A 114196-nucleotide genomic window follows, 5' to 3' on the forward strand; every position below is an offset into this window, starting at 1 on the left:
CCGAGGCGATGAACGCGGTCAAGGGCCAGTTCGCCGACGGCCAGGGCGGCTTCACCCGCAGGGGCGAACCCGACCTGGCACTGGCCAGCCGCCTGATGCACGACCAGGCCTACCACCGGGAGAAGGCCAAGATCATGCATCCGGTCGATGCCTTCTATGCCCTGCTCGACCGCCGCACCGGCGATGCCGTGGCGCACTACACCCAGGTCGGTGAGCGCTACATGCTCGCCGTATCCCTGATGGTCGCGCTGCTGATTCTGGTGTCCGCCGTGGGTATCTTCGCGATTAGGCGCAAGGTCAGCGGCGCCTTGTTGCGCCTGAGCGACGAGGCGCGCAAGGTCGCAGCCGGCGAACTGGGCACCCACCTGGACGGGCAGAGCAGCGGAGAGTTCGGCGTGCTGTCGCACTCCTTCGGACAGATGGTGGGCAAACTGCGGGAGATCGTCAGCAATGTGCTGAGCTCCAGCAGCCAGCTGAGCGTTTCCGCCTCGCAACTGACCAGCACCACCGCATCGACCCAGCACAACCTGCAGCAACAGGAGCTGCACACCACCGAGGTGGCCGCGGCTATGACCGAGATGGCGGCAACGGTGCAGGAAGTCGCCCGCCACTCGACGCAAACGGCCGAGGCGGCGCAGCGCGCCGACCAGGCCGCCAATGCGGGCCAGAGACTGGTTGCGCAGATGGTCGACGCGATCGGCACCCTCTCCCACGACATCGGCGACGCCACTGCCGCCGTCCAGGCCCTGGCGCAAGACACGGCTGACATCGGCGGCATCCTCGATGTGATACGCGGCATCGCCGACCAGACCAATCTGCTGGCCCTCAACGCCGCCATCGAGGCGGCCCGTGCCGGCGAGCAGGGTCGGGGGTTCGCCGTGGTAGCCGATGAGGTGCGCTCATTGGCCAAACGCACCCAGGATTCCACCATGGAAATACGGGAGATGATCGAGCGCCTGCAGAACCGCGCGCAGAAAGCCTCGGACGCCATGGGCCAGAGCCGTACCCAGGCCGAATCCGGGGCCAGTCAGGCGCAGGAGGCCGGCCAGGCCCTGGAAACCATCACCGAGGCCAATCGCGAGATCAGCGAGATGGCCGTGCAGATCGCCAGCGCCGCCGAACAGCAGGCCGCTGTCGCCCAGGACATCAGCCAGCGGATCCAGATGATCCGTGACCTGGCCAGCGGCAATGCCGAAGGCTCCAACGAGGTCACCGAGGCCAGCCACAGCCTGGCGCAACTGGCGGAGCAGCTGAACCTGCAGGTACGCCATTTCAATCTGGGCGAGCGTACCGGCTGAAGACTCGGCCCCGTCATTGCAGCGGTTCAGCGCCGCCGTTCGGCTCGAGTGGGCGACACGCGCACCACTCGAGCCGACGCATTTGAGGCCTCAGGCCGCGACCCGGCGCCCTTCTCCGAGCAGACGGTCGAACACCGCGGCCAGCAACAGCATCGCCAGTACCGGCACCAGCCAGCCGAGGCCGTGCTCGGCCAGCGGCAGCTCGCCGAACAGCCCTGGCACCCACTGTTGGAAGCCGGCCGCGCCGACGCCGTCCACCAGGCCGAAGATCAATGCCACCAACATGACCGGAACGAAGACCCGCCGCGGCGACAGCCACAGGCCATCGAGCAAGCTCAAGGCGACCAGGACGATGGCCAACGGATAGAGGCCGACCAGCACCGGCACCGAGACGCTGATCAGCTGCGTCAGGCCCTGGTTGGCCACCACCAGGCTGAACAGGCCGAACGCCACCACCACCGCACGGTAGGACACCGGCAGCAAGCCGCTGAAGAATTCGCCGCAGGCCGTCAGCAGGCCTACCGCCGTGGTCAGACAGGCCAGGGTGATCACCAGGGCGAGCAACAGGCTGCCGGTCGTACCGAAACTGTGCTGCACGTAGGCCGTGAGTATCTGCACGCCATTCTGCGCATCGCCGGCGATGTCTTGGCTGGTCGCGCCGAGGTAGAACAGCGCCAGATAGACCAGCGACAGGCCCAGGGCGGCGATCAGGCCGGCGATCACCGAGTAGCGGGTGATCAAGCCACGCTCGCTCACGCCCCGGTCGCGGATGGCCGTGGCGATGACGATACCGAACACCAGGGCGCCGAGGGTATCCATGGTCAGGTAGCCCTGCAGGAAGCCCTGGACGAAGGGCGCCGAGCGGTAGGCCTCGGCCGCATCGCCGATCTCGCCGGCCGGCGCGAACAGGGCCGCACCGCCGAGTACGAGCAATCCGGCCAGCAACACCGGGGTGATGAACTTGCCGATGCGGTCCACCAGTCGTCCCGGGTTCAGGGACAGAAACAGCACCGCGGCGAAATAGGCCAGGCTGTAGACCAGCAAGGGCGTGCCGCTGTTGCCGGTGAAAGGCGCCACGCCCATTTCGAAGGACACCACGGCCGTACGCGGGGTGGCGAACAATGGGCCGATGGCCAGGTACACCGCCACCGCGAACAGCACGCCGGCACGCCGGCCCAGCGGCGCGGTCAGGAGCGCCATGCCGCCGCCGACACGGGCCAGGGCCACTATGGTCAGCAACGGCAGGCCGACCCCGGTGAGGAGAAAGCCCAAGGCCGCCGAGCCGAGGTGTTCACCCGCAGCCATGCCGGCGCTGGGTGGGAAGATGATGTTGCCGGCGCCGAGGAACAGCGCGAAGGTCATGAAACCGAGGGCCAGGAGATCCGAGCCTTTCAAACGAGTCATAGAGGGGAACACCACAGGCAGAAAGTATTGAGTTCCGAGGGTTTCCCGAGGGGTCGGGGGAAACGTCGCCCCGCCGCTTAGGCGGAGCCGCTGAGGCACCCTGCACCTCTTGTGGAGGCGCGGCTGCGAATGCGCGCGGCGAGCCTAACGATATCGCCGCGGCAACGGCATAGAGCCCGGTCAGACTGTCGAAACGATGCAACTCGCTGTCGCATGCATGACAGAAACCACCCTGCGCACAAACGCAAGAGGCCGCCCGAAGGCGGCCTCTCGATCAGCCAGGCACGCTTAGGCGTTCTTGACTTCCCAGCCGGTCAGCTCGGCCAGGGCCTTGCCGATGTCGGCCAGGGAACGCACGGTCTTCACACCGGCGTCCTGCAGGGCGGCGAACTTCTCGTCCGCAGTACCCTTGCCGCCGGAGATGATGGCACCGGCATGGCCCATGCGCTTGCCCGGAGGCGCGGTCACACCGGCGATGTAGGAAACCACCGGCTTGGTGACGTTGGCCTTGATGAAGGCCGCTGCTTCTTCTTCGGCCGAGCCGCCGATCTCGCCGATCATGACGATCGCCTCGGTCTTCGGATCTTCCTGGAACAGCTTGAGGATGTCGATGAAGTTCGAGCCCGGGATCGGGTCGCCGCCGATGCCCACGCAGGTGGACTGGCCGAAGCCGGCATCGGTGGTCTGCTTGACGGCTTCATAGGTCAGGGTGCCGGAGCGCGACACGATACCGACCTTGCCCGGCAGGTGGATGTGACCGGGCATGATGCCGATCTTGCACTCGCCGGGAGTGATCACGCCCGGGCAGTTCGGGCCGATCAGGCGTACGCCCAGCTCGTCGCACTTGACCTTGGCTTCCAGCATGTCGATGGTCGGGATGCCTTCGGTGATGCAGACGATCAGCTTGATGCCGCCGTTGGCCGCCTCGAGGATGGAATCCTTGCAGAACGGAGCCGGAACGTAGATCACCGAGGCTTCGGCGCCGGTGGCTTCCACGGCTTCCTTGACGGTGTTGAACACCGGCAGGCCGAGGTGGGTGCTGCCGCCCTTGCCCGGGGTCACGCCGCCGACCATCTTGGTGCCGTAGGCGATGGCCTGTTCGGAGTGGAAGGTGCCCTGCGAGCCGGTGAAGCCCTGGCAGATGACCTTGGTGTCTTTATTGATCAGGATGCTCATTACTTACCCTCCGCGGCCTTGACGACTTGCTGGGCAGCGTCGGTCAGACTGGTTGCTGCAATGATGTTCAGACCGCTTTCGGCCAGGACCTTGGCGCCCAGTTCGGCGTTGTTGCCTTCGAGGCGAACCACGACCGGGATCTTCACGCCGACTTCTTTCACCGCGCCGATGATGCCTTCGGCGATCATGTCGCAGCGCACGATGCCGCCGAAGATATTGACCAGCACGGCTTTGACGTTGTCGTCGGAGAGGATGATCTTGAACGCTTCGGTCACGCGCTCTTTGGTCGCGCCGCCGCCTACGTCGAGGAAGTTGGCCGGCTGACCGCCGTGCAGGTTGACGATGTCCATGGTGCCCATGGCCAGGCCAGCACCGTTGACCATGCAGCCGATGTTGCCTTCCAGCGCGACGTAGTTCAGTTCCCACTTCTGCGCATGGGCCTCGCGCGGATCGTCCTGGGACGGATCGTGCATGGCGCGCAGCTTGGGCTGACGGTACATGGCGTTGGAGTCGATGTTGATCTTGGCGTCCAGGCAGTGCAGGTTGCCGTCGGCCTTGATCACCAGCGGGTTGACTTCCAGCAGGGCCAGGTCGTAGTCCTGGAACAGCTTGGCCAGGCCAACGAAGATATGGGTGAACTGCTTGATCTGATCGCCTTTCAGGCCCAGCTGGAACGCCAGCTCGCGGCCCTGGTACGGCTGCGCGCCGACCAGCGGATCGACGGTGGCCTTGAGGATCTTCTCGGGGGTTTCGTGGGCCACTTTCTCGATGTCCACGCCACCTTCGGTGGACGCCATGAACACGATGCGGCGGCTGGAACGGTCGACGACCGCGCCCAGGTACAGCTCCTTGGCGATGTCGGTGCAGGACTCGACCAGGATCTTGCTGACCGGCTGACCGTTGGCGTCAGTCTGGTAGGTCACCAGGCGCTTGCCCAGCCAGTTGGCGGCGAAGGCCTTGGCGTCTTCTTTGCTCTTGACCAGCTTCACGCCGCCAGCCTTACCGCGGCCACCAGCGTGGACCTGAGCCTTTACGACCCACTCGCTGCCGCCAATCTTCTCGCAGGCTGCTGCCGCTTCTTCCGGGGTGTCTACGGCGAAGCCCTTGGATACGGGCAGGCCGTACTCAGCGAACAGCTGCTTACCCTGATACTCGTGGAGATTCATGCTTGTCTACCGTCTTCGTTTGGGTATTGCGCATCCGGTGCTGCACTTGTGGTGCCGCACCACCTGTGACCGCCTTCGAGGGCAGTCCGACGTACGTTCCGCGCCAGGCCTGGGCCGACGCGGGCAGATCGCCGTGGTTCTTCTTATCCTGCAGTCGCCGGCCTCGACCCACCCTGGGGGCGGTCAGGCCGGCGACGCAACGCCGGTGACTCAGCGCTTCTTGCGGTTGGCGATGTGAATGGCGCCGCCATTGACCGCCAGGGCCGCTTCGTGCAGCGCCTCGGACAGGGTCGGGTGGGAGAACACCATCATCCCCAGGTCCTCGGCGCTGGTGCCGAACTCCATGCCGATCGCGCCCTGCTGGACCAGTTCGGCGGCGCTCGGGCCGATCACGTGAACGCCCAGTACGCGATCGCTCTTGGCGTCGGCGATGACCTTGACCAGACCACCGGTGTCGTTGGCCGCCATGGCCCGGCCGCTGGCCGCGAACGGGAAGGTGCCGACATTGACTTCGACGCCCTCGCCCTTGAGCTGCTGCTCGGTCTTGCCGACCCATGCGATCTCCGGATGGGTGTAGATCACCGACGGGATCAGATCATAGTTCATCTGCGCCTTGTGCCCGGCAATGCGCTCGGCCACCATCACGCCCTCTTCCGAGGCCTTGTGCGCCAGCATCGCGCCGCGCACCACGTCGCCGATGGCGTAGACGCCCGGCACGCTGGTGGCGCACTGGTCGTCGACGTAGATGAAGCCGCGTTCGTCCAGGGTCACACCGCTGTCGGCGGCCAGCAGCTCGGTGGTCACCGGACGACGGCCGACCGCTACGATCAGCTTGTCGAAGGTCATCTGCTGCTCGCCGTCGGCATCGGTGAAGGTCACGGTAACCTGCTTCTTCTTCACCTCGGAGCCGGTCACCCGGGCGCCCAGGCGAATCTTCAGACCCTGCTTGGTCAGGGTCTTCATGGCTTCCTTGGCGATCTGCTCATCGGCGGCCGGGAGGAACTTCTCCAGCGCTTCGATCACGGTGACCTCGGCGCCGAGGCGTGACCATACCGAACCCAGTTCCAGGCCGATCACGCCGGCACCGATCACCCCGAGCTTCTTCGGTACGCTCTGGAATTCCAGGGCGCCGGTGGAGTCGACGATGACGTCCTGATCGACCGGGGCCGGCGGGATGTCCACCGGCTTGGAGCCGGAAGCCAGGATCACGTTCGCGGCCTCGACGATCTGGGTGGTGCCGTCCAGCGCGGTGACTTCCACCTGCTTGCCGGCCAGCAGCTTGCCGTGACCTTCCAGCAGGGTCACGCCATTGGCCTTGAACAGGCCGGCAACGCCGCCGGTGAGGTTCTTGATGATGGTGTTCTTGCGCGCCACCATGGCCGGGACGTCGATGGTCACGCCCTTGGCTTCGATACCGTGGATGGCGAAGCCTTCCTTCGCCTCGTGGTACTTCCAGGAGCTGTCCAGCAGCGCCTTGGAGGGAATGCAACCGACGTTCAGGCAGGTGCCGCCGAGAGCGATCTTGCCCTGGTTATCCTGGTACTTCTCGATGCAGGCGGTCTTCAGACCGAGCTGGGCTGCTTTGATGGCTGCCACATAGCCACCAGGGCCGGCACCGATGACTACCACGTCGAATTTCTGGGTCATAACTCATTCCTTTTCGGATGAAGACGACGGCCCCTTATGGGGGCCGTCGCACTCAGGACAAACGGATTAGATATCCAACAGCAGACGCGCCGGGTCTTCCAGCAGGTCTTTCATGGTAACCAGGAAGGTCACGGCTTCCTTACCATCGATCAGGCGGTGGTCGTAGGACAGTGCCAGGTACATCATGGGCAGGATCACCACCTGACCGTTCACCGCCATGGGCCGCTCCTGGATCTTGTGCATGCCGAGGATCGCGGTCTGTGGCGGGTTGACGATCGGCGTCGACAGCAGCGAACCGAACACCCCACCATTGGAGATGGTGAAGGTGCCGCCGGTCATGTCTTCGATGGTCAGCTTGCCATCTTTGGCCTTCTTGCCGAAGGCGCCGATGGTGCCTTCGATCTCCGCCAGGCTCATGTGCTCGGCGTTACGCAGTACCGGCACCACCAGGCCACGGTCGCTGGACACGGCGACGCCGATGTCCTGGTAACCGTGGTAGACGATGTCGCTGCCGTCGATCGAGGCATTGACGCCCGGCTGGCGCTTCAGCGCTTCGGTGGCGGCCTTGACGAAGAAGGACATGAAGCCCAGGCGCACGCCGTTGTGCTTCTTCTCGAACAGGTCCTTGTACTTGGAGCGCAGCTCCATGATCGGCTTCATGTTGACTTCGTTGAAAGTCGTCAGCATGGCCATGGAGGACTGCGCCTCGACCAGGCGCTCGGCGACCTTGGCCCGCAGGCGGGTCATCGGCACGCGCTTCTCGACGCGATCGCCGGCTTCCAGCTTAGGGGCGGCAGCGGCGGCTGGCTGGGCGGCCGGTGCGGCGGCCGGCGCCTTCTTCTTCGCCTCGACGGCGGCGACCACGTCTTCCTTGGTCACCCGGCCGCCCTTGCCGGTGCCGGCGATGCTGTTCGGGTCGATGCCATTCTCTTCGGCCAGCTTGCGCGCCGCCGGCGAGAGGATCGCGTCGTCGCCCGCGGCGGCCGGAGCGGCTTGCTGGGCAGCGGCGGCCTGCGGGGCAGCGGCGGCAGCGCCGGCGGTCAGCTTGCCGAGCAGTTCGCCGCTGAGCACGGTATCGCCTTCGTTCTTGACGATCTCGGTGAGCACGCCGTCGGCCTCGGCCAGAACTTCCATCACCACCTTGTCGGTTTCGATGTCAACGATCAGCTCATCGCGCTTGACCGCATCCCCCGGCTTCTTGTGCCAGGTTGCAACGGTGCCGTCGGCAACCGACTCCGGAAAGGTAGGCGCTTTGATCTCGATAGCCATTATGTGTGGTTCCTTTAATTCGGTTTCTTCAGCGAGGCGGCCTACGCAGGCCGCCTCTTTTGGGCGAAGGCGTTAAACGGTGAAGGCGTCTTGCAGCAGTTTTTCCTGCTGCTCGGCGTGCATCGAGGCGTAACCGCAAGCCGGCGCAGCGGAGCCTTCGCGACCGGCGTACTCGAGGAACAGCGTCTTCTTGTGCGCGGTGGCGACCCGCCGCATGTGGTGCTGACTGCAGTACCAGGCGCCCTGGTTCATCGGCTCTTCCTGGCACCAGACGATGTGCTTGAGGTTCTTGTACGGCGCCATGACCTCGGCCAGATCGTCTTCCGGGAACGGATAGAGCTGTTCGATGCGCACGATGGCGATGTCCTGGCGCTCCTCGGTCCGGCGCTTCTCCAGCAGGTCGTAGTAGACCTTGCCGCTGCACAGGACCAGGCGCTCGACCTTCTTCGGATCGAGCGTATCGAGCTCCGGGATCACCGTCTGGAACGAGCCCTCGGCCAGGTCCTCCAGGGTCGAGATGGCCAGTTTGTGGCGCAGCAGCGACTTGGGCGACAGCACTACCAGCGGCTTGCGCAGCGGGCGGATCACCTGGCGCCGCAGCAGGTGGTAGATCTGCGCCGGAGTGGTCGGCACGCAGACCTGCATGTTGTGCTCGGCGCACAGCTGCAGGAAGCGCTCGAGGCGTGCCGAGCTGTGCTCGGGCCCCTGCCCTTCATAGCCATGGGGCAGCAGCATGGTCAGGCCGCACAGTCGGCCCCACTTGTGCTCGCCGCTGGAGATGAACTGGTCGAACACCACCTGGGCGCCGTTGGCGAAGTCGCCGAACTGCGCTTCCCAGATCACCAAGGCGTTGGGCTGGGTGGTGGCATAGCCATACTCGAAGGCCAGCACGGCTTCTTCCGAGAGGAAGGAGTCGTACAGGTCGAGCCGCGGCTGGCCGGCGTAGAGGTTCTGTAGCGGCAGGTAAGTGCTGCCATCCTTCTGGTTATGCAGCGCCGCGTGGCGGTGCGAGAAGGTGCCGCGGCCGATGTCCTGGCCGGTCATGCGGATCGGGTGGCCTTCGAACAACAGGGTGGCGTAGGCCATGGTCTCGGCGTAGCCCCAGTTGATCGGCAGCGCACCGGCGCCCATCTTCTGGCGGTCTTCGAGGATCTTCGCGACTTGACGCTGAACCACGAAACCTTCCGGGATCTCCAGCAGCTTGTTGGAGAGGTCCTGCAGGGTCTTCAGATCGAAGCGCGTGTCGTGCCGCGCGGTCCAGGCATGGCCCAGGTACGGGCGCCAGTCGACGAACAGTTCCTTGTTCGGCTCCTTGACCAGGCTCTTGACCACGTGCTGACCGTTGTCCAGCGCGGTGCGGTAGTCGTCGATCTTGGCCTGCACCTCGTCGGCGGAGTGGCTGACCGCAGTGGTCAGCGATTCGGCGTACAGCTCGCGGGTGGTGCGCTGCTTGGCGATCTGCTGGTACATCAGCGGCTGGGTGCCGCTCGGCTCGTCGGCCTCGTTGTGGCCGCGGCGGCGGTAGCAGACCAGGTCGATGACCACGTCGCGCTTGTACTGCATGCGGTAGTCGACGGCCAACTGGGTGACGAACAGCACGGCCTCCGGGTCGTCGCCGTTCACATGGAAGATCGGTGCCTGGATCATCTTCGCCACATCGGTGCAGTACTCGGTGGAGCGCGAGTCTTCCGCACGGCTGGTGGTGAAGCCGACCTGGTTGTTGATCACGATGTGGATGGTGCCGCCCGTCTTGAAGCCGCGGGTCTGCGACATCTGGAAGGTCTCCATGACCACGCCCTGACCGGCGAACGCCGCATCGCCGTGGATGGAGATCGGCAGTACCTTGTCGCCCGCGACGTCACTGCGACGATCCTGGCGGGCACGCACCGAACCCTCGACCACCGGGGAGACGATCTCCAGGTGCGACGGGTTGAACGCCAGCGCCAAGTGCACTTCGCCACCGGCGGTCATGACGTTGGAGGAGAAGCCCTGGTGGTACTTCACGTCACCGGAGCTGAGCCCCTCGACCTTCTTGCCCTCGAACTCGTCGAACAGGTCGCGCGGGTTCTTGCCGAAGGTGTTGACCAGTACGTTCAGGCGGCCGCGGTGGGCCATGCCGATGACGATTTCCTTGGTGCCGTAGGAGCCTGAGCGCTGGATCACCTCGTCCAGCAGCGGGATCAGGCTTTCGCCACCCTCCAGGCCGAAACGCTTGGTGCCCGGGTACTTGGTGCCCAGGTACTTCTCCAGGCCCTCGGCGGCGGTCAGGCGCTCGAGCAGGTGACCCTGCACCTCCGCGGAGAACTGCGGACGGCCGCGCACGCTTTCCAGGCGCTGCTGGAACCAGCTGCGTTGCTCGGAATCGACGATATGGGTGAACTCGGCGCCGATGGTGCGGCAATATGTCTGCTGCAAAGCGTCGCGAATTTCACGCAGAGTAGCCTCTTCCTTGCCGATGAACAGGCCACCGGTACGGAAGGTGGTGTCCAGGTCGGCGTCGGTCAGGCCATAGTGGTTGATCGCCAGGTCGGCCGGCACGGGACGCTGCCAGAGGCCCAGCGGATCTAGCTTGGCGGCCTGATGGCCACGCATGCGATAGGCCTGAATCATCCGCAGCACTTCGACCTGCTTCTTCTCGTGCTCGCTGCTCACGCTGCCGGCGGAAACCGGTTGGGCGCGGCGCTGGTTCTTGGCGAGCAGGACGAAGTGGTCGCGAATCGTCGAGTGCGATACGTCTGTGGCGGCGCTGCCGTCGCTCGGCAACTTCTGGAAGTAGGTGCGCCACTCTTCTGGCACAGCGTTGGGATCGTGCAGGTAGAGCTCATAGAGCTCTTCCACGTAGGCAGCGTTGCCACCAGATAGGTGGGCACTGTCCCACATGCGCTGCATCACGCTTTCTTGCATGCTTGGTCACCCTCAGTAAGGGGACACCATCGGCGTGGAAACCGCATGGCCTTTCGAAGTCCTGAAGCAGCGACTTCGGTAAAGCCACCACGGATCCTGCAGATAGTCCGGGTACCAGCCCGGATGCCCCTGCTGGTCGTCATATTTTTCAAATAAGAACCACGGCTTTGTGGGCTGCGGCTCTGGCTTAGACTGCGGCGCCGGGTCGGGCCGGCGTCGCAGGTGTAACGGGTCTTGCAAACAGCTGAGAATCAGGTACCGCTCTGCAGCAACATGTTGCGTACGTGACCGATCGCCTTGGTCGGGTTCAGACCCTTGGGGCAAACGTTCACGCAGTTCATGATGCCGCGGCAGCGGAACACGCTGAACGGGTCATCCAGTGCGGCCAGACGCTCCTCGGTCTTGGTGTCGCGGCTGTCGGCCAGGAAGCGGTAGGCTTGCAGCAGCGCGGCGGGGCCGAGGAACTTGTCCGGGTTCCACCAGAACGACGGGCAGCTGGTCGAGCAGCAGGCGCACAGGATGCACTCGTACAGGCCGTCCAGCTTCTCGCGGTCCTCGGGCGACTGCAGGCGCTCGATGGCCGGCGCCGGGGTGTCGTTCTGCAGGAACGGCTGCACCTTCTCGTACTGCTTGTAGAAGATGCTCATATCGACGACCAGGTCACGGATCACCGGCAGGCCCGGCAGCGGACGGATCACCAGCTTGCCGCCCTTGAGCCCGGCCGCGGAAATCGGCGTGATGCAGGCCAGGCCGTTCTTGCCGTTGATGTTCATACCGTCGGAGCCGCACACGCCCTCACGGCAGGAGCGGCGATAGGAGAAGCCCTCGTCCTGTTCCTTGATCAGCGCCAGCACGTCGAGGACCATGATGTCCTTGCCGCCGGTGTCGACCTGGAAGTCCTGCATGAACGGCGCAGCGTCCTGCTCCGGGTTGTAGCGATAAACACTGACTTGCAACATAGCGGCCACCCTTAATAAGTCCGAACCTTGGGTTCAAACGCCGGCACTGTCTTCGGCGCGAAGTTGACGGCGCGCTTGCTCACGCGCTTCTCACCCGGGAAATACAGGGAGTGGCACAGCCAGTTCTCGTCATCGCGCTCTTCGAAGTCTTCGCGGGCATGGGCGCCACGGGACTCCTTGCGCACTTCTGCGGCCACCGCGGTCGCCTCGGCCACCTCGAGCAGGTTCTGCAGCTCCAGCGCCTCGATGCGCGCCGTGTTGAACGCCTGGCTCTTGTCGGCGATCTTGACGTTGGCGATGCGCTCGCGCAGGTCGGCCAGCTGGGTGATGCCCTTCTGCATGTACTCGCCGGTGCGGAACACGCCGAAGTAGTTCTGCATGCAGTTCTGCAGTTCCTTGCGCAGCGGTGCCACGTCTTCGCCGGTGCTGCGCTCGTTGACCCCGGCCAGGCGCTTGAGCGACTGCTCGATGTCGGTCTCGGAGGCGCCACGGACCTCGACACCCTCCTTCAGCGCCTTCTCCAGGTGCAGGCCGGCAGCGCGACCGAATACCACCAGGTCGAGCAGCGAGTTGCCGCCCAGGCGGTTGGCACCGTGCACCGACACGCAGGCCACTTCGCCCACGGCGAACAGGCCCTCGATGATCTTGTCGTTACCGTTGGCATCCTGGGTGATGGCCTGGCCATGGATGTTGGTGGCGACGCCGCCCATCATATAGTGGCAGGTCGGGACCACCGGCACCGGCGCGACGACCGGATCGACATGGGCGAAGGTCTTCGACAGTTCGCAGATGCCCGGCAGGCGGCTGTGCAGCACGTCCTCGCCGAGGTGGTCGAGCTTCAGCATCACATGGTCGCCTTCCGGACCACAGCCATTGCCGGCGATGATTTCCTTGACCATGGAACGGGCGACCACGTCGCGGCCGGCCAGGTCCTTGGCGTTCGGCGCATAGCGCTCCATGAAGCGCTCGCCGTGCTTGTTGATCAGGTAGCCGCCTTCGCCACGGCAGCCTTCGGTCACCAGCACGCCGGCACCGGCGATACCGGTCGGGTGGAACTGCCACATCTCGATGTCCTGCACCGGCACGCCGGCCCGCAGGGCCATGCCGACGCCGTCACCGGTGTTGATCAGGGCATTGGTGGTGGACGCATAGATGCGACCGGCACCGCCGGTCGCCAGCACCACGGCCTTGGAGCGGATATAGACGGTTTCGCCGGTTTCCAGGCAGATGGCGATGACACCGACGATAGCGCCGTCCTGGTTCTTCACCAGGTCGACCGCGTACCACTCGTTGAGGAACGAGGTGCCGGCCTTGAGGTTGGCCTGGTACAGGGTGTGCAGCAGGGCGTGACCGGTACGGTCGGCCGCGGCGCAGGTACGGGCAGCCTGGCCGCCCTTGCCGAAGTCCTTGGACTGGCCGCCGAACGGACGCTGATAGATGCGCCCCTGCTCGGTACGGGAGAACGGCAGCCCCATGTGTTCGAGCTCGAACACGGCCTCCGGCCCTACGGAACACATGTACTCGATGGCGTCCTGGTCACCGATGTAGTCGGAGCCCTTGACGGTGTCGTACATGTGCCAGCGCCAATCGTCGTTCGGGTCGGCCGAAGCGATGGCACAGGTGATGCCGCCCTGGGCGGAAACGGTGTGCGAACGGGTCGGGAAGACCTTGGTGACCACCGCGGTCTTGTGGCCGCCCTGGGCCAGCTGCAGCGCTGCGCGCATGCCGGCGCCGCCGCCACCTACGATGATGGCGTCATAAGAAAGAGTACGAATGCTAGTCATGGATCAGATACCCCAAAGAATCTGCACGCCCCAGACGAAAAACGCGAACATGGCAATGCCACACGCGGCCTGGAAGAGAAAACGCACGGCAGTCGCCGACTTGCCCAGCGCCATCGGCGTCAGGTAGTCGGTGGAAATCGTCCACATGCCGACCCAGGCGTGGGCGCTGAGCGCCACCAAGGCCAGCAGACTGAAGATGCGCATCGCAGTAGCGGAGAACAGACCATGCCATTCGGCATAACCCATGCCGGGGTTAACGACTACGAAACCCAGCAGGAACAACACATAAGCCGCGAGAACGACCGCAGAAACCCGCTGAGCCATCCAGTCATAGAGGCCCGAACGCGAGAAGTTCGTGACATTGGTTACCATATCCACACCCCCAGCAGCAGGATCACGACCACCGAAACGGCGATGACGATTTGCGAGCCCAGCTTGCCGCCTTCCAGCGTCTCACCGATGCCCATGTCCATGATCAAGTGGCGCACACCGGCCACCAGGTGGTACAGCAGAGCGGACAGCAGACCCCAGATCACGAACTTGGCCAGCGGACTGGTCAAACATTCCTTCACCTGGGCGAAGCCCTCCTCGGACGCCAGCGACTTGTCGAGGCCGAACAGCAGCACGGCGATACCGACGAAGAGGATGACACCGGAGATACGGTGAAGAATGGACGTGTAAGCGGTGACTGGGAGTTTGATAGTCCTAAGGTCTAGGTTTACAGGTCGTTGGCTATTCACGGCTTTTTTATCACACTGAGAGCCCCTAACTAGCAGGGCAAAGTTGTCGGGAAGTGCACTGGTCAGGTACCCATCACCCAAGGAGTGACGACCGCATCAAATGGGGCTCGAAACCCCCGGCGGTCGGGCGCAGAGTATAGACAGTTAGGTTACTAATGACAACGCAAAGCCCCCCACCAAAATGCGCATTGCACTGCCCAGGCAAAAGGCGTAAATAGCGGCCTTTTTTCGTCAAAAACCGCCCTCAAACCCTTCTACTGCCTGGCTTTTCGCAAATTGACTTTCGGATTTATCTCACTATAGTGGTGCGGGCCCTGCGTGGGGGGCTGACAGATGATTTCAAGCATAACTAGGAGGCCACCCATGGCTGACAAAAAAGCGCAGTTGATCATCGAGGGCGCAGCCCCCGTCGAACTGCCCGTCCTAACCGGCACCGTTGGTCCCGATGTAATCGACGTACGGGGCCTGACCGCCACGGGCCGTTTCACTTTTGATCCTGGCTTTATGTCCACCGCCTCGTGCGAGTCGAAGATCACCTATATCGACGGCGACCAGGGCGTCCTGTTGCACCGCGGCTACCCCATCGAGCAGCTGGCCGAGCATTCCGACTACCTGGAAACCTGCTACCTGCTGCTCAACGGCGAACTGCCGAACGTGGAGCAGAAGGCCGCCTTCGTCAGCTCCATCAAGAACCACACCATGGTTCACGAGCAGCTGAAGACCTTCTTCAACGGCTTCCGCCGCGATGCCCACCCCATGGCCATCATGTGCGGCGTGGTCGGCGCCCTCTCGGCCTTCTACCACGACTCCCTGGACATCAATAATCCGCAGCACCGCGACATCTCCGCGATGCGCCTGATCGCCAAGATGCCGACCCTGGCGGCGATGGTGTACAAGTACTCCATGGGCCAGCCGATGATGTATCCGCGCAACGATCTGAACTACGCGGAAAACTTCCTGCACATGATGTTCAACACCCCGTGCGAGATCAAACCGATCAGCCCGGTGCTGGCCAAGGCGATGGACAAGATCTTCATCCTCCACGCCGATCATGAACAGAACGCCTCGACCTCGACCGTGCGCCTGGCCGGCTCGTCCGGCGCCAACCCCTTCGCCTGCATCGCCGCCGGTATCGCCGCCCTCTGGGGCCCGGCCCACGGCGGCGCCAACGAAGCCGTGCTGAGCATGCTCGACGAGATCGGCGACGTGTCCAACATCGACGCCTTCATCGCCAGGGCCAAGGACAAGAACGACCCGTTCAAGCTGATGGGCTTCGGTCACCGCGTGTACAAGAACCGCGACCCGCGCGCCACCGTGATGAAGCAGACCTGCGACGAAGTGCTGGCCGAGCTCGGCATCACCAACGACCCGCAACTGGCACTGGCCATGCGCCTGGAAGAGATCGCCCTGACCGATCCCTACTTCAAGGAACGCAACCTGTACCCGAACGTCGACTTCTATTCGGGCATCATCCTCAAGGCGATCGGCATTCCGACCAGCATGTTCACCGTGATCTTCGCCCTGGCGCGGACCGTCGGCTGGATTTCGCACTGGAAGGAAATGCTCTCCAGCCCGTACAAGATCGGCCGCCCGCGCCAGCTGTACACCGGCCACCCGCAGCGCGACCTGCCGCGCTAAGCGTCTTCGTCGCACCGCACAAAAAAGGCTGCCTCAGGCAGCCTTTTTTGCATTCTGCGCGCCCTCTTCATCGGGCGGCTGCATCGCCGACGCTCGCTCAACTGGCCCAGGCCGTGCTCTGCTCCAGCCAGCCAAGCAGCCGAATGGCCTCTTCACGACTGGCGCCGCACACCTCGGCATCCGCCTGAAACGCCGCGCATACCGCCGGCCGCTCAGGCTTACCGAACAGGCCGCAAAAGTTGTCTGCCGACAGCTGTATGCAGCGCTCGCCGGCCGCCTTGCCTTGCGGCATGCCGGGAATGGGGGAACTGATCGAAGGGGCGATGCAACAGGCGCCACAGCCGGCACGGCAGTTCATGACGACGAAACCTCGGAATATTCTGGAGATCGGGACGGGTCGGCGATCTTACCCGAGACCCCGGCGGCTTGGCAGCTATCTGGAGGCGCATCCCGAGGGCGCGGGCGACAGTCGGCAGTGACAGGCCGTCGGCCAGGGCCATCGAGCACCTCGGCACAAGCGCCGCAGGCCCCGCCCGCGCTCGCGCTCGCGCTCGCCCATTGCAAGCACGCTCGGGCCAGCCGCCCGCCGGCAACGAGCGGCGCCCCCTCAGGCTCTCTTGGACGCCTGCAGCCGGGCGATCAGGCTGGATGTGTCCCAGCGCCCGCCGCCCATCGCCTGCACATCGGCGTAGAACTGGTCGACCAGCGCGGTGACGGGCAACTGGGCGCCATTGCGGCGCGCCTCCTCGAGCAGGATCGCCAGATCCTTGCGCATCCAGTCGACGGCGAAACCGAAGTCGAACTCCCCGTCCAGCATGGTCTTGTGACGATTCTCCAGCTGCCAGGATTGCGCCGCGCCCTTGCTGATCACCTCCATCGCGCCATGCCCGTCGAGCCCCGCGCACTGAGCGAAGTGCAGGGCCTCGGAGAGCCCCTGGACCAGGCCGCCGATGCAGATCTGGTTGACCATCTTGGTCAGCTGTCCGCTGCCGGCGGCGCCCATCAGCCGCACCATCCGCGCGTAGGCCTGCAGCACCGGCTCGACCTGGGCGTAGGCCTGTGCCTCGCCGCCGACCATTACGGTAAGCACGCCGTTCTGCGCACCGGCCTGGCCACCCGATACCGGCGCATCGAGAAAGCCCAGGTGCAGCTCGGCCGCCCGCTGGGCCAGTTCGCGGGCGACATTCGCCGACGCCGTGGTGTGATCGACCAGCACCGCGCCGGGGGTCATGCCGGCGAAGGCACCGTCGGCACCCAGCACCACGGCGCGCAGGTCATCGTCGTTGCCCACGCACACCATGACGAAATCCGCGCCCTGCGCTGCCTCGCGCGGGGTCGGCGCACTGCTTCCGGCATGCTCCGTCAGCCATTGCGCGGCCTTGGTCGCCGTGCGGTTGTACACACACAGCTGATGCCCGGCGCGCACCAGATGTCCCGCCATGGGATAGCCCATCACGCCCAAACCGATAAAGGCCACCTTCGCCATACACACCTCCGAGAACAAGGCGACCAGCCTAACACGGGGCTTGCCAGGCCCGAAAAGCCTTGCATACTGCCTCTAACGCAAGGGAGGGCCCATGGGACACTGGCTGGTAATCGACCTGGAAGCGACCACCGAGGAAGGTGGCTGGCCGCTCGAGGACATGGAGATCATCGAGATCGGCGCCTCCCTCGTGCGCCCCAACGGCCAGGAAGTGGATCACTTCCAGCGCTATGTGCGACCGCTGCGGCGGCCCCACCTGACCGCCTTCTGCCGCGCCCTGACCCATATCGACCAGGCCAGCATCGACTCCGCCGCACCACTGCCCCTCGTATGGCCGCAGTTCGAGCGCTGGCTGTGCGGCCACCGACCGCGCCTGCTGGGCTGGGCCAGCTGGGGCGAATACGACAGGCGCCAGCTGGAACAGGACTGGCAGCGCCTGCAGCTGCACAGTTGCCTCGCCGAGGTGCCCCACCTCAACCTCAAACGGCGTTTCGCCGAAGCCCGCCAGCTGCCCCGCCCGGTCGGCCTCAACAACGCACTGCAACTGGCCGGCCTGCAATTCGGCGGCCAGCAGCATCGGGCCCTGACCGACGCGCGCAACACCGCGCGCCTGCTACCGCTTGCCCTGCCGCTCTAGCGGCCCGCAAAGCGGATGACGCCTTGCCGAGGCTTGGGCATACTGGCGACCTTTTTCCGCCCCTTCTGCGAGGAGTTCAGATGTTCAAGGTCAACGAATACTTCGACGGCACCGTCAAATCCATCGCCTTCGACATGGCCGCGGGCCCGGCTACCATCGGCGTGATGGCCGCGGGCGAGTACGAGTTCGGCACCAACCAGCTGGAAGTGATGCATGTGGTCGCCGGCGCCCTGACCGTACAACTGCCGGGCAGCGACAGCTGGGAAACCTTCGCCGCCGGCAGCCAGTTCACCGTTCCGGCCAACAGCAAGTTCCAGCTGAAGGTCGCCGTCGACAGCGCCTATCTCTGCGAATACCGCTGAGCGCCCGGGCTGACGAGAACCGGCCCAATGGCCGGTTTTTTTATGTCCAGCGCCCACCTGAGGAGTAGCCCATGCAGGGTCGCGCCGCCCTAGCCCCCATCGCCCTGCTGCTGGTGGCCATGCTCTCGATCCAGGGCGGCGCCTCCCTGGCCAAGAGCCTGTTCCCGCTGGTCGGCGCGGAAGGCACCACCGCCCTGCGCCTGGGTCTCGGCGCGGTGATTCTCGCCCTGATCATGCGCCCCTGGCGCGCGCACCTGAGCCTGGAAGGCGGCCAGGCGCTGCTGGCCTACGGCCTGGCGCTGGGCGGCATGAACCTGCTGTTCTACATGGCGCTGCAGACGGTGCCACTGGGGATCGCCGTGGCCCTGGAATTCACCGGGCCACTGGCCCTGGCCCTGTTTTCCTCGCGCCGCGCCCTGGACTTCGCCTGGGTCGCCCTGGCGATCTTCGGCCTGTGGCTGTTGCTACCCGGCGACGCGACAAACAGCCGGCTCGATCCACTCGGAGCCGCCCTGGCGCTCGGCGCCGGCCTGTGCTGGACCCTGTACATCGTCTTCGGCCAGAAGGCCGGCGCCGCATACGGCCGCCAGACCGTGGCCCTGGGCACCCTGGTCGCCGCCCTGCTGGTGATGCCCATCGGCCTGTGGCAGGCCGGCGCCAGCCTGTTCGCGCTCGATCTGCTGCCCGTCGCCCTGGCGGTCGCGGTGCTCTCCTCGGCCCTGCCCTACAGCCTGGAGATGGTCGCCCTGACGCGCCTGCCGACGCGCACCTTCAGCGTACTGATGAGCATGGAGCCGGCGATCGCGGCGCTGTCCGGCCTGCTGCTGCTCGGCGAGCGCCTGGACTGGAGCCAGTGGCTGGCCATCGGCGCAATCGTCCTCGCCTCGGCCGGCGCCGCCGCCACCATTCGCCCCAAGGGCACGCCGCTCTAGCTAGCCGGCGGCGTCGAACTGCAGCGCCGCCAGCCGGGCGTAGAGCGGGCTGCCGGCCATCAGTTCGGCATGACTGCCGACGGCCACCAGCCGGCCATGCTCGATGACGGCGATACGGTCGGCGCTCTTCACCGTCGCCAGGCGGTGCGCGATCACCAAGGTGGTGCGCCCGGCCATCAACCGCGGCAAGGCCTGCTGGATCAGGTGCTCGCTCTGCGCGTCGAGCGCGCTGGTGGCCTCGTCCAGCAGCAGGATCGGCGCATCCACCAGCAGCGCGCGGGCGATTGCCAGGCGCTGACGCTGCCCGCCGGACAGGCCCAGGCCGGCGTCGCCGAGGTGGGTCTGGTAGCCGTCCGGCAACCTCATGATGAACTCATGGGCGTAGGCCGCCCGCGCCGCAGCCTCGACCTCGGCGTGGCCGGCCTCGGTCCTGCCGTAGCGGATATTGTCCTCGACCGTGCCGAAGAACAGCGCAGGGCTCTGCGCCACCAGGGCGAAGCAGCGCCGCAACTGCGCGGGATCGAGCCGCTCGATGGCCTGGCCGTCGATCAGGATGCGTCCCTGCTGGGGATCGAAGAAGCGCAACAACAGGTCGAACAGGGTCGACTTGCCTGCACCGGACGGACCGACCAGGGCCAGGGTCTCACCGGGCGCGACGCTCAGGTCGATGCCGTCGACCGCATAGTTGCCAGGGCGCGAGGGATAGGCGAAACGCACCCCCTCGAGCTCGATGCGCCCGCGCACCGGCTGCCGCAGCTGCAGCACGGCGTCGCCGGTCGGCGGGATGATTTCGTTGCGCGCCCGCAATAGCTCGGCGATGCGCTCGGCCGCCCCCGCCGCCCGCTGCAGCTCGCCTATCACCTCGCTGAGGGTGCCGAAGGCCGAGCCGACGATCAGGCTGTAGAAGACGAAGGCCGCCAGCTCGCCGCCGGAGATCCGCCCGGCGATCACATCCATGCCGCCGACCCAGAGCATCACCCCCACCGCCCCCAGGACCAGCACTATGACCAGGGTCACCAGCCAGGCGCGCTGCCTGATGCGCCGGCGTGCGGTGTCGAAGGCGGCTTCCGCCGACAGGGCGAAGCGCCGCCGGTCCTCGGCCTGGTGGTTGTAGGCCTGCACCGTCTTGATCTGCCCGAGCACCTCGCCGACGTAGCTGCCGACATCGGCCACCCGGTCCTGACTCAGGCGCGACAGCTGACGCACCCGCCGGCCGAAGATCAGGATCGGTGCCACCACCAGGGGCAAGGCCAGCAGCACGATGCCGCTGAGCTTAGGGTTGGTGACGATCAACAGCACGACGCCGCCGACCAGCATGATCAGGTTGCGCAACGCCATCGACAGCGACGAGCCGATCACCGACTGCAGCAGGGTGGTGTCGGCGGTCAGACGCGACTGGATCTCCGAGCTGCGGTTGCTCTCGTAGAAGCCGGGATGCAGCTCGATCAGGTGGTTGAACACCCGCTTGCGGATATCCGCGACGAAACGCTCGCCGATCCACGACACCAGGTAGAAACGGGTAAAGGTGCCGATGGCCAGGGCCAGCACCAGGACGAAGAACAGGCCGATCGAGTCGCGCAGCGCCTGGGGCGACTGGGTCGCCAGGCCCTGGTCCACCAGCAGCTTGATGCCCTGCCCCATGGACAGGGTGATGGCGGCGGTGAACAGCAGCGCCAACAGGGCACCGAGAACGCGCCCGCGATAGGGTGCGATGAAGCGCCAGGCCATGCCCAGGGCCTCGCGCTGGCGGGAGGAAAGAATCGCGATCATGGCTGCTCGCAGAGGGACATGGGGCCCGGCTCGTCAGGATTCAACGCGCACTCCGGGCGGCGACTCCGCCCACCAGTCCAGCGAACAGAGCACCGGCGATACGCGGCCGGCGGCGCTCAGTCATGCAGGAAGCGTCGGGCATGGTCGGGGTCGGGCAACAGGCAGCTGTCGTAGCGGCCGAACAGCCGATAGCGGTTCAGCGCGATGCGGTCGTAGGCCCAGTCGCGCAGCCACCGGGGGCACAGGCGCAACAGGCCGAGGGCGCGCCAGGGCCAGTCGAGCTGGCCGAGGATGCGCAGCACCGCCGTGGAGCGCACGAACAGTTCGCCAGCCTCCACATAGGCCATGGTGTCGAAGCGCTCCAGCGGCAGGCCGAACCAGGCGAGGATCGCCCGCCCCTCGGGCGACTGCACGGCGGCCAGCCTGAAACGCCGCTGGCGATCGTGGCGGATCAGGAATTTCGCCCAACCGTTGCACAGCCGGCACACGCCATCGAACAGCACCAGTCGCTCGCCCGGCTGGATATGGGGGGGAGACCCGCCTGAACTCATCTACATCCTCCAACCTGTGGTGCATCCGGGCCAGGCCCAGTCCCAGCTTAAACCTCGGCGGCCACGGGATACAGCAACTCTTCCTTGTACCCCGCCCAGACCCGCACCGCATCGGGAAAGGCATCGTCCAGCTGGACGTCGCCGCTGTCGACCAGCAGCGGGCGCCCCTGCAGGGTGGCGAGCTTGCGCTTGGTCGCTACCACCCGCAGATGCTCCAGGCCGATGGCCCGCAGCACCCGCGGGCTGATCTGCTGGTTGCCGCGCCCGAGAATATGGCCCTGGCCGCCGATGGCGGTGACCAGCAGGCGTGCCGGGTGCCCGGCCACCAGCGCGAACAGCTGCGCCTCGGTGACGTCCCGGGCGAGCACCTGGCCGTTCTCGATCACGTCGACGCCCAGCAGCGTGGTCTCCAGGCCCAGGTTCTGCGCCAGGCCGTGCAGGGTCGAGCCCGGACCGAAGACATAGCGCACCCCGTCCTCCCAGCTGTTCTCCAGCCAGTCCGCCAGATCGCTCAGCACCAACTCCTCGGATTCCACCCCGGCCTGCTTGACCTGCTGCACGAAGGCGCCCTCCTCCGGCACGCACAGCTCGCCGTACCAGCGCGCCGCGACCCGCCCCTCGCGCAGCGCCGCCTCGTCGAGGTCACGCACCTCGCCGCTGGCCAGGCGCACCAGGCCGCCCTCGACCAGACGCCGGGTCAGCTCGCCGGCGGCTCGCGGGCTGATCGCGTAGACCCCGGAATGGATCTTCACCCCGGCCGGAATACCCAGCACCGGCTGGCCCTCGCGCACCGCCGCGCAGACATCGCGGGCCGTGCCGTCGCCGCCGGCGAACAGGATCAGGGCGACCCCGGCCTCCTGCAGCGCCATGACGGCCTGACGGGTATCGACGGCACTGGTCGGGGCCGCGGCCAGTTCCCCGGCCAGGCGATAGGCGAAGCCCATCTCGGCCAGCAGGTCCGCGCCCATCGCCCCGGGAAAGGTCAGGAACTCCAGGCGCTCGCGCAGCGGCCGCAAGCACTCCAGGGCGGTACGGGTGCGCTGTGCCGCCTTCGGCGTGCTGCCCAGGGCCAGCGCCTGCTCCGCCACCCCGTCGCTGCCCTTGAGCCCGGCCGGGCCGCCCAGACCGGCCAGTGGATTGATGATCAGTCCCAGGTGAAACGGTTGCATAATGACCTCGTTGGGCCCTCGCCCCTGCGAAGGCGTTGGTAACTGACGTAACGCCGGCGGCGCATCCGTTCGTTGGCCGGCGCGACTGTAACTCGCGACGAAAAACCGTCGTCTCTATTTGTCACCGCGCGTTCATCTGCACCTTCTAGACTGCGCGCACCCACCGATGAGGAGACATCTCATGAACTCGCCCAAGCAGTCCCCCGATCAGCAGGTTGAAACCCCTGAACCGCAACAGCCGGTGGGCGGTTCGATCATCGACGCCGAGGGCCGCGAAGTGCCCATCACCGAGCACATGATCCAGCACGCCTGCGACGAGCTGGACAAGGACTTCGTGATCCCCAAGCCGCACTGATGCCGGCACGCCCCCTCCCGCCCAGTCCGCACCTGAGCGCATTGCCCTAGGACACTAGCCGAGGCTGGCGCCCAGGGCCCTGACCCGTTGCACCAGGCGCGCCGCCTCGCCCCGCACCGCGACCCGCAGGCCGTCGATCTCGCGGCGCACCGGATAGTGCTTGCGCAGCGCGTCGAAGGCCGCACGGCGGCCAGCTGCGTCACCGCTCAGGCTGCGACGGAAATCGGCATCGTCGCGGCGCGGGTCGTACACCGCGCGGCACAGCGTGGCCAGGGCCCAGTCCGGGTCGGCCGCGGCATCCAGCGCCAGCTCGCCGAGCCAGGGCGCCGGCATCAGCTCAGCCAGATCCTGCGTCGCCTCCAGCCCCAGGTGCCGGCAGGCCGCCCGGTAGATCTGCGCCGTCCCGCGCAACTTGCCGTCCAGGCTGTAGCCGGCGATGTGCGGCGTCGCCAGATGGCAGAGCTCGGCCAGCTCGACATCCACCTGCGGCTCCCCCTCCCAGACATCCAGCACCGCCTCCAGGTCGTCACGCCGCCGCAGCGCCTCGCGCAGCGCGGCATTGTCCACCACCGCGCCGCGGCTGGCATTGATCAGCCAGGTGCCGGGCTTCAGCCGGGCCAGGCGGGCGGCGTCGAACAGGTGGTGGGTGCCCGCATCCAGCGGCGTGTGCAGGCTGATCGTGTCGCATTCCTCGAGCAGCTGCTCCAGCTCGACGAAGTCGCCCCCCTCGGCCGCCTGCCGCGGCGGATCGCACACCAGCACCTGCCAGCCCAGGCCGCGCAAGACCTCGACCAGGCGCCCGCCGACCTGGCCGGCACCGACCACGCCGAAGCGCCGCTGCGCCAGGGGCACGCCATAGGTATCGGCCAGGCTGAGCAGACTCCCGAGGACATAGTCGACCACCCCGCGGGCATTGCAGCCGGGTGCGCTGGCCCAGGCGACCCCGGCCTGCTGCAGGTACTCCAGGTCCAGGTGGTCGGTGCCGATGGTGCAGGTGCCGACGAAGCGCAGCGCGCTGCCCTCGACCAGGGCCCGGTCGACCCGGGTCACCGAGCGCACCAGCAGCAGTTCGGCATCGCCCAGCGCCGCGCGGTCGATGGCGCGGCCGGGCAGGCGTCGGATCTCGCCGAAGGGGCCGAAGAACTCGTCGAGCAGGGGAATGTTTTCGTCCGCGACTATTCGCATGGCAGGGCTCCGCAGGTCAGGCGGCCATTCTAAGGCAGCCGGCCGCCAGCGTCGCCCCGCACTGTATCGCCGAAACAACTCGCCACTGCGTTTCCTGACCCATGCGTCAACAGGTAGACTGCGCGGTTTTCCCGGAGCGCCAGTGGATGACCTCTATGCCTGCCGATTCTCGCCTGCGGCGCGTGCGCAACGAACTGCGCAGCCTGCTGGTCCTGGCCACGCCGATCATCATCGCCCAGCTGGCGCATACCGCCATGGGCTTCGTCGACACCGTGATGGCCGGCCGGGTCGGCCCGCGCGACCTGGCGGCGGTGGCCCTGGGCAACTCGATCTGGGTGCCGGTGTTCCTGCTGATGACCGGCATCCTCCTGGCCACCACACCCAAGGTCGCCCAGCGCTTCGGCGCCGGCCAGCAGGCCGCCATCGGCCCGCTGGTGCGCCAGGCGCTGTGGCTGGCCCTGGCGGTCGGCGGCGCGGCGGCCGCGGCCCTGTGGAACGCCGAGATCGTCCTGCGCTGGATGGATGTCGAGCCGGGCCTGATCGAGCCGGCCATGGCCTACCTGCGCGCAGTGGCCTGCGGTTTCCCGGCGGTGGCCCTGTATCACGTGCTGCGCTGCTTCAGCGACGGCCTGGGCCACACCCGGCCGAGCATGGTGCTGGGCATCATCGGCCTGCTGCTGAACATCCCGCTGAACTACATCTTCATCTACGGCAAGCTCGGCCTGCCGGCCATGGGCGGCGTCGGCTGCGGCTGGGCCACCGCCCTGGTGATGGGGTTCATGTTGCTGGGCATGCTCTGGTGGGTGAAGTGGGCGCCCCATTACCGGGCGAGCGAGCTGTTCGGCCGCTTCGAGCGGCCGCAGTGGCCGGTGATCCGCCGCCTACTGTCGATCGGCCTGCCGATCGGCATCGCGGTATTCGCCGAGTCGAGCATCTTCGCGGTGATCGCCCTGCTGATCGGCGGCCTCGGCGCCACCGTGGTGGCCGGCCACCAGATCGCCCTGAACTTCAGCTCGCTGGTGTTCATGATCCCCTACTCCCTGGGCATGGCGGTCACCGTGCGGGTCGGCCAGGCCCTGGGACGGAACGACCCACGCGGGGCCCGCTTCGCCGCCGGTGTCGGCATGGCCAGCGCGCTGGCCTATGCCTGCCTCTCCGCCAGCCTGATCCTGCTGCTGCGCGAACCGATCGTGCGGATCTACAGCCCGGACCCGGCGGTGATCGCTCTGGCCTCCGGGCTGATCGTCTACTCCGCACTGTTCCAGCTCTCGGACGCGGTGCAGGTCACCGCCGCCGGGGCATTGCGCGGCTATCAGGACACCCGGGTGACCATGCTGCTGACCCTGTTCGCCTACTGGGGCATCGGCCTGCCGGTCGGCTACAGCCTGGGCCTGACCCACTGGTTCGGCGAACCCAGCGGCCCGCGCGGGCTCTGGCAGGGCCTGGTGGTCGGCCTGACCTGCGCGGCGATCATGCTGGCGCTGCGCCTGAGCGGCAGCGCACGGCGACGCATTCGGGCGGCTAAGCTGGCGGGATGAAGTGCAGAATTCTCGTCCTGCTGGGCCTGCTCGGACTCGCGGCCTGCGGCCCGGCCGATGACGGCCTGGACCTGCAGGCCGACTACCTGCAGCGCCTGGACAACGCCGTCGAGGGCGACGGCTTCGCGGACTTCGCGCCGGACCAACTGCTGCGCTACCGCATGCCGCCGCGGCGCGAACGGCTGATCGAGATACCCGAAATACGCATCGGCCTGCTCGACCTGCTCATCGACGTGCGTCGCTGCCCGGCCCTGCAGCAACAAATCAGCCTGCGCAACAGCAGCCTGGGCAAGCAGCTGCAGCCGAGCAGCCGCCTGGGCTACGAGGGCGACCTGCTGCGCGCCTTGCACGCCTGCCTCGACAGCCTGGAAACCGGCCGCAACCCGCACCTGCAAGCCACCCTGAGCGCCCTGGCGCAGGAGAAGCGCCGGCAGCTACCGGCGGTGTTCTGGAACGCCGTCAATGGCAGCGCCGAGGTCGAACGCTACCTGCGCTTCGCCGACCGGGCCCTGCCCGTGCAGCCCGCCGAGGACGCTGCGGCGCTCGACGCCCTGGCGCAACTGGCCGCCCTCGGCACGGCCCTGCCGCAGCGCCTGCCGCCCCCGGTGGCGCGACTCGACCCACTGTTCTTCGCCCTGCACGGCAGCGACCAGGGCGGCCAGCTGATCACCAGCCTGGCCAGCCTGCGCCACACCCTGGAGCAGGCCAGCCTGCTCCTGGAGCGTCGCCTGCAGCACAGGCCGCTCTGCCCCCAAGGCAAACCGACCCGCGACGGACGCATCCTGCAGAACATCTTCGTCAAGTTCTACGCCGGCGGCCTGCAGCCCTACCTGGCCATGGTGCACCAGCGCGGCCAACGCTGGAGCGACAGCCTGCGCCGACTCGGCGAGGCGCCGCAGATTCCGCCGGGCACCCGGGACTACCTGCTCGACCTGGCGGGCGAGCGCGACTCCTTATGGCAGGGATTCCAGCGGGCCAACCAGCGCCATGTACGCGCCTGGCAGCAGACCCTGAGGAGCTGCGGCCTGGCGCCGGGTCAGACCGGCTGGGACGGCCAGGCCGCCAGCAGCGACCAGTAGGGCTCCGACAGATACTGGCGCCCCGCCAGCAGGTGCTCCAGATAGTCCCTGGCCGGCAACAAGCCCTCCTCGCGAAACGCCGGGTTGGCGATATACACCCAGGCCGGCTGCACGCCGTGGACGGTGAGGATCGCCAGGCGCTCGCGGCTGTAGTAGATCGGCGTGCCCTCGAAGGGATCGAGCTTGGCGATCTCCCCCAGCTCGGCCAGGCGATAGAGCACGCCCTCCACCACGGCGCCGCGCTGGTGGCGGATGTTGGCATAGGCGCAGCCGGGGCGATCCACCGCGCGCTTGTTGAAGCACAGGGCGAAGCCCGGCAGGCTGCCTGCCATGGCCTCGCGCACGCACAGGCCGCGGGCCTGCATGCGCGCCGGGTTCATGTTCGAGCCGTAGGCGAAGTACCAGCCCATCAGTCGACCTTCTTGCGGATCCAGTACAGGTAGGTGCCGGCCTCTTCGGCCTGCTCCAGCAACTCGTGGCCGAGGAACACGCAGAACTTGGGGATGTCGCGGCGAGTCGAGGGATCGGTGGCGATCACCTTGAGCAGGCCGCCGGCCGGCAGGTCGCGCACCTTGTTGTGCAACATCATCACCGGCTCCGGGCAGTTCAACCCGGTGGCGTCGAGCAGGTCATCGTGAATGGCATCGGTTCGCAGGGACATCGGCTGGCTCCTTGGACAGGCCGCCATTGTCGCGCAAAGCTGACCTCCAGGTCACCTTCGCCGAAGGAGCGCCTGCGACCCGGCGCGCGAGCTAGACTGTAACGCCTGGACAGTCTGCGGGTTCCGACATGTCGACAGCCCCTCGGCCACAGCACTGGTGCCTGATGCGCCTGGACGACAACGGCAACGAGTTCGTCGTGCGCGAAGGCCTCAGCCGGGCCGCCGCCGAGGCCCTGGCCCGCGAGTTCGAGGCCCGCGGCCACAAGCAGAGCTACTGGGCCAGGCCCCAGCCGCCTGCGTCCCGCGACGAACAATGAGACTCAGTCGAACCCGCTACTTGCCCAGGCGGCGCAGGTGGCAGGTGACTTCCTCGCGGTCGTGATAGAGCTGCTTGCAGGCGATCGACACCTTGATCTTGCGCGCGGCGAAGGCGTCCTCGAGACGCTGCAGCAGGCGGCGTACCTCGGCGTAGCGCTGTTTCATCGGCAGCTTGAGGTTGACCACCGCCTCGCGGCACAGGCCCTCGCCGATCCAGGTTTCCAGCAGGGCGGCGCTGCGCGCCGGCTTCTCGACTATGTCGCAGACCATCCAGTCCACCGGCTGCCTGGGCTTCCAGGTGAAGCCGTCGACCATCAGGTGCTGCACCAGGCCGGTGTCCATCAGGCTCTCGGCCATGGGGCCGTTGTCGATGGCGGTGACCAGCATGCCGCGGCGCACCAGCTGGTAGGTCCAGCCGCCGGGGGCGGCGCCGAGGTCGACGCCGGTCATCTCGTCCGACAGGCGCTGCTCCCACTGCTCACGGGGGATGAAGGTGTGCCAGGCCTCCTCCAGCTTGAGGGTCGAACGACTGGGCGCCTCGCGGGGAAACTTCAGGCGCGGAATGCCCATGGGCCACTGCGCCGAGTTGTTGGCCTCGGCGAGGCCGACGAAGGCCTCGCGGCCGCTCCTGAAGGTCAGCAGCAGGCGTGGTTTGTGCGGGTCCTCGACCAGCTTGCCGGCCTTGCTCAGGGCCCGGCGCAGCGGTGCCTCGAACTTCTTGCAGAAGCTCGACAGCTCCTTGCCCTCGTTGCTGTCCAGCACTTCCAGCCACAGGCTGCCGCAGACGGGGTAGTCCGCCAGGTGCGCCAGCAGCACGCTGATGCGATCGCTCTCCGGCAACTCGACGAAACTGCCCCGGGCCCACTGGCGCGGGAAAATCAGCTGATTGAAACGCAGCCCGCGCATCAGGCGCTCGGCGCCCTCGGCTTCGCTGCAGATGAACTCGGCGCAGGCCGTGCCCGGCTTGCCCTTGGCGTAACCGGCTACCCCTAGGCGGGCGGCGTGTTCGGCGATCTCCGCACAGACCTCGCCCTCGAAACCGGGGCGGCAGTGCAGTAACAAAGTAGTCATCGGGGCTCTCCTCAAGGCGCGCATTCTAGCGGAGTCGGCCGCCCCAGGTGGCAACGGCCTGTCCTGTCAGATGGCAAGGCGCGCCAAGCAGGGCTAGTTTGAAGACTCTGCCGAGTTAAATCCGGCTCGCTCGAACGAGCCCCCAGGAGACCCACAATGCCTTCGCTCGATAGCCTGAACAGTCGTCGCAGCCTCGCCGTCGGCGACCAGACCTACCAGTACTTCAGCCTGCCAGAGGCGGCGAAAACCCTCGGCGACATCGCCAGGCTGCCGATGTCGCTGAAAGTGCTGCTGGAGAACCTGTTGCGCTGGGAGGATGGCCAGACCGTCAACGGCGATGACCTGCAGGCCATGGGCGACTGGCTGCAGCATCGCCGCTCGGAGCGCGAGATCCAGTACCGGCCGGCCCGCGTGCTGATGCAGGACTTCACCGGCGTGCCGGCGGTGGTGGATCTGGCCGCCATGCGCGAGGCCATGGCCAAGGCCGGTGGCGACCCGCAGAAGATCAACCCGCTGTCACCGGTCGACCTGGTCATCGACCATTCGGTGATGGTCGACAAGTTCGCCAGCCCCGCCGCCTTCGAGCAGAATGTGGCCATGGAGATGCAGCGCAACGGCGAACGCTACGCCTTCCTGCGCTGGGGCCAGCACACCTTCGCCAACTTCAGCGTGGTGCCGCCGGGCACCGGCATCTGCCACCAGGTCAACCTGGAATACCTCGGTCGCACCGTGTGGACCAGGGAGGAAGACGGCCAGACCTTCGCCTACCCCGACACCCTGGTCGGCACCGACTCGCACACCACCATGATCAACGGCCTCGGCGTGCTCGGCTGGGGCGTCGGCGGCATCGAGGCGGAAGCGGCCATGCTCGGCCAGCCGGTATCGATGCTGATTCCCGAGGTGATCGGCTTCAAGCTCAGCGGCAAACTCAAGGAGGGCATCACCGCCACCGACCTGGTGCTGACCGTCACCCAGATGCTGCGCAGCAAGGGGGTGGTCGGCAAGTTCGTGGAGTTCTATGGCGACGGCCTGGCCGACCTGCCGCTGGCCGACCGCGCGACCATCGCCAACATGGCCCCGGAGTACGGCGCGACCTGCGGATTCTTCCCGGTCGACGACATCACCCTGGGTTATCTGCGCCTGTCCGGCCGTCCGGAGCAGGGCGTCAAGCTGGTCGAGGCCTACTGCAAGGCTCAGGGCCTGTGGCGCGAGCCGGGCGCCGAACCGCTGTTCAGCGACAGCATGGCGCTGGACCTGGGCAGCGTCGAGGCCAGCCTGGCCGGGCCCAAGCGGCCGCAGGACAGGGTCGCGCTGTCCCAGGTCAGCCGGGCCTTCGATGAATTCATGGGCCTGCACGTGCAGCCGGCGCCCAAGGAGGAGAGCCGCCTGCTCGGCGAAGGCGGCGGCGGTGCCGCGGTCGGCGCCGCCTCCCAGGTCAGCGAGGCCGACTTCGAACACGACGGCCAGACCCACAAGCTCAAGGACGGTGCCGTGGTGATCGCCGCGATCACCTCCTGCACCAACACCTCGAACCCCAGCGTGATGCTGGCGGCCGGCCTGCTGGCCAAGAAGGCCGTGGAAAAAGGCCTGAAACGCAAACCCTGGGTCAAGAGTTCGCTGGCCCCCGGCTCCAAGGTGGTGACCGAATACTTCAAGGCCGCCGGCCTGACCCGCTATTTGGACGAGCTGGGCTTCGACCTGGTCGGCTACGGCTGCACCACCTGCATCGGCAACTCCGGCCCGCTGCTCGAGCCCATAGAAAAGGCCATTCAGGAGAACGACCTGACGGTGGCCTCGGTGCTGTCCGGCAACCGCAACTTCGAGGGCCGCGTGCACCCGCTGGTGAAGACCAACTGGCTGGCTTCGCCACCGCTGGTGGTGGCCTACGCCCTCGCCGGCAGCGTACGCATGCACATCGGCGAGGAACCCCTCGGCCATGGCAAGGACGGCAAGCCCGTCTACCTGAAGGACATCTGGCCGAGCCAGCAGGAGATCGCCGAGGCGATCCAGAAGGTCGACACGGCCATGTTCCACAAGGAGTACGCCGAGGTATTCGCCGGCGACGAACAGTGGCAGTCCATCGCGGTGCCGGATGCCGACACCTACGCCTGGCAGGACGACTCCACCTATATTCAGCACCCGCCGTTCTTCGAGAACATCGCCGACGCGCCGCCGCATATCGGCGATATCCATCAGGCGCGGATTCTCGCCCTGCTGGGCGACTCGGTGACCACCGACCACATCTCCCCCGCCGGCAACATCAAGGCCGACAGCCCGGCCGGCCGCTACCTGCGCGAACAAGGGGTCGAACCGAAAGACTTCAACTCCTACGGCTCGCGCCGTGGCAACCACGAGGTGATGATGCGCGGCACCTTCGCCAACATTCGCATCAGGAACGAGATGCTCGATGGCGAGGAAGGCGGCAACACCCTGCATGTGCCCAGCGGCGACAAGCTGTCGATCTACGACGCCGCCATGCGCTACCAGGAGGCCGGCACGCCGCTGCTGGTGATCGCCGGCAAGGAGTACGGCACCGGATCGAGCCGCGACTGGGCGGCCAAGGGCACCAACCTGCTCGGAGTCAAGGCGGTGATCGCCGAAAGCTACGAGCGCATCCACCGCTCCAACCTGGTCGGCATGGGCGTGCTGCCCCTGCAGTTCAAGCCGGGACAGGACCGCAAGACGCTGAAGCTGAGCGGCAAGGAAAGCCTGAGCATCTGCGGCCTGGATGGCGTCGAACTGCACCCGCACATGAACCTGACGGTGGAGGTCAAACGCGAGGACGGTTCCGCCGAGCGCTTCGAGGTGTTGTGCCGTATCGACACGGCCAACGAGGTGGAGTACTTCAAGGCCGGCGGTATCCTGCACTATGTGCTGCGCCAACTGATCGCCGGTAGCTGAGGGCTGGGCTGGCAGGGCACTGCCCTGCCATAGCCCTGGCGTGATAATACTGACGCGGGTCAAGCCAAGTCGCCCCGGGCGCATTATCCTAGCGCTCAACTTCCGGCGGCAATGGCCGACAAGAACAGTATCGCTCCCAGGGACATCTCAGCCATGCGCAACAACCAACCCGTCACCCAGCGTGAACGCAGTTTTCCGGCCCAGCAGCGCCTGATCTCCACCACCGACGCCAAGGGCCAGATCACCTACTGCAACGAAGCCTTCATCGAGATCAGCGGCTTCGGTCGCGATGAGCTGATGGGCGCGCCGCACAACCTGGTGCGCCACCCCGACGTGCCCTCGGCGGTGTTCGAGCACATGTGGCAGACCCTCAAGCAGGGCAAGCCGTGGATGGGCATCGTCAAGAACCGCCGCAAGAACGGCGACCACTACTGGGTCAACGCCTACGTCACGCCGATGCTGGAGAAGGGCCAACTGGTCGGTTACGAGTCGGTGCGGGTCAAGCCCACCGCCGAGCAGGTGCGCCGCGCCGAGGCCCTGTACCAGCGGATCAACGCCGGCAAGTCGGCGATTCCCAGCCGCGACCGCTGGCTGCCGGTACTGCAGAACTGGCTGCCGTTCATCCTGGTCAGCCAGGCCGGCTTCCTGGTCGGCGCCTGGCTCGACTCCAGCTGGGGCTTCCTGCTGGCCGCCCTGCTCTGCGTGCCGCTCGGCCTGGCCGGCGTGAACTGGCAGCAACGGGGAATCAAGCGCCTGCTGCAGCTGGCCGAGCAAACCACCTCCGACCCGCTGATCGCGCAGATGTACAGTGACAGCCGCGGTGCCCAGGGCCGCCTGGAAATGTCCATGCTCAGCCAGGAGGCCCGCCTGAAGACCTGCCTGACCCGCCTGCAGGACAGCGCCGAATACCTGACCCAGCAGGCGCAGCGCGCCGACGCCCTGGCCCAGAACAGCTCGGCCGGCCTCGACCGCCAGCGCCAGGAGACCGAGCAGGTGGCCACCGCGGTCAACGAGATGGCCGCCACCACCCTGGAGGTGGCGAGCAACGTGGCGCGCACCGCCATCGCCACCCAGGAAGCCAATCGCCTGACCAGCCAGGGCCGCAACATCGCCGCGGAAACCCGTGAGGCGATCCAGCGCCTGTCCCTGTCGGTCGGCGAAACCGGCGAGACCGTGACCCGCCTGGCCCAGGACAGCAACGAGATCGGCGGCGTGGTCGACGTGATCAAGGGCATCGCCGACCAGACCAACCTGCTCGCCCTCAACGCCGCCATCGAGGCGGCCCGCGCCGGCGAGATGGGCCGCGGCTTCGCCGTGGTAGCCGACGAGGTGCGCTCGCTGGCCCAGCGCACCGCCGAGTCCACCGAGCAGATCCATCAGCTGATCGCCAAGCTGCAGCGCACCGCCGAGGAAGCGGTGATGACCATGGAGATCGGCCGCAAGCAGGCCGACGACGGCGTCGACAGCGTGCAGAAGGCCGACCAGGCCCTGGCCGGAATCAGCGACGCGGTGGCCAATATCGCCGACATGGCCAACCAGATCGCCGCCGCGGCCGAGGAGCAGAGCGCGGTGGCCGATGAGATCAACCAGAACATCACCAACATCGCCCAGCTGGCCGACCAGACCGCCGGCGAGGCCCAGAGCACGGCCCAGCTCAGCGGCGAGCTGACGGCCACCGCCCGCGGCCAGTACTCCCTGGTGGAGCGCTTCAACCGCTGAGCGTCAGGGGGGTGCTCCGCCCGGCGCCCCCTCGCCTCCTTCCACCAGCACAGGTCGACGCTTCCTCGCCGAAGCGTCGCCGCTCCTCCCGAACAACGGGCGACCCTAGGGCGCGAGGAACGCCAGCACCGCCTGCGCGGCCGCCTGCAGATGCTGCTGGTGGCTGAAACCCGAGCTTTTCAGCGGCTTGAGGTCGTGGTCGGCGGCCGCCAGCCAGTGCACCCGGATCGCCTGTGACAGGGTATAGCCGGCCACCTTCGGGCGGTCGCCCATGGGGTCGCGCTCGCCCTGGACGATCAGGGTCGGCGTGCGCAACTCGGCCAAATGCGCGACCCGCGGCTTGTCGGGCTTGCCGATGGCGTGGAAGGGATAGCCCAGGCACACCAGGGCATCGGCACCCAGCTCATCGGCCAGCAGGCTGGCCATGCGCCCGCCCATGGACTTGCCGCCGATCGCCAGCGGCCCCGCGACCTGTCGCCGCACCAGCTCATGGACTCGGCGCCACTCGTCCAGCAGCCTGGCCTGGGGGCTGGGCGGGCGTTTCTTGCCGTCCAGCCGCCGCGCCGCCATATAGGCGAACTCGAAGCGCACCACCGCCACGCCGCGCTCCGCCAGGCGTTCGGCCATCTGCTGCATGAAGTCGCTGTCCATCGGCGCACCGGCGCCGTGGGCGAGGATCAGCGTCGCCCGACACTCGCCCACGGGCCGATTCCACAACCAGGTCGATGACTCCCCACCCTGGGCGCATTGATCCCCGTCAATACCCATGCCCTGCCCTTTGCTCATGCTTGCCTCGCTTTAAGAATCCGTTGGCGCGCGCCGCCACTGCCGGCGTCCGCGCCAAGCGCTTTCGAACGTTCTGCCATAACCGTGGATGGAAGCCCAGACATGAACACAACAACCAGTGCCGCCTACAACTACAAGGTGGTCCGCCAGTTCGCCATTATGACAGTGGTGTGGGGCCTAGTCGGCATGGGCCTCGGCGTGCTGATCGCCGCTCAGCTGGCCTGGCCCGGCCTCAACTTCGACCTGCCCTGGACCAGCTTCGGCCGCCTGCGGCCACTGCACACCAACGCGGTGATCTTCGCCTTCGGCGGCTGCGCCCTGTTCGCCACCAGCTACTACGCGGTGCAGCGCACCTCCCAGGCCGCGCTGTTCGCCCCCAGGCTGGCCGCCTTCACCTTCTGGGGCTGGCAGCTGGTGATAGTGCTGGCGGCCATCAGCCTGCCGCTGGGCTACACCAGCTCCAAGGAATACGCCGAGCTGGAATGGCCGATCGACATCCTCATCACCCTGGTCTGGGTCAGCTACGCCGTGGTCTTCTTCGGCACGGTGATCAAGCGCAAGGTCAGCCACATCTATGTGGGCAACTGGTTCTTCGGCGGTTTCATCCTCACCGTGGCCCTGCTGCACCTGGTCAACAACCTGGAGGTGCCGGTCAGCCTGACCAAGTCCTATTCGATCTACTCCGGCGCCACCGACGCGATGATCCAGTGGTGGTACGGCCACAACGCCGTGGGTTTCTTCCTCACCGCCGGTTTCCTGGGGATGATGTACTACTTCGTGCCCAAGCAGGCCGAGCGCCCGGTCTACTCCTATCGCCTGTCCATCGTGCACTTCTGGGCGCTGATCACCCTGTATATCTGGGCCGGCCCGCACCACCTGCACTACACCGCCCTGCCGGACTGGGCCCAGTCCCTCGGCATGGTCATGTCGCTGGTGCTGCTGGCGCCGAGCTGGGGCGGCATGATCAACGGCATGATGACCCTCTCCGGCGCCTGGCATAAGTTGCGCACCGACCCCATCCTGCGCTTCCTCGTGGTGTCCCTGGCCTTCTACGGCATGTCCACCTTCGAAGGCCCGATGATGGCGGTCAAGACCGTCAACGCCCTGTCGCACTACACCGACTGGACCATCGGCCACGTGCATGCCGGGGCGCTGGGCTGGGTGGCGATGATCTCCATCGGCTCGCTCTACCACCTGATCCCCAAGGTGTTCGGCCGCGCGCAGATGCACAGCATCGGCCTGATCAACGCGCACTTCTGGCTGGCCACCATCGGCACCGTGCTGTACATCGCCTCGATGTGGGTCAACGGCATTACCCAGGGCCTGATGTGGCGCGCGGTCAACGAAGACGGCACCCTCACCTACTCCTTCGTCGAAGCCCTGGAAGCCAGCCACCCCGGCTTCGTGGTGCGGGTGGTCGGCGGTGCGATCTTCTTCGCCGGCATGCTGCTGATGGCCTGGAACGTCTGGCAGACGGTGCGCGCCAGCAAACCCGCCGAGGTGCAGGCCGCCGCACAGTTTTCGGTCGAAGGAGCCCACTGATGAAACACGAAATCATCGAGAAGAACATCGGCCTGATGGCCCTGCTGATGGTCCTGGCCGTCAGCATCGGCGGCCTGACCCAGATCGTCCCGCTGTTCTTTCAGGACGTCACCAACGAGCCGGTGGCCGGGCTCAAGCCCTACACCGCGCTGCAGCTGGAAGGCCGCGACATCTACATCAAGGAAGGCTGCGTCGGCTGCCACTCGCAGATGATCCGCCCGTTCCGTGCCGAGACCGAGCGCTACGGCCACTACTCGGTGGCCGGCGAGAGCGTCTGGGACCACCCCTTCCTGTGGGGCTCCAAGCGCACCGGTCCGGACCTGGCCCGGGTCGGCGGCCGCTACTCGAACGAGTGGCAGCGCGCCCACCTGTACAACCCGCGCAACCTGGTGCCGGAGTCGAAGATGCCGGCCTACCCCTGGCTGGTGGAGAACCAGCTGGACGGCCAGGACACCGCCAGGAAGATGCAGGTCATGCGCGGCTTCGGCGTGCCCTACAGCGATGCAGACATCGCCGGGGCCAGGGATGCGGTGAAGGGCAAGAGCGAGATGGATGCACTGGTCGCGTACCTGCAGGTGCTCGGCACCGCACTGAAGAACAAGAGGTAGACCCATGACCTTCGACATCATCGACATCGGCACCCTGCGCGGCCTGGGTACCGCAGCGGTGTTCTTCGCCTTCACTGCCGTGCTGCTCTGGGCCTACAGCGGCAAGCGCCAGGCGGCCTTCGCCGAAGCCGCGCGCCTGCCCTTCGCCGACGAACTCACGACTGCCGCATCGAGGAACGACACCCCATGAGCACCTTCTGGAGCTGGTATATCACCCTGCTGACCCTCGGCAGCCTGCTCGCCCTGTTCTGGCTGATCTTCGCCACCCGCAAGGGCGAACGCAAAGGCACCACCGAGCAGACCATGGGCCACTCCTTCGACGGCATCGAGGAATACGACAACCCCTTGCCCAAGTGGTGGTTCATGCTGTTCCTCGCCACCCTGGTCTTCGCCCTCGGCTACCTGGCGCTCTATCCCGGCCTGGGCAACTGGAAGGGCCTGCTGCCCGGCTATCAGGACGGCTGGACCCAGGTCGCCCAATGGCAGCGGGAGGTGGACACGGCCGAGCGGGCCTACGGACCGATCTTCGCCCAATACGCGGCCATGCCCCTGGAAGAGGTGGCCAAAGACCCGCAGGCCCTGAAGATGGGCGGCCGCCTGTTCGCCACCTATTGCTCGATCTGTCATGGCTCGGACGCCAAGGGTGCGGTGGGCTTTCCCGACCTGACCGACCGGCACTGGCGCTGGGGCGGCGACGCCGAAACCATCAAGGCCAGCATCCTCGGCGGTCGCAACGGCATGATGCCGGCCTGGGGCCAGGCGCTCGGCGACGACGGCGTGCGCCAGGTCGCCGCCTACGTGCGCAATCGGCTGGCCGGACTGCCGCTGGCGGAAGGCAGCGCGATCCACCTGGAGAAAGGCGCCGAACTGTTCGCCAGCAACTGTGCAGCCTGCCATGGCGCGGCCGGTACCGGCCTGGCCATGCTCGGTGCCCCGGACCTGACCCAGCCCGCCGGCTGGATCTACGGCGCCAGCCTGGCCCAGCTGCAGCAGACCATCCGCTACGGGCGCAACGGCCAGATGCCGGCCCAGGAGCAGTACCTGGGCAACGACAAGGTGCACCTGCTGGCCGCCTATGTACTGAGCCTGAGCCGCGACGGCGACGCCGCCCCGCGCCTGAGCCAGCACTGACCCGCGCGCCGGCGGCCACCGCGCGCCGCCGGCCCATCTCCCCGCGGACCGGCCCACGCGGCCAATGCGACGCTGTGTCGCACCGCGGCGACGACTGACCGGCCGGCGCCCGCAGCATGGACTAGCCTTGCCGGGGCGCCAGCGGCCAGGCGCCTAAGGCGCCCTCGCTCTCGCGCCGTCGGCGGCCGCCGGCCAAGGGCCCGCAGCGGCGCCGCCGAACCGCCCTAAAAAGCCCGTCAAGCCTGATTTGTAACGGCTCGCGTCGTTGCATTGGCTACCTGCTTTCTCCATACTTGCCGCCGATTTTTGTCCCCTAAAAACTCCATTAACCGTGGAACCCAGCATGAGCACAGCAATCAGTCAGACTGCTTATAACTACAAGGTGGTCCGCCAGTTCGCCGTAATGACGGTGATCTGGGGGGTCATCGGCATGGGTCTAGGCGTGTTCATTGCCGCACAACTCGTGTGGCCGGAACTCAACCTGGGCATGGAATGGACGAGCTTCGGCCGTCTGCGTCCCCTGCACACCAACGCGGTGATCTTCGCCTTCGGCGGTTGCGCCCTGTTCGCCACGTCCTACTACGTGGTCCAGCGCACCAGCCAAGCGCGCCTGATCTCCGACGGTCTGGCCGCCTTCACCTTCTGGGGTTGGCAAGCGGTAATCGTGCTGGCTGTCATCACCCTGCCCATGGGCTACACCAGCTCCAAGGAGTACGCCGAGCTGGAATGGCCGATCGACATCCTCCTGGGCATCGTCTGGATCAGCTACCTGCTGGTGTTCTTCGGCACCATCCTCAAGCGCAAGACCAAGCACATCTACGTGGGCAACTGGTTCTTCGGTGCCTTCATCTTGGTCACCGCCATGCTGCACATCGTCAACAGCATGGAAATGCCGGTCAGCCTGTTCAAGTCCTACTCCATGTACGCGGGTGCGACCGATGCGATGATCCAGTGGTGGTACGGCCACAACGCCGTGGGCTTCTTCCTCACCACCGGCTTCCTGGGGATGATGTACTACTTCGTGCCCAAGCAGGCCGAGCGTCCGATCTACTCCTACCGCCTGTCCATCGTGCACTTCTGGGCGCTGATCACCCTGTATATCTGGGCCGGCCCGCACCACCTGCACTACACCGCCCTGCCGGACTGGGCCCAGTCCCTCGGCATGGCCATGTCGGTGATCCTCCTGGCCCCGAGCTGGGGCGGCATGATCAACGGCATGATGAGCCTGTCCGGCGCCTGGCATAAGCTGCGCACCGACCCGATCCTGCGCTTCCTCGTGGTGTCCCTGGCGTTCTACGGCATGAGCACCTTCGAAGGCCCGATGATGGCGATCAAGACCGTCAACGCCCTGTCGCACTACACCGACTGGACCATCGGCCACGTCCACGCCGGCGCCCTCGGCTGGGTCGCGATGATCTCCATCGGCTCGCTCTACCACCTGATCCCCAAGGTGTTCGGCCGCGAGCAGATGCACAGCATCGCCCTGATCAACGCGCACTTCTGGCTGGCCACCATCGGCACCGTGCTGTACATCGCCTCGATGTGGGTCAACGGCATCACCCAGGGCCTGATGTGGCGCGCGGTCAACGAAGACGGCACCCTCACCTACTCCTTCGTCGAAGCCCTGGAAGCCAGCCACCCCGGCTTCGTGGTGCGCATGATCGGCGGCGCCTTCTTCGTCGCCGGCATGCTGCTGATGGCCTACAACACCTATCGCACCGTGCGTGCCGCCAAGCCGGCTGAATACGAGGCGGCTGCGCAGATTCCCGCCGGAGTAGCTCACTGATGAAACACGAAATCATCGAGAAGAATATCGGCCTGATGGCCCTGCTGATGGTCCTGGCCGTCAGCATCGGCGGCCTGACCCAGATCGTCCCGCTGTTCTTTCAGGACGTCACCAACGAGCCGGTGGAAGGCCTCAAGCCCTACACCGCGCTGCAACTGGAAGGCCGCGACGTCTACATTTCCAACGGCTGCGTCGGCTGCCACTCGCAGATGATCCGTCCGTTCCGCGCCGAGACCGAGCGCTACGGCCACTACTCGGTGGCCGGCGAGAGCGTCTGGGACCACCCCTTCCTGTGGGGCTCCAAGCGTACCGGCCCGGACCTGGCCCGGGTCGGCGGCCGCTACTCGGACGAGTGGCACCGCGCCCACCTGTACAACCCGCGCAACGTGGTGCCGGAGTCGAAGATGCCCTCCTACCCCTGGCTGGTAGAGAACAAGCTCGACGGCAAGCACACCGCCAGGAAGATGGAAGTCATGCGTGACTTCGGCGTGCCCTACAGCGATGCAGACATCGCCGGGGCCAAGGATGCGGTGAAGGGCAAGACCGAGATGGACGCGCTGGTCGCGTACCTGCAGGTCCTCGGCACCGCCATCAAGAACAAGCGGTAATCCACGATGCCTTCTTTTCTCACGGACGTCGGGACTATTCGCGGCATAGGCACGGCGGTGGTGTTCATCGCCTTCATCGCCGTGGTCCTCTGGGCCTACAGCAGCAAACGCAAGTCGAGCTTCGACGAAGCCGCCAACCTGCCCTTTGCCGATGACCCCAAAGCCGACGAGCGTGACGAGCAATCTTCCAGGAGCAATAACCAATGACCACGTTCTGGAGTTGGTACGTAACAGTACTTTCACTGGGCACCATCTTCGCCCTGACCTGGCTGATCTTCGGCACCCGCAAGGGCCAGCGCCAGGAGAGCACCGAGGAAACCGTCGGCCATGTGTTCGACGGCGTCGAGGAGTTCGACAACCCGCTGCCCAAGTGGTGGTTCATGCTGTTCGTCGCCACCATCGTCTTCGCCCTCGGCTACCTGGCCCTCTACCCGGGCCTGGGCAACTGGAAGGGCCTGCTGCCGGGCTACGACTACCTGGATAACGAGGCCAAGACCCCCTTCGCCGCCAACGTGCAGATCGCCGACGGCGAACAGCGCAACGCGGGCTGGACCGGCGTGCACCAGTGGGAGAAGGAAATGGCCAAGGCCGACGCCCAGTACGGGCCGATCTTCGCCAAGTACGCGGCCATGCCGATCGAGCAGGTCGCCCAGGACGAGCAGGCCCTGAAGATGGGCGGTCGCCTGTTCGCCTCGAACTGCTCGGTGTGCCACGGCTCCGACGCCAAGGGCGCCTACGGCTTCCCCAACCTGACCGACGGCGACTGGCTGTACGGCGGCGAGCCGGAAACCATCAAGACCACCATCATGGCCGGTCGTCAGGCGGCCATGCCGGCCTGGAAGGACAGCCTCGGCGAGGAAGGCATCAAGCACGTTACCGCCTACGTGCGCAGCCTGTCCGGCCTGAAGTCCCCCGAGGGCATCGATGCCGACCCGCTCGCCGGCAAGGAAATCTTCGCCAGCAGCTGCGCCGTGTGCCACGGCGCCGAAGGCAAGGGCCAGCACGCCATGGGCGCGCCGAACCTGACCGACAAGACCTGGCTCTACGGCTCCAGCTTTGCCCAGGTGCAGCAGACCCTGCGTTACGGCCGCAACGGCCAGATGCCGGCCCAGGAGGCCTTCCTCGGCAACGACAAGGTGCACCTGCTGGCCGCCTATGTGTACAGCCTGTCGCAGCAAGGCGCAGAGCAGTAAGGCTCGCTCCTGCTGCATCGCGACCCCCGGTCGCACCCAAGTCGGGCGCGGTCGGGGGTACCATAGCGTATTAGTGAAATGCCCTGGGCCGGTGCACGTCGCCCCGGGGCAGCCAGTCAACCGCTGTGGTAGTCCCCGATGAGTTCGCAGATTCCGGTAAAAGACGTCACCCCTGCCCCGTCCAAGGTCGAGTCCGTCGACCTCTACGCCAATCGCGAAAAGATCTACACCCGCGCCTTCACCGGCCTGTTCCGCAACCTGCGCATGCTCGGTGGCGCCCTGCTGTTCATCCTCTATTTCGGCACCGTGTGGCTCAGCTGGGATGGTCGCCAGGCCGTCTGGTGGGACCTGCCGGCGCGCAAGTTCCATATCTTCGGCGCCACCTACTGGCCCCAGGACTTCGTCCTGCTCTCGGCCCTGCTGATCATCGCCGCCTTCGGCCTGTTCTTCATCACCGTGTTCGCCGGCCGCGTCTGGTGCGGCTACACCTGCCCGCAGAGCGTGTTCACCTGGGTGTTCATGTGGGCGGAGAAGGTCACCGAGGGCGACCGCAACCAGCGCATAAAGCTGGACAAGGCGCCGATGACCGGCCGCAAGCTCCTGCGCAAGGCGGCCAAGCACGGCATCTGGGTCGCGGTATCCCTGGCCACGGCGCTGACCTTCGTCGGCTACTTCGCGCCGATCCGCGAGCTGATTCCCGAACTGCTGACCCTTGAGGCCAGCGGCTGGGCGGTGTTCTGGGTCGGCTTCTTCACCCTCGCCACCTACGGCAACGCCGGCTGGTTGCGCGAGCAGGTGTGCATCTACATGTGCCCCTACGCCCGCTTCCAGAGCGTGATGTTCGACCAGGATACCCTGATCGTCTCCTACGACCCGCGCCGCGGCGAGCACCGCGGGCCGCGCAAGAAGGACGCCGACTACAAGGCCGAGGGCCTCGGCGACTGCATCGACTGCAAGATGTGCGTGCAGGTCTGCCCGACCGGCATCGACATCCGCGACGGCCTGCAGATCGAATGCATCGGCTGCGCCGCCTGCATCGACGCCTGCGACAGCATCATGGACAAGATGAACTACCCGAAAGGGCTGATCAGCTACACCACCGAGCACAACCTGTCGGGGCAGCAGACCCACCTGGCCCGGCCGCGTCTGATCGGCTACGCCCTGGCCCTGCTGGCGATGATCGGCCTGTTCGTCTGGGCCATCGCCAACCGCCCCCTGGTGGAACTGGACGTGATCAAGGACCGCGTGCTGTACCGCGAGAACGAGGCCGGCCGTATCGAGAACGTCTACACCCTGAAGATCATGAACAAGTCCCAGCGCGACGTGACCTACCTGATCGAAGCCGACGGTCTCGACGGCCTGGTCTACGAAGGCAAGCGCGAGGTCAAGGCGCTGGCCGGCGAGGTCCTGAGCCTGCCGGTAGAGCTGTCGATCGAGCCCGAGAAGCTGCCGTCCAGCGCCAACGAAATCCGCTTCCGCGTCCAGTCCATCGACGATGCGCGCATCACCAACGACGCCGACAGCCGCTTCATCGGCCCGGCCGTCCGCTGACCCATGAGCCCCAATCCATGAGCGAACAATCCCCGGTCAAACCCTGGTACAAGCAGTTCTGGCCCTGGTTCATCCTCGGCCTGCTGGGTTATTCGGTAGTCCAGGGCGTGACCCTGCTGACCATCGCCAGCAAGAACCCGCCGGGACTGATTTCCGACGACTACTACGACGTCGGCAAGGGCATCAACCAGTCGCTGGAGCGCGAGAAATTCGCCGAGCGCCTGCAGCTGAGCGCCCGCCTCGAGCTGGATGAAGAAACCGGCATCGCCGAGCTGCGCCTGCAGGGGTACAGCGGCCCGGCGCAGCTGGTACTCAACCTGATCTCGCCGACCCAGCCCGAGCGCGACCGGCGCATCATCCTGCAGCCCCAGGGCCAGGGCCTGTACCGCGGCCAGATGCAGGATGCCGTGCAGGGCCGGCGCTTCGTCGAGCTGATCGGCCAGGAAGGTGGCCAAGACTGGCGCCTGTTCGAGGAACGGACCCTGGAACCCGGCAAGGCCGTCCACCTCGGCGCCGCGCGCTAGCGACAGGTCGAAGATCGCCCCCGATGGCTCAACCCCTTCCCTGTTTCCATTGCGGCCTGCCGGTGCCTGCCGGCAGCCGCTTCCAGGCCCTGATTCTCGGCGAGCCGCGCGAGCTGTGCTGCCCCGGCTGCCAGGCCGTGGCCGAGGCCATAGTCGCCGGCGGCCTGGAGCACTACTACAAGCACCGCAGCGACACCGCCGCCAACCCCCAGGCCCTGCCCCAGGTGCTGCCCGACGAACTGGCGCTGTACGATCGCGCCGAAGTGCAGGCGAGCTTCGTCGCCCACCAGGGCGAGCTCAGCGAGACCTGCCTGCTGATCGAGGGCATCAGCTGCGCCGCCTGTGGCTGGCTGATCGAGAAGCACCTGCGCGCCCTGCCCGGTGTCGCCGAGGCCCAGCTCAACCTGTCCAACCAGCGCCTGCAGGTGCGCTGGGCCGACAGTCAGCTGCCGCTCAGCCAACTGCTCGCCGAACTGCGCCGCATCGGCTATGCCGGGCATCCCTGGCAGGCCGACAGCGCCAGCGCCCAGCTGACCCGGGAAAACCGCCGCGCCATGCGCGAGCTGGGGGTCGCCGGCCTGCTGTGGATCCAGGTGATGATGGCGACCATGGCTACCTGGCCGGAATTCAACATCGACCTGTCCGCCGAGCTGGACCAGATCCTGCGCTGGACCAGCCTGTTCCTCACCACGCCCATCGTCTTCTACTGCTGCGGCCAGTTCTTCCGCGGCGCCCTGCGCGACCTGCGCACCCGTCACCTGAGCATGGACGTCTCGGTGTCCCTGGCGATCGGCGGCGCCTATGTCGCCGGCATCTGGTCGACGGTGACCGGCCAGGGCGAGCTGTATTTCGACGCGGTGGGCATGTTCGCCCTGTTCCTCCTGGCCGGCCGCTACCTGGAGCGCCGCGCCCGCGAGCGCACCGCGGCGGCCACCGCGCAGCTGGTCAACCTGCTGCCGGCCTCCTGCCTGCGCCTGGACGACCAGGGCCACGGCCAGCGCATCCTGCTCAGCGAGCTGCGAGTCGGCGAGCGGGTCCTGGTGCCGCCCGGGGCCCAGCTGCCGGCCGACGGGCGCATCCTCAGCGGCCGCTCCAGCGTCGACGAGTCGCTGCTGACCGGCGAGTACCTGCCGCGGCCCCGCGGCGAAGGCGACGAGGTCACCGCCGGCACCCTCAACGTCGAAGGTCCGCTGACAGTGCGGGTCGAGGCCCTCGGCGACGCGACCCGGCTGTCGGCCATCGTCCGCCTGCTGGAACGGGCGCAGAGCGCCAAGCCGCGCCTGGCCGAGGTGGCCGATCGGGTGGCGCAGTGGTTCCTGCTGATCGTTCTGGTCAGCGCCGCCGCGGTCGGCCTGGCCTGGTGGCAGATCGATCCGGCGCGGGCCTTCTGGGTGGTGCTGGCCCTGCTGGTGGCCACCTGCCCCTGCGCCCTGGCCCTGGCCACCCCCACGGCGCTGACCGCCGCCACCGGCAGCCTGCACAAGCTCGGCCTGCTGCTGACCCGCGGCCATGTGCTCGAGGGCTTGCAGCAGATCGACACGGTGATCTTCGACAAGACCGGCACCCTCACCGAGGGCCGCCTGACGCTCGGCGCCATCCACCCCCTCGGCAGCCTGGACGCCGACGCCTGCCTGGCGTTGGCCGCGGCCCTGGAGAACCGCTCCGAGCACCCCATCGCCCGTGCCTTCGGCCGCGCCGCCCAGGCCGCCGAGCACGTCGAGAGCACGCCGGGGCGCGGCCTGCAGGGCCGGGTCGGCGGCCGCCTGCTGCGCATCGGCCAGGCCGCCTTCGTCAGCGAACTGAGCGAGCAGCCGGCGCCCACTATTTCCGGCGAGCAGGGCCAGTGGCTGCTGCTCGGCGACGAGCACGGCCCGCTGGCCTGGTTCGTCCTCAACGACCGCCTGCGCGACGACGCCCCCGCGCTGCTCGCCGCCTGCCGCGCCCAGGGCTGGCAGGTGCTGCTGCTGTCCGGCGACAGCTCGCCGATGGTCGCCGAGGTGGCCCGCCAGCTGGGCATCGAGCAGGCCCGTGGCGGCCTGACGCCGGACGCCAAGCTGGCGGAACTGCAGCGCCTGCACGAGCAGGGCCACCGCGTGCTGATGCTCGGCGACGGGGTCAACGACGTGCCGGTGCTGGCCGCCGCCGACATCAGCGTGGCCATGGGCAGCGCCACCGACCTGGCCAAGACCAGCGCCGATGCGGTGCTGCTGTCCAACCGCCTGTCCAGCCTGGTGCAGGCCTTCGGCCTGGCCCGGCGCACCCGCCGCATCATCGTCGAGAACCTGGCCTGGGCCAGCCTGTACAATGGCCTGGTGTTGCCCTTCGCCGCCCTGGGCTGGATCACCCCGATCTGGGCCGCGCTGGGCATGTCGCTCAGTTCGCTGCTGGTGGTGCTCAACGCGTTGCGCCTGACGCGCAGCCCAGCACCCTAGGCCGGAGACCCGATGTCCGCGCTCTATATCCTGATTCCCGTGGCCCTGATGCTGGTGGCCTTCGCCATCTGGCTGTTCTTCTGGGCGGTCGACAGCGGCCAGTACGACGACCTCGACGGCCCGGCCCACAGCATCCTGTTCGACGACGAGGACCCGCAGCACAAGGCCGCGCTCGACGAAGTGGACAAGCCGAGCGAGCAGGGCCCGAAAGGTGACTGAACTGGCGCCGCAGCTGCTCTCCGCGCTGATCCTCGGCCTGCTCGGCGGCGGCCACTGCCTGGGCATGTGCGGCGGCCTGATGGGCGCCCTGACCCTGGCCATTCCCGCCGAACGCCGGGCCCGGCGCCTGCGCCTGCTGCTCGGCTACAACCTCGGGCGCATCCTCAGCTATGCCACCGCCGGCCTGCTCCTCGGCCTGGCCGGCTGGGCCCTGGCCAGCAGCCCCGCGGCCCTGGCCCTGCGCGTGCTGGCCGCGCTGCTGCTAATCGCCATGGGCCTGTACCTGGCCGGTTGGTGGAGCGGCCTGACCCGCATCGAGGCCCTCGGCGGCGGCCTGTGGCGACGTATCCAGCCGCTGACCCGGCGCTTCATGCCGGTCGACAGCCCGGCCAAGGCCCTGCTGCTCGGCGCGCTCTGGGGCTGGCTGCCCTGCGGCCTGGTCTACAGCACCCTGCTGTGGGCGGCCAGCCAGGGCGACGCCCTGGACAGCGCCGTGCTGATGCTGGGCTTCGGCCTGGGCACCCTGCCGGTACTGCTCGCCACCGGCATGGCCGCAGAACGCCTCACCGCCCTGCTGCGCAGACGGGGGGTGCGCACCGCCGGCGGCCTGCTGGTGATCCTGTTCGGCCTCTGGACCCTGCCCGGCCCGCACCAGCACTGGCTGATGGGCCACTGAGCCGACACCCGGCGCGCTTGATGCAGGTCAAGATGCCCGCCGGCCCGCGCCCCTAGACTCCCGGCATCGCTCGCTATTCCGGGAACCTCGCCCATGCTCGATGCCATCCAGTGGGACGCCGACCTGATCCACCGCTACGACCAGGCCGGCCCGCGCTACACCTCCTACCCCACCGCCGTGCAGTTCCATGGCGACATCGGCCCCTTCGACCTGCTGCACGCCCTGCGCGACAGCCGCAAGGGCCTGCGCCCGCTTTCGCTCTATGTACATGTGCCGTTCTGCGCGCACATCTGCTACTACTGCGCCTGCAACAAGGTGATCACCAAGGATCGCGGCCGCGCCCAGCCCTACCTGCAGGCGCTGGAGCACGAGATAGGCATCATCGGCCGCCACCTGGACCCGCGCCAGCGGGTCGAGCAGCTGCACCTGGGCGGTGGCACCCCGACCTTCCTCAGCCACGACGAACTGCGCCAGCTGATGGCCCGGCTGCGCAGCCACTTCCAGCTGCTGGACGACGACTCCGGTGACTACAGCATCGAAATCGACCCGCGCGAGGCCGACTGGTCGACCATGGGCCTGCTCCGCGAGCTCGGCTTCAACCGCGTCAGCCTCGGCGTACAGGATCTCGACCCGACGGTGCAACGCGCGATCAACCGCCTGCAGAGCCTGGAGGAGACCCGCGCCATAGTCGAAGCCGCCCGCACCCTGCAGTTCCGTTCGCTGAACATCGACCTGATCTACGGCCTGCCGCTGCAGACCCCGGCGCACTTCGCCCAGACCGTCGAGGAAGTGATCGCCCTGCAACCGGACCGCCTGTCGCTGTTCAACTATGCCCACCTGCCCGAGCGCTTCATGCCGCAACGCCGGATCAGCGCCGAGGACCTGCCCTCGCCGACCCACAAGCTGGCCATGCTGCAGGGCAGCATCGAGCAGCTAAGCGCCGCCGGCTACCGCTATATCGGCATGGACCACTTCGCCCTGCCCGACGACGAATTGGCCATGGCTCAGGAGGACGGCAGCCTGCAGCGCAACTTCCAGGGCTACACCACCCACGGCCATTGCGACCTGATCGGCCTGGGCGTCTCGGCCATCAGCCAGATCGGCGATCTCTACTGCCAGAACGGCAGCGACCTGGGCAACTACCAGAGCAGCCTGGCCAGCGGCCAGCTGGCGACCCAGCGCGGCCTGCAGTGCGACGTCGACGACCGCCTGCGCCGCGCGGTGATCCAGCAGCTGATCTGCCACTTCGAACTGGCGTTCGCGCCGATCGAGCGGGCCTTCGCCATCGACTTTCACACCTACTTCGCCGAGGCCTGGACGCAGCTGCAGGGAATGCATCGCGACGGCCTGATCGTCCTGAGCCCCGAGGCGATCCGCGTGCGCCCGGGCGGACGCCTGCTGATCCGCGCGCTGTGCATGCTGTTCGACCGCTACCTGACGCCCCAGCAGCGTCCGCAGCGCTATTCCCGGATCATCTAGGCGGCTTCGCCTGCCACCGGGCAGCATCGGCGCCCATGCGCATTTCGCCGCGCCCTCGGCCTTCCATGCCAGGCGCTCCGCCGGCCACTGGCCGGGATGCACCGCGCCGCAACTTTGCCCGGATTGGCTGGCTGGGCACCTCTGCCTGCTGTAACCTTGCTGCTAGTGTGTGATTAGCCAGGGACAACCCCGATGTCGCAATGCGCCAACCTGCGTGCACCTCATCAAGCCCACTGCAAGGACTGCAGCCTAGCGCCGCTGTGCCTGCCGCTCTCGTTGAATCTCGAGGACATGGACGCCCTCGATGAGATCGTCAAGCGCGGCCGGCCGCTGAAGAAAGGCGAATTCCTGTTCCGCCAGGGCGATGCCTTCGGCTCGGTGTTCGCCGTACGCTCCGGAGCCCTGAAGACCTTCAGCCTGAGCGACGCCGGCGAAGAACAGGTCACGGGGTTCTACCTGCCCAGCGAACTGGTCGGCCTGTCCGGCATGGACACCGAGAGCTATCCGGTCTCGGCCCAGGCCCTGGAAACCACCTCGGTCTGCGAGATTCCCTTCGAGCGTCTCGACGAGCTGTCCGTGCAGCTGCCGCAGCTGCGACGCCAGCTGATGCGCGTGATGAGCCGGGAGATTCGCGAGGACCAGCAGATGCTGCTACTACTGTCGAAGAAAACCGCCGACGAGCGCATCGCCACCTTTCTGGTCAACCTCTCGGCGCGCTTTCGCGCCCGCGGCTTCTCCGCCCAGCAGTTCCGCCTGGCCATGTCGCGCAACGAGATCGGCAACTACCTGGGACTGGCCGTGGAAACCGTGTCGCGGGTATTCACCCGCTTCCAGCACAGCAAGCTGATCGAGGCCGAGGGCAAGGAGGTGCATATTCTCGACCCCATCGAACTCTGCGCCCTGGCCGGCGGCAAGCTCGACGGCTGAGCCCTGTACGGCTGCCTAGCCGGGCCGGCCACTACCCTTCGTAAGCCGTAGGAGTCCCGCGATGATCTTCGACGAGTTCAGCATCAAGACCCTGGTCCGCCCGGTAGCCGACTTCCCCAAGCCCGGGGTGACCTTCCGTGACATCACGCCCCTGTTCCAGTCGCCACGGGCGCTGCGCATGGTCGCCGACAGCTTCATCCAGCGCTATGTCGAGGCCGAATTCAGCCATATCGGCGCCATGGACGCCCGCGGCTTCCTTATCGGCTCGATCATCGCCTACGAGCTGAACAAGCCGCTCATCCTCTTTCGCAAGCAGGGCAAGCTGCCGGCCGAAGTGCTCAGCGAAGCCTACACGACCGAGTACGGCGAGGCCTTCCTCGAGGTGCACGCCGACAGCCTGTGCGACGGCGACAGCATCCTGATCTTCGATGACCTGATCGCCACCGGCGGCACCCTGCTGGCCGCCGCGCAACTGGTGCGGCGCATGGGCGCGCGCATCCACGAGGCCGCGGCGATCATCGACCTGCCGGATCTGGGCGGCTCGCAGAAGCTGCAGGATATCGGCATCCCGACCTTTACCCTGACCGCCTTCGCCCTGAACGAGCGCTGAGGAAGCGGTATCGGCTCGGCCCGCCGGGCGCGCCTGCGCCTATTCGAAATAGGCCTGGAAGAAGCGATCCAGCTCGCCCTCGTACTGCTCCAGGGAATACAGCGTATCGGCCGCCAGCAGGTCGAGCAGGACCATGCCGTTGGGCCCGGAGTCCTCGACGACCGCGGCGCGCAGCCGCCCGCTCATGCCCAGATTGACCTGGCGCAGGTTACGGTAGACCTCGCGCAACCCGCTCATGGACCAGTCCGCCGACAGGCCCCGCTGCTGACGCAGGTACTGGCCCAGCAGGTAGGAGCCGAAGACCCGGAAAAGGGTTTCCTCGGTGCCGCTGAACGGCTGGTGGAACCAGGCCATGGCCTTCAGCATCCGCGTGTGCGGACACCCAGAAGTAGCGCCCAGGGCGCCGAGCAGCGAGCCCAAGGCACGCTGCAAGGTGGTGTGTTGCCGAGTCTCACGCCCGCGCCAGTGCACCTCGACCTCCACCCTTTCGTAGGATGGCGACTGCGCCAGCAGCTCCACCGGCGCCACCAGCGCCTGCGCGAAGGGGCAACGCGGCGACTGCTCCGGCCGCAATGGGCAATGCCGGCACTGATGGAATTCCAGCCGCGTCCAGTCGGGCAGTGCCGTGCCCTGCTCGGTCGTGCCAGGTTGCAGTGCGATCCGGTGATCCCAACTGCGGCCATCGGCGAAGTGAAACCTGTAGAGGATGACCGAGTCATCCGCGGCCTCTAGATCCATGGTCTAACCTGATCGTCGAGCGGGGTGAGAATTTAGGGTAGCAGCTTGCCGGCGTAGCCATTGTCCAGGCGTCATTCTCATGTCGCCTGACATTCGGAGTTGGCCATAGGACGCACTTAACCGCCCCCTCACTCTCTGTCGCAACAAAGGAGCTGGCGATGGACGACAGGCAGAGCGGCTTGACCAGCGGACTGGTCGAGCAAATCGACATCGGGGTGATCATCCTCGACTCCAGCTTACGCATCCAGTACTGGAACAGCTTCATCAGCCAGTGCAGCGGCAAGGTCCTGGAGCAGGCCCGCCACCTGCCATTCACCCAGATCTTCCCGGAAGCCGACACGCGCCACCTGCATCGCATGCTGGTGCAGGTCCGCGATCATGGCCAGCACGTCTATAGCCAGTGGCGCGACAACCCCTACCTGATCCATCTGCCTTACAAGCCGGCGAGCACGCCAGGCGCCCTGATGCTGCAGAACACCCTGCTGCTCCCCTTTCACGACCCGGAGGGTCGACAGTGCTTCGGCCTGTTGCTGTACGACAGCACGGATTTGGCGCGCCGCGACGAACAGCTGGACGCCGTGCTCGAGACGTTGAGTGGCAAACAGGCCGAACGGGAACAGCTGCTCAAGAAACTGGAAAAAGCCAACAGCCAACTCCTGCAATCGGAGAAGCTCGCGGCCATCGGCCAGCTCGCCGCCGGCGTGGCCCATGAGATCAACAATCCGATCGGTTACGTGTTCTCCAACCTCAAGACCCTGGCCGGCTATGTTCAGGATCTGCTGCACATAGTCGATGCGGTGGACGGCGCCGCCAACCTCGACGAATTGCACCGCCTCAAGCGCAGCATGGAATATGACTATATCCGCAACGATGTAGAGGCCTTGATCGGCGAATCCGAGGACGGCATCGACCGGGTCAAGAAGATCATCTCCGCGCTCAAGGATTTCTCCCACATGGAGGAAGAGGCCTTTCGCTGCGCCGACCTGCACCAGGGCCTGGACAGCACCCTCAACGTGGTCAACAACGAGCTGAAGTACAAGGCCGAGATCGTCAAGGAATACGGCCAGTTGCCGGAGGTGGAGTGCATCCCCTCGCAGATCAATCAGGTGCTGATGAACCTGTTGGTCAACGCGGCCCATGCCATGGAGCAGTTCGGCCGCATCACCCTGCGCAGCAATCAGGAAGGCGACTGGGTCTGGCTGGAGGTCGAGGACACCGGCAAGGGCATCGAGCCCCACCTGCTCAACCGCATCTACGAACCCTTCTTCACCACCAAGCCAGTCGGCAAGGGCACGGGGCTGGGCCTGGCCCTGTCCTACAGCATCGTGCAGAAACACCACGGCCGTATAGAGGTCAGCAGCGAGCTCGGCCAGGGTACGCGCTTTCGCATCTGGCTTCCTGTCCAACAACCCACTCCAGACAGTGCAGGCAGCCCGCCGCTATGAACGCCCCGCTCCTGGCGCACGACGCCACCCTCCTTCTGGTCGATGACGAGGAGAACATCCTCAAGAGCTTGCGTCGCCTGCTGCGCCAGGAACCCTACGAAATTCTCATGGCCGACGGCGCCGGACAGGCCCTGCAGCTGCTAGAGGCGCATCGGGTTGACCTGGTGATCTCCGACGCGCGCATGCCGGGCATGGATGGCGCCAGCCTGCTTAGCGAGGTCCAGCAGCGCTGGCCGGAGTGCATGCGTATCCTGCTCACCGGACATGCCGACATCGGTACCACCATCAAGGCGATCAACCAGGGCCAGATTTTCCGCTACATCAGCAAGCCCTGGGACGATGACGAGCTGCGCCTGATCATTCGCCAGGCCCTGGCCTTCCAGCACTCCGAACGGGAACGCCAGCGCCTGGAGCGCCTCACCCACGAGCAGAACCAGCACCTGCAGGAGCTCAACACCACCCTGGAACAACGGGTGCGCAGCCGCACGGCTGAGCTGCAGCAAACCGCCGACATGCTCGACATGGCCTATGAAGAGCTCAAGCGCAGCTACGTGACGGCGACCGAGGTGTTTTCCAGCCTGGTCAACCTGCGCATTCCACGGGATAAGCAAAGCAACGGCGCGGTCATCGCACTGGTGCGCGCCTACGCCGAACAGCATGGCCTGGGCGAGGCTTCCAGCCGCGACCTGGCGATGGCGGCCGCGCTGTACAACGTCGGCAAGCTGACCTGGAGCGACAGCCTGCTCAACAGCCCGGCCGACCTGCTCTACAAGCACGAGCGCGAGCGCTATCGGCAATACCCGGTGCTCGGCGAAAGCCTGCTGATGAGCCTAGAGCCGCTGCAGGATGCCGCCCGCCTGATCCGCCATCATCAGGAGCGCTGGGACGGTGGCGGCTTTCCCGACCGGCTCAAGGGCGAGGCCATCCCCCTGGGCGCACGCCTACTCAAGCTGGCGGTCGACTTCATCGAGTTGCAATGCGGGCTGGTGCTCGAGCGCAAGCTGAATCGCGACGAGGCCCTGCTGCTGGTGCAGAAGTACAGCGGCAAGCTCTACGACCCGCAACTGTGCGAAAGCTTCATCGAACTCTGCACCACCCTGGCCCCCGACCTGACCCTGGCCGACCCCAGCATCCTGGTGCTCGACACCCGTCGCCTGATGCCAGACATGCGGCTGGCGCGCGACCTCAGAGCCGACAACGGCACATTGCTGCTCAACGAGGGCAAACAGCTGACCCAGGCGCTGATCAACAAGTTGATCACCTTCGAGGAAAGCGAAGGCGCGCAATACACCCTGTTCGTGCGATCCCCGGACCCCACTGGCGCGCCCCTTCAGGAGACGATCCGATGATCAAGATCCAACTGGTGGACGACGAGCCCCAGATCCTCAAGTCCTTGCAGCGCCTGCTCCACCCACAGGACTGGCAGGTACATGCCTTCGACGATGTATACCAGGCGCTGGACGCGCTCACCGAGCATGAATACGCGGTGATCCTGTCCGACTACCGCATGCCCCACCTGGACGGCATCACCTACCTGAAGTTCGCCAAGCAGCGCCAGCCCGAGGCGGTGCGCCTGATGCTCACCGGCCATGGCGACCGCCAGTCGATGATCCAGGCCATCAACGAGGCGGAGATCTACCGCTTCATTTCCAAGCCCTGGGAAGACTACGAGGTGGAAGCGGCCCTGCGCAGCGCCATCGATCTCCACCTGCTGCGCAGCGAGAATCAACGCCTGCTGACGCAACTGCGCGCGCAACAGAGCGCCCTGGACCGTCAGCAGCAGGAGCTGCTGCGGTTGGAAACGGAGAACCCCGGCCTGACCCGCGTGTTACGCGACGCCGACGGCTCCATCCTCATCGAAGACAGCGACGCATGACCAGGCCCAGCGCCTGCCCGCCGCCGTCCAGGCCCCCTTGCGCACGACTGTGACGTCTCGCCGACCGGTGCCGCCCAAGACGAAGGAGCGTCCTACCCCATGAACAATGCACGCCCTCTGCTTCTGCTGTTGATCGCTGAGAGTGAGGATGACTACCAGCACATTCGCCGGCTGCTCGGCGAGGAGAAGCTGGTGCACCGGCGCCTGGAATGGGCCGGCAGCCTCGACCAGGCTGCCGAGACTCGGGACTCGCCCCTTGAGCCCCGTATCTGGCCCCATCGCCTGAAGAGCGGCGATGAGATCTTGGCAGAGGTGACGGTCAGCGCCCTAGACCTCGAGGGGCTCCCGGCCGCTCTCGCCGCGCTCAGGGACGTAACCCCGGGGGCTCAGTCTGACCGAGCGGCACAGCGCAAGAATCGGGATTGTCAGCAATTGCTGAGCGACAGCCGCGACGCCATCCTGCTGGTCGATAGGCACGACACCGTGCGCTACGCCAACCCGGCCGCGGAAACCCTGCTCGCCGCCCCCCTCGACGAACTGCTGCGCCAGCCCCTGGGGCTGGCCCTGGAACCTGGCCGATTGCACGAGTGCGCCTTGCCGTTGGCCAACGGTGAGACGCTCAACCTAGAGGTGCAGTGTTCGCGGACCGAGTGGGATGGCCAGGACATGCGCCTGCTCCTGCTCCGGGACATCAGCGCTCGCCTCGCGTCGGACAAACAGCTACGCCTACTGCGCCGCTGCCTCGAGAGCAGCTACCAGGGCGTGCTGATCTGCGATGCCCATGCCCAGGATCTGCCGACCCTCTACGTCAACCCGGCGTTCGAGCGCATCACCGGCTACAGCGCCGCGGAGGTCATGGGACGCAATTGCCGCTTCCTCCAGGGCGCCGAGCGCGACCAGGCCGCAGCCGCCGAGATACGCCAGGGGCTGCAGGAACAACGCGAGATCCACGTAGTGCTGCGCAACTTCCGCAAGGACGGCAGCCCCTTCTGGAACGCCCTGTACATCGTCCCCGTACCCGACGAGCAGGGCCGCATCGGTCACTACCTCGGCATCCAGAACGACATATCCGAACAGAAGCGCTTCGAAAGCCAATTGGCCTACAACGCCAGCCACGACGTGCTCACCGGCCTGCCCAATCGTTCCCTGCTGGAAGATCGCCTGAACCAGGGCTGCCAGATCAGCCGGCGCTACCGACGCAGCCTGGCGGTGCTGTTCATCGACCTGGACGGCTTCAAACCGATCAACGACAACATGGGCCACAGCGTCGGCGACCAGATCCTGGTGGAGCTCGCCCGGCGCATGAATCAGCAGGTGCGTCCCGGCGACACAGTGGCGCGCCTGGGCGGCGACGAGTTCGTCATCGTTCTGCCAGACCTGGCCCGCGAAGAGGATGCCTTGCTGGTGGCGGACCGCATCATGGCCAGCATCGCCCAGCCCTACAGGGTGGCCGGCATCGAGATGCACATCACCGGCAGCATCGGCATCGCCCTCAACGACGGCTCCATCGATCAGCCCAGCGTACTCATCCAGCAGGCCGACCTGGCCATGTACAAGGCCAAACAGCAGGGACGCAACAACTACCAGTGCTACACCCAGGACCTCGACCAGCGGGTCAGCGAGCGCACCACGTTGCGCAGCGAGCTGCAGAAGGCCATCGAGGCCGAAGCCTTCCAGCTCTACTACCAACCACAGATCGAGGGCCGCAGTGGCCGGGTCGTGGGTTACGAGGCACTGCTGCGCTGGCAGCACGCCGACCGCGGCTTCATCTCGCCGGCCCAGTTCGTCCCGGTGGCCGAGAATACCGGACAGATCATCCCGCTCAGCGAGTGGGTCCTGCGCACGGCCTGCCGCCAGGCGCGCGCGCTCCTCGACCAGGGCTGGACCGGCACTACCCTGGCCGTCAACGTCTCGCCGGTGCAGTTCCAGAGGGCCAACTTCGTCGAGAGCGTGCTCAGGGTACTGGAAGAGAGCGGACTGCCAGCAGAGCTGCTGGAACTGGAGCTCACCGAGGCCGTGCTGCTGGATAACGCCGAACGGGCGATCTTCGTCCTACAGGAGCTGAAGGACCTGGGCGTGCATATCGCCATCGACGATTTCGGCAGCGGCTTCTCCAGCCTGAGCTACCTGAAGCGCCTGCCGATCGACAAGCTCAAGATCGACCGCTCCTTCGTCCAGGAAGTGATCAGCGACAGCACCGACGCGGCGATCTCCCTGGGCATCATCTCCATGGCCCACCACCTCAAACTCAAGGTGGTCGCCGAGGGCGTGGAAACCGAGCCCCAGTACGCCTTTCTGAAGAAGAACCGCTGCGACGAATTCCAGGGCTACTACTTCGCCAAGCCCATGCCGCTGTCGCTGCTGCAGGAGTTTCTTCGCGCCCAGCGCGACAGCCGGCAACTGCAGCAGCCCGACCCCAGCGGCGAACGCAACGCCCAGACCCTGCTGCTGCTCGACGACGAGGAAAACATCCTGCGTGCCTTGACCCGCGTGCTGCGCCGCGACGGCTATAGGATTCTCTCCGCCAGCCATGCCCAGGAGGCCTTCGCCCTGCTGGCCAAGCACGAGGTGCAAGTGATCCTCTCGGACCAGCGCATGCCGGAAATGAATGGCACCGAGTTCCTCAGCCGGGTCAAGGATCTCTACCCCGCCACCATCCGCATCGTGCTCTCGGGTTATACCGACCTGAAGTCCGTCACCGACGCGATCAATCAGGGCGCCATCTACAAGTTCCTCACCAAGCCCTGGGACGACGCCCAACTGCGCACCACCGTGGCCCAGGCGTTCCAGCACTACAGCCTGGCGCAGGACAAGGATCAAGGCGCGGCAGCGCCGGACCACCAGCCGTCCTGAGGCGCCCGACCTTGGCGACTGTGCCAGGCCGAGCCTGCTTGGCCAGGATATCGCCCTTCATGGCTATCGCCGAACCCCGAGCTGCCGCCCGGGAGCGCCCACTCGCACATCCGGGCCGCGCGACAGACGCCCTACAGCTGGATAGGTCGCCGACCGGCGATCGAATGGGCCAAGGTGCCGCCGTCGACCAGCTCGAGCTCGCCGCCGAGCGGCATGCCATGGGCGATACGCGAGGCGACCAGGCCCTTGCCCGCCAACAGCTGAGCGATGTAGTGCGCGGTGGCCTCGCCTTCTACCGTCGGGTTGGTGGCGAGTATCACCTCGCTGAAGTGCCCCTCGCCGACCCGCACCAGCAACTCGGGAATGCCGATGGCTTCCGGGCCCAAGCCATCGAGCGGCGACAGATGGCCCTTGAGCACGAAATAGCGGCCGCGATAGCCGGTCTGCTCCACCGCATAGACGTCCATCGGCCCCTCCACCACGCACAGCAGGCTGTCGTCGCGACGTGGATCGAGGCAGCTCTGGCACAGTTCGTCCTCGCTCAGGGTGCGACACTGCTTGCAATAGCCAACTCCTTCCATGGCCTGGGTCAAGGCCTGGGCCAGGCGCAAGGCGCCACTGCGATCACGCTCCAGCAGGTGCAGCGCCATGCGCTGGGCGGTCTTCTGCCCGACGCCCGGCAGGACGCGCAGGGAGTCGATCAGGTGACGGATCAAGGGGCTGAAGCTCATAGGTTACTCGCAAGCAACAGGCGTGTTAGCCACGCCTCGACTGTTGGACCACTACTGCTGCCACGCGGGCAGACGGTACGCAGAACGGGCCACAGGCAGGCGTACCGGCGACCAGCGAGCCTCCCGCGCCTGCATGCGACGCCGCCCCGCGTGCTGGACGTTCCGGTCAGAAGGGCATCTTGAAGCCGGGTGGCAGCTGCATGCCGGCGGTCATGCCGGCCATCTTGTCCTGGCTGTTCTGCTCGACCTTGCGCACCGCATCGTTCACCGCGGCGGCGATCAGGTCTTCGAGAATCTCCTTGTCTTCCTGCATCAGGCTGTCGTCCAGGCTGACGCGCTTGACGTCGTGCCGACCGGTCATCACCACGCTCACCAGGCCCGCGCCGGACTGACCGGTCACTTCGGCATTCGCCAGCTCTTCCTGCATCTTCTGCATCTTTTCTTGCATCTGCTGGGCCTGCTTCATCAGGCCGGCCATGCCACCTTTCATCATGGTGCTAGTCCTCGGTAATCAGGGGTCATTCAATACGACCTGTTCACAGTAAAGGGCGTTTCCCACGCCCGCCACCCCATACAGGCCCTAGGTATCCACCGGTTCTATGCTGTCCGCCCGGATGCTCGCGGCGAACTGCTGGATCATCTGTTGTACCAGCGGGTCGTTGTGGATCGACGCCTCGGCCTCGCGCTGACGGCTGGCTCGCTTGCGTGCCGCCGCCTGGGCCGGGGTTTCCTGCTCGGGCTGGCGCAGCTCGATCTGCAGCTTCAGCTCACGCCCCAGGTGCTGGTTCAGGGCCTCATTCAGGCGACGCTGCTGGGTCGCGTTGAACAGCGCGCTGTGCCCCGGGTCCAGGTGCAGCAGCCAGTTGTCGCCCTCGGCTGAGATCAGCGTGCAGTTGGCCCCGATGCTCCCGGTCATGCCGGACAGCCCCAGCTGGGGGAAGAGCGCCAACCAGTCGGCGGCCAGGCCAGTGGCCGGCTGCGCCGCGACCGTTGGCTCCGGCTCGGCCGGCTGTGCGGTGGCGACTGAAGCGAAGTCGTAGTCGAAGGACTCGGCATCCATCTCCACATAGTCGTAGTCGCCCGGCGGCGGTTCATCTTCGCCCTCGACCTCGGCCGGCGCATCGCTGTCGACGGTTTGCAGCGCCACGCCCCCGGGGACGGCTCGAACAGGTGCCGCCTCGACCTCGGCAGCCGCCGGCGCCGCGGCACCGACCGGGGCGGGGGCGATGGGCATAGGCTGGGGAGCCTGCTCCTCCCACGGCAGGTCGGTGACCGCCGGCGCGGCGGCCGCCGCGGTCGCAGGCGCCTCGGGCACGGTAGGCGCTGCGGACTCCGCTGCGACCTCAGGCTCGACAGGCGCCCCTACAGGAGCGGCCGGCTGCTCCGCCAGCTGCGGCTCGGGCGGTGCTGCCGGCGCCGTGATCGGCACCTGGGACTCGCCGGCAGGGACAGGGGCGACAACAGCCGGCGCGATCCTGGCCGCGTCGGCCACTGGGTTGTTCCGGGGATCAGCAGTGGCCTGGCTAATCCCTAGCGGCTTTAGCGCCACCCTCGGCGCATCGTCGCTGTCCGCCGGGCGGAACGCCAGCATGCGCAACAGCACCATCTCGAAGCCGCTGCGCGGGTCCGGCGCCAGGGGCAGGTCGCGGCGGCCGATCAGGCCCATCTGGTAATAGAACTGCACGTCCTCGGCCGGCAGCGCCTGGGCCAGCTGCAGCACCCGCTCGCGATCGCCCTGGCCGTTGTCCACCGCTTCCGGCAGTGCCTGGGCGATGGCCACGCGGTGCAGCACGTTGAGCATCTCCGCCAGCACGCCATTCCAGTCCGGGCCCTGCTCGGCCAGATGACGCACCGCATCGATCAGGGCGCGCGCATCACCCTCCAACAGGGCGTGCAACACGCCATACACCTGGCCGTGGTCCAGGGTGCCGAGCATGGCCCGCACATCGGCGGCCAGCACCTTGCCCTCGCCGAAGGCAATGGCCTGGTCGGTCAGGCTCATGGCGTCGCGCATCGAGCCATCGGCCGCACGGCCGAGCAGCCAGAGGGCATCCGCCTCGAAGGGGATGCTTTCGGCGGCGAGCACATGGCTGAGATGCTCGACCACCCGCTCCGGCGGCATGTTCTTCAGGGAGAACTGCAGGCAGCGCGAGAGGATGGTCACCGGCAGTTTCTGCGGATCGGTGGTCGCCAGCAGGAACTTGACGTGCGGCGGAGGCTCTTCCAGGGTCTTGAGCAAAGCATTGAACGAGTGCGACGAGAGCATGTGCACTTCGTCGATCAGGTAGACCTTGAAGCGCCCACGGCTCGGCGAGTACTGCACGTTGTCCAGCAGTTCGCGGGTGTCCTCGACCTTGGTGCGGCTGGCGGCGTCGACTTCGATCAGGTCGACGAAACGCCCTTCGTCGATCTCCTTGCAGATCGAGCAGACGCCGCAGGGCGTCGAGCTGATGCCGTTCTCGCAATTCAGGCACTTGGCGATGATCCGCGCGATGGTGGTCTTGCCCACCCCGCGGGTGCCGGTGAACAGGTAGGCGTGGTGCAGCCGCTGGCTGTCGAGGGCGTTGATCAGCGCCTTGAGCACATGGGTCTGGCCGACCATTTCGCGAAACGAGCGCGGACGCCACTTGCGTGCAAGAACCTGATAACTCATCGAAACCCGTCACGAGAGGAAAGCATTGAAGTGGGCTAATGCTAACGGAGCATGGGGCAAATTGCATCCGATGCACAGCCCCGCTAATGCCCGCCGCGTCACTCGGTAGAAAATCAGCTGGCCAATATTTGACCAGTCGGTTACCATCCGCAGCGTTCGTACCACGCTGCACGTCAATCAGGCCTCCCGGCCTCGCGGATTACCAAGCGAAGAGCGCATCTACCCCTGTCGTAGATGCCGCACAGCTCTCGACCTGGACCGACCCGCAGACTGACCAGGCCGTCGCGCCAAACACCGACTCTAGCCTGCTACCGAAGTACCGACCCGCTCGCGCGCCGACAGCTCGGCCGCCACGCGTGCAACTTCGCTCCGCTCGGATTCACCTTGCCGGCCGATGGGCCGGCTCCCTGGAGCATTACTCTGCGCAATGACGCGCCCGCCAGTTCAGGAATCACCCCCGGAAATGAATACCCAACAGCAACTCAGAACCGCCATGCACACGCTCTCCAGCGCCTTTGCCCCACACGACTGCCGCATCCTCGCCGCCCGCAATGGCAGCTTCAGCTTCACCATCGTCAACCATGCCGGTATCGCCCAGCACAGCCAACGCCTGTATCCGGGCCAGTACGGCGACGAGTCCCTGCAGCAGGTGATACGGCGCGCTCGCCAAACATTGCGCGCCTGATCGGCGCGGCACCGCTGAACTTAACGCTCGCTCCATGGTCTGCTCTTATCCACCTCAGGATAGAGTACGGTCATGGACAACCCCAATCAGCAACTCGTCGATCGCCTGTTCACCCCCTTGCGCGCCAACTTCAGCAATCCACGCCCGGACGGCAGCATCGTCCTTTCCCTGCTCGACGAAAGCGACGCCACCGCCTACAGCCGAGTGCTCAGCGCCACTCAACTGAGCGACCCGCAGGCCTTCGCCCAGAGCCTGGAAGACATTCGCCTGGAACTGGCAGTCCGCTCCGGCAATATTCCCGCAGAGATGCGCAAGGCACTGAAGGAACAGGACAGCGTGCTCAGCTACCACAGCGCCTGAGGCAAACGCTCGAACAACAAGGCCCCGCCCAGGCGGGGCCTTTTGTTGCGCACACGGTCACACGCACGAACCCGCCAGCGCGCGCGACCGCTCGCTCACCAGCCGCCCCGCACAGAGGCGCCAATGATGGCTTAATGCCCTGAAAGTTCCCGACAAACATGGACCGAAGCTGCGGCAGCAGCTCCCGACAACGGACCAACACCTCTCGCCTGCTACGGGCCTACAGGGGGCGCCTTATCTCGGACAGGGAAACAACAGGCGAATGACATCCGGCACCACGATTCGGAAGTAATAGACCGAGTGGCGGGACAGCAGCAGATAGGAAGGGGGAGTAGACACGGATGTATCACTCCTTGTACCACTGCGTGGTATCGGGTGAAAAACCGTTAAGAATCAGCATCTTATATACTGGAGGTGGACCCCACCAGCCACACCCCGGCACACAATGTCACCGCTGCGGCTGCTCCCTTCCGGGCCTGACCGGGTTCACGGCTGATCGTTGCGGGGGGACCGGCAGGGCCACCATAACGCTGCCCACCAGGCGGCGGGCCGCGCCATTGTACCGGCTTGGCCTGAACTTACAACAGCTTCAAGCACTTAGCGCAAAAAACGATGCCCTGGCTCCTGCGGAACTGGCGAGGCGACGAGCAGCCACTGGTCTGCCGTGGAACTTCCGCCCTGCCGCCCGCTCACAAGGCGCTCGCGTTTGCACCGGGGCCATTTCCGGCGGTGCCAACGAGGCGAAATCGCAGTACCCTGCGCGGGGCACTACAGCACCACCTCTCAATTCAAGGAGTACCACATGGCCATGACCAAAGACCAGCTGATCAGCGATATCGCCGAAGCCATCGACACCCCGAAGAGCACCGTGCGTGCTGCCCTCGAGCAACTCAGCGAGATCGTCAGCGACGCCCTGGAAAATGGCGACGAAATCACCCTGCCTGGCATCGGCAAGTTGAAGGTCGGCGAACGTCCGGCCCGCACCGGCCGCAACCCGCAGACGGGCAAGGCGATCGAGATCGCGGCGAAGAAGGTGGTCAAGTACGTGCCGGCCAAGGCCCTGACCGACGCGATCAACTAAGTCAAAGCGGCAAGCCATCGCACGAAGGTGGGTGAGTTCGCCGCGAAGCCAGCCCACCCGAGTCACTGACAGTCATCAAGGCGCAGTTACCGCGGTCACCTCGACTCCCGGAACCGCTGCAACTGAGTCGATGGGGGGCTGGCCGGCGCCGAGTCGGCGAATGCGCCTGACCTGCTGAATCCGATTGAGGTTTTCCCACGCCGCGGCGTAATGCGCCGGCGATTGTTCGATCGCGCTGCGAAAGAACTGCTCGGCCACATCCAGCTTACCCTCCACCAAACAGATGTAGCCGACATCGTTACTGGCCTGGGCTCTATTCCCGATCTGCTCGAATGCGGAAAGCGCCTCTTCGTATCGCTCCATCCGCGCCAGCAACAACCCGTAGTTGCGCCACAAGGGCTGGTAGGAGGCATCGTAGTCGATACCACGCTGGTAGGTCCGCTCGGCCTCGGACCACTGCCCGTCCAGGTAATAGGAGTAGCCCAGGCTATTCTGCACCAGCACCGAGCGCGGATCGATCAACAAGGCCAAGCGGTAATAGGCCTCGGACTGCAGGAAGTCGTTGCGCAGGTCGGCAAGAACCCCCAGCCCGTTGTAGACCTTGAGCGGCGACTGGCTGTCCACCTTGAGTCCGGTCACATTCGCAGGATCAAGGCCATCACCGTGTCCCTGGCGCCGCTGGTCCAGGGCCACCGCCTTGGACAACAGCTTGACGGCGGCCTCATGGTTGCGCCCGGCCAGCTTCAAGAGCCCCTTCTCCGCCAGAGCATCGAGGTTCTCCGGATCGCTCGTCAGCACATCATCGAAGGCCAACTCGGCGAGTTGAGCATTGCCGCGCTCGCGGTGGATGCGACCGACCCAGACCAACGCCGCATAGCGCTTCGGGTCCAGCTCCAGGGCGTGCAGGTACTGGAACAGCGACTGATCCAGATCGCCCGCCTGGTAGGCCATGGCGGCCATCTGCATGGCCTGATCGGGCGAATTGGTCTGTTTCTTCACTTGGTAGAGCAGCGAGTTGTCGCCCCTGTAGACCGCACGGCTATCGATCGTCGATTCCGGCCCCATGGTCTGACACCCCGACAGCACGGCCATCGTGCCCAACAGCAGTCCGATCCTTTTCATCTCATACCTTCCCGAAGACTTTGAGCACCCCGACGATGGCCGGGCCTATGGCCACCAGGAAAAAGCTCGGCCACAGGCACAAGATTAGTGGGAATACCAGCTTCGTGCCGATCTTCGCCGCCGTTTCCTCGGCTTTCTGGGTACGCCGATCGCGAAACTCCTCGGCATAGATGCGCAGGGTGGCGGCGACGCTGGTGCCGAAGCGGATGCTCTGTGCCAGCAGGCTGACCAGTCCCTGGATGTCCTCCAGCCCAGTGCGCTCGGCCAGGTGCTTGAGCGCCTCGGTGCTGGGGATGCCGGCACGGATCTCGGCATTGACCAGGGCCAGCTCCACCGCCAGCTCCGGCTGGCTCACGGCCATCTCGTCGGCCACCCGCTCGATGGCCTGGGGCAGCGCCAGGCCCGACTCCACGCACACCACCATCAGGTCCAGGGCATCGGGGAAAGCCACCAGCAGCCGCGTCATGCGCGCCTGCTTGCGCTTGTCGACATAGATGGCCGGTACCAGCCAGCCGACCGCGGCGCCCCCCGCCACCAGGCCGACGCCCATCAGCAGGGACAGTTTGGGGATCAATGGCAACGCCAGCAGCGTCAGGCCTGTCAGTACCAGCGGTGCCAGCAGGCGCACGGCCCAGTATGTCTGCACCGCCGCAGGCGAGCGATAACCGGCATGCATCAGCAGAGTCCGCGTCGCCGAATCCCGCCCGTCCTCGGCGGAGGTGAAGCGCTGGCCGACCTGCTCCAGCATGAGCTGCAGGTTGCTCGGCGTCTCCTGCCCATCGCCCTCCCCGCCATGCCCGCGCTTGATCAAGGCCAGGCGACGCTGCAGCGGATCCTGCAAACCGATCACCAGCAGGCTCACGGCGACCAGGACGAGCACCACGCTCAGGCCAATGGCGCCGACGAACAGCATGCGGGCCATTTCCTCGTTCTCTACTACTCGATTGAGCAGGCTTAGCAGATAGTCCATGACGAGCACCTCCCGCGCTACCGCCAGCGGTTAGACTTGGATCCTGATGATCTTGCGGATCCAGAAGATCCCGACGAGCATGGCGACGAAGGCCGCCATCACCAGCTTCTGGCCGATGGGCTCCTTGATCAACAGGGGCAGATAGGTCGGGCTAGAGATCACGATCGCCGCCGCCAGCACGAACGGTACGGCCACCAACACCCAGGCGGACATGCGCCCCTCGGCCGACAGGGTCTTGACCTTGCGCTGGAAGCGGAAGCGCCCGCGGATGAGACTGCTCAAGCGCTCCAGTACCTCGGTCAGGTTGCCGCCGGTGTCGCGGTGGATCAGCACCGAGGTCACCAGCATCATCACGGTCATGCTCGGCATCCGCTCGAGCAGGCCGAGCATGGCCCGGCGCACGTCGTTGCCGTAGTTGATATCGGCGAAGGTCAGGCCGAACTCGTGGGCCACCGGCCCCTTGTGCTCCTCGGCCACCAGTTGCAGGGTCTCGTTGAACGGATGGCCGGCGCGCAGGGCACGGCACATCGCGTCCAGGGCGTCCGGCAGGCCCTCCTCGAACTGGGCGAAACGCTTGCCGCGGTCGCTGGCGATCTTCAGCACCGGCAACCAGCAAACAATCAGGGCAACCGGCAGCGCCAACCACCAGAGCCGAGTGAACAGCCACAGCAGCACGCCGGCCGCCACGCCCAGCAGCAGCCCGAGCAACAGCACGCGGTAGGCGCGATAGCCGTGTCCGGCCTGCTCGATCATCTGCGCCAGGGCCTCCATGGCCGGCAACTGTTCCAGCCGGGCCTCCAGGGGCGACAGGCGCCGCAAGTATTTCTGCCGCAGCACCGTCTGCATGTTCGGCAGGTTGCTGGCATGCTCCAGCACATGCAGGCGCGACCTGATACGTTTGCGCACCTTCCCCGCTTCACCGAATACCGGCACCACCAGCCCCTGGCTGAGCAGGAACACCGCGGCGAACACCATGCCGAGGAAGGCCAGGATGAATTCGCTGGGAATCTGGTTCATGACTGAGCCTCCATCCATTCCGGGCGAAACAGGTTGAGCGGTAGCTCGATGCCACGCTTGGCCAGCACATCGCGGAACGCCGGCACCATGCCGGTCGGCCGGTAATCGCCAAGCACTTCGCCCTGCTCGCCGATGCCACGGCGAACGAAGCCGAATATCTCGGTCATGGTGATGATCTCGCCCTCCATGCCGTTGATCTCCTGCACGCTGACCAGGCGCCGCTTGCCGTCTTCCTGGCGCTCCAACTGGATCACCACATCGATGGCCGAGGCGATCTGCTGGCGCAGGGCCTTGATCGGAAAGGTCGCGCCGGTCATCGACACCATGTTCTCGATACGCCCCAGGGCATCACGCGCGGTATTGGCGTGGATGGTGGTCAGCGAGCCGTCGTGGCCGGTGTTCATCGCCGTGAGCATGTCCAGCGCCTCGGCGCCACGCACCTCGCCTATGACGATGCGGTCCGGGCGCATGCGCAGGCTGTTGCGCACCAACTCACGCTGGTTGACCTCGCCACGCCCCTCGATATTCGGCGGCCGGGTTTCCAGGCGCACCACGTGCGGCTGCTGCAGTTGCAGTTCGGCCGAGTCCTCGATGGTGACGATCCGTTCGTTGTGCGGAATGAAGCTGGACAGGACGTTGAGCATGGTGGTCTTGCCGGTGCCGGTACCGCCGGACACCAGCACGTTCAGGCGTCCGCGCACGATGGCCTTGAGCACCAGGGCGATGGCCGGAGTCAGGGTGCCCATCTGCACCAGGCTCTCGGCATTGAGCAGGTCCACCGCGAAACGACGGATCGACATGCTCGGCCCGTCGATGGCCAGCGGCGGGATGATCGCATTGACCCGCGAGCCGTCCTTCAGGCGCGCGTCCACCAGCGGCGAGGACTCGTCGATACGCCGGCCCAGGTTGGAAACGATACGGTCGATGATGTTCAGCAGATGCTGATCGTCGCGAAAGCGCACATCGGTGCGCTGCAACTTGCCGTGGCGCTCGACATAGACCGAGGCGTGGCCGTTGACCAGAATGTCCGACACGCTGTGATCGGCCAGCAGCGGCTCCAGCGGCCCGAGCCCGAGCACCTCGTCGGTGATCTGCTTGATGATCAGCTGGCGGCTGCTGACGCTCACCGGCGCCGAATGCTCGTCGAGCAGGCGCTGGCTCAGTTCGCGGATCTGCCGCCCGGCATCGGCGGGCTCGAGGGAGTCGAGCAGCGACAGGTCCATGACCTTGAGCAGCTGCTGATAGATCTTCTCCCGCCACTCGCTTTCCATCGGATTCAATCTGGACCTGGTCTCATAGAGGGTGTCCGGCGCGCTGCCCTCCCAGGCCATAGGCGCCGCGGCGGCGCCTTCGGCGAGGGCCTCCTGCGCGTCTGCCTTCGAGTGCTTGGCGGGCTGCTGGCGCAGTCGATTACGAAATTCACTGAGCATGGTCTATCCCCTGAACAGTCGGCCGAAGGTACGTTTCAGCAAACCCTGCTCGGCTGCCTTGGTGCCGAGCAGGGCCTGGCTCAGCTCGCGCATGCCGAGGGTCAGCGGCGCCCGCGGCGCATGCAGCTCCAGCGGCACCCCGGTGTTCTGACTTTCGCTGACCACTGCATAGTCGTTGGGGAGCTTCTGCAGCTCCGTGCAACGCAGCGCCTCGGCGATGTCCTGCAGGCTGACCGGCGAGGCCTTGTCGTAGCGGTTGACCACCACCTGGAAGCGGTTGTTCTGCACCCCCAGTTCGTCGCGCATGATGCGCACCAGACGGGTGGCGTCCTTCAGGTGGCTGAGGCTCTGCTGCAGCAGGATGTAGACCCGATCGGCCTGTTCCAGGGTGACGCCGGTGAGGTGATCGATCTGCCGCGGCAGGTCCACCACCACCCAGTCGTAGGTGCTGCGCGCCAGGCGCAACAGGGCCTCCAACTGCTCGAGACGTACATCCTGGGCCAAGCACAACTCCCCGGCCCGTCCACCCAGCACATGCAGGTTCGGGCTGAAATGGCTGCAGAAGCCGCGCAAGGCGACGCTGTCCATCTCATCGATCTGCTGCATGACCTCCACATGGCTGTGCGCCGGCACCACATCCAGGCAGTGGGCGACGCTGCCGAACTGCAGGTCCAGATCCAGCAACAGGGTGCTGCCGCCTCGCGCGCTGAGCTGGTGAGCCAGGTTGCAGGCCAGCAGGGTGGCGCCCGAACCGCCCTTGGCGTTCATCACCGCCACCAGCTTGCCGCCGACCGCCTGCCCGGCATGGGTCTCCTGAATCATCCGCTCCAGGGCGGCCAGCAGCTCGTCGGCGGCCACCGGCTCGGGCAGGAAATCCCGGGCACCGGCCTGCATCGCCAGACGAATCCCCTCATGTTCCTCCAACGGACCACAGATCAGGAACGGTGGTCGCTCCTGGGCCGGCCGCTGCAGCAGGGCGGCCAACTCCTCGCGCCACAGATGGCTGACTCGCAGCAGCAGGAAATCGGGCATCCGCTCCAAGCCAAACAGTGGATCGGTATGGCCGTTGCTGACCAGCCGCGTGGTCACCTGCAGGCTGGGCAGGCGTTCGCTCAGGGCCTTCAGGTGAGTCAGCGCCGCAGCGTCGCGGCTGCTGATCAGTAGCTGCATTTTCTGCTTATCCGGCGCTCGGATTGCCGTCGGAACTTCTCTCGATGTCAGCATGATGTGTCTCCACCCTCGCCATCTGAGCCGAGGCTTTCGCGGGGCAAGATCGCCCTGAATACCGGTAAGGTAACGTCGCCACCCAGCGGTGGCGGGATCAACAAGGTGAAGGGAAAGCTCTCGACACTCAGCTCAACGAAACGGATGGAACTCAGGTTGGCAGGATCACCGGGGTTGTTCACCACGGCGCCGTTCTCATCCAGGTAGGTCAGCGTCAGGTCGGAGGTTTGCAGGTTGGCGACCAGGCTGCTGGCGCTGCCGTCCCCGGCATCATTGAAGATCGCCCGCCGCTTCACTATCGTCTCGTCGCTGATGGCGCACACCGCCGCCAGCCGTGCGCCCCGGCGTACCACCTCGTCCAGGGCATTGACGGTGAACAGCAGTCGGCCCATCTCCAGGATGCCGAACAGCAGGGTGAACAGCAGCAGGCCGATGATGGCGAACTCCACCACATAGACGCCCTGCATACGTTTCTTGTCCATCACAGCGCCCTCATGACCACGGTGGAGTTCAGCGCGATGTTCAAGGGAATCGACGAACCGAAGAAGGTCGGCAACGAATTGCCGACCACCGGGCGAAAGGTGTAGGAGATGCTCACCCGCACGTGTTCGGCGCCCACCGAGCTGACCTGTACGTCACTCGGCGCCAGATTCGGCACCACCGATGCATAGCCACGCGGATTGGCCGGCACACCGTAGACGGCGACGTTCTTGGTCCTGGTCTGCAGATCGCCGGTCAGGTCGATCTGCCCGAGCGTGGCGTTCCAGGCCTGTCCGGCGACGTAACGGCCGGCGTCGCGGCTGGCCTGCAGCAGGTTGTTGTAGTGGTACAGCAGGCGGCCGAACTCGCCGATAGCCAGCAACAGCAACAGCAGCAATGGCAAGGCGATCGCGAATTCCACCATGGCCACGCCACGCTGGCTATGAAGCGGTTTGGATGGCCTGTTGCTCATCGCACACCTCTCTTCAGGTAATGGTCCCGGCCCTCGGCCCCTGCAGGTCCCACGCATCCGGCCCTGCAGGCGCGGCAGCCTGCCCACCTAGGAATCGGGGCTCGGCGTCGTGGGCGTCAGATAGGTCTTGTACAGCTGGATGATCTTCGGCCCCACGTCATCCACCACGGGCCCCGGCACGCTATCGCCGGCGCAATCCATGACGAACTGGCCGAAGATCTGCGCCTGGTTGCCCTGCTGGCTGACCGTCTGCACCAGGAAGAAACAGCCATAGCCCAATACCGGCACCGAGGTCTGCCCGCCCGAGGCACCATCGCAGTTGCCCACCACTATCTTCAGCAGGCGACGCTCGAGCACGCCATTGGCCTCACAGCCGCTGGGGCAGTTGGCGACGCTCTCCAGCCAGTCGTTGTAGTCGTACAGACTCGTGCTGGCCGTCGCCAAGTCGCCGTCGTTCGAGGTGACCGGCTGGTTCTGGTGCTCCACCTGCGGGGGCGAGGTGCTATCGTTGTAGGTCATCCGCGGTGTGGTGAAACTGATCACCTTGTCCGGCGGATAGTCGCCGGGGCTGATCGGCCCGGAGTACTGGCCGAAGCGGGTGTTCAGCCCCTGGGCCACCGGCCCGACGGTATTGCCCGGCTCGGTTTCCACCGGCTCGCCCGGGGTCAGGCACTGATCGATGCCCCCGGCCAGGGCCTCGCGGATATCCGCCGCGCCGGTGTTGTCGCCCAGGCGGATCAACTGGAAGTTGCCGGGGCCGATCGCCGGGGCGTTGCCCGCCGCACTCTTCAACACCTCCAGGTCGCCAAAGCGGTAGCCCCAGAACATGCCCGTACCCGGGTCGTACTGGTTCTCATCACCACAAACCAGCAAGGGCGCCAGATCGCAGGGCGCGGTCTGGCTCGGCCCGGCAGTGGCGATGGCCGCCACCGCCTTGTCGGCGAGGCCGCCCGCGCCGAACGCCTGGGCGAAACCCCAGAAGAAGCCGGGCAACGCGTAGTCCGCCACCGTTACCCGCACGAAACGGGCATCCACCGGCCCGGGGAAGGCGAACGGCCCTTCGACATCGGTGGCCAACTCCACCTGCGCGAAAGCACCGACGCCGCCGGCCGCCGTGATGGCCGCCGCCAGCTCGCCGTTGCCACTGGCGTTGGCATTGAGCGACAGGGTATTCAATGCGGCATCCCGCGTCTGACTGGACGCGTTCCCGGTGCCCATGACCTGACTCAGGGTCTTGGCACCGCTGAGAGCCGCGGCGTCCACCGCATTCTGCAGCCGCGCCTTGTTCAGCAGCATGTGCCCACCGTCCAGCGCCAGGGCGGACATCAGCAGCATGGATGCCAGCGCCACCACGATCAGCACCATCACCGCGCCCCGCTGCCGATGCGGCAACGCGCGGGGCCGTTGCATACGGGGGTTCATGATCCGCCCTCAGTTATTGATGTTGATCTGGATTGGCTGGCCGACCTGCTGCGCATCGCCGGTCACCCCGCGATAGCCATCCATGACCTTTTCCGTCAACGGGCCGTCGCTGCCGGTCGCGGAGACCTCGGTACCGGGGGCCGCCGCCTGCTGCTTGTCGGCGATCTGCTGGTAGTGCACGTCGTAGACCGTGCTGCCGAGCGGCCCTACCCGCCCCTCCTCATAGGTCATGCAACCGCCCAGGGCGAATGCCAGCGTGCACAGGGGAATCATGGTTTTCATCTTCGCTGCCTCCAATAATTCGATATCGCGGCGGCCTGCTTTGCAGGCACTCACCCGTCACCCGCAAGCGCTTGCTCCCGTAGCCGCTAATTCAGGTCATGACCGAAATTGCCCTCGCTGACCCCGAGGCTGACAGGCACCCGCCGCCCCGGTTGGCGTCCCTTGGTCTTGCCGAGCAGGTAGAAATCCAGGTCGCTCGGTTCGACGAACTTCTCGGTGGGCAGGCGCACGCTTCTGGCGTCTATCGGCTTGGCCAGATGCGGCGTCACCAGGATCACCAGCTCGGTTTCGCCATTGACGAACTCCTGGCTGCGAAACAGGTGGCCGAGCACCGGTATGTCGCCCAGGCCGGGGAAGCGGCTGACGAAGTCGCGGGTGTTCTCGCTGATCAGACCGGCGATGGCGATGGTCTGGCCGTTGCCCAGTTCCACGGTGGACTGCGCGCTGCGCTTGGTCAGTGCCGGCACCAACAATGATGTCTCTACGGCGTCCCCCGTCTGCACCACCAGGCTATTGGCCGCCACCAGCTCGCTGACCGAGACATTCAGGTTGAGGTTGATGCGCCCGGAGTCGAGCACCACCGGGAGGAACTTGACCCCCACGCCGAACTCCTTGAACTCGATGGTGATGCCATCCTCGTCGGATACCGGGATGGGGAACTCGCCGCCGGAGATGAATTCCGCCTGCTGCCCGGTCAGGGTGGTCAGGGTCGGCTCCGCCAGCACCTTGGCCGAGCCGTTGTCCTTGGACGCCTCCAGCACCACGTTGAAGAGGAATTCGTCCGAGAGGAACTGGGCGAAGATGCCCTTGCCGCTGCCGATCAGGCTGGTCGGATCGGGAATGATAAAGCCGTCGTTCAGCGGATCGGGAACCAGGCCGATCGGGATGCCGCCAGGCCCGACTCCGCCGTTGAAGCCGCCACCGGACCAACGGCTGGATGAGCCGAAGTCCAGCGCGTTGAAGCGCACGTTGAGGCTCTTGACCAGGCTGCGCTGCATCTCCGCCACCTTGACCTCCAGCATCACCTGCTGGCTGCCGCCGACGGTCAACAGATTGATCACTTCCAGCGACTGGGTGGGCGCCGCGGCGGCTGCCTCACCCTCGCCCTGGACCACGCTGGCGGTCTGCGCGGTGTAGGTCTTGGCCAGCTTGACCGCGGTATCCGCCGCCGCCGCGCTGCTCACCTGGCCGCGCAGCACCAGCGCGCCCTGGGCGCTGAACACCTCGATGCGCTCGTTGGGCATCAGTTGATGCAGCTTGCCCTTCAATCCACCGAGGTCGTGCACCACCTCGAGGTCGAGGCTGTCGATCAGGCGGTTCCTGCCATCCCAGAGCAGCACGTTGGTGCTGCCCAGGGAGCGTCCGAGCAGGTAGACCTCGGAGGGGCTGGTAATCAGGATGTCGGCGATCTCCGGGTTGCCCACCGAGACCTTCTTGACCGGTGCGCGGGTGGTGAGTATCCGCGACTTGTAGATCGGCACCTGGACGTTGCTGGTGTTGGCCGCCGGCATGGCTGCGACCCCAGGCGACGTTTCCGCCGCCATCAGGGGCACGAGCGGCGAGCAGGTACCGAGCAGCACCAACGCGCAAGCGATTTTCCGAATGCTTTGCATGTCCTTCTCCTTGCCTGAAAGGTCTTTTGCTCGACCACGTCCGAAGGCTAGCCGGCCATGTGCCGGTGGCAAGCAACTCCTAGAGATGCACCTTGGCCACCTTCACCTCGGTGCCACGAATGATGGTCACGCCTCCGCCGCCGGAGCTGCGCCGCACCACGCGCTTCACCGGGGCCGGACTAGGTGCCGGCGCCGGCGCCGCGACCACCGCCGGCTTCTCGACGGCCTCCGGCTTCTTCTCGTCGTTCAGCGGGTTGCGCAGGGCCAGTTGCAGCTTGCCTTCGGTCTGCGCCTTGACCAGCACCTCGGCCTCTTCGCTGGTCATCTCCAGCGTTACCGCGCGCACCACCACCGGCTGGGTCTTGTCGGTACTGGCGGTCTGGTCGACCGCCAGCACCCGCAGGTCTTCGAGGATGGTCTTCGACTCGGCGTTGCTGTTATTGCCGACCTTGCGCGTGGCCAGGACATCGACCCGGTTGCCCGGCAACAGGAAGCCGCCGACCCCGACCACATCGTCCACCCGCACCGAGATGGCGCGCTTGTTCGACTCGATCAGCGAGGCCAGGGTGCTGCCGCCCAGGTGCTCGGCCAACCGCGCACCGCGCACTATGTCGCCGCGCAGCATGCCGAAGGTGGCGATCTTGCCCACCACCTTGTCGGGGGCGTCGAAGGCATCGTCCGGCGCCGTGCCCTTGGGCATGGGCACCAGGGTCACGTGCTGGGCCTCGACCATCTGGCCGAAGGGTATCTCCACGGTGGCCACCACCACGTTCTGCAGGTTGTCGTCCGGGCTGGCGTTCAGCCGGGCGCTGAGCCAGTTGTTGGCCATCCACGCCGCGCCAAGACCGAGCACCAGGGAAAGAGCCACCAGGGAAAGAGTTCGCGCACTCATGTCAGTATCTCCTTAGCCGAGAAAGTCGAGCTGAACGAAGTAGTTGCGCCAGGCCCATTCCAGTTCGCCTGGCGACAGCGGGCCGGCGCCGTCTTGGTAGCGCTGGCGATCCAGCGCCATGCCGAGCAGGTCGCGGGGGTGGCAGGGCACCAGCGGCATCCCCTCGGCCTCGTACAAGCCCTGCAGTACGAAGCCCAGCAATGCCTCGTCGTAGGCGATGCCCAGGCGCTCGCACTCCTGGCGCCAGATGCGCGTGTATTGATCGGGCGTGAGGTAGTCGAAGTGCAGCTTGTAGCCGATGCGCCGCAGGAAGGCCTCGTCGGCCAGCTCCAGCGGGTTGAGATTGGTCGAGAACACCAGGATCAGGTCGAAGGGCAGCTCGCAGTGGCGGCCGCCGCCGAGGTTGAGGAAGTCGCGCTTCTCCTCCATCGGCACTATCCAGCGGTTGAGCAGCTGCGCCGGCTCGACGCGCTGACGGCCCATGTCGTCGATGATGAACAGGCCGTTGCTGGCCTTGAGCTGCAACGGCGCCTGGTATTGACGGCTGAAGGGGTCGTAGCGGATGTCCAACTGCTCCATGCTCAGTTCGCCGCCGGTGATCACCACCGGGCGCCTGCAGCACAGCAGGCGGCGATCGATGCCCTGGTTGAGCATCAGGTTCTTTTGCTGGCCCTGATCCTCCAGGCGCTGATGCACCTGCGGGTCGTAGATCTCCACCACCGCCTCGTTGATCGCGATGGCATGAGGCACCCAGACCGCCTCGGCGAACAGCCCGATCAGCCGCGAGCTGATATAGGTCTTGCCGGTACCCGCCGGGCCATAGATCATCACGGCCCGGCCGGAATTCATCGCCGCCCCCAGTTGATCGAGCATGGCCTGCGACAGCACCACCTCGGCGAAGGCCGCGTGCATATCGCTGGCGGTGATACGACCGTGGTGGATGGTCTGCAGCTTGAGCAGGGAGCGGTAGCTGCTCACCGGGTAGGGCGCCGCGCCGATATAGCCGCTGCGGGCCAGGGCGTCGCGGGCGCTGCTGCGACCGCGCTCGGTCAAACCGTAGCGCAGCGCCTGGCCACCGCTCGCACCTCCCGCCTGCCCCAGCACTTCGATGCGACCATCCTTGCGCAGGAAGCCGAGCACCTCTTCGAGCACCGAACCGGTCAGCGCCAGGCGCTCCACCAACCGCGGCATATCCAGCACGCCGGCATCGTGCAGGTGCTTGCACACCAGGTCACCGAGGAAGCTGTCTGCCAGGCCGGTCTCGCGCACCGTTCGCGGTTGCGGGGCCAGTCGCTGCACCGCCTCGCGCTGGCTGGGGTAGGCGTCGCTGTCGCTGATGGCGTACATGGTTGGCCTCCCGGGGTCAGTGAGCGATCTACAGCCAATACAGACTGGCCAAGGTGCCCAGCAAAATTGCCATCGAATAAGGAAAGGGCTTGCCGGCCACTTCGTCCGCCGCCGGTGCCAGATAGGCCCGGGCCCTGAGCATCAAGCCGTAGCGCGACAGCGTCTGCAGCAGTTGCCCGCGCAACAACACCAGCAGAAAGCCGCACAGACCACCGGCCATCAGGCTGAACAGCGCCGCCCAGAGCGCGCCACTCGGAGTAAGAAAGGCGCCGACCATGGCCATCAGCTTGACGTCGCCGGCGGCCATGCCGCCCAGGGCGTAGAGCGGAAGAAACACCCCGAAGCCGACCAGCAGCCCCAGCGTCCCATCGCCCAGTCCGCCGAACCCGCCCGAATAAGCCTGGCCGGCCAGCCCCAACGCGAGGCCCAGCGCGACCAGGAAGTTGGGGATGCGGTGGCGACGTAGATCGCTCACCACCGCTATGCCCAGCAGCCCTAGCAGCACAATGACGGGGACCATCTGCTCCATGGACATCGCTGCATCTCTCTCAGGAACTGTCGCACTAGCACGGAGCAGAGTTAGTAATGGCTCCACACAAGGTCCTGATATTGGTATCTACAGCGCCGCCTAGAAGTACAAATGCAGCGACAACCCCTACAGTTACCAGCCCCCCCGCCACCGCATATTCCACGATGGTCAGACCCTCTTCGTCTTTTACGAACTTCATCACCGAAGTCTTGATTGCTTGAAAAGTCATTTCGCCCACCTCACTAGAAAGTTGTTCTTCCAGGAAACCGGCGGCACTTCTTGCCCCGCCTGACTCGAACCCTAGTAAGGGTCAGGCCCAAGGGTTAGAAGAGTTTTGCGGAACACTAGGACTATTTTGCGACGCAAGCGAAACGGCGTGCGGAACCGCAGTGCCTGGCAGCACGCGGGAAAAGCCGTTGCACGGGAGGGTCTTGCCAATACTTCCCAAGAAGATTCGCAAGCGGCGAAGCAATCCGAAAAAGATCGAAATCGCCAGACAGAGGAGAGCCGCACAGCCATTGGCTCGAGCCTGTATACAGAACCCGAAAGTCTAAGAAGGCTGCGCTTTATCGAGAGTTGATCTTTACAGTACTGGCATTCTGACAATACTTCGAAGTGGGGACACAACTAAGGCGCAGAGCTAAGAAGCGATGTCTAACTCGGCCACCAAGCCATTCCTGTTATGGCTCGACATGACACACGACCGATCGGTTGACGAGCTGATCGCGCACTTTAGTGCCAGCTGCGAATGTCGCCTGGCCGTGGCCTCCGCCATGCCGCAACGCGCCAGCGCGCAGCAGCCGGACATGATCTGCATGCACTTCGACCGTCCGGATGCGCTTGGCCTCAACCTGCTGCTGGAGGTCAAGCGCAGCGTGCCCTCCATCCCTATCACCATGTTCACCGTGCAGCACTCCGAGGAGCTGGCCGTGTGGGCCATGCGCGCCCGGGTGTGGGAGTACATGGTGCTGCCGCTGACGGAGGCAGAGAGGAGTCGTTACCTGCGCGCCCTCACCCAGCTGTGCGAGCTACGCCGCAATCCCAACGGCCAGGGCAAGAAGCGCCAGGTCGACCGTTACCCGGCGTTTCCGGGCAGCATCCGCATGACCGCGGCGCACCAGAAGCACCAGGCGTTGAACAAGGTCCTGCAGTACATCGATGAGAATTTTCGCGAGAACATCGACCAGAAGGCGCTGGCGCAGCGTTGCGGGATGACCAGTTTTCGCTTCAGCCGCCTGTTCAAGGAGGTCATGGGGATCGGCTTCATGGACTACATCCTCGGCAAGCGCATGGATTTCGCCAAGGAGCTGCTCGACAACAGCCAGATGCCCATCACCAGCATCGGTTACGAGGCCGGCTTCAAGGACCCGTCCTACTTCGCCCGGTCCTTCAAGCAGTACAACGGCTGCACCCCCAGCGAGTATCGCCAGTCGAATCGCTGCGAACAGCCCGGCGGGCTCGACTCGGCCGGGGAGGATTCCTCGCAGAAGCTGATCGAAGGCCTGCTTCGCGGCGTCAGGGCCTGACCCCCTCGCGGCAGACCTGGTCCGCCCGTCGACGTTGCCATAGCCCGCAGAGTGGATGGCGCCCTCTTCATCCAGCGGATACCGCCGGCAGAGCGCGTCTGCTGCGCGCAGCGCACCCTACATGCCTAGCCCAGGCGGCTCAGCTCCGCGAGAAACTCCGCCTCGTCCAGCACCCGCAGCCCCAGTTCCTGGGCCTTGGCCAGCTTGGAGCCGGCCCCCGGACCGGCCACCACGCAGCTGGTCCTGGCCGATACCGAGCCGGCCACCTTGGCGCCCAGGCTTTCCAGTTTGTCCTTGGCGACGTCGCGGCTCATCACCTCGAGGCTGCCGGTGAGCACCCAGGTCTGCCCGGCCAGGGGCAGGCCGGCGACGGTCTTGCGCTCGCTCTGCCAGTGCATGCCGAACGCGCGCAGCTGCTCCTCGATGGCCCGGGCCCGCTCGACGTTGGCCGGGATGGCGAAATGCTCGCGCAGCGCCTGCTTGGCCTTCTCGTTGAGCCCCTTCATCACGCTCAGCTCCAGCCAGTCCTGGCTGAGGGCGATCACCCCGTCCAGGCTGCCGCCCTTCTCGGCCAGCTTCTTCGCCCCCGTGGTGGCGATGCCGGCGAGGTTCAGCTTGTCGAGAAAGCCCTCCAGCGTGGCGCAGGCGGCGAACTCCCCGGCCAGCTCGCCCTCCTCCTGCAGTTCGATGCCGCGGGCCAGCAGGTCACGGATCACCTGCTGGTTATGGCCGTCGTCGAAGAAGCTGCGGATCTCATGGGCGACCTCCAGGCCGACGTCCGGCAGGTAGGTCAGCACCTCCGGCAGCGCCTGCTGAATGCGCGCCAGCGAGCCCAGGGCGCGGGCCAGCAGCTTGGCGGTTTCCTCGCCGACATCGGGGATGCCCAAGGCGTAGATGAAGCGTGCCAGGCTCGGCGTGCGGCTGGCGGCGATGGCCGCCAGCAGGTTGTTGCTCGACAGCTCGGCGAAGCCCTCCAGGCCGACGACCTGGTCGAAGGTCAGGCTGTACAGGTCCGCCGGCGAGCGCACCAGGCCCTCGTCGACCAACTGCTCGACGCTCTTCTCGCCGAGGCCCTCGATGTCCATGGCGCGGCGCGAGACGAAATGGATGATCGCCTGCTTGAGCTGGGCAGCGCAGGCCAGGCGGCCGACGCAGCGGTACACCGAACCCTCGCTCACTACCTCCCGGCCCTTGCTGCGCTTGATCAGCTGGGTGCGCTCGACCCGCGAGCCGCACACCGGGCATTGCTCGGGCACCGGTACCGGCTGCGCAGCGGCCGGACGGCGCTCGGCCACCACCTGCACCACCTGGGGAATCACGTCGCCGGCGCGGCGGATGATCACCGTGTCGCCGACCATCAGCCCCAGGCGCGCCACTTCGTCCATGTTGTGCAGGGTCGCATTGGACACCGTGACCCCCGCCACCTTGACCGGCTTCAGGCGCGCCACCGGGGTGACCGCGCCGGTGCGGCCGACCTGGAACTCGACGGCGAGCAGCTCGGTCAGCTCCTCCATGGCCGGGAACTTGTGGGCGATCGCCCAGCGCGGCTCGCGCGCACGGAAGCCCAGCTCGCGTTGATGGGCCAGGCTGTTGACCTTGAACACCACGCCATCGATCTCATAGGGCAGCGCCGCGCGCCGCTCGCCGATGTCGCGGTAGTAGTCCAGGCACGCCTGGGCGCCCCTGGCCAGCTTCAGTTCGCGACTGATCGGCAGGCCCCAGCCCTTGAGCGCCTGGAGGATGCCGACGTGGGTCTGCGGCAGCTCGCCCTCGACCCGGCCGATGCCGTAGGCGCACAACTCCAGCGGACGGCTGGCGGTGATCTTCGGGTCCAGCTGGCGCAGACTGCCGGCCGCCGCGTTGCGCGGGTTGGCGAAGGTCTTGCCGCCGGACGCCAGCTGGCGCGCGTTCAGCGCCTCGAAGCCGGCCTTGGACATGAACACCTCGCCGCGCACCTCCAGCACCGCCGGCCAGCCGCTGCCGTGCAGGCGCAGCGGGATGTTGCGCACGGTGCGCACGTTGACGCTGATGTCCTCGCCGGTACTGCCGTCGCCGCGGGTGGCGCCACGCACCAGCTGGCCGTTCTCGTACAGCAGGCTGACGGCCAGGCCGTCCAGCTTGGGCTCGCAGCTGTACTCCACCTCGGCCCCTGCGCCGAACAGGTCGCCGGCCGGCAGGTCCAGCCCCTCGCGCACGCGGCGGTCGAAATCCAGCAGGTCGCCCTCCTCGAAGGCGTTGCCGAGGCTGAGCATCGGCACCTCATGCTTGACCTCACCGAAGGCGCTCAGGGCCAGGCTGCCGACGCGCTGGGTCGGCGAGTCGGCGCTGACCAGCTCGGGGTGGGCGCCCTCCAGGGCCTGCAGCTCGCGATACAGGCGGTCGTACTCGGCATCCGGGATGCTCGGCTCGTCGAGCACGTGGTAGCGGTAGTTGTGCTCATTCAGCTCGTCGCGCAACTGGGCGATACGTTCGGCGGCACGGGCTGCGGAGGGGGTGGCGTCGGTCATGGGCTTCATCTCTCAAACGAAAAGAGCAGCCTGGGCTGCTCTTTTCGCGAAACAATTGCTACTTAGCGTTTGCTGGTCAACTGCTTGCGCTCGAACTCGACGATGCGCTGGCGGTAGTGCTCTATGGTCTGGGCGGTCATCACGCTGCGCTGGTCGTCCTTCAGCTCGCCGTTGAGCTCGTGGGCCAGCTTGCGCGCGGCCGCCACCATCACGTCGAAGGCCTGCTTGGGGTGGCGCGGGCCGGGCAGGCCGAGGAAGAAGCTCACCGCGCGGGTGCTGAAGCCCTCGATGTCGTCCAGGTCGAAGGTGCCCGGCTTGAGGGCATTGGCCATGGAGAACAGCACCTCGCCGTTGCCGGCCATGCTTTCGTGCCGATGGAAGATGTCCATCTCGCCGAAACGCAGGCCGCTCTCGAGGATGTTCTGCAACAGCGCCGGGCCCTTGAAGCCTTCGCCATCGCGGGCGATCACGTTGATCACCAGCACTTCTTCCACCGGTGCCGGCTCTTTGGCGACCGACTTCTTGGCGCCGTTATGGCTCTCGGCCGCGGCCTCGTCGACGGGGCTGAGCAGGGTCGGCACCGGCTCGTCCAGACCCAGGTTCAGGTCGCCCTGGCGCGGCTCGCTGGTGCGCCGGCGATTGAGCTCGCGGGCGCTCATGGCCGGCAGGTCGTGCTCGTCCAGGGACGGCTCCTGATGGCGCTCGACGACCCGCGGCGGGCCGAGCAGGTCGGGATCGCCGTCATCGTCCGCGCCACCGACCAGGCTCCGGTCGAGCTTGAACTTCAACTTGCCCTTGCCGCCACGCATGCGCCGCCAGCCATCGAAGAGGATGCCGGCAATGACGATGATACCAATGACGATCAGCCACTCGCGCAGACCGAATTCCATGAAATACCCTGACCCCTAATGAATTTTCTATGAAAAAGAGCATCCTGCCCTTACTTCGATGACCTTGAAGCGTGGCGCCAACTCCATGTTCTGACAGGCGTTTTCCACGCGCAATTAGAGTGCGCATTAAGCTAGCACGACGAAAGGCAACTTTACACAGCCAACAGGTCGTTATAGCCGGGCGGCGGGGTTAGAAAGCGCAGTTTCTTTGCGCCCACGCCTCAGGCCTCGACCATGGCCAGCGCCTCCTCCACATCCACCGCCACCAGGCGCGAGCAGCCCGGCTCGTGCATGGTGACGCCCATCAGTTGATCGGCCATCTCCATGGCGATCTTGTTGTGGGTGATATAGATGAACTGCACCTTCTCCGACATTTCCTTGACCAGGCGGGCATAGCGGCCGACGTTGGCGTCGTCCAGCGGCGCATCCACCTCGTCGAGCATGCAGAACGGCGCCGGGTTGAGCTGGAAGATGGCGAACACCAGGGCCAGCGCGGTCAGCGCCTTCTCGCCCCCGGACAGCAGGTGGATGGTGCTGTTCTTCTTGCCCGGCGGCCGCGCCATGATGGTCACGCCGGTGTCGAGCAGGTCTTCGCCGGTGAGCTCCAGATAGGCATTGCCGCCACCGAACACCTTGGGGAACAGGGTCTGCAGGCCGCCATTGATCTGGTCGAAGGTCTCCTTGAAGCGGTTGCGGGTCTCCTTGTCGATCTTGCGGATGACGTTCTCCAGGGTATCCAGGGCCTCCACCAGGTCGGCGTCCTGGGCATCCAGGTAGCGCTTGCGCTCGGACTGCTGCTGGTACTCGTCGATGGCCGCCAGGTTGATCGGCCCCAGGCGCTGGATGCGCCCGGCCAGGCGCTCCAGTTCCTCTTCCCAGGCCTGCTCGCCGGCGTCCGCCGGCAGGCTGGCGAGTACGCCGTGCAGGTCGTAATTGTCCTCGGCCAGTTGCTCCTGCAGGGCCTTGCGCCGCACGTTCAGCGACTGCCACTCCAGGCGCTGCTGTTCGAGCTGGCCGCGCAGCAGCTGGGCTTGCTGCTCGGCCTGGCTGCGGCGCTTCTCCGCGTCGCGCAGCTCGCGATCGGCGTCCTCCAGGGCCAGGCGGGCCTGCTTGAGTTCCTCCTCCACGCCCATGCGCCGGTCGAGCAGCTCCTCGAGCTTGAGGCGCAGCTCCTCCAGCGGGGCTTCGCCCTCCTCCAGGTTGAGACTGAGCTGCTCGCGCTTCTCGTGCAGGCGCTCGGCCTGCAGCTCCAGGCGCTCGAGGGCCTGGCCGGTGGAGTCGTGCTGCGCCCGCAGGGAGCCCAGGCGTACGGCCAGCTGATGGGCATGGTCCTTGTGCTGGCGCGCCTCCTGGCGCACCCGGTCGAGCCGCTCGCGCAGCGCGTCGCGACTGGCCAGCAGGGTCTCGCGCTGCTCGTTGTCGAGGGCCATGGCGTCGAGGGCGTCCTGCAGCTGCAGGCGCGCCTCGCCCAATTGCTCCTGCTCCAGCTCGCGCTGCTCGGCCTGTTCGGCCCGCTCGCTCTCGAGCCGGCGCCGACGCAGGGTAAGCTGCTCGGCCTTGGCCTGGCCGGCCGATAGCCTGGCCTTCAACTCACCGAGCAGCCGGGTTCGTTCCTGCAGCTGGCGGCGTTGCTGCTCACGCAGCTCCTCTTGCTGACGCTGGGTGTCACGCAGCGCCAGCAGGCGCTCGTCGAGCAGCTCCAGGGCGGCTTCGCGCTCGTCGCACTCCAGCCCCAGGCACTCCAGCTCCTGGCCACGGGCCAGCACGCCACTTTCCGCCTCGCCGGCGCGGCGCACCCGCAGAAAGTGCCGGCCGACCCAGTAGCCGTCGCGACTGACCAGGCTCTCGCCCTCGGCCAGCGCCGCACGCCCCGCCAGGGCCTCCTCCAGGGACGCCACCGGCCTGACCCTGGCCAGCCAGGGCGCCAGGTCGATGCCCGCCTCGACCTTGTCCAGCAGGCTGCCGGCGACCCGCCCGCCCGCCGCGGCCGGCCAGGCCAGGCGCAGCTCGCCCTGGCTCAGCGCGGCGAAGTCCAGATCCGCGAAATCGTCCAGCAGCACCGCCTGCAGATCGGCGCCGAGCACGGTTTCCACCGCCAACTCCCAGCCAGCCTCGACCCGCAGGCCCTCGGCCAGGCGCGGACGCTCGGCCAGGCCCTGCGCGCGCAGCCAGTCACCGGTGCCCGCGCCCGGATCGAGCGCCGCCTGTTGCAGGGCCTCCAGCGAGGCCAGGCGGCCCTGCAGACGTTGCAGCTCGCCCTGAGCCTGCTGCTGCGCCTGGCCGGCCTGCTGCAGTTCGTCGCGCAGCTGTTGCAGGCGTTCCGCCTGCTGCTGCTCGTCCGCCTGCAGTTGTTCCTGCTCCAGCTCGGCGGCGGCGATCTGCTCGCCCAGTTCGATGATCGCCGCGTCTTCCGGGTCGGCGACCAGCTGCTGCAATTCGTCGCCCAGGCGACGCTGGCGTTCGGCCAGGCGTTCCAGGCTCTGCTCCAGCTGCTGGATGCGCGATTGCTGCACCTCGGCCTGGCGGCGCGGCTCGGCGCTGCGCTGATTGAAGCCGTCCCACTGATCCTGCCAGCCGTGCATGGCACTCTCGGCTTCCTCCAGGGCGGCGGCGGCCTCTTCGGCGGCGGCGCTGGTCAGTTCCTGCTCGGGTTCGAGCATGGCCAGCTCTTCGCCCAGGGTGGCCAGCAGGGTGCGGTCGTGGCCCAGGTGCGACTCGGTCTCCTGGCGCGCCCGTTCGGCCTCGCGCAGGTCGTCCTGCAGCTGGCGCAGGCGCTGCTGGCCGTGCTGGATGCTCTGCTCGACCCGGGCGATGTCGCCGCCGACCGAGTAGAAACGCCCCTGCACCAGGCTGAAGCGCTCGGAGAGCTCGTGATGGCCGTCGCGCAGGCGCTCGATGCTGGCATCGGCGTTGCGCTGCTCGGCCACCAGCGCCTCGAACCCGACCTCCTGATTGCCGATCACCGCCTCGCGCTGGCCCACCTGCTGGTTCAGCGCCTGCCAGCGCAGGGCGGTGAGCTGGGCCTTGAGCTGACGCTCCTCGGCCTTGTACTGCTGGTACTTCTCCGCCGCCTGGGCCTGGCGTTGCAGGCGCTCGAGCTGGCGCTCAAGCTCCTCGCGCAGGTCGGTCAGGCGCGCCAGGTTCTCGTGGGTGCGGCGGATGCGGTTCTCGGTCTCGCGGCGGCGCTCCTTGTACTTGGAGATGCCGGCAGCTTCCTCGATGAAGTTGCGCAGGTCCTCGGGCTTGGCCTCGATCAGCTTGCTGATCATGCCCTGCTCGATGATCGAGTAGCTGCGCGGGCCCAGGCCGGTGCCGAGGAAGATGTCGGTGATGTCGCGGCGGCGGCACTTGGTGCCGTTGAGGAAATAGGTGTTCTGGCTGTCGCGGGTCACCCGGCGACGGATGGATATCTCGTTATAGCCGGCGTACTCGCCGACCAGGGTGGCGTCGGAGTTGTCGAAGATCAGCTCGATGCTCGCCTGGGTCACCGGCTTGCGCGTGTTGGAGCCGTTGAAGATGACGTCGGTCATCGACTCGCCGCGGAGGTTCTTCGCCGAACTCTCGCCCATCACCCAGCGCACCGCGTCGATGATGTTGGACTTGCCGCAGCCGTTGGGCCCGACCACCGCCGCCATGTTGCTCGGAAAGCTCACGGTGGTCGGGTCGACGAAGGACTTGAAGCCGGCCAGCTTGATGCACTTCAGGCGCATGGCTTAGCGCTGCTCGGCCAGGGTCGCCAGGACCAGCTGGCAGTTGTGTTCGCCATAGCCCAGCAGCAGCTCGCGGGCGCGCGGGTGATCGCGCTCGACGATGGCCTGCAACAGCTCGGCGAAGGTGGCGAGATAGCGCGCCATCTCGCCCTTGCGGCGCTCCAGGACCAGGTGGTAGGAGCGGCTGATCGCCGGCAGCAGGTTCTCCACGGTCTCCTGCAGATAGGGGTTGTCGGCGAAGGGAAAGGCCGCGCGCATGACATCGAAGCTGTACTCGACGAAGGCGTTGATATCCTCGCGCCGCTGGCTCTCCACCAGCTGCCGCTGGATGGCCAGGAACGGCGCCAGATCCGCCTCCTCGCGCCAGCCGTCGGCCACCGCCCGGGCCAGCAGGACATAGAGCTCGACGACCAGGGCGTAGAGGCTCTTGACCTTGTGCGGCGTCAGTTCGCTCACCTGGGCGCCGCGGCGCGGCAGGATCACCACCAGATGCCGGCGCTCGAGAATCAGCAGGGCCTCGCGCACCGAACCGCGGCTGACGTTGAGCGCCTGGGTGACCTTCTGCTCCTGAATACGCTCGCACGCCTTCATCTCACCACGAATGATGCGTTCCGCGAGGTAATGGGCGATCTGTTCGGCGAGGCTGTCCGAGGCCTTGAACGTCATGATTTTCCTTGGGCTCCATGGACCTTGCGGGGCAGGCGACAGTGCGGCCATGGCCCCCGCCGTAGCGGCGCTGGAGGGGCTGGCGCGGGGCGCGAGTGTAGCACAGGGCGGTTGCCGGCCAATGCCAGGCAAGCGCGTCCCGCCCCCCGTGGCAGGCACGCCCGGGTTCGTCAACTGCCGCGGCCCGGGATGGCGCCGGGGCGAAAAGGGCTAGCCTCTACTTCCAGCGCCAGGGCCGACCAGGCCTCATAACCGAATCGCATGACAATCACCTGACCACTGGGTCAAATATTTGTTGACCCAAAAGTCAGAAAACCCTAGATTTGCCCCATGACAGAACGGGCGCCAATGCCGTCCGTTCGCCCTGTACGAGTCGCTCGTAAAGAACAATAAAGTGCCTGGAGGTCGTCCTTGATCCAGTTTTTACTCAACCGGGAGCTGCGTACAGAGCAGCGACTCGATCCTAACGTCACCGTGCTCAACTACCTGCGCGAGCACCTCGGCAAGCCCGGCACCAAAGAAGGCTGTGCCTCCGGCGACTGCGGTGCCTGCACCGTGGTGGTCGGCGAACTGGACGGCGAGCGCATCCGCTACCGCACCCTGAACTCCTGCCTGACCTTCGTCTCCTCCCTGCACGGCAAGCAACTGATCACGGTCGAAGACCTCAAGCACCAGGGCAGGCTGCACAGCGTGCAGCAGGCCATGGTCGACTGCCACGGCTCGCAGTGCGGCTTCTGCACCCCAGGCTTCGTCATGTCGCTGTTCGCCCTGCAGAAGAACTCGAATGGCTATGACAAGGCCGAGACGATGGAAGCCCTGGCCGGCAACCTGTGCCGCTGTACCGGCTACCGGCCGATCATCGACGCCGCCGAGCAGGCCTGCTGCCAGAAGCAGCCCGACCAGTTCGACGCCTGCGAGGCCGAGACCGTCGCCCAGCTGAAGGCCATCGCCCCGCGCGAGACCGCCGAGCTCAACAGCGGCGACAAGCGCTGCCTGCTGCCGCTGACCGTCGCCGACCTGGCCGAGCTCTACGCCGCCAACCCGCAGGCGCGCCTGCTCGCCGGCGGCACCGACCTGGCCCTGGAGGTCACCCAGTTCCACCGCGAACTGCCGGTGATGATCTATGTCGGCCACATCGAGTCGATGAAACGCGTCAACGTCACCGCCGACAGCATCGAGATCGGCGCCGCCACCGTGCTGTCCGACTGCTACGCGGCACTGGCCGAGGACTACCCGGACTTCGGCGAGCTGCTGCACCGCTTCGCCTCCCTGCAGATCCGCAACCAGGGCACCCTCGGCGGCAACATCGGCAACGCCTCGCCGATCGGCGACGCCCCGCCGCTGCTGATCGCCCTCGGCGCGCAGATCGTCCTGCGCAAGGGCAACAGCAGCCGCAGCCTGGCCCTGGAGGACTACTTCCTCGACTACAAGGTCACCGCCCGCGAGGAAGCCGAGTTCATCGAGAAGATCATTGTGCCGCGCGCCCGGGCCAACCAGGCGTTCCGCGCCTACAAGGTGTCCAAGCGCCTGGACGACGACATCTCGGCCGTGTGCGCCGCCTTCAACCTGCACATCGAGGACGGCGTGGTGAAGCAGGCCCGCATCGCCTTCGGCGGCATGGCCGCCATCCCCAAGCGCGCCGCCGCCTGCGAAGCCGCCCTGAACGGCGCCGGCTGGTATCCGGAGGTGATCGAACGCGCCTGCGCCGCGCTGGCCGAGGATTTCACCCCGCTCAGCGACTTCCGCGCCAGCAAGGAATACCGCCTGCTCACCGCGCAGAACCTGCTGCGCAAATTCTTCCTCGAGCTGCAAGCTCCCGAAGTCGAAACCCGGGTGACCGCCTATGTCTAACCACATCCAACACAAATCTCAGGAAGAGCTGGCCGAACTGTTCCGCGCCGGCATCACCACCGGCGTCGGCCGCAGCGTCAAGCACGAGAGTGCGGACAAGCACGTCTCCGGCGAGGCGGTGTACGTCGACGACCGCCTGGAGTTTCCCAACCAGCTGCACGTCTATGCGCGGATGAGCGAGCGCGCCCATGCCCGCATCGTCAAGATCGACACCAGCCCCTGCTACGCCATTCCCGGAGTGGCCATCGCCATCACCAGCAAAGACGTACCCGGCCAGCTGGACATCGGCCCGGTGGTCGCCGGCGATCCGCTGCTGGCCGACGGCAAGGTCGAGTACGTCGGCCAGGTGGTGCTCGCGGTCGGCGCCGACAGCCTGGAGACCGCACGCAAGGCGGCCATGGCGGCGATCATCGAGTACGAGGACCTGGAGCCGGTACTGGACGTGGAAGAAGCGCTGCGCAAGCAGCACTTCGTCCTCGACAGCCACCAGCACCGCATCGGCGACTCGGCCGCCGCCCTGGCCAGCGCACCGAACCGCCTGCAGGGCAAGCTGCACATCGGCGGCCAGGAACATTTCTACCTGGAGACGCAGATCTCCTCGGTAATGCCCACCGAAGATGGCGGCATGCTGGTCTACACCTCGACGCAGAACGCCACCGAAGTACAGAAACTGGTCGCCGAAGTGCTCGGCGTGCCCATGCACAAGATCGTCATCGACATGCGCCGCATGGGCGGCGGCTTCGGCGGCAAGGAAACCCAGGCCGCCGGTCCCGCCTGCCTGTGCGCGGTGATCGCCCACCTCACCGGCCGGCCGACCAAGATGCGCCTGCCGCGCATGGAAGACATGAGCATCACCGGCAAGCGCCACCCCTTCTACGTCGAGTACGACGTCGGCTTCGACGACGACGGCCTGCTGCACGGCATCCAGATGGAACTGGCGGGCAACTGCGGCTACTCGCCGGACCTGTCCGGCTCCATCGTCGACCGCGCGATGTTCCACTCGGACAACGCCTACTTCCTCGGCAATGCCACCATCAACGGCCATCGCTGCAAGACCAACACCGCCTCGAACACCGCCTACCGCGGCTTCGGCGGCCCCCAGGGCATGGTCGCCATCGAAGAAGTCATGGACGCCGTGGCGCGCAAACTGGGCAAGGACCCGCTGGAAGTGCGCAAGCGCAACTACTACGGCAAGCACGAGCGCAACGTCACCCATTACCACCAGACCGTCGAACACAACGTCATCCATGAGATGACCGCCGAGTTGGAAGCCAGCAGCGATTACGCCCAGCGCCGCCGTGAAATTCTTGAATTCAACAAAAAAAGCCCGGTGCTGAAGAAGGGCCTGGCGCTGACCCCGGTGAAATTCGGCATCAGCTTCACCGCGACCTTCCTCAACCAGGCCGGCGCGCTGATTCATATCTACACCGACGGTTCGATCCACCTGAACCACGGCGGCACCGAGATGGGCCAGGGCCTCAACACCAAGGTCGCGCAGATAGTCGCCGAGGTGCTGCAGGTCGACATCTCGCGCATCCAGATCACCGCGACCAATACCGACAAGGTGCCCAATACCTCGCCGACCGCTGCCTCCAGCGGCGCCGACCTCAACGGCAAGGCCGCACAGAACGCCGCCGAGACCCTCAAGCAGCGCCTGGTGGACTTCCTGGTGCGCGAGTACAGGGTCACCCCGGAGGACGTCGAGTTCCGCAACGGCCAGGTGCGCGTGCGCGAGCAGTTCCTGAGCTTCGAGGAGCTGATCCAGAAGGCCTACTTCAACCAGGTGTCGCTGTCGTCCACCGGCTTCTACCGCACGCCGAAAATCTACTACGACCGCGACAAGGCCGCCGGCCGCCCCTTCTACTACTTCGCCTACGGCGCCGCCTGCGCCGAGGTGCTGGTCGACACCCTGACCGGCGAGTACAAGATGCTGCGCACCGACATCCTGCACGACGTCGGCGCCTCGCTGAACCCGGCCATCGACATCGGCCAGGTAGAAGGCGCCTTCGTCCAGGGCATGGGCTGGCTGACCATGGAAGAGCTGGTGTGGAACGCCAAGGGCAAGCTGATGACCAATGGCCCGGCCAGCTACAAGATCCCGGCCATCGCCGACATGCCGCTGGACCTGCGGGTCAAGCTGGTGGAGAACCGCAAGAACCCGGAGGACACGGTGTTCCACTCCAAGGCCGTGGGCGAGCCGCCGTTCATGCTCGGCATCGCCGTGTGGTGTGCGATCAAGGATGCGGTGGCCAGCCTCGGCGACTACAAGGTGCAGCCGCTGATCGACGCCCCGGCCACCCCGGAACGCGTGCTCTGGGGCGTGGAGCAGGTGAAGAAACTGCAGCAACCGGCCAAGGCCGCAGCTGCCGAGATCGAACTGGCATAGAACCGTAGGAGCGGGCCATGCCCGCGAACCCGCATCGCGGGCATGGCCCGCTCCTACAATCAGCCAAAGGTGAACAACAATGACAAAACACACCGAACCGAATAGCCAACCCGCACGCCCGGCTCCGGTGCCGATTCTGGAACCCTCGCCGAGCAACTGGCGCCTGCCGCGCCCGGGACAAACGCCGCCGACCTGGAGGCTGAGCAAATGAGTTGGATCAGCGCACTGGCCGAACTGCAGCAGCAGGGTGAACCCTGCGTACTGGTGACCATCATCGAGGAGCGCGGCTCGACACCGCGCAACGCCGGCTCGAAGATGGTGGTCACCGCCGCGCGCACCTTCGAGACCATCGGCGGCGGCCATCTGGAATACAAGGCCATGCAACTGGCCCGCGAGATGCTCGAGAAGCGCAGCCAGGACACGCGCCTGGAGCGCTTCAGCCTCGGCGCCAGCCTCGGCCAATGCTGCGGCGGCGCCACCGTGCTGCTGTTCGAACCCATGGGCCAGCCCCAGGCGCAGATCGCCGTGTTCGGCGCCGGCCATGTCGGCCGCGCCCTGGTGCCGCTGCTCGCCAGCCTGCCGTGCAAGGTGCGCTGGATCGACTCGCGGGATCACGAGTTCCCCGCACAGCTGCCCGCCGGGGTGGAGAAGGTGGTCAACGACGAGGTGGTCGACGAGGTGGAGAACATGCCACCGGGCAGCTACTTCATCGTCATGACCCACAACCACCAGCTCGACCTGGAACTGACCGCCGCGATTCTCAAACGGGGCGATTTCGCCTACTACGGCCTGATCGGCTCGCAGACCAAGCGCGTCAAGTTCGAACACCGCCTGCGCGAGCGCGGCTTCGCCCCCGAGCTGGTGCAGCGCATGCGCTGCCCCATGGGCCTGGCCGAGGTCAAGGGCAAGCTGCCGGTGGAGATCGCCGTGTCCATCGCCGGCGAGGTGATCGCCACCTACAACGCCGCCTTCGGCCAGGACGTGAAAAAGGGCCAGCCGAGCATCGCCAAGCTGCTGCCGGCCTCGCGCCGCGCCCAGTCCTAGGCGGCGCGCCGCACACCGCCAACACCACCTAAGCCAGGGGCGCAGATGCCCCGAGACCGAGATGTATCGAATGTCCAGCCACCTGAAAGCCTACCGCGCCGCCATCCTGCACAACCTCGCCGACCCCGCCGTGGTCGGGGTCGAGCGCTCCTATGAGTACTTCGAGGATGGCCTGCTGCTGGTCGAGAACGGCCATATCGCCGGGGTCGGCCATGCCGCCGAGCTGCTGCCCACGCTCAAGGACGTGGAGGTCGTCGAATACCGCGACGCCCTGATCACCCCCGGCTTCATCGACACCCACATCCACTACCCGCAGACCGGCATGATCGCCTCCTACGGCGAACAGCTGCTGGACTGGCTGAACACCTACACCTTCCCCACCGAGCGGCAGTTTGCCGACCAGGCCCATGCCAGCGATGTCGCCGGCATCTTCCTCAAGGAGCTGCTGCGCAACGGCACCACCACCGCCCTGGTGTTCGGCAGCGTGCACAAGCAGTCGGTGGACGCCTTCTTCGAGGCGGCCCGGGCGCTGAACCTGCGGATGATCGCCGGCAAGGTGCTGATGGACCGCAACGCCCCGGACTACCTGACCGACACGCCGGAATCCGGCTACGCCGACAGCAAGGAGCTGATCGAGCGCTGGCATGGCAAGGGCCGCCTGCACTACGCGGTGACCCCGCGCTTCGCCCCCACCAGCAGCCCGGAACAATTGGCCCTGGCCGGCAAGCTGCTGGGTGAGTACCCGAACCTGTACATGCACACCCACCTGTCCGAGAACCGCAAGGAGATCGAGTGGGTCAAGGAGCTGTTCCCCGAGCGCAGCGGCTACCTGGACGTCTACGACCACCACCGGCTGATCGGTGCCCGCTCGGTGTTCGCCCACGGCGTGCACCTGTGCGACGAGGAATGCCGGCGCCTGGCCGAGACCGGCTCGGCCGTGGCCTTCTGCCCCACCTCCAACCTGTTCCTCGGCAGCGGTCTGTTCGACCTGAACAAGCTGGAAGCCCACGGCGTACGGGTCGGCCTGGGCACCGACGTCGGTGCCGGCACCAGCTTCAGCCAGTTGCAGTCGCTGAACGAGGCCTACAAGGTCATGCAGCTGCAGGGCAAGAAGCTCGACCCCTTCAAGTCGCTGTACCTGGCCACCCTGGGCGGCGCCAATGCGCTGTACCTGGACGACAGGATCGGCAACTTCGAGAGCGGCAAAGACGCCGACTTCGTGGTGCTGGACTACCGCGCCACGCCGCTGATCGCCTACCGCATGCAGCAGGCCACGAGCCTGGCCGAGAAGCTGTTCGCCCTGACCATGCTCGGCGACGACCGCGCTGTGAAGGAGACCTACGCCGCCGGCCAGTCGGTGCACCGTCGCGACTGAGCCGGCTTGACGGGCAGCCACCAAAAAGCCCCGCAGCTTGCGCAGCGGGGCTTTTTGGTGAATCTCGATCAGCGATTGGCGCCGTTGCGTCCCGGCTTCTTCTTGGTCTGCAGCACGTGGGAGAACACCGCGTGCAGGTCATCCGAGGCGCTCTCCTCGTCGAGGTTGAGCTTGCTGTCGATATGATCCATGTGATGCATCATCAGGGTCACCGCCTTGGCGGCGTCGCGCGCCTCTATGGCATCGATCAGCTGGTTGTGTTCGTCGTAGGAGCAGTGCGAGCGGCTGCCGCTTTCGTACTGGGCGATGATCAGCGAGGTCTGCGACACCAGGCTGCGCTGGAAGCTGATCAGCGGCGCGTTCCTCGCCGCCTCGGCCAACTTCAGGTGGAACTCGCCGGACAGGCGGATGCCGGCGCCACGGTCGCCCCGGGCGAAACTGGCATGCTCGTCCTCGACCATCTGGCGCAGCTCGGCGAGCTGCTCGGCGGTGGCATGCTCCACCGCCAGTTCGGTGATGGCCCGTTCGACCATGCGCCGCGCATAGAAGATCTGCCGCGCCTCCTCGACGCTCGGGCTGGCCACCACCGCACCACGGTTCGGCCGCAACAGCACCACCCCTTCATGGGCCAGGCGCGACAAGGCGCGACGGATGATGGTACGGCTGACGCCGAAGATCTCGCCCAGGGCCTCTTCACTCAGCTTGGTGCCGGGCGCCAGGCGCTGCTCGAGGATGGCATCGAAGATATGCGCGTAGACGACATCGTCCTGAGTCCCGCTGCGGCTGCTCTTGCCTGCTCGCGGCTGCTTCTTAAGGGGCTGCAATTGTTCGTTCATTCTGGCTCGTATCTAAGGAGGGGCGGCCTGGTACCGGGCACTCTACTGCGTTTCACCCCGTAGCTGGCAAGCAGCCGGGGAAAGAAATCGGAGGAAAGGCCCGGCCATTGTACACAATTCAACCAACCAGGACAGCCTCCCCACTGTTTCTCCACCCCTTGGCTTGCCCGAGCCCACGCATCGAAAGAGTCCGCAGACCCGGGCGCGGCGAGAAATGACTAAACCCATTTTTTATAAAAATGTCCCTCTTGCTCACAAATCCGTCCGTCAGTCATCGCCAGGACCAGGGTGAGCAATAGCCAGCCAGGCCTTCTGCGCCCCAGATCGCCTCTTCACGTGCAACGTATTCAATTGATTTATAAGGTTTTTATGTTACTGCGCAGCGATCACCGGCGAATCTTCGCCCGGCCCCGATGCGACCGGCGGCGTCCTGGCACCGGGCAAACAGCCCTAAAAACATTATTTGCTTTTTTTGTATACAACATCATAATCGCGACAAGGTGACTTCCTGACCGCTCGGTCAACAACTAAGCCAGCAAGCACCCCACACGCACCACCTGCCTCAGAGAGTCGAAGCTTGAAGCGTCCATGGCTCTGGGTGGTACACAACAAGAGAAATGAGGAGTACCCGCTGTGGAAAGCGCTAAACAAGAACAACTTGCGACTCACACTCAAGGCCTGGCGAGAGTCGGCCTACTCGACCGCTTCTTCAAGCTGACCGAGCATCGCACCACCCTCAAGACCGAACTGCTGGCCGGCCTGACGACCTTCGTCACCATGGCCTACATCATCTTCGTCAACCCCAACATCATGGCCAACGCCGGCGTCGATCACGGCGCCGCGTTCGTCGCCACCTGTATCGGCGCCGCCCTCGGCTGCTTCCTCATGGGCCTGTACGCCAACTGGCCGGTCGGCCTGGCACCGGGCATGGGCCTGAACGCCTTCTTCACCTATACGGTGGTCGGCGAGATGGGCTACAGCTGGCAGATCGCCCTGGGGGCGGTGTTCATCTCCGGCATCCTGTTCATGATCATGAGCCTGTCGCGCATCCGCGAATGGCTGCTCAACAGCATTCCCATGAGCCTGCGCTTCGCCATGGGCGCCGGGGTCGGCCTGTTCCTCGGCCTGATCGGTCTGAAGACCGCCGGCATAGTCGTCGACAGCCCCGCCACCCTGCTGACCATGGGCTCCTTCGGCGAGCCCTCGGCCCTGCTGGCCGCGGTGTGTTTCCTGCTGATTGCCGTGCTCAGCCACCGCAATGTGTTCGGCGCCATCCTCTTCAGCATGCTGGGCGTCACTGCCATCGGCTGGGGTCTGGGTCTGGTCGAGTACAATGGCCTGGTGTCGATGCCGCCGAGCCTGGCCCCGACCTTCCTGGCCATGGACATCGCCGGCGCCTTCAACGTGACCATGGTCAGCGTCATCCTGGCGTTCCTGTTCGTCAACATGTTCGACACTGCCGGCACCCTGATGGGCGTCGCCCACCGCGCCAACCTGGTGGATGAGGACGGCAAGATCCAGAACCTGTCCAAGGCCCTGAAGGCCGACAGCACCTCCAGCGTGATCGGCTCCATGGTCGGTTGCCCGCCGGTGACCAGCTACGTGGAAAGCGCCTCGGGCGTCGCCGCCGGCGGCCGCACCGGCCTCACCGCAGTCACCGTCGGCGTGCTGTTCCTCGCGGCGATGTTCTTCGCCCCGCTGGCCGGGATGATTCCGGCTTACGCCACCGCCGGCGCGCTGATCTATGTGGCGATGCTGATGATGAGCGGCATGGCGCATATCGACTGGGAAGACCTCACCGACACCATCCCGGCCATCGTCACCGTGGTGATGATGCCGCTGACCTTCTCCATCGCCAACGGCATCGCCCTGGGCTTTCTGACCTACGCCACGTTGAAGCTGCTCACCGGCCAGCGCGACAAGGTCTCCGTCAGCCTCTACGTGTTGTGCATCATCTTTATCGCCAAGTTCGCCTTCCTGTAAGGTTCGCTTGAGCTGTACCCGACCCCGGCGCGCCAGCGCCGGGGTTTCGTCACTTGAGGAGGCCACCCGATGAGCCTGGAAACCTGGCTGCTGTTCGCCAGCGCCGCACTGGTCGTGATCCTGATCCCCGGCCCGCTGTCCCTGCTGATGGTGAGCAACAGCCTGAACTATGGCCTGCGTCGCTCCCTGCCGGCCTTTCTCGGCGGCGTCTGCGCGTCGATCTGCCTGCTCAGCGCCTCGGCACTCGGCCTGGGCGCCCTGTTGCTGGCCTCGGAACAGCTGTTCAGCATCCTCAAGCTGATCGGCGCCCTCTACCTGTTCTACCTCGCCTGGCAGAGCTGGCAGCAATCGCGGCAGGCCGCCCGGCCGACGCAGGCCGAGGAGCAGCCGGTCAACCCCAGCTTTCGCAGCATGTTCTGGAAGGCCTTCGGCCTGGGCGCCAGCAACCCCAAGGACATTCTGTTCTTCGCCGCCTTCCTGCCGCAGTTCCTCAGCGCCGATCGACCACTGCTCGGCCAGTTGCTGCTGCTGATCCTCACCTGGACCGTGCTGGACCTGGGCTGCAAGCTGTTCTACGGCCTCGGCGCCCGCGGCGCCGCGCGCTACCTGCGCTCGGGCAAGGGCCAGGCGTGGTTCAACCGCATCAGCGCCGGCCTGTTCGCCGGTGCCGGCACGGCCTCCCTGCTGAGTCGTTGACCGCAGCGGGCGGCCCCGTGCGCCGCCCCGCTCCCTCCCACCTTCGCCCCTTGCAAGCCGTACTCGCGGCTCGGCTCGAACGCCGCCCTCGCCTCGAACGCCCCTTGCCGATGCCCAGGTACGACGGTTTAGCGCGCGCCTGCGACAATTGCGGTCGTATTCGGTAAAGCTCCGCATCGCCCAGCCGACAGAATAGCTACCGCCTGCAACCGTCCGCGTTGTCTATCGACCTGGGAACCTCCGATGAACATAAAACAAAAACTGACCTGGGCCTTTGCCGTCATCGCCTGCGTGCCCATCATGCTGGTCGCCACCCTGGTGATCCTCAACCTGCGCAGCGATGCCCGCGACGAGTTCGTCGACGCCAGCTCCCGCGAGATCCGCCAGGTGGAAAATGCCATGCAGCTGTTCTTCGACGGCATCAGCCAAAATGTCGACTACCTGGCCAAACATCCCCTGGTCACCGCGGTCGACGGCAACCTCAAGAAGTACATGGACGCCAACGCCGCCGGGACGCCGCTGGGCGAACACGGCGAGAAGCTCCTGGCGCTGTTCACCGACGTCGCGGCCAGCCACCCGGCCTACGCCTATATCACCAACGCCACCGTCGACGGCGGCTACGTCAGCTGGCCCAACGATGCCGGCCTGAGCAGCTACGACCCGCGCCCTCGCCCCTGGTACCAGGCCGGCATCAATGGCCAGGGCAAGACCGTGCGCTCCGATGCCTACTACTGGGCCAACGACGACGCGACCCTGGTGGCCAGCGTACGCAGCGTGGCCAACGGCCTGGGCAACCCAGGCGGCGTGCTCAGCATCGACGTATCGCTCAACCAGCTGACCGACATCGTCAAAGGCATCAAGCTCGGAGAAAGCGGCTACCTGATGCTGATGGAGAACAACGGCACCGTGCTGGTGGACCCGAGCCAGCCCGCCCACAACTTCAAGAAGCTCGGCGAACTGGGCGCGGGCTACGACGAGCTGGCGCAGACCAATCAGGGCCTGGTGGAAGTCGAGCTCGGCGGCGTGCGCTATATGGCCAATGTCTGGTCGTCGGAGCGCCTGGACTGGCGCTTCATCGGCTTGATTCGCCATGACGACGTGATGAGCGGCGCGACCCAGCTGGCCTGGATCATCGCCGGCATGGCCGCCCTGCTGGCGCTGATCTTCGCCTTCGTGGGCGCCAGCTTCGCCGGCCTGATCGTCAGCCCGATCCGTGCCGTGGCCTCGGGCCTGGAAGGCATCGCCCAGGGCGAAGGCGACCTGACCCACTCCCTGACGGTCCGTGGCCAGGACGAAACCGCGCAGCTGGCCGGCTGGTTCAACCAGTTCCTTGCCAGCATCCGCCAGCTGATCCTCAACATCGGCCAGGCGGCCAAGCAGATCCATCAGACCTCCGGCACCTCCGCCCAGGTTTCCGGAAACATGGCCGAGGCCGCCGGGCGTCAGCGCGAGTCGGTCGACATGGTCTCCACCGCCTTCCATGAGATGGTCGCCACGGCCAACGAAGTGGCGCGCTCCTGCAACCAAGCCGCCGACTCCGCCGACAATGGCCAGCGCCAGGCCCAGGAGGGTCAGCAGCAGATCGATGCCGCGGTCAGCAGCGTCGAGCAGCTGAGCCAGGAAATCTCCCAGGCGGCGGCGGCCATGCAGCAACTCGAGCAGGACAACAACAACATCCAGTCGATCCTCGGCACCATCCGCTCGATCGCCGAGCAGACCAACCTGCTGGCGCTGAACGCCGCCATCGAAGCGGCCCGGGCCGGCGAACAGGGACGCGGCTTCGCCGTGGTCGCCGACGAGGTGCGCGCCCTGGCCAAGCGTACCGCCGACTCGACTTCGGAGATCGACGGCCTGCTCAGCAACCTGGCGCAACGCACCCGGCAGATGGCCAAGCAGATGCATGCCAGCCTGGAGGTCTCGCAGCGCACGGTTTCCAGCATCAACGAGGCGAGTTCGAGCTTCGGCCTGATTCGCGAGTCGGTCGACGTGATCCGCGACATGAACGCGCAGATCGCCACCGCCGCCGAGGAGCAGCATCAGGTGGCCGAGGACATCAACCGCCATATCACCCAGATCCACGGCGACGCCCAGTTGGTGGCCGACCTGGCCGAATCGGCGCGTTCCGACTCGCAGAACCTCTCCGGCCTGTCCCAGGAGCTCAACGGCCTGGTCCAGCGCTTCCGCACCTGAGCCCCCGCCCATCCCGGTCCCGGCGACTCCACTCGCCGGGACTCGGCGCTCCGGCCAAACCCACTCCCCCTGTGCCAGTCCACTTGCTGCGGCCGTAAAAAAGCCCGCAGTAAGCGGGCTAACGACTCGTTGTACGAGTCGGAGGGTATCCAGTATTCCTCATCAGCTTCCGCGGTAGGTGGAATAGCTGTAAGGCGAGATCAGCAACGGCACGTGGTAGTGCTCCTGGCCGGCATCGATGCCGAAACGCAGTACCACCACATCGAGAAACGCCGGGCTGGGCAGCTGCACGCCACGCCCGCGGTAGTAATCGCCGGCATGGAAGTGCAGCTGATAGACACCGCTGCGGTAGTCCTGGCCCTGCAGAATCGGCGCATCGCAACGGCCATCCTCGTTGGTCAGCACAGTGGCGAGCAGCTCCAGCTGCGTGCCTTCGACGCGGTACAGCTCGACCTTCAGCGCGCTACCGGGGCAGCCGTGCGCAGCATCCAGAACATGTGTCGTCAATCGTCCCATTGCTTCAGGGCGCCCGCGCCGGCCAGCGGCCACGCAGGCACCACACCTCCTCTACGCTTATGAAAACCACCAGGCTGCCCAGGCGCGAGCAGCCTCGACCTGGGCGGAGCATAGCACCAAACGAGCAACATGAAACATTTTAGATTGAAATTGTACACAATGCCACCGAGTGATTACCCTCACCGTCAGCATCCTCACCACTCAGGACAGCAATCCGCAGGGGCCTGCGGCACGGCCGCCCCGGCAAGAATGACCGAACCGCCCTGGCGGTTGTTCTTTCAGCGGATTTTCCGGAACAGGCAAATTTTAGATTTACAAACAGCAAATCAATTTGTATACAATTACCTCATCACGGCTGCGCACCCCGGAATCCCCTGGCTGCGCAGAGGCCGCAACAACACCAAGAAGGAAGACTGCAGTGAGCGCTGACTACCCACGCGACCTGATCGGTTACGCCAACAACCCGCCGCATCCCCACTGGCCGGGCGATGCCCGCATCGCCCTGTCGTTCGTCCTCAACTACGAGGAAGGCGGCGAGCGCAACGTGCTGCACGGCGACAAGGAATCCGAGGCCTTTCTCTCCGAGATGGTTTCGGCGCAGCCGCTGCAAGGCGAGCGCAACATGTGCATGGAGTCGCTCTACGAATATGGCAGCCGCGCCGGTGTCTGGCGTCTGCTCAAGCTGTTCGAGCGCCACGGCATTCCGCTGACCGTGTTCGCCGTGGCCATGGCCGCCCAGCGCCACCCGGAGGTGATCAAGGCCATGGTCGCCGCCGGCCACGAGATCTGCAGCCACGGCTACCGCTGGATCGACTACCAGTACATGGACGAGGCCCAGGAGCGCGAACACCTGCTCGAGGCCATCCGCATCCTCAGCGAACTGACCGGCGAGCGTCCGCTGGGCTGGTACACCGGGCGCGTCGGGCCGAACACCCGCCGCCTGGTGAGGGAGGAAGGCGGCTTCCTCTACGATTCCGACACCTACGACGACGACCTGCCCTACTGGGACCCGGCCAGCACTGCGACCAGGCCCCATCTGGTGATCCCCTACACCCTGGACACCAACGACATGCGCTTCACCCAGGTGCAGGGCTTCAATACCGGCGATGACTTCTACCAGTACCTCAAGGACGCCTTCGACGTGCTCTACGCCGAAGGCGTCGCGGGTGCGCCGAAGATGCTCTCCATCGGCATGCACTGCCGCCTGCTCGGCCGTCCGGCTCGCCTGGCCGCCCTGGCACGCTTCATCGAGTACGCCAAGGGCCACGACAGGGTCTGGTTCGCCAGGCGCGTCGACATCGCCCGCCACTGGCACGCCACCCACCCGTTCAAAGAGGAGCGCGCACAATGAGCCGTTTCCAGAGCCTGACCCCGTCGCGCCTCAGCCGCGAAGACTTCGTCAGGGTCTTCGCCGATATCTACGAACACTCGCCCTGGGTCGCCGAGCAGGCCTACGACCTCGGCCTGGACGAGCAGATCGACGACATCGACGGCCTGCATCAGCGCATGGCCGACCTGCTGCTCAGCGCCAGCGCCAAGGCGCAACTGGCGCTGATCAACGCCCACCCGGACCTGGCCGGCAAGGCCGCCGTGCGCGGCGAGCTGACCGAGTCGAGCACCTCGGAGCAGGCCGGCGCCGGCATCCACGAATGCAGCGCCGAGGAGTTCGCCCGCTTCACCGAGCTCAACGACGCCTACAAGGCCAAGTTCGGCTTCCCCTTCATCATGGCGGTCAAGGGCAGCAACCGGCACCAGATCCTCGCCGCCTTCGAGGAGCGCATCCACCACAGCCCCGAGCAGGAGTTCGCCCGCGCCTTGGCCGAGATCAACAAGATCGCCCTGTTCCGCCTGCAACAGCTCTAGCCAACGCAAGCGCCCCATTCACGCCATCACCTGAGGCAGACACTCAATGAAAGCTTACGCCGTACCCTTCGAGAAATACGTCAACCTCGCCGACGCGCGCCTCGGCACCCAGGCCATTTCGGTCACCGACGACTGGTTCGCCGACGTCAACCGCCTGTTCCAGCCGACCCCGGCGGTGTGGAAGGAAGGCGTGTTCGACGACAACGGCAAGTGGATGGACGGCTGGGAGTCGCGCCGCAAGCGCTTCGAGGGTTACGACAGCGCGGTGATCCGCCTCGGCGTGGCCGGCTCGATCAAGGGCGTGGACATCGACACCAGCTTCTTCACCGGCAACTTCCCGCCGTCCGCCTCCCTGGAAGGCTGCTTCGTCGCCGAGGGCGACCCGACCGACGCCACCGAGTGGACCGAGGTGCTGCCGGCCGTGGAGCTGCAGGGCAACAGCCACCACTACCACGAGATCGCCAACGTCCAGGCCTTCACCCACCTGCGCTTCAACATCTACCCGGACGGCGGCGTCGCCCGCCTGCGCGTCTACGGCGTGCCGTTCCGCGACTGGAGCAGCGTCGGCGACAACGAGCAGGTCGACCTGGCCGCCGCCCTCAACGGCGGGCGCGCCCTGGCCTGCTCCGACGAGCACTTCGGCCGCATGAGCAACATCCTCAACCCGGGCCGCGGCATCAACATGGGCGACGGCTGGGAAACCGCGCGCCGCCGTACCCCGGGCAACGACTGGGTGATAGTCGCCCTCGGCCACCCCGGCGAGATCGAGCGCATCGTCGTCGACACCCTGCACTTCAAGGGCAACTACCCGGACAGCTGCTCGATCCAGGGCGCCTTCGTCAAGGGCGGCACCGACAGCCAGATCGAGACCCAGAGCCTGTTCTGGCGCGAACTGCTGCCGAGCCAGAAACTGCAGATGCACGCCGAACACGAGTTCGTCGAGCAGATCCAGGCCTTGGGGCCGATCACCCATGTGCGGCTGAACGTGTTCCCCGACGGTGGCATCAGCCGCCTGCGCCTGTTCGGCAAAGTCAGCAAGTGAGTCCATGCCCCCTCGCCGCGGCTGAGGGGGCTCAATGCAACAGAGAACAAGTAGACCGACATGCGCAAACTGATCATCGAGCCCTTGAGCAAAGAAGCCTTCGCCCCCTTCGGCGACGTCATCGAGACCGAGGGCAGCGAGTTCTTCATGATCAACAACGGCTCCACCCGCCGCTACCACAAGCTGGCCACGGTGGAGACCGCCCAGCCGGAGGATCAGGCGATCATCAGCATCTTCAGCGCCGAGGCGCTCGAGATGCCGCTGACCGTGCGCATGCTGGAGCGCCATCCGCTGGGCAGCCAGGCCTTCGTGCCGCTGCTCGGCCACCCCTTTCTGATCGTGGTCGCGCCACTTGGCGATGCACCTGAATCGGAGTTGGTCCGCGCCTTCCGCAGCAACGGCAGGCAGGGCATTAATTACCATCGCGGCGTCTGGCACCACCCGGTGCTGACGATCGAAAAGCGGGATGACTTCCTGGTGGTTGATCGCAGCGGTTCTGGCAACAACTGCGATGAGCATTTCTTTACCGAGGCAGAGCAACTGCTCCTCGACCCCCACCAATAAGAGAAGCCCAGGGGACCGGCACACCGGCACTGGGAAAGAGGTACACACTGTGGAAGCACATTTGACTGAATGGCTGAACCTGGGCATCCGCTGGATCCATATGATCACCGGCATCGCCTGGATCGGCGCATCCTTCTATTTCGTCTGGCTGGAGAACAACCTCAACCGCAGCAACCCCCGCGACGGCCTGTCCGGCGACCTCTGGGCGATCCACGGCGGCGGCATCTACCACCTGGAGAAGTACAAGCTGGCCCCGCCGCAGATGCCGGACAACCTGCACTGGTTCAAATGGGAGGCCTACGCCACCTGGCTGTCGGGCGTCGCCCTGATGCTGGTGGTCTATTACCTCAACCCGAGCCTGTACCTGGTCAAGCCTGGCGTCGATCTGGCACCGGCGATGGCCATTGTCATCGGCTTCGGCTCGATGATTGCCGGCTATGTGGCCTACCACTTGCTTTGCGACTCGGCCCTGGGCAAGCGCCCGGCCCTGCTCGGTGCGGTGCTGTTCGTCCTGCTGATCGCCGCGGCCTGGGGCTTCAGCCTGATCTTCAGCGGTCGTGCGGCCTACATCCACGTCGGCGCCATTATCGGCACCATCATGGTCGGCAACGTGTTCTTCACCATCATGCCGGCGCAACGCGCCCTGGTTAAGGCCATCGAAGAGAACCGCGAGCCCGACCCGGTATTGCCGGCCAAGGGCCTGCTGCGCTCGCGCCACAACAACTACTTCACCCTGCCGGTGCTGTTCATCATGATCAGCAACCACTTCCCGAGCACCTACGGCAGCCAGTACAACTGGCTGATCCTGGCCGGCATCGCCATCCTCGCCGTGCTGGTGCGCCATTACTTCAACACCCGCCACGACAGCAACAGGTTCGCCTGGACCCTGCCGGCCGCGGCCCTGGGCATGATCTGCCTGGCCTACGTCACCGCGCCGGTACGCCCGGAACCGACCGCCGCGCCGGTGGCCGCGAGCCAGCAGAGCGTCGACGCCAGCGTCGCCAAGGTCGAAGCCGTGCCGGCCGAACAGAGCGGCGCCCCGACCGAGCAGGCGGACCCCGCCGCGCCAGCGCAGGCGACACCGGCCGCCAGCGCCGACAACGACTTCGCCAGGGTGAATACGGTGATCCAGGAACGCTGCACCGTGTGCCATTCGGCCAGCCCGAGCAGCCCGATGTTCAGCAGCGCCCCGGCCGGCCTGATGCTCGACACCCCGCAGCAGATCCAGCAGCAGGCGGCGAAGATCCACGCGCAGACCGTCGCCAGCCAGGTCATGCCGCTCGGCAACATCACCCAGATGACCCAGGCAGAGCGTGACCTGATCGGCGCCTGGATCGCCAAGGGCGCGCAGATCAACTAGCGACAAGCCACTGGGGCGCCCGCCCCAAGACGCGCAAGAGCCCGCCCCATGGCGGGCTCTTGCCGTTTACAGGCCGCCACCTCTGCTTCAGTCCCCTCCAACTGGGCCGCGCGGCCGCAGCATCGAAGCTGCCCAGGACCGGCCCGCTACACTTGACGGGAGCCCTCCACCGTAGCGAACGCCGCCAGAGGTACTGCCGATGCTCGAAGCCAGCTGGATCGCCTTCGCATTCTTGATGGGCCTGGCCGCGCGCTTTATCGGTTTACCTCCCCTGGTCGGCTACCTGGCCGCGGGCTTCACCCTGTCGGGCCTGGGCCAGTACCTGCACATCGGTCCCCTGGACAGCTCGATCCTCGCCCACATCGCCCACCTCGGCGTGCTCCTGCTGCTGTTCACCGTCGGCCTCAAGCTGAAACTGAGCAACCTGATGCGACGCGAGGTGATAGGCGGCGGCCTGCTGCACTTCCTCATCTCCAGCCTGCTGTTCCTCACCGCGGTGACGCTGCTTCTGGAGCTGCCCTTGCGCGAGGCCCTGCTGCTGTCGGTGGCCCTGTCCTTCTCCAGCACGGTGCTGGCGGCCAAGGTGCTGGAAAGCAAGCGCGAGCTGCGTTCCTTCCACGGTCGCCTGGCCATCGGCGTGCTGATCATCCAGGACCTGCTCGCCCTGGTGGCGATGAGCCTGGCCAACGGCGAGGCACCCTCGCCCTGGGCCCTGCTGGTGTTCGCCCTGCCCCTGCTGCGGCCGCTGCTGTTCCGCCTGCTGGACGCCAGCGGCCACGAGGAGCTGATGGTGCTGCTCGGCCTGCTGCTGGCCCTGGTCATCGGCGGCTACGGCTTCGAGTCCCTCGGCCTGAGCTCGGAGCTCGGCGCCCTGGCCTTCGGTGCCATGCTGGCCAAGCACAAGCGCGCGATCGAACTGTCCAACGCGCTGTGGAGCATCAAGGAGGTGTTCCTGGTCGGTTTCTTCCTGCAGATCGGCATCAGCGGCCTGCCCGGCACCGACGCCCTGGCTTTCGCCCTGGTCCTGGCGCTGCTGCTGCCGCTCAAGGGCTTGCTGTTCTTCCTGCTGTTCGTGATGTTTCGCCTGCGGGCCCGCAGCGCCTTTCTCAGCAGCGTCAGCCTGACCAACTACAGCGAATTCGGCCTGATCGTCGCCAGCGTGGTGCTGCCGCAGTGGCTGATTCCCCTGGCCATCACCGTGGCGCTGTCCTTCGTCATCTCCGCCCCGCTCAGCCGCCTTGCCCACCCGCTGTACGAGCGCCTCGCCCACCTGCTGATCCCACTGGAGCGCAATACCCGCCATCCCGACGAGCAGCCGGTCTCCCTGGACGACGCGCAGATCCTGATCATGGGCATGGGCCGTACCGGCCGGGCCGCCTACGACTATCTCGAGGCCAAGGGCTTCGAGGTGGTAGGGCTGGATTCCGACCCCGTGGTCATCGATGCCTGTGCCAAGGCCGGGCGTCGGGCGCTGTTCGCCGACGGCGAGGACCAGATGCTCTGGCAGCGCCTGGACATGCCTCGCATCGAAGCGGTGATCCTGGCACTGAATGACGCCGAGACCAAGATCATCTCCATCGGCAAGCTGCGCGAACGCGGCTTTCCCGGCCTGATCGCCTCCCACGCCATGTACGAGGACATCGCCCAGCGCATCCTCGATGCCGGAGCCGACCGCACCTACCTGACCATGAGCGAGGCCGGCGCCGGCCTGGCCGAACACGTCGCCCATGAGCTGCGTCCGCGGGCCTGAACGCAGTCGCCCTTCCCCGCCGCAAGCATCGCCGCCCCCTGCGCCCCTCAACCAACGCTCGCTCGGCCTCCACTGCAGGACGCGCAACTGCGCACGCCCGAATATTTGTGCACAATTCAAAAATAAATTGTTTTTAACACTGTGCCCAAGTTGTTATAGTCACTGAACCTGACCGACAAGACAGCTTTTGTCGCGATCAGGAAGAGGCGCCGTGAAGCCTCGTGCAAGCCCATGACCGTATAAAAACAACTGGCAGGCTCTGACATGACCACGACTAGTACGCCCAAGGCGGCAGCTCCGTCTGCCGGCAGCAACGACCTGATCTACCAGCTGGACGACCGCCCCGACTTCGCCCCGGCGATCTTCGCCGCCCTGCAACATGTGCTGGCCAGTTTCGTCGGCATCATCACCCCGACCCTGATCATCGGCGGCGTGCTCGGCCTCGGGGCCCACGTGCCCTACCTGGTGAGCATGGCGCTGTTCGTCTCGGGGATCGGCACCTTCGTCCAGGCCAAGCGCCTGGGCCCCATCGGCTCCGGTCTGCTGTGCCTGCAGGGCACCAGCTTCGGCTTCCTCAGCGTGATTCTCAGTGCCGGCTTCATCGTCAAGGGCCGCGGCGGCAGCGAGGAAGAAATCCTCTCGACCATCTTCGGCGTGTGCTTCTGCGCGGCCTTCGTCGAGATCGCCTTCAGCCAGTTCATCAACAAGCTGCGCAAGGTCATCACCCCGGTGGTCACCGGCACCATCATCTGCCTGATGGGCCTGTCGCTGATCAAGGTGGCGATGACCGACATGGCCGGCGGCTTCGGCGCGCCCGACCTCGGCGCCCTGCACCACCTCGGCCTGGGTGCCCTGGTGCTCGGCAGCATCGTCCTGCTCAACCGCTCCTCGTCCCAGGTCGTGCGCCTGTCGGCCGTGATCGTCGGCCTGGCCCTGGGTTTCGCGGTGGCCTGGTTCACCGGCAAGGTGGACTTCGCCGACATGGCCGAGGTGCCCATGGTCAGCGTGCCGGTACCCTTCAAGTACGGCTTCGACTTCGACTGGGTCGCCTTCGTGCCGATCGCGGTGATCTTCCTGATCACCCCGCTGGAGACCGCCGGCGACCTCACCGCCAACTCGATCATCTCCAAGCAGCCGGTGGCCGGCCCGCTGTACCTGCGCCGGATCAAGTCCGGGGTGCTGGCCGATGGCTGCAACTCGGCCGTCGCGGCGATGTTCAACAGCCTGCCGATGACCACCTTCAGCCAGAACAACGGGGTGATCCAGCTCACCGGCGTCGCCAGCCGTCACGTGGCCTTCTATATCGCCGGCCTGCTGGTGCTGCTCGGCCTGTTCCCCGCGGTCGGCGCGGTGCTGCAGCTGATGCCCAAGCCCGTGCTGGGCGGCGCCACCCTGATCATGTTCGGCACCGTTGCCGTGGCCGGCATCAAGATCCTCAGCGAAGCCGGCCTGCACCGCCGCAACGTGCTGATCGTGGCCATCTCCCTGGGCCTGGGACTGGGCGTGGCCGGCGTCCCGGAAGCCCTGTCGCAGATGCCCGAGGCGCTGAAGAACATCTTCGGCTCGCCGATCACCATCGGCGCCTTCAGCGCCATCCTGCTCAACATCTTCCTCCCGGAAGAACAGCCCGAGCGGGACAGCGACTTCGAGCCCGAAGCGCAGCTGCACAGCGTCCTGCAGAGCCGTCAGGACGACGGCCTGGACGCAGTCAGTCGTCCCAGCTAGGCCGGCCAGCCGCACCACCTTCCCTGCATAGCTCCGCGCCCAGGCGCGGAGCGGAACACCTTGTCTGTCCTAAAAATGAGGAAACCATGATGAAGCTCAAGCACCTTCCCCACTGCCTCGTGCTGTCCGCCGGCCTGTTGGCCGGCAACCAGGTCAACGCCGGCGACCTGATGTTCTGGCAGGACAACAGCCTGACCTATCTCAACGGCAGCAACTTCCAGCGCCTGAACTTCAATGCCGAAGAGCAGCGTTCGCAGACCACCTACACCTTCGAGCACGCCAGTGGCTGGGTCTGGGGCGACGTGTTCTTCTTCCTCGACTATGTCGATGCGGACAACATCCAGTACCGCGGCAGCAACTTCGGCAACCTCGAAGTCAAGGAAAAGAGCAACTTCTACTACATGGAGTTCAAGCCGCGCATCAGCCTCAGCTGGCTCACCGGCCAGGACCTCTCCGTCGGGCCGTTGCAGGACGTCAAGGCCGCCTTCACCTATGAAAAGGGCAACGGCGGTCCCGGCACCGAGAACTACCTGTACGGCATCGGCCTGGACTGGGACGTTCCCGGCTTCGCCTTCCTCAACACCAACCTGTACCGGGTCAAGATCAACAACCACATCTTCTTCGGCCACGACTTCAAGGCCAGCGACGCCGGCAACGGCTACGCCACCCAACTGACCGTGGCCGGCGCCTACCCCTTCGCCCTGGGCAACCAGGACTTCGTGGTCGACGGCTACATCGACTGGCGCTCGCCCTCCAGGGAGGCCAACACCCAGACCTCGCTCGGCTCCTCGATCCAGGTCAAGTGGGACGCCGGCAAGGCGCTGTTCGGCAAGGAACGCCAGCTCTACGTCGGCACCGAGCTGAACATGTGGCACAACAAGTACGGCATCAAGCCGATCGACGGCTCCACGGACGGCTTCGACCAGACCGCGGTGCAGGCCCTGGTGCAGTACCACTTCTGAACCCGAGTGGCCCGTTGCCGGGTAGGCGGCAGCGGGTTGTGTCCAAAGCGGGGTCGCGCACGGCGTGACCCCGCTTTTTTTGTGGGTTGCGTGGCAGCTGCAGCGACAACCCCACCCAAAGCGCATCGCGAGCCAGACAGAGCGGCAGACGACCCGCGCCCAGACAGCAAACTGACCGTTAAGTCAAGTTTTTGTTCCCATTAACCTGCGATTTTGTGTACATTTCTCAGATTTTCTATGTTCATCGTATTTATTTATGTGTACAACATGCAGACGATCCTCAGGTTGCCGCCTGCCCCACCGCTCCCGACACCAGGCAACCGGCCCTAGGGCGGCGGCAGCGAAACCAGACGGAACGTACCGACAATCCTCCGCAGATGCGCACCCCGAGAGCGCCTAAAAACAAGATTCAGGAGCTGTCCATGTCCTCAGAAGAGTTCCACATCAAGCAGATCGACACCTCGCTGCACAACGCGGACCTGGCGCCCTTGCCGCCCGCGCAGCGCAAGTGGGGCTGGTTCGAGATCTTCAACGTCTGGTCAAACGACATCCAGAGCCTGTTCGGCTACACCCTGGCCGCCACGCTGTTCATCTCCTACGGGCTGAACGGCTGGGCGGTACTGGCGGGCATCGTCCTGGCCGGCTTCATCGTCATGGGCCTGGTGCAGCTGACCGGCAAGCCCAGCGTCAAGTACGGCATCCCCTTCCCGGTCATGGCCCGCGCCAGCATGGGCGTACGCGGCGCCAACTTCCCCGCCCTGGTGCGCGGCATCGTGGCGATCTTCTGGTACGGCGTGCAGACCTACTTCGCCTCCACCGCCGTGGCGCTGCTGATCAACTCGCTGATGGGCAATGCCAGCGGCACTGGCGCCACCTTCCTGGGCATGACCGCCGTCGGCTGGCTGTCCTATGTCATCGTCTGCGCCTTCCAGGTCGCCCTGTTCATTCGCGGCATCGACTGGATCACCAAGTTCCTCAACTGGGCCGGGCCGCTGGTCTACCTGGTGATGATCGCGCTGATGCTGATGATCTGGTACAAGGCCGGCCCCAGCCTGCTCAGCGAGCTGGGCAGCATCTTCCGCGGCACGGGCGAATACGCCGCCGGCCCGGTGGCGGCCTTTATCGCGGTGGTCGGCACCATGGTCGCCTACTTCGCCGCGGTGGTGATCAACTACGGCGATTTCGCGCGCTTCGTGAAAAGCGAGAGGCAGATGACCGCCGGCAACTTCCTCGGCCTGCCGGTCAGCCTGGCATTCTTCTCGGTGATCGCCCTGGTCATCACGGCCGGCACCGTGGTGGTGTTCGGCGAGACCCTGACCAATCCCACCGATATCGTCGCCCGGGTCGACAACCTGACCCTGACCGTGATCGCCGCCCTGACCTTCTTCGCCGCCACGGTCGGCATCAACCTGGTGGCCAACTTCATTCCGCCGGCCTACGACATCGCCAACCTGGCACCGGCCCATATCAGTGCCCGCACCGGCGGCTTCATCACCGCGGCCATCGCCTTCTTCATCGGCGCGCTGTGGGTCTCGTTCATCAGCAACGTCGGCATCGCCGCCTTCGTCGACACCCTGGGGGCGGTGCTCGCGCCGCTCTACGGCATCATCGTCGCGGACTATTACCTGGTGCGCAGACAACAGCTGGACCTGCAGCAGCTGTTCTCCGCCGAGCCGGGCACTCGCTACCACTACGATGGCGGCTGGAACCGCAAGGCGATGATTGCCTTCGGCGTCGCCTCGCTGTTCTCCGTCGCCTCGGTATGGAGCCCGGCGCTGAGCAGCCTGTCCGGCTACTCCTGGCTCTTCGGCGCGCTGCTCGGCGCGGTCTTCCACTACCTGCTGATGCGCAAGCATTGCGCGGCCAAGGGCCACACCGCGCCCGTGCGCTCGCACAGCTAACCGCAGCCGCCACTTCGCCCCCGCCGCGCCCTTCCCAGCGGCGCGGCCGGGCACCCTCGCCCGGTATCCGCCACCGGCGGCCGCGGCGCCGCTCGCACCGTCATCGCCTGCCCGGGGCAGTCATCAGGTTGAGGCTTTAGCTGCCCCAAGCATCCGCTCGCCCCGCACAGCCGCCCGCCCTGCTCCCCTCGACCGGTCCCTGCTGCTCCGCGCAGAACGCCACTGCGCACGCCGATTGGCGTCAGCACCCGACCGCCCCTCCCTATCTAGCAAACCGATGACGACACCACGACTTCGGTTTGAACTCGACCAGGAGCTCAGTTTTTCTGCGTGCAAGCCCTTGATAAATAATGGAACCAATTACTGCGCCTGTATAAACCTGACTTAAAGGTCAAACTATTAACACAATCTTCATATGTTTTTGTACACATTATTCAAATAAATTGTTTAACCGCGTTCGACCAAGTTGTATAGTCGGCACATTCTGACCGATCGAACAACTTTTCAACGGCGATCAGATAGAGGCGCCGTGAAGCCTCGTGCAAGCCCATGACCGTATAAAAACAACTGGCAGGCTCTGACATGACCACGACTAGTACGCCCCAAGCCGCAGCTCCGTCTGCCGGCAGCAACGACCTGATCTATCAGCTAGAAGACCGTCCGGCCTTCGCTCCGGCCCTATTCGCTGCCCTGCAACACGTGTTGGCGAGTTTCGTCGGTATCATCACCCCCACCCTGATCGTCGGAAACGTACTCGGCCTCGGCGCCTACGTACCCTACCTGGTGAGCATGGCGTTGTTCGTGTCCGGCCTCGGCACCTTCGTTCAGGCCCGCCGCATCGGTCCGATAGGCTCCGGCCTGCTGTGCCTGCAGGGCACCAGCTTCGCGTTCCTGAGCGCGATCCTCAGCGCCGGGATGATCGTCAAGGCGCGGGGCGGAAGCCCTGAGGAGATTCTCTCGACCCTGTTCGGCGTGTGCTTCTGCGCGGCCTTCGTCGAGATCGCCTTCAGCCAGGTGATGACCAGGCTGCGTAAAATCGTCACCCCGGTAGTGACCGGCACTATCATCTGCCTGATCGGCTTGTCGCTGATCAAGGTGGCGATGACCGATATTGCAGGCGGCTTCGGCGCACCGGACGCAGGTGCCCTGCACCACCTGGGGCTGGCAGCACTGGTACTGACAACCATCATTGTGCTCAACCGCTTCAAGTCGCAGATGGTGCGGCTTTCGGCGGTGATCGTCGGCCTGGCCTTGGGCTTCCTGGTGGCCTGGTACAGCGGCCGGGTGGATTTCGCCAACATGGCCGAAGTGCCGCTAGTCAGCGTGCCTGTGCCCTTCAAGTTCGGTTTCAGTTTCGACTGGCTGGCCTTCGTGCCGATCGCGGTTATCTTCCTGATCACCCCGCTGGAGACCGCCGGCGACCTCACTGCCAACTCGATCATCTCCAAACAGCCGGTACAGGGTCCGCTGTACCTGCGCCGGATCAAGTCCGGGGTGCTGGCCGATGGTTGCAATTCGGCAATCGCCGCGATGTTCAACAGCCTGCCGATGACCACCTTCAGCCAGAACAACGGCGTGATCCAACTCACCGGCGTCGCCAGTCGCCATGTCGGCTATTACATCGCAGGGATCTTCATTCTCCTCGGCTTGTTCCCGACCCTCGGCGCTGTGCTGCAGTTGATGCCCAAGCCGGTACTCGGTGGCGCCACCCTGATCATGTTCGGCACAGTCGCCGTGGCCGGCATCCGGATTCTTTCCGAGGCCGGTCTGCATCGTCGCAACGTGCTGATCGTGGCCATCTCCCTCGGTCTCGGTCTGGGCGTAGCAGCCGTGCCTGGCGTCCTGTCGCAGATGCCGGAGTTCCTGAAGAACATCTTCGGCTCACCGATCACCATCGGTGCCCTGAGCGCCATCCTGCTCAACATATTCCTGCCCGAAGAAGACCTAGAGCAGCACGAGGACAACTACGACCCCGAGGCGCACCTGCACACCGTGCTACAGAACCCGCAGGGCAAGGACGATGACGCACTGGACCTGCGACTCGAAGACTCCGCCCGCACCAGCTGAGGCTGCCGACACCGACAATCCCCCCTGCGGTTCGCCGCAGGCCCGAGCAACCTCGTAAGTCCTAGTAATAAGGAACACTCGATGAACCTGAAGCATCTGCCGCGCTGCATCGCCCTTTCAGTCGCGCTGTTCGGCGGTCAGCACGCCCTCGCCAATGACCTGATGAAATGGCAAAACAACAGCTTGTCCTACCTCTACGGCGAGAACTTCAACAGAGGTCAATTCAACACCGAGCAAGACAAGACGCAAACAACCTTCACCGCGGAGCACGCCAGTGGCTGGGTCTGGGGCGACATATTTGGCTTTGCTGACTACGTTCTGGCGGACAATAAACAGTCACGCCGCGGCGACTTTGGTAATGACAAGGAACACTTCTACTACTTCGAACTGTCACCGCGCGTCAGCCTCAGCTGGCTGACCGGGCAGAACCTTTCCAGCGGCCCGCTTAAGGATGTCTTTGCAGCCTTTACTTACGAAAAAGGCGATGGCGGCGCGGGTGTCGAGAACTACCTGTACGGCATCGGGTCGGCCTGGAACGTCCCCGGCTTCGCCTACTTCAATGCCAACCTGTATCGGGTCAAGGTTAACAACAACGCCTACTTCGACCGCGCCCACGGCAACAACAATGCCCACACCTATCAACTGACCATCTCCGGCGCTTACCCCTTGGCCATCGGCAATCAGGACTTCGTGGTCGACGGCTTTGTCGACTGGCGCGCGGGCACTTCGACGGCCAATACCCGCACCTCGGTCGGCTCCTCGATACAGGTCAAATGGGATGCTGGTAAAGCAATGTTCGGAGAGGGGCGCAAGCTCTACGTCGGCACCGAAGTGAATATGTGGCGCAACCGCTACGGTGCCAAGCCGATCGACGGCTCAGGCCACGGCTTCGATCAGGCCGCCGTCCAGGCACTGGTGAAGTACCACTTCTAAAACACTCCGCGCCGCCCTCGGATAGACGATAGCAATAAGGGAGAAGGAAAGACTCCGCCCCTTCTCCCCGCTATGCAGCACAGAACTTAACTAGCGCTAATACAGTCGGCCGAATACCTCTCGTATACAAAAACAAAGCGAGCCCCTCATGACGATATCCACAGCAAAAATATCTTCGGAAAAGAATCCTGAAGACGAGAATCTCGGCATAGGCGCGAATATCGTCTATGGCCTGCAACATGTCCTGACCATGTACGGCGGCATCATCGCGGTGCCCCTGATCGTCGGCCAGGCGGCCGGGTTGTCCCCCTCCGATATTGGTCTGCTGATCGCTGCCTCGCTATTCGTTGGCGGGCTGGCGACGCTGCTACAGACCCTCGGCCTGCCATTCTTCGGCTGTCGGTTGCCACTCGTGCAGGGGGTATCCTTCGCCAGCGTCTCGACCATCGTGGCCATCGTCACCACCAACGGCGGCAGCGGGGGTATGCCCGTGGTTTTCGGCGCAGTCATCAGCGCATCACTGATCGGTTTTCTGATCACGCCGATCTTCTCCAAGATCATCAGATTCTTTCCGCCCCTGGTCACCGGCATCGTCATCACCACCATCGGCTTGACCTTAATGCCCGTCGCGGCCAAGTGGGCAATGGGCGGCAACAGCCGTGCCGAAAACTTCGGCAGCATGGACAATATCGGCCTAGCGGCCTTTACCTTGGCCATTGTCCTGTTGCTGAGCAAGATCGGCAGCGCCACCATTTCCCGGCTTTCCATCCTGCTGGCAATAGTCATCGGTACGCTCATTGCCTACAGCCTCGGCATGGTCGATTTTTCCAAGGTCGGCACCGGTCCGTTGCTCGCCTTCCCAACCCCCTTCCACTTTGGCCTACCGACCTTCGAAGTCGCTGCGATCATCTCGATGCTGATCGTGGTCATGGTCATTCTGGTAGAAACCTCTGCCGATATCCTCGCCGTCGGCGATATCATCGGCACCAAGATCGACTCCCGCCGCCTGGGCAATGGCCTGCGGGCGGACATGATCTCCAGCATACTCGCGCCTCTGTTCGGCTCCTTCACCCAAAGTGCCTTCGCCCAGAATGTCGGCCTGGTCGCTGTCACCGGGGTCAAGAGCCGCTACGTGGTGGCGACCGGAGGACTGATCCTGGTTACCCTGGGACTGCTGCCAGTGGTGGGACGGATCATCGCTGCCGTACCCACCTCTGTACTGGGCGGGGCTGGCATCGTGCTGTTCGGCACCGTGGCGGCCAGTGGCATCCGCACCCTGGCCAAGGTCGACTACCGCAACAATATGAACCTGATCATCGTGGCCACCTCCATCGGCTTCGGCATGCTGCCGATTGCCGCCCCCAGCTTTTATCACCACTTCCCGAACTGGTTCGCCACCATCTTCCATTCCGGTATCAGCTCGGCGGCAATTATGGCGATCCTGCTGAATCTGCTGTTCAACGAGTTCACGCGAGGAAATTCGGATCAGCAGTCGGTGTTCGTCGCCGGCACCGAACGAACTTTGCGTCATCGCGATATCGCCGCCCTCAACGATGGCGACCACTTTGTCGATGGCAAGCTCTATGACGCACAAGGCAGGGAGATCCCAGTAGTCACCGAGCAGACCACGGCGACAGCACGCTCCGAAGCGCCAGCTTCGGTACAGAGAGCGTCATAACCACTGCCGGCTTTCGATCGCGTGCCGACGTATGGGCCCTTGAGAGCCACAGTCAGCCCATCTCTCGATGGGCCAGCAGCGCGCGGTAGACGGCGTGATCAGTCCCGGTAGCCGGTAACGAACCGGACCAGCGCCGGGTAGGCGGAAGTGGACAAGTAGGGGGATGCGGATGCATGCCCCCTCTTTATCGTGCGAGCCGCACGTTGGTCCTTGGTCTTGACCGCTATGCCAAGCAGTCCGTCCGACCACTCCTGGTTCTTCGGCATGCTGCTCGGCGCGGTCTTCCACGACCTGCTGATGCGCAAGCATTGCGCGGCCAAGGGCCACAGGGCGCCCGTGCGCTCGCACGGCTAGCCGCAATCACTTCGTCGACCCCGTCTCCGCCACGCCGTACCCAAGGACGTGGTGGGGTATCCTGCACTCGAATTTGTATACACCTCACGCCGCCTTCGCCTACCCGCCGCTTGACCGAGCCCGCGGCCTATCCTCCACCCGGCCACCTCCGCAGGCGGCCGCTCGCTGCTGGGTGGCACCGCCACCCTTCCTTCGCCACCCCGCAGGAGCGCGGCGAAGGCTCATCCTGGCGCCATGCGCAGCTATTCGGCGAGCTGACAGAGACGCTCAAGTCATTGATATCTCTAGATTAATTGATCACAAAAGCATACGAACCTGACCTAAAAGTCAACTTCCTAGCACACTTTCTCGCATATTTGTACCCATATTCATCATTTTTTCGTTTCCATACGATAAATAATTGTGTACAACTTTATGCACAACCACTCAGCAAGAAGAGGAAGCCATGAAGATTCGCGTCATCAACCCCAACACCACCGCCGGCATGACCGAGAAGATCGGCGAGGCCGCCGCGCGCGTGGCGGCACCTGGAAGCCTGATAGTCGCGAGCAATCCGCGCAGCGGCCCGGTGTCCATCGAAAGCCACTTCGACGAAGCGATCAGCGCCGTCGGTGTCATCGAAGAGGTCCGCGCCGGCGAGCTCGAGCACACCGACGCCTACATCCTCGCCTGCTTCGGTGATCCCGGCCTGCTGGCCGCCCGCGAGATCACCCGCGCCCCGGTAATCGGTATCGCCGAGGCGGCCTTCCACCTGGCCACGCTGATCAGCACGCGCTTTTCCATCGTCACCACCCTGGGCCGCACCGGGATC

At 65.8% G+C, this 114196-nt stretch carries 100 protein-coding genes, 1 other RNA gene and 2 pseudogenes (1 of these 103 running past the window's edge); 58 read left to right on the forward strand and 45 right to left on the reverse strand.

All coding sequences use genetic code 11. The features are described 5' to 3' along the window. Nucleotides 1-239: 239 nt before the first annotated feature. A pseudogene (locus I0D00_RS21780) lies at nt 240-428 on the forward strand (HAMP domain-containing protein); the annotation flags it as partial. 141 nt (nt 429-569) lie between these two features. Beyond that, the gene (locus I0D00_RS21785; protein WP_420850791.1) at nt 570-1298 is read left to right on the forward strand and encodes a methyl-accepting chemotaxis protein; all 729 of its coding nucleotides are present in this window, start codon (nt 570-572) and stop codon (nt 1296-1298) included. Between the two features lie 90 nt (nt 1299-1388). Here the strand turns inward: I0D00_RS21785 and brnQ are convergent, their stop codons facing one another. From brnQ to sdhC, 10 genes are all read right to left on the reverse strand, one after another. Next, nucleotides 1389-2702 (reverse strand): branched-chain amino acid transport system II carrier protein, encoded by a 1314-nt coding sequence (brnQ, locus tag I0D00_RS02040; protein ID WP_213638095.1) that lies wholly within the window; start codon nt 2700-2702, stop codon nt 1389-1391. 288 nt (nt 2703-2990) lie between these two features. Then, nucleotides 2991-3878, reverse strand: coding sequence for a succinate--CoA ligase subunit alpha (sucD, locus tag I0D00_RS02045; RefSeq protein ID WP_003240843.1), 888 nt, complete (start codon nt 3876-3878; stop codon nt 2991-2993). Next, nucleotides 3878-5044 carry an ADP-forming succinate--CoA ligase subunit beta gene (gene sucC, locus I0D00_RS02050; RefSeq protein WP_213638096.1) on the reverse strand — a complete coding sequence of 389 codons (1167 nt, stop codon included), beginning with the start codon at nt 5042-5044 and terminating at the stop codon, nt 3878-3880. The genes sucD and sucC overlap by 1 nt, the downstream gene beginning before the upstream one ends. A gap of 210 nt (nt 5045-5254) precedes the next feature. Beyond that, nucleotides 5255-6691 (reverse strand): dihydrolipoyl dehydrogenase, encoded by a 1437-nt coding sequence (gene lpdA / locus I0D00_RS02055; RefSeq protein ID WP_213638097.1) that lies wholly within the window; start codon nt 6689-6691, stop codon nt 5255-5257. Nucleotides 6692-6757: 66 nt separating this feature from the next. Beyond that, on the reverse strand, nt 6758-7960 hold the full coding sequence (gene odhB, locus I0D00_RS02060; protein WP_213638098.1) for a 2-oxoglutarate dehydrogenase complex dihydrolipoyllysine-residue succinyltransferase: 1203 nt from the start codon (nt 7958-7960) through the stop codon (nt 6758-6760). A 72-nt stretch (nt 7961-8032) separates the two neighbouring features. After that, nucleotides 8033-10864 (reverse strand): 2-oxoglutarate dehydrogenase E1 component, encoded by a 2832-nt coding sequence (locus tag I0D00_RS02065; protein ID WP_213638099.1) that lies wholly within the window; start codon nt 10862-10864, stop codon nt 8033-8035. Between the two features lie 251 nt (nt 10865-11115). Beyond that, entirely contained in the window at nt 11116-11823 is a 708-nt protein-coding gene (locus I0D00_RS02070; protein WP_213638100.1) for a succinate dehydrogenase iron-sulfur subunit, read from the reverse strand. An 11-nt stretch (nt 11824-11834) separates the two neighbouring features. Continuing rightward, the gene (sdhA, locus tag I0D00_RS02075) at nt 11835-13607 is read right to left on the reverse strand and encodes a succinate dehydrogenase flavoprotein subunit (RefSeq protein ID WP_213638101.1); all 1773 of its coding nucleotides are present in this window, start codon (nt 13605-13607) and stop codon (nt 11835-11837) included. Nucleotides 13608-13610: 3 nt separating this feature from the next. Beyond that, nucleotides 13611-13979, reverse strand: a complete 369-nt coding sequence (gene sdhD / locus I0D00_RS02080) for a succinate dehydrogenase, hydrophobic membrane anchor protein (RefSeq protein ID WP_213638102.1) — start codon at nt 13977-13979, stop codon at nt 13611-13613. After that, nucleotides 13973-14347 carry a succinate dehydrogenase, cytochrome b556 subunit gene (sdhC, locus tag I0D00_RS02085; protein ID WP_213638103.1) on the reverse strand — a complete coding sequence of 125 codons (375 nt, stop codon included), beginning with the start codon at nt 14345-14347 and terminating at the stop codon, nt 13973-13975. The genes sdhD and sdhC overlap by 7 nt, the downstream gene beginning before the upstream one ends. A gap of 363 nt (nt 14348-14710) precedes the next feature. Here sdhC and gltA point away from each other — a divergent pair, with 363 nt between their 5' ends. Beyond that, nucleotides 14711-15985, forward strand: a complete 1275-nt coding sequence (gene gltA / locus I0D00_RS02090; RefSeq protein WP_213638104.1) for a citrate synthase — start codon at nt 14711-14713, stop codon at nt 15983-15985. 97 nt (nt 15986-16082) lie between these two features. On the opposite strand, the gene I0D00_RS02095 is transcribed toward gltA, so the two are convergent. Together I0D00_RS02095 and I0D00_RS02100 are read right to left on the reverse strand one after the other, a co-directional pair. Continuing rightward, complete coding sequence (locus I0D00_RS02095) at nt 16083-16343, reverse strand: YkgJ family cysteine cluster protein (protein ID WP_213638105.1); 261 nt, start codon at nt 16341-16343, stop codon at nt 16083-16085. Nucleotides 16344-16592: 249 nt separating this feature from the next. Then, complete coding sequence (locus tag I0D00_RS02100) at nt 16593-17471, reverse strand: NAD(P)-dependent oxidoreductase (protein ID WP_213638106.1); 879 nt, start codon at nt 17469-17471, stop codon at nt 16593-16595. A gap of 91 nt (nt 17472-17562) precedes the next feature. Here I0D00_RS02100 and I0D00_RS02105 point away from each other — a divergent pair, with 91 nt between their 5' ends. From I0D00_RS02105 to rhtA, 3 genes are all read left to right on the forward strand, one after another. Next, a complete protein-coding gene (locus I0D00_RS02105) occupies nt 17563-18105 on the forward strand; it encodes a 3'-5' exonuclease (RefSeq protein WP_213638107.1) in 543 nt (180 codons plus the stop codon). Between the two features lie 80 nt (nt 18106-18185). After that, nucleotides 18186-18467 carry a pyrimidine/purine nucleoside phosphorylase gene (ppnP, locus tag I0D00_RS02110; RefSeq protein ID WP_213638108.1) on the forward strand — a complete coding sequence of 94 codons (282 nt, stop codon included), beginning with the start codon at nt 18186-18188 and terminating at the stop codon, nt 18465-18467. A gap of 71 nt (nt 18468-18538) precedes the next feature. Then, entirely contained in the window at nt 18539-19399 is an 861-nt protein-coding gene (gene rhtA / locus I0D00_RS02115) for a threonine/homoserine exporter RhtA (protein WP_213638109.1), read from the forward strand. On the opposite strand, the gene I0D00_RS02120 is transcribed toward rhtA, so the two are convergent. The 3 genes from I0D00_RS02120 to I0D00_RS02130 form a co-directional block, all read right to left on the reverse strand. Beyond that, nucleotides 19400-21169, reverse strand: a complete 1770-nt coding sequence (locus tag I0D00_RS02120) for an ABC transporter transmembrane domain-containing protein (protein WP_213638110.1) — start codon at nt 21167-21169, stop codon at nt 19400-19402. 116 nt (nt 21170-21285) lie between these two features. Continuing rightward, a complete protein-coding gene (locus I0D00_RS02125) occupies nt 21286-21720 on the reverse strand; it encodes a thiol-disulfide oxidoreductase DCC family protein (protein ID WP_213638111.1) in 435 nt (144 codons plus the stop codon). Between the two features lie 47 nt (nt 21721-21767). After that, on the reverse strand, nt 21768-22889 hold the full coding sequence (locus I0D00_RS02130; RefSeq protein WP_213638112.1) for an ATP-NAD kinase family protein: 1122 nt from the start codon (nt 22887-22889) through the stop codon (nt 21768-21770). Between the two features lie 181 nt (nt 22890-23070). Here I0D00_RS02130 and I0D00_RS02135 point away from each other — a divergent pair, with 181 nt between their 5' ends. Further along, nucleotides 23071-23244 carry a PA1571 family protein gene (locus I0D00_RS02135; RefSeq protein ID WP_213638113.1) on the forward strand — a complete coding sequence of 58 codons (174 nt, stop codon included), beginning with the start codon at nt 23071-23073 and terminating at the stop codon, nt 23242-23244. 54 nt (nt 23245-23298) lie between these two features. Here I0D00_RS02135 and pdxB read toward each other — a convergent pair whose 3' ends face one another. Continuing rightward, a complete protein-coding gene (pdxB, locus tag I0D00_RS02140; protein WP_213638114.1) occupies nt 23299-24429 on the reverse strand; it encodes a 4-phosphoerythronate dehydrogenase PdxB in 1131 nt (376 codons plus the stop codon). A gap of 155 nt (nt 24430-24584) precedes the next feature. On the opposite strand from pdxB, the gene I0D00_RS02145 reads away from it, so the two are divergent. After that, the gene (locus I0D00_RS02145) at nt 24585-25967 is read left to right on the forward strand and encodes an MATE family efflux transporter (RefSeq protein WP_213638115.1); all 1383 of its coding nucleotides are present in this window, start codon (nt 24585-24587) and stop codon (nt 25965-25967) included. Continuing rightward, nucleotides 25964-27046 (forward strand): DUF3080 family protein, encoded by a 1083-nt coding sequence (locus tag I0D00_RS02150; RefSeq protein WP_213638116.1) that lies wholly within the window; start codon nt 25964-25966, stop codon nt 27044-27046. The genes I0D00_RS02145 and I0D00_RS02150 overlap by 4 nt, the downstream gene beginning before the upstream one ends. On the opposite strand, the gene I0D00_RS02155 is transcribed toward I0D00_RS02150, so the two are convergent. Further along, nucleotides 27004-27456, reverse strand: a complete 453-nt coding sequence (locus I0D00_RS02155) for a gamma-glutamylcyclotransferase family protein (RefSeq protein ID WP_213638117.1) — start codon at nt 27454-27456, stop codon at nt 27004-27006. The two genes, I0D00_RS02150 and I0D00_RS02155, sit on opposite strands and share 43 nt — an antisense overlap. Beyond that, on the reverse strand, nt 27456-27707 hold the full coding sequence (gene tusA, locus I0D00_RS02160; protein ID WP_213638118.1) for a sulfurtransferase TusA: 252 nt from the start codon (nt 27705-27707) through the stop codon (nt 27456-27458). The genes I0D00_RS02155 and tusA overlap by 1 nt, the downstream gene beginning before the upstream one ends. A 128-nt stretch (nt 27708-27835) precedes the next feature. Between tusA and I0D00_RS02165 the strand changes: the two genes are divergently transcribed. Beyond that, nucleotides 27836-28024, forward strand: a complete 189-nt coding sequence (locus I0D00_RS02165) for a hypothetical protein (protein ID WP_213638119.1) — start codon at nt 27836-27838, stop codon at nt 28022-28024. A gap of 16 nt (nt 28025-28040) precedes the next feature. On the opposite strand, the gene rlmM is transcribed toward I0D00_RS02165, so the two are convergent. Next, nucleotides 28041-29096 carry a 23S rRNA (cytidine(2498)-2'-O)-methyltransferase RlmM gene (gene rlmM / locus I0D00_RS02170; protein ID WP_213638120.1) on the reverse strand — a complete coding sequence of 352 codons (1056 nt, stop codon included), beginning with the start codon at nt 29094-29096 and terminating at the stop codon, nt 28041-28043. 156 nt (nt 29097-29252) lie between these two features. Here rlmM and acnA point away from each other — a divergent pair, with 156 nt between their 5' ends. Then, a complete protein-coding gene (acnA, locus tag I0D00_RS02175) occupies nt 29253-31997 on the forward strand; it encodes an aconitate hydratase AcnA (protein ID WP_213638121.1) in 2745 nt (914 codons plus the stop codon). A gap of 153 nt (nt 31998-32150) precedes the next feature. Continuing rightward, complete coding sequence (locus I0D00_RS02180) at nt 32151-33716, forward strand: methyl-accepting chemotaxis protein (RefSeq protein WP_213638122.1); 1566 nt, start codon at nt 32151-32153, stop codon at nt 33714-33716. Between the two features lie 105 nt (nt 33717-33821). On the opposite strand, the gene I0D00_RS02185 is transcribed toward I0D00_RS02180, so the two are convergent. Then, nucleotides 33822-34502 (reverse strand): alpha/beta family hydrolase, encoded by a 681-nt coding sequence (locus I0D00_RS02185; RefSeq protein WP_213638123.1) that lies wholly within the window; start codon nt 34500-34502, stop codon nt 33822-33824. Nucleotides 34503-34604: 102 nt separating this feature from the next. Between I0D00_RS02185 and ccoN (I0D00_RS02190) the strand changes: the two genes are divergently transcribed. From ccoN (I0D00_RS02190) to I0D00_RS02265, 16 genes are all read left to right on the forward strand, one after another. Continuing rightward, the gene (gene ccoN, locus I0D00_RS02190) at nt 34605-36044 is read left to right on the forward strand and encodes a cytochrome-c oxidase, cbb3-type subunit I (RefSeq protein WP_213638124.1); all 1440 of its coding nucleotides are present in this window, start codon (nt 34605-34607) and stop codon (nt 36042-36044) included. Next, entirely contained in the window at nt 36044-36652 is a 609-nt protein-coding gene (gene ccoO / locus I0D00_RS02195) for a cytochrome-c oxidase, cbb3-type subunit II (protein ID WP_213638125.1), read from the forward strand. The genes ccoN (I0D00_RS02190) and ccoO (I0D00_RS02195) overlap by 1 nt, the downstream gene beginning before the upstream one ends. Nucleotides 36653-36656: 4 nt before the next feature. Then, nucleotides 36657-36842, forward strand: coding sequence for a cbb3-type cytochrome oxidase subunit 3 (locus I0D00_RS02200; RefSeq protein ID WP_213638126.1), 186 nt, complete (start codon nt 36657-36659; stop codon nt 36840-36842). Continuing rightward, a complete protein-coding gene (gene ccoP / locus I0D00_RS02205; RefSeq protein ID WP_213638127.1) occupies nt 36839-37783 on the forward strand; it encodes a cytochrome-c oxidase, cbb3-type subunit III in 945 nt (314 codons plus the stop codon). The genes I0D00_RS02200 and ccoP (I0D00_RS02205) overlap by 4 nt, the downstream gene beginning before the upstream one ends. A gap of 343 nt (nt 37784-38126) precedes the next feature. Continuing rightward, nucleotides 38127-39569 (forward strand): cytochrome-c oxidase, cbb3-type subunit I, encoded by a 1443-nt coding sequence (gene ccoN, locus I0D00_RS02210; protein WP_213638128.1) that lies wholly within the window; start codon nt 38127-38129, stop codon nt 39567-39569. Next, entirely contained in the window at nt 39569-40177 is a 609-nt protein-coding gene (gene ccoO / locus I0D00_RS02215; protein ID WP_213638129.1) for a cytochrome-c oxidase, cbb3-type subunit II, read from the forward strand. Before ccoN (I0D00_RS02210) ends, ccoO (I0D00_RS02215) begins: the two co-directional genes overlap by 1 nt. A gap of 6 nt (nt 40178-40183) precedes the next feature. Then, nucleotides 40184-40384, forward strand: coding sequence for a cbb3-type cytochrome oxidase subunit 3 (locus I0D00_RS02220; protein ID WP_213638130.1), 201 nt, complete (start codon nt 40184-40186; stop codon nt 40382-40384). After that, complete coding sequence (ccoP, locus tag I0D00_RS02225) at nt 40381-41370, forward strand: cytochrome-c oxidase, cbb3-type subunit III (RefSeq protein ID WP_213638131.1); 990 nt, start codon at nt 40381-40383, stop codon at nt 41368-41370. The genes I0D00_RS02220 and ccoP (I0D00_RS02225) overlap by 4 nt, the downstream gene beginning before the upstream one ends. A 138-nt stretch (nt 41371-41508) precedes the next feature. Then, on the forward strand, nt 41509-42921 hold the full coding sequence (ccoG, locus tag I0D00_RS02230; RefSeq protein WP_213638132.1) for a cytochrome c oxidase accessory protein CcoG: 1413 nt from the start codon (nt 41509-41511) through the stop codon (nt 42919-42921). 17 nt (nt 42922-42938) lie between these two features. Continuing rightward, entirely contained in the window at nt 42939-43445 is a 507-nt protein-coding gene (locus I0D00_RS02235) for a FixH family protein (protein ID WP_213638133.1), read from the forward strand. A 23-nt stretch (nt 43446-43468) separates the two neighbouring features. Further along, nucleotides 43469-45877, forward strand: a complete 2409-nt coding sequence (locus I0D00_RS02240) for a heavy metal translocating P-type ATPase (RefSeq protein ID WP_213638134.1) — start codon at nt 43469-43471, stop codon at nt 45875-45877. 12 nt (nt 45878-45889) lie between these two features. Continuing rightward, nucleotides 45890-46096: a cbb3-type cytochrome oxidase assembly protein CcoS gene (gene ccoS / locus I0D00_RS02245; RefSeq protein ID WP_213638135.1), complete on the forward strand. Its 207-nt coding sequence runs from the start codon at nt 45890-45892 to the stop codon at nt 46094-46096. Beyond that, nucleotides 46089-46772 (forward strand): sulfite exporter TauE/SafE family protein, encoded by a 684-nt coding sequence (locus I0D00_RS02250; RefSeq protein ID WP_213638136.1) that lies wholly within the window; start codon nt 46089-46091, stop codon nt 46770-46772. Before ccoS ends, I0D00_RS02250 begins: the two co-directional genes overlap by 8 nt. A 93-nt stretch (nt 46773-46865) precedes the next feature. Next, nucleotides 46866-48251, forward strand: coding sequence for an oxygen-independent coproporphyrinogen III oxidase (hemN, locus tag I0D00_RS02255; protein WP_213638137.1), 1386 nt, complete (start codon nt 46866-46868; stop codon nt 48249-48251). A gap of 192 nt (nt 48252-48443) precedes the next feature. Beyond that, nucleotides 48444-49178 (forward strand): fumarate/nitrate reduction transcriptional regulator Fnr, encoded by a 735-nt coding sequence (gene fnr / locus I0D00_RS02260; RefSeq protein WP_213638138.1) that lies wholly within the window; start codon nt 48444-48446, stop codon nt 49176-49178. Nucleotides 49179-49239: 61 nt separating this feature from the next. Next, on the forward strand, nt 49240-49788 hold the full coding sequence (locus tag I0D00_RS02265; RefSeq protein ID WP_213638139.1) for an adenine phosphoribosyltransferase: 549 nt from the start codon (nt 49240-49242) through the stop codon (nt 49786-49788). A 39-nt stretch (nt 49789-49827) separates the two neighbouring features. Here the strand turns inward: I0D00_RS02265 and I0D00_RS02270 are convergent, their stop codons facing one another. After that, on the reverse strand, nt 49828-50526 hold the full coding sequence (locus tag I0D00_RS02270; protein ID WP_213638140.1) for a DUF6901 family protein: 699 nt from the start codon (nt 50524-50526) through the stop codon (nt 49828-49830). Between the two features lie 158 nt (nt 50527-50684). On the opposite strand from I0D00_RS02270, the gene I0D00_RS02275 reads away from it, so the two are divergent. From I0D00_RS02275 to I0D00_RS02290, 4 genes are all read left to right on the forward strand, one after another. Continuing rightward, nucleotides 50685-51971: an ATP-binding protein gene (locus tag I0D00_RS02275; protein ID WP_213638141.1), complete on the forward strand. Its 1287-nt coding sequence runs from the start codon at nt 50685-50687 to the stop codon at nt 51969-51971. After that, nucleotides 51968-53320 (forward strand): response regulator c-di-GMP phosphodiesterase, NosR family, encoded by a 1353-nt coding sequence (gene nosR / locus I0D00_RS02280; RefSeq protein ID WP_213638142.1) that lies wholly within the window; start codon nt 51968-51970, stop codon nt 53318-53320. Before I0D00_RS02275 ends, nosR begins: the two co-directional genes overlap by 4 nt. After that, on the forward strand, nt 53317-53847 hold the full coding sequence (locus I0D00_RS02285) for a response regulator (RefSeq protein WP_213638143.1): 531 nt from the start codon (nt 53317-53319) through the stop codon (nt 53845-53847). The genes nosR and I0D00_RS02285 overlap by 4 nt, the downstream gene beginning before the upstream one ends. 99 nt (nt 53848-53946) lie before the next feature. Beyond that, nucleotides 53947-56700: an EAL domain-containing protein gene (locus I0D00_RS02290; protein WP_213638144.1), complete on the forward strand. Its 2754-nt coding sequence runs from the start codon at nt 53947-53949 to the stop codon at nt 56698-56700. A gap of 131 nt (nt 56701-56831) precedes the next feature. Here the strand turns inward: I0D00_RS02290 and recR are convergent, their stop codons facing one another. From recR to dnaX, 3 genes are all read right to left on the reverse strand, one after another. After that, entirely contained in the window at nt 56832-57431 is a 600-nt protein-coding gene (gene recR, locus I0D00_RS02295) for a recombination mediator RecR (protein WP_213638145.1), read from the reverse strand. Between the two features lie 166 nt (nt 57432-57597). After that, on the reverse strand, nt 57598-57924 hold the full coding sequence (locus I0D00_RS02300) for a YbaB/EbfC family nucleoid-associated protein (protein ID WP_208706694.1): 327 nt from the start codon (nt 57922-57924) through the stop codon (nt 57598-57600). 87 nt (nt 57925-58011) lie between these two features. Further along, complete coding sequence (gene dnaX / locus I0D00_RS02305; protein ID WP_213638146.1) at nt 58012-60084, reverse strand: DNA polymerase III subunit gamma/tau; 2073 nt, start codon at nt 60082-60084, stop codon at nt 58012-58014. 463 nt (nt 60085-60547) lie between these two features. On the opposite strand from dnaX, the gene I0D00_RS02310 reads away from it, so the two are divergent. Then, complete coding sequence (locus I0D00_RS02310) at nt 60548-60769, forward strand: hypothetical protein (RefSeq protein WP_213638147.1); 222 nt, start codon at nt 60548-60550, stop codon at nt 60767-60769. A 72-nt stretch (nt 60770-60841) separates the two neighbouring features. Beyond that, nucleotides 60842-61129, forward strand: coding sequence for a DUF3509 domain-containing protein (locus I0D00_RS02315; RefSeq protein ID WP_213638148.1), 288 nt, complete (start codon nt 60842-60844; stop codon nt 61127-61129). Nucleotides 61130-61548: 419 nt separating this feature from the next. On the opposite strand, the gene ffs is transcribed toward I0D00_RS02315, so the two are convergent. After that, an RNA gene (gene ffs, locus I0D00_RS02320) (signal recognition particle sRNA small type) lies at nt 61549-61645 on the reverse strand. A 286-nt stretch (nt 61646-61931) separates the two neighbouring features. Here ffs and I0D00_RS02325 point away from each other — a divergent pair. Further along, nucleotides 61932-62210 (forward strand): HU family DNA-binding protein, encoded by a 279-nt coding sequence (locus tag I0D00_RS02325; protein ID WP_213638149.1) that lies wholly within the window; start codon nt 61932-61934, stop codon nt 62208-62210. Nucleotides 62211-62285: 75 nt separating this feature from the next. On the opposite strand, the gene I0D00_RS02330 is transcribed toward I0D00_RS02325, so the two are convergent. From I0D00_RS02330 to I0D00_RS21415, 14 genes are all read right to left on the reverse strand, one after another. Continuing rightward, nucleotides 62286-63332, reverse strand: coding sequence for a tetratricopeptide repeat protein (locus I0D00_RS02330; protein WP_213638150.1), 1047 nt, complete (start codon nt 63330-63332; stop codon nt 62286-62288). Nucleotide 63333: 1 nt separating this feature from the next. Continuing rightward, entirely contained in the window at nt 63334-64302 is a 969-nt protein-coding gene (locus I0D00_RS02335) for a type II secretion system F family protein (RefSeq protein ID WP_213638151.1), read from the reverse strand. Between the two features lie 30 nt (nt 64303-64332). Continuing rightward, entirely contained in the window at nt 64333-65319 is a 987-nt protein-coding gene (locus tag I0D00_RS02340; protein ID WP_213638152.1) for a type II secretion system F family protein, read from the reverse strand. After that, the gene (locus tag I0D00_RS02345; RefSeq protein ID WP_213638153.1) at nt 65316-66749 is read right to left on the reverse strand and encodes a TadA family conjugal transfer-associated ATPase; all 1434 of its coding nucleotides are present in this window, start codon (nt 66747-66749) and stop codon (nt 65316-65318) included. Before I0D00_RS02345 ends, I0D00_RS02340 begins: the two co-directional genes overlap by 4 nt. A 3-nt stretch (nt 66750-66752) precedes the next feature. Continuing rightward, entirely contained in the window at nt 66753-67973 is a 1221-nt protein-coding gene (locus tag I0D00_RS02350; protein WP_213638154.1) for an AAA family ATPase, read from the reverse strand. Further along, the gene (locus I0D00_RS02355; RefSeq protein ID WP_213638155.1) at nt 67967-68455 is read right to left on the reverse strand and encodes a TadE/TadG family type IV pilus assembly protein; all 489 of its coding nucleotides are present in this window, start codon (nt 68453-68455) and stop codon (nt 67967-67969) included. The genes I0D00_RS02350 and I0D00_RS02355 overlap by 7 nt, the downstream gene beginning before the upstream one ends. Continuing rightward, nucleotides 68455-68925 carry a TadE/TadG family type IV pilus assembly protein gene (locus tag I0D00_RS02360; protein WP_213638156.1) on the reverse strand — a complete coding sequence of 157 codons (471 nt, stop codon included), beginning with the start codon at nt 68923-68925 and terminating at the stop codon, nt 68455-68457. Before I0D00_RS02360 ends, I0D00_RS02355 begins: the two co-directional genes overlap by 1 nt. 87 nt (nt 68926-69012) lie before the next feature. Then, nucleotides 69013-70335 (reverse strand): TadE/TadG family type IV pilus assembly protein, encoded by a 1323-nt coding sequence (locus I0D00_RS02365; protein ID WP_246533161.1) that lies wholly within the window; start codon nt 70333-70335, stop codon nt 69013-69015. 21 nt (nt 70336-70356) lie between these two features. After that, nucleotides 70357-70629 (reverse strand): hypothetical protein, encoded by a 273-nt coding sequence (locus tag I0D00_RS02370; RefSeq protein WP_213638157.1) that lies wholly within the window; start codon nt 70627-70629, stop codon nt 70357-70359. 86 nt (nt 70630-70715) lie between these two features. Beyond that, nucleotides 70716-72242: a type II and III secretion system protein family protein gene (locus I0D00_RS02375; protein ID WP_213638158.1), complete on the reverse strand. Its 1527-nt coding sequence runs from the start codon at nt 72240-72242 to the stop codon at nt 70716-70718. A 79-nt stretch (nt 72243-72321) separates the two neighbouring features. Continuing rightward, nucleotides 72322-73134, reverse strand: a complete 813-nt coding sequence (gene cpaB, locus I0D00_RS02380; protein ID WP_213638159.1) for a Flp pilus assembly protein CpaB — start codon at nt 73132-73134, stop codon at nt 72322-72324. A 12-nt stretch (nt 73135-73146) separates the two neighbouring features. Further along, a complete protein-coding gene (locus I0D00_RS02385) occupies nt 73147-74481 on the reverse strand; it encodes a P-loop NTPase family protein (RefSeq protein ID WP_213638160.1) in 1335 nt (444 codons plus the stop codon). Nucleotides 74482-74509: 28 nt separating this feature from the next. Then, nucleotides 74510-75016, reverse strand: coding sequence for an A24 family peptidase (locus I0D00_RS02390; RefSeq protein WP_213638161.1), 507 nt, complete (start codon nt 75014-75016; stop codon nt 74510-74512). A 28-nt stretch (nt 75017-75044) separates the two neighbouring features. Next, nucleotides 75045-75239 (reverse strand): Flp family type IVb pilin, encoded by a 195-nt coding sequence (locus I0D00_RS21415; RefSeq protein ID WP_246533162.1) that lies wholly within the window; start codon nt 75237-75239, stop codon nt 75045-75047. Nucleotides 75240-75660: 421 nt separating this feature from the next. On the opposite strand from I0D00_RS21415, the gene I0D00_RS02395 reads away from it, so the two are divergent. Continuing rightward, complete coding sequence (locus I0D00_RS02395) at nt 75661-76536, forward strand: response regulator transcription factor (protein ID WP_213638162.1); 876 nt, start codon at nt 75661-75663, stop codon at nt 76534-76536. A 125-nt stretch (nt 76537-76661) separates the two neighbouring features. Here I0D00_RS02395 and ligA read toward each other — a convergent pair whose 3' ends face one another. From ligA to I0D00_RS02415, 4 genes are all read right to left on the reverse strand, one after another. After that, a complete protein-coding gene (gene ligA / locus I0D00_RS02400) occupies nt 76662-79043 on the reverse strand; it encodes an NAD-dependent DNA ligase LigA (protein WP_213638163.1) in 2382 nt (793 codons plus the stop codon). Nucleotides 79044-79105: 62 nt separating this feature from the next. Then, nucleotides 79106-79933, reverse strand: coding sequence for a cell division protein ZipA (gene zipA, locus I0D00_RS02405; RefSeq protein WP_213638164.1), 828 nt, complete (start codon nt 79931-79933; stop codon nt 79106-79108). Between the two features lie 221 nt (nt 79934-80154). Beyond that, entirely contained in the window at nt 80155-83643 is a 3489-nt protein-coding gene (gene smc / locus I0D00_RS02410; protein ID WP_213638165.1) for a chromosome segregation protein SMC, read from the reverse strand. Nucleotides 83644-83646: 3 nt separating this feature from the next. Beyond that, on the reverse strand, nt 83647-84309 hold the full coding sequence (locus tag I0D00_RS02415; RefSeq protein ID WP_213638166.1) for a GntR family transcriptional regulator: 663 nt from the start codon (nt 84307-84309) through the stop codon (nt 83647-83649). Between the two features lie 411 nt (nt 84310-84720). Between I0D00_RS02415 and xdhA the strand changes: the two genes are divergently transcribed. From xdhA to guaD, 4 genes are all read left to right on the forward strand, one after another. After that, complete coding sequence (gene xdhA, locus I0D00_RS02420; protein ID WP_213638167.1) at nt 84721-86160, forward strand: xanthine dehydrogenase small subunit; 1440 nt, start codon at nt 84721-84723, stop codon at nt 86158-86160. After that, nucleotides 86153-88546, forward strand: coding sequence for a xanthine dehydrogenase molybdopterin binding subunit (gene xdhB / locus I0D00_RS02425; RefSeq protein ID WP_213638168.1), 2394 nt, complete (start codon nt 86153-86155; stop codon nt 88544-88546). The genes xdhA and xdhB overlap by 8 nt, the downstream gene beginning before the upstream one ends. A gap of 207 nt (nt 88547-88753) precedes the next feature. Next, nucleotides 88754-89590, forward strand: a complete 837-nt coding sequence (gene xdhC / locus I0D00_RS02430; protein WP_213638169.1) for a xanthine dehydrogenase accessory protein XdhC — start codon at nt 88754-88756, stop codon at nt 89588-89590. A 70-nt stretch (nt 89591-89660) separates the two neighbouring features. Continuing rightward, nucleotides 89661-90965: a guanine deaminase gene (gene guaD, locus I0D00_RS02435; protein WP_213638170.1), complete on the forward strand. Its 1305-nt coding sequence runs from the start codon at nt 89661-89663 to the stop codon at nt 90963-90965. Between the two features lie 68 nt (nt 90966-91033). Here guaD and I0D00_RS02440 read toward each other — a convergent pair whose 3' ends face one another. Beyond that, nucleotides 91034-91801 carry a GntR family transcriptional regulator gene (locus I0D00_RS02440; protein ID WP_213638171.1) on the reverse strand — a complete coding sequence of 256 codons (768 nt, stop codon included), beginning with the start codon at nt 91799-91801 and terminating at the stop codon, nt 91034-91036. 633 nt (nt 91802-92434) lie between these two features. Between I0D00_RS02440 and I0D00_RS02445 the strand changes: the two genes are divergently transcribed. The 4 genes and pseudogenes from I0D00_RS02445 (at nt 92435) to I0D00_RS21795 (ending at nt 96670) form a co-directional block, all read left to right on the forward strand. Further along, on the forward strand, nt 92435-93784 hold the full coding sequence (locus I0D00_RS02445; RefSeq protein WP_213638172.1) for an NCS2 family permease: 1350 nt from the start codon (nt 92435-92437) through the stop codon (nt 93782-93784). A gap of 69 nt (nt 93785-93853) precedes the next feature. Further along, nucleotides 93854-94480, forward strand: coding sequence for a LysE family translocator (locus I0D00_RS02450; RefSeq protein WP_213638173.1), 627 nt, complete (start codon nt 93854-93856; stop codon nt 94478-94480). A gap of 399 nt (nt 94481-94879) precedes the next feature. Then, nucleotides 94880-95815 (forward strand): annotated as a pseudogene (locus I0D00_RS21790) (cache domain-containing protein); the annotation flags it as partial. 126 nt (nt 95816-95941) lie between these two features. Further along, the gene (locus I0D00_RS21795; protein WP_420850792.1) at nt 95942-96670 is read left to right on the forward strand and encodes a methyl-accepting chemotaxis protein; all 729 of its coding nucleotides are present in this window, start codon (nt 95942-95944) and stop codon (nt 96668-96670) included. 162 nt (nt 96671-96832) lie between these two features. Here I0D00_RS21795 and uraH read toward each other — a convergent pair whose 3' ends face one another. Further along, nucleotides 96833-97186 carry a hydroxyisourate hydrolase gene (gene uraH / locus I0D00_RS02460; protein WP_213638175.1) on the reverse strand — a complete coding sequence of 118 codons (354 nt, stop codon included), beginning with the start codon at nt 97184-97186 and terminating at the stop codon, nt 96833-96835. A 418-nt stretch (nt 97187-97604) separates the two neighbouring features. On the opposite strand from uraH, the gene puuE reads away from it, so the two are divergent. The 14 genes from puuE to I0D00_RS02525 form a co-directional block, all read left to right on the forward strand. Beyond that, the gene (gene puuE / locus I0D00_RS02465) at nt 97605-98537 is read left to right on the forward strand and encodes an allantoinase PuuE (protein WP_213638176.1); all 933 of its coding nucleotides are present in this window, start codon (nt 97605-97607) and stop codon (nt 98535-98537) included. Next, nucleotides 98534-99049: a 2-oxo-4-hydroxy-4-carboxy-5-ureidoimidazoline decarboxylase gene (gene uraD, locus I0D00_RS02470; RefSeq protein WP_213638177.1), complete on the forward strand. Its 516-nt coding sequence runs from the start codon at nt 98534-98536 to the stop codon at nt 99047-99049. Before puuE ends, uraD begins: the two co-directional genes overlap by 4 nt. A gap of 46 nt (nt 99050-99095) precedes the next feature. Continuing rightward, on the forward strand, nt 99096-100091 hold the full coding sequence (gene alc, locus I0D00_RS02475) for an allantoicase (RefSeq protein ID WP_213638178.1): 996 nt from the start codon (nt 99096-99098) through the stop codon (nt 100089-100091). A gap of 60 nt (nt 100092-100151) precedes the next feature. Continuing rightward, nucleotides 100152-100655 (forward strand): ureidoglycolate lyase, encoded by a 504-nt coding sequence (locus I0D00_RS02480; RefSeq protein WP_213638179.1) that lies wholly within the window; start codon nt 100152-100154, stop codon nt 100653-100655. Between the two features lie 49 nt (nt 100656-100704). After that, on the forward strand, nt 100705-102015 hold the full coding sequence (locus I0D00_RS02485) for a urate hydroxylase PuuD (protein WP_213638180.1): 1311 nt from the start codon (nt 100705-100707) through the stop codon (nt 102013-102015). 199 nt (nt 102016-102214) lie between these two features. Further along, nucleotides 102215-103765 carry a cation:proton antiporter domain-containing protein gene (locus I0D00_RS02490; RefSeq protein ID WP_213638181.1) on the forward strand — a complete coding sequence of 517 codons (1551 nt, stop codon included), beginning with the start codon at nt 102215-102217 and terminating at the stop codon, nt 103763-103765. A gap of 264 nt (nt 103766-104029) precedes the next feature. Further along, on the forward strand, nt 104030-105490 hold the full coding sequence (locus I0D00_RS02495; RefSeq protein WP_213638182.1) for a nucleobase:cation symporter-2 family protein: 1461 nt from the start codon (nt 104030-104032) through the stop codon (nt 105488-105490). 89 nt (nt 105491-105579) lie between these two features. After that, entirely contained in the window at nt 105580-106452 is an 873-nt protein-coding gene (locus I0D00_RS02500) for an outer membrane protein OmpK (protein ID WP_213640199.1), read from the forward strand. Nucleotides 106453-106874: 422 nt separating this feature from the next. Next, a complete protein-coding gene (locus I0D00_RS02505; protein ID WP_213638183.1) occupies nt 106875-108353 on the forward strand; it encodes an NCS1 family nucleobase:cation symporter-1 in 1479 nt (492 codons plus the stop codon). Between the two features lie 582 nt (nt 108354-108935). Beyond that, nucleotides 108936-110420 carry a nucleobase:cation symporter-2 family protein gene (locus I0D00_RS02510; RefSeq protein ID WP_213638184.1) on the forward strand — a complete coding sequence of 495 codons (1485 nt, stop codon included), beginning with the start codon at nt 108936-108938 and terminating at the stop codon, nt 110418-110420. 81 nt (nt 110421-110501) lie between these two features. Next, nucleotides 110502-111353 (forward strand): outer membrane protein OmpK, encoded by an 852-nt coding sequence (locus tag I0D00_RS02515; protein ID WP_213638185.1) that lies wholly within the window; start codon nt 110502-110504, stop codon nt 111351-111353. A 148-nt stretch (nt 111354-111501) separates the two neighbouring features. After that, nucleotides 111502-113031 carry a nucleobase:cation symporter-2 family protein gene (locus I0D00_RS02520; protein ID WP_213638186.1) on the forward strand — a complete coding sequence of 510 codons (1530 nt, stop codon included), beginning with the start codon at nt 111502-111504 and terminating at the stop codon, nt 113029-113031. A gap of 225 nt (nt 113032-113256) precedes the next feature. Further along, a complete protein-coding gene (locus tag I0D00_RS21640) occupies nt 113257-113385 on the forward strand; it encodes a hypothetical protein (protein ID WP_274611210.1) in 129 nt (42 codons plus the stop codon). 445 nt (nt 113386-113830) lie between these two features. After that, nucleotides 113831-114196, forward strand: partial view of an aspartate/glutamate racemase family protein gene (locus I0D00_RS02525; protein ID WP_213638187.1) — the 5' portion only. It continues 372 nt past the right edge of the window; the window shows 366 of its 738 coding nt (coding positions 1-366); the start codon lies at nt 113831-113833; its stop codon lies beyond the right edge, outside the window.

The organism is Pseudomonas lalucatii (assembly GCF_018398425.1).
Classification (GTDB): domain Bacteria; phylum Pseudomonadota; class Gammaproteobacteria; order Pseudomonadales; family Pseudomonadaceae; genus Aquipseudomonas; species Aquipseudomonas lalucatii.

Excerpts from the sequence above, each read along its gene's own strand:
- I0D00_RS21785 (WP_420850791.1), top strand. The coding sequence starts at position 570 with ATGACCGAGATGGCGGCAACGGTGCAGGAAGTCGCCCGCCACTCGACG.
- brnQ (WP_213638095.1), bottom strand. The coding sequence starts at position 2,702 with ATGACTCGTTTGAAAGGCTCGGATCTCCTGGCCCTCGGTTTCATGACC.
- sucD (WP_003240843.1), bottom strand. The coding sequence starts at position 3,878 with ATGAGCATCCTGATCAATAAAGACACCAAGGTCATCTGCCAGGGCTTC.
- sucC (WP_213638096.1), bottom strand. The coding sequence starts at position 5,044 with ATGAATCTCCACGAGTATCAGGGTAAGCAGCTGTTCGCTGAGTACGGC.
- lpdA (WP_213638097.1), bottom strand. The coding sequence starts at position 6,691 with ATGACCCAGAAATTCGACGTGGTAGTCATCGGTGCCGGCCCTGGTGGC.
- odhB (WP_213638098.1), bottom strand. The coding sequence starts at position 7,960 with ATGGCTATCGAGATCAAAGCGCCTACCTTTCCGGAGTCGGTTGCCGAC.
- I0D00_RS02065 (WP_213638099.1), bottom strand. The coding sequence starts at position 10,864 with ATGCAAGAAAGCGTGATGCAGCGCATGTGGGACAGTGCCCACCTATCT.
- I0D00_RS02070 (WP_213638100.1), bottom strand. The coding sequence starts at position 11,823 with ATGTTGCAAGTCAGTGTTTATCGCTACAACCCGGAGCAGGACGCTGCG.
- sdhA (WP_213638101.1), bottom strand. The coding sequence starts at position 13,607 with ATGACTAGCATTCGTACTCTTTCTTATGACGCCATCATCGTAGGTGGC.
- sdhD (WP_213638102.1), bottom strand. The coding sequence starts at position 13,979 with ATGGTAACCAATGTCACGAACTTCTCGCGTTCGGGCCTCTATGACTGG.
- gltA (WP_213638104.1), top strand. The coding sequence starts at position 14,711 with ATGGCTGACAAAAAAGCGCAGTTGATCATCGAGGGCGCAGCCCCCGTC.
- I0D00_RS02095 (WP_213638105.1), bottom strand. The coding sequence starts at position 16,343 with ATGAACTGCCGTGCCGGCTGTGGCGCCTGTTGCATCGCCCCTTCGATC.
- I0D00_RS02100 (WP_213638106.1), bottom strand. The coding sequence starts at position 17,471 with ATGGCGAAGGTGGCCTTTATCGGTTTGGGCGTGATGGGCTATCCCATG.
- I0D00_RS02105 (WP_213638107.1), top strand. The coding sequence starts at position 17,563 with ATGGGACACTGGCTGGTAATCGACCTGGAAGCGACCACCGAGGAAGGT.
- ppnP (WP_213638108.1), top strand. The coding sequence starts at position 18,186 with ATGTTCAAGGTCAACGAATACTTCGACGGCACCGTCAAATCCATCGCC.
- rhtA (WP_213638109.1), top strand. The coding sequence starts at position 18,539 with ATGCAGGGTCGCGCCGCCCTAGCCCCCATCGCCCTGCTGCTGGTGGCC.
- I0D00_RS02120 (WP_213638110.1), bottom strand. The coding sequence starts at position 21,169 with ATGATCGCGATTCTTTCCTCCCGCCAGCGCGAGGCCCTGGGCATGGCC.
- I0D00_RS02125 (WP_213638111.1), bottom strand. The coding sequence starts at position 21,720 with ATGAGTTCAGGCGGGTCTCCCCCCCATATCCAGCCGGGCGAGCGACTG.
- I0D00_RS02130 (WP_213638112.1), bottom strand. The coding sequence starts at position 22,889 with ATGCAACCGTTTCACCTGGGACTGATCATCAATCCACTGGCCGGTCTG.
- I0D00_RS02135 (WP_213638113.1), top strand. The coding sequence starts at position 23,071 with ATGAACTCGCCCAAGCAGTCCCCCGATCAGCAGGTTGAAACCCCTGAA.
- pdxB (WP_213638114.1), bottom strand. The coding sequence starts at position 24,429 with ATGCGAATAGTCGCGGACGAAAACATTCCCCTGCTCGACGAGTTCTTC.
- I0D00_RS02145 (WP_213638115.1), top strand. The coding sequence starts at position 24,585 with ATGCCTGCCGATTCTCGCCTGCGGCGCGTGCGCAACGAACTGCGCAGC.
- I0D00_RS02150 (WP_213638116.1), top strand. The coding sequence starts at position 25,964 with ATGAAGTGCAGAATTCTCGTCCTGCTGGGCCTGCTCGGACTCGCGGCC.
- I0D00_RS02155 (WP_213638117.1), bottom strand. The coding sequence starts at position 27,456 with ATGGGCTGGTACTTCGCCTACGGCTCGAACATGAACCCGGCGCGCATG.
- tusA (WP_213638118.1), bottom strand. The coding sequence starts at position 27,707 with ATGTCCCTGCGAACCGATGCCATTCACGATGACCTGCTCGACGCCACC.
- I0D00_RS02165 (WP_213638119.1), top strand. The coding sequence starts at position 27,836 with ATGTCGACAGCCCCTCGGCCACAGCACTGGTGCCTGATGCGCCTGGAC.
- rlmM (WP_213638120.1), bottom strand. The coding sequence starts at position 29,096 with ATGACTACTTTGTTACTGCACTGCCGCCCCGGTTTCGAGGGCGAGGTC.
- acnA (WP_213638121.1), top strand. The coding sequence starts at position 29,253 with ATGCCTTCGCTCGATAGCCTGAACAGTCGTCGCAGCCTCGCCGTCGGC.
- I0D00_RS02180 (WP_213638122.1), top strand. The coding sequence starts at position 32,151 with ATGCGCAACAACCAACCCGTCACCCAGCGTGAACGCAGTTTTCCGGCC.
- I0D00_RS02185 (WP_213638123.1), bottom strand. The coding sequence starts at position 34,502 with ATGAGCAAAGGGCAGGGCATGGGTATTGACGGGGATCAATGCGCCCAG.
- ccoN (WP_213638124.1), top strand. The coding sequence starts at position 34,605 with ATGAACACAACAACCAGTGCCGCCTACAACTACAAGGTGGTCCGCCAG.
- ccoO (WP_213638125.1), top strand. The coding sequence starts at position 36,044 with ATGAAACACGAAATCATCGAGAAGAACATCGGCCTGATGGCCCTGCTG.
- I0D00_RS02200 (WP_213638126.1), top strand. The coding sequence starts at position 36,657 with ATGACCTTCGACATCATCGACATCGGCACCCTGCGCGGCCTGGGTACC.
- ccoP (WP_213638127.1), top strand. The coding sequence starts at position 36,839 with ATGAGCACCTTCTGGAGCTGGTATATCACCCTGCTGACCCTCGGCAGC.
- ccoN (WP_213638128.1), top strand. The coding sequence starts at position 38,127 with ATGAGCACAGCAATCAGTCAGACTGCTTATAACTACAAGGTGGTCCGC.
- ccoO (WP_213638129.1), top strand. The coding sequence starts at position 39,569 with ATGAAACACGAAATCATCGAGAAGAATATCGGCCTGATGGCCCTGCTG.
- I0D00_RS02220 (WP_213638130.1), top strand. The coding sequence starts at position 40,184 with ATGCCTTCTTTTCTCACGGACGTCGGGACTATTCGCGGCATAGGCACG.
- ccoP (WP_213638131.1), top strand. The coding sequence starts at position 40,381 with ATGACCACGTTCTGGAGTTGGTACGTAACAGTACTTTCACTGGGCACC.
- ccoG (WP_213638132.1), top strand. The coding sequence starts at position 41,509 with ATGAGTTCGCAGATTCCGGTAAAAGACGTCACCCCTGCCCCGTCCAAG.
- I0D00_RS02235 (WP_213638133.1), top strand. The coding sequence starts at position 42,939 with ATGAGCGAACAATCCCCGGTCAAACCCTGGTACAAGCAGTTCTGGCCC.
- I0D00_RS02240 (WP_213638134.1), top strand. The coding sequence starts at position 43,469 with ATGGCTCAACCCCTTCCCTGTTTCCATTGCGGCCTGCCGGTGCCTGCC.
- ccoS (WP_213638135.1), top strand. The coding sequence starts at position 45,890 with ATGTCCGCGCTCTATATCCTGATTCCCGTGGCCCTGATGCTGGTGGCC.
- hemN (WP_213638137.1), top strand. The coding sequence starts at position 46,866 with ATGCTCGATGCCATCCAGTGGGACGCCGACCTGATCCACCGCTACGAC.
- fnr (WP_213638138.1), top strand. The coding sequence starts at position 48,444 with ATGTCGCAATGCGCCAACCTGCGTGCACCTCATCAAGCCCACTGCAAG.
- I0D00_RS02265 (WP_213638139.1), top strand. The coding sequence starts at position 49,240 with ATGATCTTCGACGAGTTCAGCATCAAGACCCTGGTCCGCCCGGTAGCC.
- I0D00_RS02270 (WP_213638140.1), bottom strand. The coding sequence starts at position 50,526 with ATGGATCTAGAGGCCGCGGATGACTCGGTCATCCTCTACAGGTTTCAC.
- I0D00_RS02275 (WP_213638141.1), top strand. The coding sequence starts at position 50,685 with ATGGACGACAGGCAGAGCGGCTTGACCAGCGGACTGGTCGAGCAAATC.
- nosR (WP_213638142.1), top strand. The coding sequence starts at position 51,968 with ATGAACGCCCCGCTCCTGGCGCACGACGCCACCCTCCTTCTGGTCGAT.
- I0D00_RS02285 (WP_213638143.1), top strand. The coding sequence starts at position 53,317 with ATGATCAAGATCCAACTGGTGGACGACGAGCCCCAGATCCTCAAGTCC.
- I0D00_RS02290 (WP_213638144.1), top strand. The coding sequence starts at position 53,947 with ATGAACAATGCACGCCCTCTGCTTCTGCTGTTGATCGCTGAGAGTGAG.
- recR (WP_213638145.1), bottom strand. The coding sequence starts at position 57,431 with ATGAGCTTCAGCCCCTTGATCCGTCACCTGATCGACTCCCTGCGCGTC.
- I0D00_RS02300 (WP_208706694.1), bottom strand. The coding sequence starts at position 57,924 with ATGATGAAAGGTGGCATGGCCGGCCTGATGAAGCAGGCCCAGCAGATG.
- dnaX (WP_213638146.1), bottom strand. The coding sequence starts at position 60,084 with ATGAGTTATCAGGTTCTTGCACGCAAGTGGCGTCCGCGCTCGTTTCGC.
- I0D00_RS02310 (WP_213638147.1), top strand. The coding sequence starts at position 60,548 with ATGAATACCCAACAGCAACTCAGAACCGCCATGCACACGCTCTCCAGC.
- I0D00_RS02315 (WP_213638148.1), top strand. The coding sequence starts at position 60,842 with ATGGACAACCCCAATCAGCAACTCGTCGATCGCCTGTTCACCCCCTTG.
- I0D00_RS02325 (WP_213638149.1), top strand. The coding sequence starts at position 61,932 with ATGGCCATGACCAAAGACCAGCTGATCAGCGATATCGCCGAAGCCATC.
- I0D00_RS02330 (WP_213638150.1), bottom strand. The coding sequence starts at position 63,332 with ATGAAAAGGATCGGACTGCTGTTGGGCACGATGGCCGTGCTGTCGGGG.
- I0D00_RS02335 (WP_213638151.1), bottom strand. The coding sequence starts at position 64,302 with ATGGACTATCTGCTAAGCCTGCTCAATCGAGTAGTAGAGAACGAGGAA.
- I0D00_RS02340 (WP_213638152.1), bottom strand. The coding sequence starts at position 65,319 with ATGAACCAGATTCCCAGCGAATTCATCCTGGCCTTCCTCGGCATGGTG.
- I0D00_RS02345 (WP_213638153.1), bottom strand. The coding sequence starts at position 66,749 with ATGCTCAGTGAATTTCGTAATCGACTGCGCCAGCAGCCCGCCAAGCAC.
- I0D00_RS02350 (WP_213638154.1), bottom strand. The coding sequence starts at position 67,973 with ATGCTGACATCGAGAGAAGTTCCGACGGCAATCCGAGCGCCGGATAAG.
- I0D00_RS02355 (WP_213638155.1), bottom strand. The coding sequence starts at position 68,455 with ATGGACAAGAAACGTATGCAGGGCGTCTATGTGGTGGAGTTCGCCATC.
- I0D00_RS02360 (WP_213638156.1), bottom strand. The coding sequence starts at position 68,925 with ATGAGCAACAGGCCATCCAAACCGCTTCATAGCCAGCGTGGCGTGGCC.
- I0D00_RS02365 (WP_246533161.1), bottom strand. The coding sequence starts at position 70,335 with ATGCAACGGCCCCGCGCGTTGCCGCATCGGCAGCGGGGCGCGGTGATG.
- I0D00_RS02370 (WP_213638157.1), bottom strand. The coding sequence starts at position 70,629 with ATGAAAACCATGATTCCCCTGTGCACGCTGGCATTCGCCCTGGGCGGT.
- I0D00_RS02375 (WP_213638158.1), bottom strand. The coding sequence starts at position 72,242 with ATGCAAAGCATTCGGAAAATCGCTTGCGCGTTGGTGCTGCTCGGTACC.
- cpaB (WP_213638159.1), bottom strand. The coding sequence starts at position 73,134 with ATGAGTGCGCGAACTCTTTCCCTGGTGGCTCTTTCCCTGGTGCTCGGT.
- I0D00_RS02385 (WP_213638160.1), bottom strand. The coding sequence starts at position 74,481 with ATGTACGCCATCAGCGACAGCGACGCCTACCCCAGCCAGCGCGAGGCG.
- I0D00_RS02390 (WP_213638161.1), bottom strand. The coding sequence starts at position 75,016 with ATGTCCATGGAGCAGATGGTCCCCGTCATTGTGCTGCTAGGGCTGCTG.
- I0D00_RS21415 (WP_246533162.1), bottom strand. The coding sequence starts at position 75,239 with ATGACTTTTCAAGCAATCAAGACTTCGGTGATGAAGTTCGTAAAAGAC.
- I0D00_RS02395 (WP_213638162.1), top strand. The coding sequence starts at position 75,661 with ATGTCTAACTCGGCCACCAAGCCATTCCTGTTATGGCTCGACATGACA.
- ligA (WP_213638163.1), bottom strand. The coding sequence starts at position 79,043 with ATGACCGACGCCACCCCCTCCGCAGCCCGTGCCGCCGAACGTATCGCC.
- zipA (WP_213638164.1), bottom strand. The coding sequence starts at position 79,933 with ATGGAATTCGGTCTGCGCGAGTGGCTGATCGTCATTGGTATCATCGTC.
- smc (WP_213638165.1), bottom strand. The coding sequence starts at position 83,643 with ATGCGCCTGAAGTGCATCAAGCTGGCCGGCTTCAAGTCCTTCGTCGAC.
- I0D00_RS02415 (WP_213638166.1), bottom strand. The coding sequence starts at position 84,309 with ATGACGTTCAAGGCCTCGGACAGCCTCGCCGAACAGATCGCCCATTAC.
- xdhB (WP_213638168.1), top strand. The coding sequence starts at position 86,153 with ATGTCTAACCACATCCAACACAAATCTCAGGAAGAGCTGGCCGAACTG.
- xdhC (WP_213638169.1), top strand. The coding sequence starts at position 88,754 with ATGAGTTGGATCAGCGCACTGGCCGAACTGCAGCAGCAGGGTGAACCC.
- guaD (WP_213638170.1), top strand. The coding sequence starts at position 89,661 with ATGTCCAGCCACCTGAAAGCCTACCGCGCCGCCATCCTGCACAACCTC.
- I0D00_RS02440 (WP_213638171.1), bottom strand. The coding sequence starts at position 91,801 with ATGAACGAACAATTGCAGCCCCTTAAGAAGCAGCCGCGAGCAGGCAAG.
- I0D00_RS02450 (WP_213638173.1), top strand. The coding sequence starts at position 93,854 with ATGAGCCTGGAAACCTGGCTGCTGTTCGCCAGCGCCGCACTGGTCGTG.
- I0D00_RS21795 (WP_420850792.1), top strand. The coding sequence starts at position 95,942 with ATGGTCTCCACCGCCTTCCATGAGATGGTCGCCACGGCCAACGAAGTG.
- uraH (WP_213638175.1), bottom strand. The coding sequence starts at position 97,186 with ATGGGACGATTGACGACACATGTTCTGGATGCTGCGCACGGCTGCCCC.
- uraD (WP_213638177.1), top strand. The coding sequence starts at position 98,534 with ATGAGCCGTTTCCAGAGCCTGACCCCGTCGCGCCTCAGCCGCGAAGAC.
- alc (WP_213638178.1), top strand. The coding sequence starts at position 99,096 with ATGAAAGCTTACGCCGTACCCTTCGAGAAATACGTCAACCTCGCCGAC.
- I0D00_RS02480 (WP_213638179.1), top strand. The coding sequence starts at position 100,152 with ATGCGCAAACTGATCATCGAGCCCTTGAGCAAAGAAGCCTTCGCCCCC.
- I0D00_RS02490 (WP_213638181.1), top strand. The coding sequence starts at position 102,215 with ATGCTCGAAGCCAGCTGGATCGCCTTCGCATTCTTGATGGGCCTGGCC.
- I0D00_RS02495 (WP_213638182.1), top strand. The coding sequence starts at position 104,030 with ATGACCACGACTAGTACGCCCAAGGCGGCAGCTCCGTCTGCCGGCAGC.
- I0D00_RS02500 (WP_213640199.1), top strand. The coding sequence starts at position 105,580 with ATGAAGCTCAAGCACCTTCCCCACTGCCTCGTGCTGTCCGCCGGCCTG.
- I0D00_RS02505 (WP_213638183.1), top strand. The coding sequence starts at position 106,875 with ATGTCCTCAGAAGAGTTCCACATCAAGCAGATCGACACCTCGCTGCAC.
- I0D00_RS02510 (WP_213638184.1), top strand. The coding sequence starts at position 108,936 with ATGACCACGACTAGTACGCCCCAAGCCGCAGCTCCGTCTGCCGGCAGC.
- I0D00_RS02515 (WP_213638185.1), top strand. The coding sequence starts at position 110,502 with ATGAACCTGAAGCATCTGCCGCGCTGCATCGCCCTTTCAGTCGCGCTG.
- I0D00_RS02520 (WP_213638186.1), top strand. The coding sequence starts at position 111,502 with ATGACGATATCCACAGCAAAAATATCTTCGGAAAAGAATCCTGAAGAC.
- I0D00_RS21640 (WP_274611210.1), top strand. The coding sequence starts at position 113,257 with ATGCCAAGCAGTCCGTCCGACCACTCCTGGTTCTTCGGCATGCTGCTC.